We start from the raw sequence: 100,455 nt of genomic DNA, 5'->3' as shown, positions 1-100,455 counted from the left end.
CATAGCCATCGCCCGTGGCCCGCGGGTTCCTTCCTCGGGGACTTTCGTACGCCTGCCGGCGCCCGAAACTCTTCACGGGAGCGGACTGGCGGCTTTCAAGTCAATTATTCAGAAGCGGACTGTTGCCGCCCTGGTATTGACGTTGTCCAACAGCGGGCCGCCGACTTCGGGCGTTGCGATGGGGTAGTTTTCGCGAACAAGACTTGCGTCTGTCGGCGACGTCGAGGCCTGCCTGACATCGCTGCAGCCTGTATATCGAACCCTGCTTCCGTTACGCACTCATCAAGTGATATTGAAGATGGTGCACAAGACTTCGCCATAGGTCAGACGACATGTCGAACATCGAGGAATTGACCAGCGTCCGGCGAAGTCGCCAAACGGTCGGCCATTATCTCAAGCTGAGTGCGTACTGCTCGGCTGCCATTCTCTTTGCATCGCTATGTGGTCCGACCTCCGCTTTTGAGAGCCTGGAGCAAGCTAGCGCAACGGATTATTTGAGTTGCGGGTCCTCTGGCAATCGTTCCGCACCGAGCGAAGGAGCCAGCAAGCCCCAACCGAACCCAAAACGACAACCCGCCGGCCCCATATTCATGCAGAGCCTACGCAACGCTCCTGATCGCAGAGTTGCGCTTCTACAGAGCGTGCTGGCGGATAAGGCAGTTTATGCATCTGTGATCGATGGCTTGTTCGGCTCGCAAACAGTGAGCGCGGTGAAGTCCTTTCAGGCCAATAGTGGGATGCCTGTCGACGGCATAGTCGGCATTGAGACAGGCAAAGCGATGGGGTTGCCGTTTTGGGACGCCAGTCACACTCGCAAGCTAACTCCTCCATTTCGTGATTCTGCGAAATATCCTGACGATATAGAATTCAGGTTCAGGAGCCTGATCGGGATTGGCAATTTCTTCAGCAGCGTGCCAGACGCCCGCTACAGTTCGTCCGATACGCTCACTCGACGGGCGCTTCGAACAAACAATCCCGGCGCCATCAACATCTCGAGATGGCAGCGAGATAGCATGAAAGGGTATGTGGGTTGCACGCTGCCCGACAGGTACGGCAACCAGACCGCCGTTTACGAGACTCCTGAGTTTGGGGTAGCCGCTTGGGGCTTTCTTCTTCGCAAAATCTATTTCGGGGGCAAGAAGGACAAGGTCACCATTGGCGCCATCGTAGACAAGTACCGCGGCGACAATCCTCGTGATGCGTATATTGACGGCTACAAAAAATATTCAGGCGGCAAATTGGCGGAAAGCTATGAAATCGACTTATATGACAACCGGCAACTGGCCTTGCTGGCAATCGCCGCATACTCACACGAATTCGGCTCCTGGTACCCTCTCACGGGAAAGCAGCTTCTGGCAGGCTTTTCCATTACCGATGAATACATCGACTCTGGCGTTAACGACGAGGTCATCGTGGCGCCGGAGGAAATGGATCCCGGCCGATATATAAAGCATTCCGATCCCGAACGCCCCGCACCCACGCCCCCTCCGCCGGCCGCGCGGTCAGCCACAACCGATGCAGCGGTGCGACACGGCCTGCAGCAGCTAGTCGAGACTGAGGGTGGGCCGCCAGGTGCGATAGCAACTCTTTACCGCGACGGCCGCCTAACCGTACTCAGTGCGGGCCGCGCCAATGTGTCCTCGGATGTAGCGCCAGCGGTCAATCAATACATGCGTATCGCCAGCGTCTCAAAAGCCTTCAACGGGGCCATTGCCCTGCATCTCGTCCAGACTGGCCGGATCGGCCTCGACGAGACTATCGGCCAACATTTGCCCGGGCTGCCGGCGGCATGGTCCGCGATCACGCTTCGGCACATGCTAAACCACACCAGCGGGTTACCTGATTACCTGCGATCCGACGGCTTGGCCAAGCAAGTGGCGACAGATCCCCAAGGCTACGTCGAGCCGAGAAAGATCATCGACTGGGTCCGCAACGATCCGCTCGAGTTTGCCCCCGGTTCTAAGTATGCCTACTCAAACACCGACAATATCGTGGTTGGGCTGATTGCCGAAGAAGTGACCTCCAAACCTTACGAGGCACTGTTGCAAGAGATGATATTTGGTCCTGCCAACCTCGCGCAAACTAGCTTCCCGACAACGGAAATCGCGCTGCCGACGCCCTACATCCACGGCTACGCCGTTGAGCCCGGATCCCAGCCAGAGGACGTGACCAACTTTGTCAGCCCCAGCGGCGCGTGGGCATCTGGTGCGATCGTGTCGACTCCTGAAAACTTGTCCACGTTCATACGGGCTGACCTTGCGCTGAAGTTTTTCGGCGCTGCCGAGCAGCAGGAGCAGATGCAGTTCATATCAGGAGATTCCAGCCCGCCCGGACCAGGGACGAATGAGGCTGGCCTAGGACTGTTCCGCTACACCACGCCGTGCGGCGTCGTGTACGGCCATACTGGCAACTTCCCGGGCTATACGCAGTGGGCCGCGTCCAACGCCGACGGTACGCGCTCGGTCACTACCACGCTGAACGCTGCCGAGCCCACAGGCGCCTTGATTGAGCACTTGAGGGAGGTTCAGGCTCAGGCTGTCTGCGCGTTACTCGGCCATTGACGGTATTTTTTGCCAGTGACGGACCCGCGGCATACTGCTAAACCAATTCAGAGTTACCGCTGATTTCCCTGCCACGATAGTTCAGCGAGTTTTGACATGCCTGGTCGCAAGGCGCTGTCCCGATGGTCCGACGCAGTGCGTTGCCTATCGATTTGTCTTGCGATCAGTGCCTTCATTGTCGGGCCCAGCCTTAGCCAAACAATTCCCGAGCAGATCGACTCGGTGATCTCGGATCAGAACGAGACTATCCGACGCTATTCCGCACCGAGGAAGCCTGGAACGATCGACCTTTCGGTCCCCGACGCGCGCAAGACTACGCCACCCGAACAAGCCGAACGAATATTATTCACCTTGAGGTCGGTAACGGTTCGCGGCGCCGTCACGGTGCCGGCGTCACAGTTGCAGCAAGCGTGGGCCTACCAGTTGAGCAAAAGGATAAGCCTTGGCGACCTCTACGCCATTGCCGAACGGATCGACGAAATCTACCAAAAGGCGGGATATTTTTCGTGGGCGGTTGTTCCTGAGCAGGACTTTTCATCGGGCAACGTCGTCATCGTTCTCTACGAATCCTACGTACGCCAGGTCATCATCGACAGCGCCGTGCCTGATATTGAACGGCGTTTAAAACCTTACATCGATCGCATCGTTGCCATGCGGCCCATCCGGATCAAGGAAGCCGAGCGGGTACTCCTTCTGATGAGCGATCTTGGCGGCCTTACCATCGAAGGCACGTTCATTCGTCCTGAGACGCCTTCGGCCGGCGGCGCCTTAAAACTCGAGGTTGGGTTCACGCGGACTGGCGCGAACGTCATTGTCGACAATCTTGGTAGCGATGCCGTTGGTCCTTATCAGGTGTCTGGCACCGGCACACTAAACGATGCGTTGAGGCTTTTCGACGTGGCAAACATCGTTGGGGTGACCATTCCAGACACTCCGGATGAATTAAGGTTCGTGCTGGGTTCGCTCGATGTTCCGATTGGGTATGACGGACTGCATTTCGGATACAGCCTAGGCTACGTTTCATCCCAGCCCGGCGCCGACCTCGCACCGCTTGATCTCGATATAGCCTCTACGTTCGGCAGCGCGTATGCCAATTACCCGCTGCTGCGGACAATCGAACACAGCTTGTTTGGCCGCCTCGAATTGAACTTCAAGAACAACTCGCTGGCTGCGGGCGGTGAAACGCAAACCGACGAGGACCTCCGATGGCTGGCCGCGTCCCTTAAGTATGTCGGTGAGTTGGAAAATGGCGCCGTCACACTAACCGGTATTTTCGGTCAGGGCCTCGACGGCCTTGGGGCGAGCAGCAGTACTGATCCGCTTGCGCCGCGTCCAGGCGTCCCTGACGACTACAGGTTTTTCCGAGCCGACCTCGACCTCACCACGGAAATCGCCTCACTGGCGGTCGCCCACTTCCGAGTAGCGGCGCAATACGCGCCGACCGCTGTGCCGTCGTCGGTCCAGTTCGTGCTCGGCGGCGATCCTTATGGCCTGGCTTTCGATGGTTCGGCGGCGTCAGGCGACAGCGGCATAGCAGCGTCGCTGGAACTGGGACGAAATATCGAACTCCCGGAAACCTTGCCGATCTCGAACCTGAATGTGTTTGCATTCGTCGACTATGGGGCGGTTTGGAACCACGATATCGGCGTGGAATATACCGAGGCTGAGCTAGGATCGGCCGGCATCGGTGCGAGGGCTGCCTTCGGGCAGCACCTGAATGGTAGGGCGCTCGTTGCCATACCGTTCGAAGATAACCAAGGTCTGACCGATACCGGCACCCGCTTCCTATTCCAGTTGATCGGCTCGTATTAAGCTCGCGGCGCCTACCGACATTCGGCTTTCTTCCAGCATCATCTGGGCGCGAGTTGCGCGATGAGATCGTTGGCTGACTCGACCATCCCGTTAAACCCGCTGATGCTAAACTGGTTGATGGAGACGAAGACGCCAACACTACGCGTCGGCGCAATCACCACATAGCTGAACTGACCTTGCAGGCCACCGGACTTGTTGAGCATCAACGGCTTGTCGTCATTGGGCAGCAAACCGACCCAGCCTAGGGTCATCATGCCCATCGGCCCTCCATCATCCAGGCCACTGACCGGCGACAAGCCGTCGCGCCAGAGCCAGCCGGCATGGTTGATGGTTCGCCATGTGTCGTCGGCGGTGCCCTGGTCGAGGTGCCAAGCCATCCATTTCTGCATGTCGGCGGCGGAGCTGTAGAGCCCTCCGGCACAGCCGATCGTTTCCGGTGTAGGCACCAACGGCATAGGGGCGCCGTCGAAGAAATGGCCCTGCATGGTCCGCGATTTGTCACTTTCTTCGAGGTTAAGTTTGGTATCGGTCATGCCGCGCGGAACGAGCACCCGATCAGCAAGAAGCTGCCCGTAGGACTTGCCTCCCGCATTGGAGAGCGCAAGGCCGAGCAGGTCGTATCCCCAGTTGGAATAGAGGGCGCCAGTGCCCGGTGGAAAAAGGTAGGGACTGCCCTTTGCAAGCCCGGTCCTGCTGAGCTCGTAGGTGTTACCCGTAAATGGATTGTCCGGAGTTCCACCGGTCTGGTTCGGCACTTCGCGCGGCAGCCCGGATGCCTGGGTGACGAGGTCAACGAGCCGGAGCGTACGGCCCTCGAATTCCGGGACGGTCCAGCCTTTGTCCAGATGAACGGCAAGTGGGTCGGTAATGCCCAACGTTCCGTCCTCAACCATTCCACTCATGAGATCGCCGCAGAAGGCCTTCGAAATCGATCCGATCCGCATCAGCGTATGTTCGTCTGGCGTCTTGCCCGAACCCTTGCTGATTTCGCCGAAGCCGGCGAAGGCCGTTTCGCCATTGCGAACGGCGGCGATGACAAGACCCGGTGCGCCGGAGCCGAGAAACGCGAAGACGCCGGTGAAGCCAACGGCTTCCTCCAATAGGCGATCCTCGGCGTCTGCCTGAGGAACCGCGAAGAGACAACCAGCCATGGCGGAGGAGATGAGGAAACGCCTGTAGCTGGAACCGGTCATCTCGAAGCCCTCAATGAAAGTCAGCGCGGTGCGAGTTGGTATATCAGTTCGTTCGCCTGCTTCACCATTGAAGCAAAGCCCCCTGCGCTGAACTGGTTGATCGCCACAAAGACGGCAATGCGGCGCGTCGGGGCGATGGCTACATAGGTGAACATGCCCTGCCGGCCCCCGGATTTGTGGAGGATCAACGGATGATCGCCGTCGGCTTCGATCATCACCCAGCCCAATCCCATCGCATCCATCGGCGCCCCACCGTCGTCGAGCCCCAGCACCGGCGAGAGCCCGTCCCTCCGGACCAGGCTGGCGTGGTCGATGATCCGGCGTGCATCATCCTCAGGACCGCCTTGAGCCAGATGCCAGGCGATCCATTTCAGCATGTCGTTGGGCGTCGTGTAGAGTCCCGATGCGCATTCCATCGTCACCGGCGTCGGTACGAACGGAAGCGGGGTGCCATCGAAATTATGGCCCTGCATCAGCCTCTTCTCATCGCCCGGGCGGGGATTGAAAACGGTATCCACCATGCCGCGCGGGCGCAAAACCCGTTCCTCCAATACGGCGGCATAGGGCTTGCCGGTTGCGCCGGCGATCGCCAATCCGAGGAGATCGAAGCCGAAGTTCGAATAGAGCGCACCGGTCCCGGGCGCAAAAAGAAACGGGTCGCCTTTCAGCGCCTCGATCATAGCCTTATGGGTATGTCCGGCATAGGGATTGGCTGGCGTGCCACCGGTCTGCGACATCTCTCGGGGCAGGCCGGATGTCTGGCTGGCGGCGTCGATGATCCGCAGCCTCCGGCCGTCCTTTTCTGGCACGATAAACCCATCAGGCAGGTGCGACTGAACCGCGTCCCCCAGGCCAATTTCTCCCTTTGCAACCAAACTGGCGAGAACGTCCCCACAGACAGCTTTCGAGATGGATGCGACTCGCATCATCGTGTCGGCAGTAGGCACGATGCCTGACCCACGAGCGGTTTCGCCGAAACCGGCAAAGGCAGTCTCACCGTTCCGAACGGCAGCAATCACAAGACCGGGCGCACCTGAACCGATGAAAGCGAAAGTACCGGCGAATCCGACCGATTCGTCCAGCAGCGGATCGGCAGTAGCAGGAGTTGCACAGGCAACAGAAGCAGCCGCGAGCAGGAGGCGGAAGGACATCATGCGGGTTGTGGTCATGGGTCTCGCGCTCTGCGCTATTGCGGCCAGGTAACGACGGAGAGGTCAAGCGGCAGCACATTTTTTAGCTGTTGAGGAGGCGAGCGCGGCGTCAGCGTCAGTGGCGACCCCGTCGCTTCCGCCTTGTCGAAATCCTCTGTGCCGGCTTCGTCGACCGCAGTGATGGTAAAGCGGTCGAAGACGTAGGGAAGGCCATCTGAAGCCAGCGGAGAGGCGTTGTCCATGACATGCAGGTGCAAATGCGGCGCCTGGCTGTTGCCGGTGTTGCCAACCTCGCCGAGTTGGTCGCCACGCCGTACTTTGTCGCCCAGCTTCACCTTAACACCGCCCGGCCGCATGTGCGCGTAATTGACGAACAGACCTGAGCCAATGTCGAGCACGACGAAATTGCCGTCGGCCTCATCAATCGGCAGGTTCGGAGGCAGCGCACCGGGGACCTGGTCCTGCAAGTCGTTGCGAGTCCCGACTACCGTACCGTCGGCAACCGCGAGGATCGGGTTGCCGTAGATGTGGTAGTTGGCCGGCACTTTGAGGTCGCCCACAACCAGCGTATTCTTGTCGTCGAGCTGCTCCCAGTCGATCGCGAAGCGCTGGGCAAGATGGAACTTGCCGTCGAGCGACAGCAGCGCCCGGACGTGGCGGATGGAATCACAGCAGCCGTCGGCGGCGACGTAGCCGTTGCCGCGCAACGGAGGTCCGAGTATCACGGGAGCCGTAGCGACAACGGTAGCCTCGCCTAGTGTCAGAGTCATCTCAGCGCCTATGACTGCGAAATGCGCAGTCACCTCGTGGGTGATGCGAGCCGGGACCGCCGCCCCCTCAGCCAAGGCAACGTGCATAAAAATGACAGCGAACTGATACGCCGTCAGTTCGCGGGTTTCGTTGCCGCGGCTCGCCCCCGGCGTGACGCGGCTGGCCAGTTCATCAGGGCCGAGTTCTGCAAGCTTTGCCCCGCTGTCAGCATCGATGACTGCGAGCCTCTCGAAACGGGCATCACCGCCGGTGACATTGGTCACCGCGACTTCGTAAACTATGTGACGCTTGCCGTCCGAGCCAGGAACTACGTGCGGAGCAGCGATGATCTCGGCGACGAGTGGCGTGAGTTTCGGATTGTTGCCGGCGGCGTACACGGCAGATGCAAGCGTTACCGACAAAAGCACAAGGGTCGAAAGGAGCCAGATCAGACACCGCATCTCGAACGCGCCTCCTCTGCACACGCTTACGTTGCCGCATGAAGCTACGACAAGAAGGGCTCATAGCCAAGGTGGTTCGTGGCACAAGCGGGCCGCCGAAACTGGAGGGCAAACGGTGCCTAAAGCAGCTGAACAGCTTGGCCTGTCATACGACAGCGCACTCACCTTGCTAGCATTTGCACGAAAGCCGGCGCTCAAATCAACGTACGACCGTGGATTCTACTACTGCCTCGCTAAGATGTCCGCTTTCGGGCAATCAGGGGCCGGCGATTAACGACCGACTTCTGGCGCGAAGCGGCCATTCGCTAAATGCAAGACATAGGTCGCCTCGGGGTCAAAACGGTGTTCCGTTTCGGGTACCACGCGTCAGGTTTTGTCCACTAGGAAGACATCCCGATCGAATCCGCCGGTTTCATCGGGTCGACCGCGGCAAAGACGGCGCTCGCCTCACTGACGATGGAGACGTGATCCTTGGCTGCTTGTCCTGCGGCGGCGCCGTCACCGCGCATGATTGCGGTAACGATGACGTCATGCTCCTGCCAGGATTTGGCCAAGCGGCCCGGCAGCATGAATTGCGCGCGCCGGAACGGCGCCAGCCGGCTGCGGGTCATCACGGTCAGTTCATAGATGTGCTTGCTGTGCGCCCCGCGATAGAGCCGCGTGTGGAACACGGTGTTGAAATACTCGTAGTCCTCCTCCGCACCCAGTTGCACGAGGCGCGCCGATGCCTGGTGCTCGATTTCGAGCGCTCGGCGCTCGGCGGTGGTCATGCGCTCGGCTGAAAACCGTGCGCAAATCGCTTCAAGCTCGGCCATGCTCTCGAACATCGAGGCAAGATGCTCCTGCGTCACCACGGCGACGGTGGCGCCGCGGTTGGGCCGCCTTTCGACCAGCCCCATGGCGCTCAGCCGGCCAAGCGCCTCCCTGACGGGGGTGCGCGACACATCGAAAAGGGCAGCCAGCGAGGCCTCGTCGAGCTTTTCGCCGGGGCGCAGGAAGCCGGTGACGATCCGGTCACCAATCGCCCTCACCATCTGATCGACGGTCGTGCCCGACCTGATCAAGCTGCGCTTCCCCGACAATTCTCCTCCGTCCAGTCTTTTTCGTTTCGACTCGGGCGCGCCCTCTATGCCTTTATTTTAATCTTGTTGTCAAACTGTCTAATTGAAAGGCAAAAAGTGTATGCAATTGCCTTTCGCTTGAGCACGGCTAATCAGCCCGCTAACTGATTTAATTGGATAAAATCCAGCTTTTGAACTGGCACAGCGATTGCATGCACTTTTACGAGAAGGGGATTAATCGACCCGGAAAGGGTCCAACAGGGAGCATTCACATGACCGAGAGATTCATGCTTAGCCGCCGCGATCTGCTCAAGACCTCCGCCGCCGGAGCGGCGCTCGGCCTGGCCTCGGCGTCATTCCCGATCAGCAGGGCATTCGCCGCTGCCGTCACTGTCGGCTTCATCTATGTCGGACCGAAGGACGACTACGGCTACAACCAGGCGCATGCCGAGGGTGCCGCCACATTGAAGGCCATCGAGGGCATCTCCGTGGTTGAGGAGGAGAACGTCCCCGAAACGGTCAATGTCCAGAAGTCGATGGAATCGATGATCAACCTCGACGGCGCCTCGCTGATCTTCCCGACCTCGTTCGGCTATTTCGATCCGCACATGCTGGCCATGTGCGCGAAATTCCCCGACGTGCAGTTCCGCCATTGCGGCGGCATGTGGAACAAGGACCAGCATCCGATGAATGCCGGTTCCTATTTCGGCTATATCGGCATGGGCCAGTATCTCAACGGCGTCGCCGCCGGCCACGCCACCAAGACCAAGAAGATCGGCTTCGTCGCGGCAAAGCCGATTCCGCAGGTCCTGCTCAACATCAACTCCTTCCTGCTCGGCGCACGCTCGGTCGACCCGGCAATCACCTGCCAGGTGATCTTCACCGGCGAATGGTCGCTGGCGGTCAAGGAGGCGGAGGCCACCAATGCACTGGTCGATCAGGGTGCCGACGTCATCACCTGCCATGTCGACAGCCCGAAAGTGGTGGTCGAAACGGCGGCGGGGCGCGGCGCCTTCATCTGCGGCTACCATGCCAATCAGAGCCCGCTGGCGCCCGAAAAATACCTGACCGGCGCGGAATGGAACTGGGCGAAGGTCTACAAGATGTTCGTCGACGACCTCGTGGCCGGCAAACCGCTGCCCAATTTCACGCGCGGCGGACTGGCCGACGGCTTCGTCAAGATGAGCCCGCTCGGCCCCGCCGTCAGCGAGGCGGCGCGCGCACAGTTCGACGGCACGCTCGCCGAAATGATGAAGGGCGGCTTTTCCGTAATCAAGGGGCCGTTGAAGAACAACAAGGGCGACGTCGTCGCAACCGAGGGCCAGACCTTCGCCGAAGCCGCGATCGAACTGGAAAGCATGGACTATCTCGTCGAGGGTGTCGTCGGCTCGACCGCTTGAGCATGGATCGGAGACGGGGGCCATGGCAGACACCGTGAGCAGCGCGAGCGTGCCAGTGATGCTCGGCGCCAAAAGCTATCCGACGGCGCTCGAATGGATCGCCCGGCGGGCGGAAGCCCTCGTCATCCCGTTGGCGGCCCTGATTGTCGGCATGGCCCTGTTCAGCCTGTTCATCGCTCTAGTCGGCAAATCGCCGACGCAGCTCTATGAAACGATGTGGCGCGGCGGCTTCGGCTCGTGGTTCTCGGTCCAGAACTCGCTGTCGCGGGCCGCACCCTTGCTGCTTGCGGCGCTCTGCGTGGCGCTGCCGGCCCGGCTCGGCCTTGTCGTCATCGGCGGCGAAGGCGCGATCGTGCTGGGCGGCGTTGCCGCGGCTGCCATGGGCGTGGCCGCCAGCGGCGCCCCCGCCTTTTTTGTTATTCTTGTCATGGGCGTGGCGGGCCTGGCCGCCGGCGGCATCTGGATCGGTGCCGTCGGCGCGCTACGCCACTACCGTGCCGTCAACGAAACCATATCGAGCCTTTTGATGGCCTATATCGCCATCGCCCTGATGAACCATCTGGTGGAAGGACCGCTGCGCGATCCCGCCTCGCTCAACAAACCGTCGACCGAGCCGTTGGCTGGGGCCTACCGCATCGGCAACATTCCCGGCATGGACGTGCATTGGGGCCTGGTCGTCGGCATCATCGCCTGCATTCTGTCCTGGCTGCTGATCGAAAAGACCCGCTGGGGGTTCGCCGCCCGCATCGCTGGCGGCAATGTCAGGGCAGCCCAGGTGCAGGGACTTGCCGTTGGACCGCTGATTGTCGGTTTCACCGCGCTGGCCGGCGGCTTTGCCGGCCTTGCCGGCATGCTCGAAGTCGCCGCCGTGCAAGGCAGCGCCAACGCCTCGCTCGCCGCCGGCTATGGGTATACCGGTATCCTGGTCGCCTTCCTCGCCCGCCACAATCCGCTCGCCATCATCCCGGTCGCCTTCCTGCTTGGCGGCATCGACGCCTCCGGCGGGCTGATCCAGCGCCGCATGGACCTGCCCGACGCCACCGTGCTGGTGCTGCAGGGCATGCTCTTCGTCGTCATCCTGTTCAGCGAAACCTTCTACGGCCGCTTCAAGGCCTTCAATCCCGACCTCTGGCAGAGGGGCGATCTCTTGAAAAGGCCCGATCTCCTGAAGGGAACTGCCTGATGGACGCAACCGAGATCGGCCTCTGGGGCGTTCCGCTCGCCATGCTCGGCGGCGCCATCCGGGTGTCGACGCCCTTCATTTTCGTGTCGCTGGGCGAAGCCATCACCGAGCGTTCGGGGCGCATCAATCTCGGTCTTGAAGGCACACTGGTGTTCGGCGCGATGACCGCCTATGCCATCGCGGTGATGACCGGCTCACCATGGCTCGGCCTGCTGGCCGCCGCCGCGGCCGGTCTTTGTTTCGGCCTGTTCCACGGCTGGATCTGCAAATTCCGTGGCGTTAACGACATCGCCATCGGCATTGCGCTGATGCTGTTCGGCTCCGGTCTCGCCTTCTTCTTCGGCAAACCGTTCATCCAGCCCTCGGCGCCCGACCTGCCGGCCATCCCGTTTGGCGGCTGGTCCGACGTTCCGCAGGTGCAGGCGGCGCTCAACATCAATGTGCTGTTCCTGATCGGCGCAGCACTTGCCGTATTCCTGTGGTGGGCTTTCCGCAACACCCGCGCCGGCCTGATCCTGCGCGTGGTCGGCGACAGTTCCGATGCCGCGCGCGCCATGGGCCTCAACCCGAATACGGTGCGCCTCGTCGCCACCGGCATCGGCGGCGCGCTGGCCGGCATCGGCGGCGCTTATCTGTCGCTCTACTATCCCGGCAGCTGGACCGAAGGCATTTCGTCGGGCCAGGGGCTGATGGCGGTGGCGCTGGTCATCTTCGCGCGCTGGAACCCGCTCGGCTGCTTTGCCGCCGCGCTGCTGTTCGGCGGGGCCGGCGCGCTGGGGCCGGCGCTGCAATCGGTCGGCGTCACGCAAGGCTACTATCTGTTCTACGCCGCACCCTACATTCTCACCCTCGTCATCATGATCGCCACCTCGTCGCCGAGCCGTTCGCTGGCCGGCGCACCGGGCGAACTGTCGATCACCAAATGACGGTTCCAGACTGGAGTTTTTCTCAATGAACGCCAGAGCCGAGGTCACGCAGCGCTACATCGATGCCGATCCCTATCCATGGCCCTACAATGGCGAGCTTCGGCCCGACAACACGGCGCTGATCATCATCGACATGCAGACCGATTTCTGTGGGCCGGGCGGCTATGTCGATCATATGGGCTACGATCTCTCGCTGGTGCGGGCGCCGATCGAACCGATCAGATCGGTGCTGTCTGCCATGCGGGCGAAGGGCTACACCATCATTCATACGCGAGAGGGCCACCGGCCCGATCTCGCCGACCTGCCGGCCAACAAGCGCTGGCGCTCGCGCCGCATCAATGCCGGCATCGGCGACCCCGGACCCTGCGGGCGCATCCTGGTGCGCGGCGAGCCGGGCTGGGACATCATCCCCGACCTCTATCCGGCCGAAGGCGAGCCGATCATCGACAAGCCGGGAAAGGGCTCGTTCTGCGCCACCGACCTGGAACTGATCCTCAACCAGCGCGGCATCGAAAACATCGTGCTGACCGGCATCACCACCGACGTCTGCGTGCACACGACGATGCGAGAAGCCAACGACCGCGGCTTCGAATGCGTGATGCTGGAGGATTGCTGCGGGGCGACCGACTACGGCAACCATCTCGCCGCGATCAAGATGATCAAGATGCAAGGCGGCGTGTTCGGCGCGGTGTCCAATTCGGCGTCCTTCGTCGCCCAGTTGCCATGAGGTTCGATCATGAGTGATCGCGGCAAAAGAGCGGTTGGCGTCGAGACGATCGGCATGAGCATGCGTTTCGGCGCCTTCACCGCGCTGGACGACGTCTCCATCAAGGTGCCGGCGGGATCGTTTCATGCGCTGCTTGGCGAAAACGGCGCGGGCAAGTCGACGCTGGTCAAATGCATCATGGGCTTTTATCACCCGACCGCCGGCGACATTCTGGTCGACGGCCGCGAGATCGCGATCGCCGGTCCGAAGGACGCCTCTGCGCTCGGCCTCGGCATGGTCTACCAGCATTTTACCCTGGTCCCGTCGCTGACAGGTGCGGAGAACCTGGTCATTTCCCGCGAAAAGGTGCCGGGGATTATCGACTGGCGCAAGGAGCGCGCCGCACTTACCCAGTTCATGGAGCGGATGCCGTTCAAGCTGCCGCTCGACGTCAAGGTGGCCGAACTCGCCGCCGGCGAGAAACAGAAGCTCGAAATCATCAAGCAGCTTTATCTCGGCCGCAGTTTTCTGGTGCTGGACGAGCCGACGTCGGTGCTAACCCCCGGCGAGGCGCAGGAAGTTCTGGGCCTAGTGCGCGGCATGACCAAGGCGGGCGACCTCACCGTGCTGATGATCTCGCACAAGTTCCACGAGGTGACGGCGTTTGCCGACGACATCACTGTGTTGCGCAAGGGCAGACTGACAGGAACGGGGAAAGTATCGGAACTGTCTCACAAGCAGATGGCGGCGATGATGATCGGTGACCAGCCGATCGCCGCGCTCGACAGCCGCGCTCCAGTGCCGGTCGGCGCCAGGCAAATCCTGACGGTGAAGGCGCTGAAGGCGCCCGACCGCACCGGCCTGAAAACCATCAATATCGGCGAGCTCGATGTGAAGTCCGGCGAGATTGTCGGTGTCGCCGGCATTTCCGGCAACGGCCAGAAGGAGTTTCTAGAAGTCCTTGCCGGACAGCGTACGCGTGATGCCGGCGACGTTCTGGTGAAGGGATCGCCCTACGGCGCCAGCCGCGCCGAGGCCCGCACGCTCAATGTTCGCTTCATCCCGGAGGAACCGTTGCGCAATGCCTGTGCGCCGAGGATGACGGTGGCGGAAAACATGGCATTCCGGACCTTCGACCTGAACGAGGCCGGCAAGCCGATAAGCTGGATCCGGATGAGCGCCATCAGGGACTATGCGACGCGGCTGGTCGAGCAGTTCAAGGTCAAGACAGCCTCGCTCGCCTCGCCGATTTCGTCGCTCTCCGGCGGCAACGTCCAGCGCGCTGTGCTCGCCCGCGAACTGACCGGCGAGGTCGATCTTCTCATCGTGTCGAACCCCTGCTTCGGCCTCGACTTCTCTGCCGTCGCCGAAATCCGCGCCCGTATCATGCGGGCACGCAACGCTGGTGCCGCGGTGCTCTTGATGTCGGAGGACCTCGACGAACTGCTGGAGCTCTCCGACCGCATCTTCGTCATGTCCGACGGCGCGCTGGTCTATGAGACGCCTATCGCACAGGCGAGCGTGCAGACGATCGGCGAGCACATGGCGGGACATCACTGAATGGCGGAGATCAACGCGCTGCCGTTTCCGTTTGCCTTCAAGCCTGAGGCGATGGCGCTGGTCGTCATCGACATGCAGCGCGATTTCGCCGAGCCGGGCGGCTTCGGGGCCAGCCTCGGCAATGACGTCGGCCGGGTGGTGGCGATCGTGCCGACGGTCAAAAGGCTGATCCAGGGATTTCGCGCCGCCGGCCTGCCGGTGATCCACACGATGGAGTGCCACAGGTCAGACCTTTCGGACCTGCCGCCGGCCAAGCGCAATCGCGGCAATCCGTCGATACGCATTGGCGATGCCGGCCCGATGGGCCGCGTGCTGATCGTCGGCGAGCCGGGAACGGCGATCCTCGACGAGGTGGCCCCGCTGCCTGGCGAAATCGTCATCGAGAAACCCGGCAAGGGCGCGTTCTACGCTACCAGATTCGGCGAGGACCTGAAGCGGCTCGGCGTGCAGCAACTCGTCTTCGCCGGAGTCACGACGGAAGTCTGCGTGCAGACGACGATGCGCGAGGCCAACGACCGCGGTTATGAATGCCTGCTGGCCGAGGATGCGACGGAGAGTTATTTTCCGGAATTCAAGGCGGCCGCGCTGGCCATGATCAGGGCGCAGGGCGCGATCGTCGGCTGGACGGCGACGACGGACCAGGTGCTCAAGGGAATTGCCGATGCCTAACATTGCACACCCGGCTTTCATCCATGGGGGCTGGCGAGATCTGGCATTCGAGCATTTTCGCGAAGGCATCACGGTGCATTGGCTGCTCAAGGGCGGACCGGCCGAACCCTCCGTCGCGATCCTGAACTATCGGCCCGGCGCCGGCGTGCCGCGCCATCGCCATGTCGGGCTGGAAACCATCGTCGTGCTGGAAGGCACCCAGAGCGACGAGACTGGCGACTATCTTCCGGGAAGCGTGATCCTGAACCCGGTCGGGACCGAGCATTCGGTATGGACGAAACACGGCTGCGTCGTGCTGATCCAGTGGAATCTGCCGGTGGTCATTCTGGACGAGACGAAATGAGCGACATCCGCTTCGATATCGGCAGCCTGCACGCGAGCTATGCCTCCGGCATGTCGGCCGCTACCATTATTGAAACCGTGTTTCAGCGCATAGCGAAAGCGGACGATCCCGGCATCTTCATCCATCTGGCGAGCAAGGCGGATCTGTTCGCCGAAGCCGACGCACTCGGCGGGTTCGATCCCGTGGCAAAGCCGCTGTGGGGCGTGCCGTTCGCGGTCAAGGACAACATCGATGTTGCCGGCATGCCGACCACGGCCGGCTGCGCCGAATATGCCTACTTGCCGGCGAAAGACGCCGCCGTCGTCGCGCGTCTGAGGGCGGCCGGCGCGCTGGTCGTCGGAAAAACCAATCTCGACCAATTCGCCACCGGCCTCGTCGGCGTGCGCACCCCTTATCCGGTCCCCCGAAACGCGATCGATCCGAAACTGGTGCCGGGCGGTTCCTCGTGCGGCTCGGCCGTGGCGACGGCGCACGGCATTGTTTCTTTCGCGCTCGGCACCGATACCGCAGGATCCGGCCGCATTCCCGCCGGCCTCAACAACATCGTCGGGCTGAAGCCGACCGTCGGCGCGCTGTCGGCCACAGGCGTGGTGCCGGCCTGCCGCACGCTCGACTGCGTCTCCGTCTTCGCGCTCACCGTCGATGACGCCTACAGCGTCTTCAGGGCGGCGGCGGCCAAAGATGACGTCGATCCTTATTCGCGCGCTATCACGGCGCCGCCGCTTGGTCCGCGTACGCCCGTGTTGACCGTCGGGGTTCCCGCAAAAGCGGACCGGGAATTTTTTGGCGACGCGGCCATGCAAACGGGATTCGAAAAGGCGCTGCGGACGCTGGAACAGCTCGGCTGCCGACTGATCGAAATTCCCTTCGGCGATTTCTACGCTACCGCCAACCTGCTCTACGAAGGCGCCTGGGTGGCCGAGCGCTATGCGGCGATCGCGGATTTCATGGACGTGAGCGAGGCAGCCATGCACCCGGTGACGCGCACGATCATCGGCGGCGCACGAAAACTTTCCGCGGCGGATGCTTTCAAAGGCCTCTATGCGCTGCAGGCCCACAAGGCCAGGCTCGCGCCTGTCATCGCCTCGGTCGACCTTTTCTGCGTGCCAACGGCGCCGACGCACTATTCGCTGGAAACTGTTTTGGCCGATCCGATCGTCACCAACAGCCGGCTCGGCACCTACACCAACTTCGTCAATCTGCTCGACATGTGCGGCATCGCCGTGCCGACCGGCAAGCGCGACGACGATCTGCCGATGAGCGTTACCTTGCTTGCCGCTGCCGGCAAGGACGCACTGACGGCGACGCTGGCCCGTGATCTCCATCGAGCCAGCGGTCTTGGCCTTGGCGCGACTGGATGGGCGATGCCTGCCCGCGTCGCCAAGACCCCTGACCTCGATGACGGCATGATCGAGCTCGTGGTCGTCGGCGCGCATTTGTCGGGAATGCCGCTCAACGGCCAACTCTGTGCGTTGGGCGGGCAATTGAGCAGAGCCGCCAAGACGGTTGCTTCCTATCAGCTCTACGCACTCGCCGGCCAATCCGTGCCGAAGCCGGGGCTCGTCCGTGTTGCCGATGGCAACGGGACGTCGATTGATGTCGAGGTTTGGCGGCTTTCACCAGACGCGTTCGGACGCTTCGTGGCCGCGATCCCGCCGCCGCTCGGCATTGGCACGATCGAGCTCGATGACGGGACATCGGCCAAGGGCTTCCTGGTCGAAACCGCCGGGTTGTCACGAGCGATCGACATTTCGGCCTATGGCGGTTGGCGCAGCTTCGTTGCTAGGCCGGCGGAGCGAGCGGAAAGCGTTCCGGCCGATTGAACGACCGGCCGTTCGCGCCGGCGCTGACCTCAAATCATAGCAGCATGCTCGGCGAGCCAGCACGCCGAATGCCGTAAGCGATCCGTAGGTGCGCGTGCTCTAAAGTTGCACCGTGGTTTGGCAGGCGTCAGCACGCGCTTGCGACCGCTGGAGACTTCGCGATGCGAGCAAGCCGTGCAGTTGCCCCAACAGATTCCGTCGGGATTTATCAGGCCCGGAGATGCCGGACGCTGTCGAAGGCCACGGCGATAGTTCTCAGCCTGTTGCCAAGCTGGGCGTTCGCGGGAGATCAGACTCCCGATTGGCGCCTGAACGCTCGAATTGTTGCCGTCGGGTTGCCCGACGTGGCCGGCGTGCGCGAGGTGGGGCGCTTTCATGTCGGCGGGCCGATACCGGGAAATCCGGAATTTCTTATGGCGACGCGCGAAGGGCGGATGCTCGATCCGCTCAGGGTTCTCGTCGCCGTGGGCAGCAATTTCGGCGCACCAGCCGACGATCCAGCGCTTGAGGTCGGGGCGATCCTGTCCATCGATCCGCGCGCCGGCAAGTCTGGTGGCACCATCATCGTTCCGCAAGAGCTCACCGGCAACGGCGGAGATGCGAGGGTGCAGCTCTACACGGCGCAGAGCGAACGGTTTCTCAACCGGCGATACAATGCCGGAGCTCGAACCGCGCGCCTCGCAGCCGCATCCGGACCGCGATACATTTCGATCAACAACGCCTTCGGAAGACCCTGGATCGCCAACGCGCCGAACGGATTGGCTGGCGAGGGCAGCGTCACCGTCGTCGACCCCGGCGGTGCGCCGCTCGCCAACGCGCCAAGCCGCGAGGCCGGCGGCGTGTTCGCCGGCCGGCATACCGATCGCGAGCAGGCGCCGAAAGCACAGCCCAGCGGCTGGCTTGGCAAGCTGCTGAATTACCAGGCAAGCGGCCAGCTGACATCGGGCGGAATGCAGACGGGCGCGCTCGGAACGGCGTTTCTCGGTCCCTCGCCCGACGGCAGCGGTTTTGCCGTGTTCGCCGCGGTCACCGCGGATGGCGGCGTGGTTCAAATCCACGTCCAGGATGGTGTCGACGGCTTGGCCGGGCCGGGCACGGTCAGCACCGGCCAGGGCACGGTAAGCACCGGCCTGGGCATCAGCGACGATCCCGGCGTCATCGGCCTCGCCTTCAAGTGGAACCCGGACCGCGCTCTCTACATCGCCGATCCGGGTCGTGATCGGCTGGTGCTGCTTGACCTGGAGGACGACCGGCGGCATTTCACCGTCGCCAGGACCCGCACGATCTTGCTGCCGGAATTCGACCGTCCGGTCGATGTCGCGGCCGCCATCCCCGAGATCGCCAATCCGCAGTTTTCGAGCCATACGACACTCGCCGGCGGGTCCGATCTGTTTGTCGCCAACCGCGGCGACGGTTCACTTCTGCGCGTGAGCCAGGACGGCCGGCTTCTCGCACGCGCGACGATCGAGGTTCCAGGGCTCGGCCCTTTGGGAGCCGATCGCCTTCGCGCGATCGCGACGTCGGCGGACGCACGGCATATCTGGATAACGATTGGCGGCGAGGTTCCGGGATTTCCGGGCCACGAAGGGGCGCTTGTCGAGGTTGGGACCTTCGATGAGCACGGCGCGGCGGCAGCGATGCAGGAGACACAGAGCGCTGCCGCCGACGCCAATCTTGCGGCGCGCGGAAAAAAGTCGTTCCAGACCGATTTCACGCCGCGGATGGGCCTCGGCCCATTGTTCAATGCAGCGTCCTGCGTGGCCTGCCATCCTGGCCCTGGCGGCGCGAGCGTCGATGAAGGCCACTTTGCGCGCAGAATAGCCCATATGGATCCGGGCTCTGGCCGTACGGTTCCGATCGATCATCCCAACAGTCCGGTCGCAAGGCGCTATACACTCGACGGGGGCGCCGGCAACGCGACCATGCCGGCGGCGATGCCGCGCCAGGCCAATGTGATCTCGCTGCGCATGCCGCTGGCTCTCTACGGGATCGCCGGGATCGACGCGATACCCGACAGCGTCATCGAAGCGCAGGCGGTCAGCAAGGGCGACGGCATCAAAGGCCGCGCCCATCATGTCGTCGACTCCCAAGGCGCATCGCGGGTCGGCCGATACGGTTGGAAGGCTGACATGGCCACCCTCGAAGATATGGTGGCGAACGCTTTCGCAAACGAACTCGGCGTCACCAGCGCGACTGTCAGCCGCGAGGCGGGCACGCAGCCGATCGAGCAGGGTTCCGCACAGATCGACGCGGTCGTCTCCTATCTGCGAGCGCTGCGCCTGCCCGATGGGGAAAAGCCATGAGCCTCGCCCTGACGCTCTCCCATGCGCCGGAAAAAATGCGCCCGGTCCTGCCTGGCGTCATCGTTGCCGCGGCACTCGCCCTTGCGGCCGGCTGGATCGCCGGCGGATTGGGCGAGCCGCTGTCGCGCAACCCGGTCCTGGTCGCCATGCTCTTCGGGCTGCTGATCGGCAGCAGCTTCGCCTGTCCGGACGCCTTGCGCCCGGGGCTCGACTTCACCAAGCGCTATCTGCTGCGGCTCGCCGTGGTGCTGGTCGGCTTCCGTATCACGACGCGGCTGTTCCTGGATCTGGGGTTCATCCCGCTCGCAGTGGCGGCCATCGAGTTGATCCTGGTGCTGACGCTGCTCTACGCCATTGCGCGCAAGCTGTTCAGGCTCGACGCCGAGATCGCGCTGCTGGTTGCGGTCGGCAGCGCCGTCTGCGGCGCCGCGGCGATCCTCTCGATGGCCGCGCTGATGCGGGCGCGCGACCAGAGCGCCGGCATCGCCATCGCCTTGATCACGCTGAGCGGCACCGTGGCGTTGCTCGCCTATCCGGTCATGTTCCTGGGCGGTTGGCTGCAGCATCTCGATGACCGCCTCTATGGCGTGTTCGTCGGGGCGAGCATTTTCGAGCTGGCGCAGGTCTACGGCGCCTCCTTCGCCATTTCTGACGACGCGCTGAACACCGCAACGCTGGTCAAGCTCAGCAAAGTCCTGATGCTCGTCCCGCTTCTGCTGGCCGCCAGCCTGGTGTTTCGTAGCCGTCACAAGGCGCGAGAGGCCGCACCTATCCCGTTCCCGTGGTTCATCGTCGCGTTCATCGGCGTGGTGATGCTCAATTCGGAGATAACCCTCAATCCGCAACTGCGCCGTGTCATCCTCGATGTCGACCAGTTCCTGTTCCTGATGGTGATGATCGCGCTCGGCATCACCACCCGGGTCGGACGGCTCGGAGAGGCCGGCGGCGCCTGGCGCCTCATCGGCGTCGGTTTCGTCGGGGTGGCTCTGTCGGCGGCCCTGGCCTATGCTGCGCTGATCCCGTTCTCGGCGACCTTCCGGGCCGCATCACCCTCATCGAGCCAAGGCGCGATGCTTGGCAGCCATGGCGGACGGCTTTTCGCCTCGATAGGCTGCGCCAAATGCCACGTGCCGGCGCTGGAGGGCAGCAACGGCGAAGTTGAGCTGTACTCCGACCTTTTGCTGCACGACATGGGGCCGGCGCTCGACGACAAGATCGTCCAGGGCGACGCCATTGGCGCCGAATGGCGGACCGCACCGCTCGTCGGCATCCGCCTGCGCCATCGCTACCTGCACGACGGCCGCGCGACAACGCTGCGCGATGCCGTCTTCGCCCATGGCGGCACGGCGCAGATCGTGCGCGACCGCTTCTTCGACCTGGACGAGACCGACCGCCAGACGCTCCTCGATTTCGTGGCGAAGCTATGATGCGGCTTCGTCACGCCACCACCATTTTTGATCGGCCGAACCGCCATGTATGAAGCCGTCATCGCAGAGCTGAACCATCTCGACGGACCCGACCTGCTGGCGCCGCTCGTCAGCGAGGTGTTTTGCGGAAACATAGCGCTTGTGTCGTCGTTTGGCGCGGAATCCGCGGTGCTGCTGCACATGGCCGCCTCGATCGACCGTTCGCTCCCCGTCATCACGCTCGACACCGGAAAGCTGTTTTCGGAAACGATCGCCTATCGCGCGCAGCTGACGGCTCTGCTCGGCCTCACCGATCTGCGCGTCGTCACGCCTCAAACGGATGTCTTGCGGGAGCTCGACGGCGCTGGATCGCTGCACCGCCGCGATCCTGACCGGTGCTGCCAGATCCGCAAGGTTCTGCCGCTCGAAAATACGCTGACTGGCTTCAAGGCCTGGATTTCCGGTCGCAAGCGATATCATGGCGGGCTTCGCGCGGATGTTACGACGCTCGAGGAAACTGACGGACGCCTAAAGGTCGATCCGCTTGCCCGCTTCACCCGCCAACAGATCGAGGCCTATCTCGATCGCTATAATCTTCCCCGGCATCCGCTCCTCGAAAAAGGCTACCTCTCGATCGGCTGCGCGCCGTGCACGGTCGCGTGTGGCAGCGCGGACAATCCGCGCGCGGGCCGCTGGAGCGGACTGTCGAAGATGGAATGCGGGATTCACCGGTCGCCCATTGCCGCTCGCAATGCGGCCGCGTCTGCTGCCTGATTTCGCGGTCGCGCAGGCATCCAGTCGACGCTTACAGCAGGCCGTTGCCGCTTCATCTGCGAAGCCCCTACGAATTGTCGCACGATTGCGCTACCCTAAGGTCAATCTGGGCGGCGGGACGGTCATCAGGGCACGACCCGACGCTCGATGATTGGTCGAGCGGGAGCCCCGATGACCGCCCTAGACGCCATTGACGCCGATGCGAGGCGCCCGCCCTCGGGCACAGGCCGGATCGCCAAGCTGGCGGCGCCGCGCAGCGCCAGGATATTGAGGCGGAACCGCGTTCTCGAAGCGATCGGTCAAAAATCGCGTTCGAGCGTCTGCTGGGTGGCCGCGCCGGCCGGCTACGGCAAGACGACGGCGGTCATCGACTACCTCGAAAGCGTCGCGGCACCGCATGTTTGGTTCCGCATCGACGAGGGCGACCAGGATATCGCGCGCTTCTTTCAATATCTGGCGCAGTCGCTCGCCTCACCCGCGGTTGGAAACCTGCCGGTGTTCGGCGTCGAATATGCCGAGCAGCCGAAGGAGTTCGCCAGGCGCTTCTTCAGAGCCTACTTCGCGCGGTTGAAGCCCGGCACCATTCTGGTCCTCGACGATTTGCAGGACGCCGACACGCCCGAATTCCGGGCGGTGCTTTCGGTGATGTTCCGTGAACTTCCTGACACGGTCCGCTGCATCTGCGTCTCGCGCACGCTGCCCCACAACGAACTGGGCGACCTCGTTCTCAAGGGCCAAGTGGCCGTCGTCGACCGGTGGGCGCTCGAATTCTCGACATCGGAAGCGCGCGATTTCGTCAAGCTGCGGTCGAGGAACGGCGCCGTTCCAGTCGATGTCGAAGCGGCGCGCGGCTGGGCGATCGGGCTGGTTCTCCTCGCCGATCACGGCTCGGCGGTCGGCCCTGACGACACGACCGGGACAGCACCCGGCGGGCAGAATGCGCTGTCGGACGTCCTCGGCCGCCATTTCTTCCTTTCCCTTCCCGCCGCCGACCAGGACATGCTGCTGAAACTCAATCTGCTGCCCGAAATCAGCGCCGAACTGGCGGACGTGATGATCGGATCGAGCGAAGCGGGCAAGCTGCTCGACAGGCTCTACCGGCGGCAATTGCTGGTCACGCGAACGGAAAACAGCCGCGACGTTTTCCACCTGCACGACCTCTTGCGGGATTTCCTCGACCGACGCTTCGCGCAGCGTGTGCCGGCAGAAGAGCAGAAGTCGCTCAAACAAAGGGCGGCAAAGGTGCTCGCCGACGCTGGTCGTCATGACGAAGCCATACACCTCGCCTTGCAGGCAGAGGACTGGGACCAGGCGAGCGGACTCATGCTGAGCCGGGCGGAGACCGTTTTGGCGCAGGGACATCGAACGACCTTCATCGAATGGGCCGGCCGGTTGCCGGAAGCGTTCATGAACGGCTGGCATTTCTATTGGCTGGGCGTGGCCCACATGCCGAACGACGCCGCGGCAGAGCACTGGCTGTCGAAGGCATGGCAAGCATTTGGCGAGGCCGACGATCTGCGCGGGCTTTGTCTTACGGTGTCGCGCGCGGTTCTGGTCAAGACGGACAGTTGGCGCACCTATGAGGGTCTTTCGGCCTGGACCCGCCGGGCGTTCGAGATCATCGAGCGCGGCCTGCCGGAACTGCCTTCCGAGGAAGCGATGCTGGTGCGCATCGGCATGGTGCGGGCGCTGAACTTCGGCGACGACTACTACCGCAACAGCCCGGCCGGGCAAGCGCTGGAAACCGAACTGCTGGAGCGGCTGACCCGGAATCCCGAGCACGACCCAAGCGGCTTACGGCTGCTTGCCAGCGAAACGCTGATCGAGCATTCCGTATCGGTCATGCGGGCCGATCTGTTCACCAAGGCCGTCGACAGCGTTGTCGAGGATTTGACCGACAACGAGGTGCTGCCTTGGGTGCTCGGAATGTGGCTGGTCGAGTTTGGCGCCAAGAGCGGCCGTTACTTCCCGTATAAGAGACGGGGTTTTCCCTACCCGTCGGCCGAAGCGGCGTTGCGGGAGGCGATCGCCATCGGTGAGCGCGAGTCGCTCAAGGGTGTGGAGTTCGGTGGCCTGTATCATCTTCAGATGCAGATGAAGTTCCGCAACGACTTTGCCGAGCTCGACCAGGTGGTCGAGCGCCTGGCCGAGATCGCCGACAGCCGTTTCAGCACACAGGTCGCCATCGTCGCCAATTGCTATGCCGCGCTTCATGCCAGGCAAGCCGATTTCGCGGCCGCCTATGAGGATTGCGAGCGCTTCATGGCGGCGAGCGAGGCCGCCAACGAGCCGATGGTCGAGCGCTGGGCGCACTGCATCACGAAGTTCCAGGTGCTGCTCGCCGACAGGAAGCCGCGCGAAGCCGCAGCGCTACTCAGCGGCCTGCTGCCGCGGCTGGATGGCGGCGCTCGCAAGCGAACCGAAATATGCATTCTTGCAGCGGCCGCGCTGGAGAGCCTGTGGGACCAGGGTCCACGCTACGGCGATCGGCTGAAGGTCTTCATGGAGGCGCTGCGCGACGTCAGTTGGCCAATGGTACTCCTCAACGTTCCGGAATTGCTCGCCGATCTGCTTGGCGATGCGCTTGAGCGCGGCATCGAGCCCAAGCTTTGCTGGTCGCTTATCCGGGAACGCCGATTGGACGCGCCGCAACGGCGGCCCACCGCCTGGCCATGGCCGCTCAAGGTCCACGTCCTCGGAGGCTTTCGGCTCGAACTCGATGGAAACCCTCTTAATCTCGGCGCCAAGCCACCGACGAAGGCTCTCGACATCCTGCGGGTGCTGGCGATCTCGAAAGACAACACCTGCTCGCTGGAGGCCGTTCAGGACTGGCTGTGGCCCGACCTCGACGGCGACCAGGCGCGGGCGGCATGCGAGCAGGCGCTGCATCGGCTGCGCAAGCTGCTCGGGCGGACCGACCTCATCGTCCAGCGCGAAGGCAAGCTTCGCCTCGCGTCGGACAAGGTCTGGGTCGACCTCGCCGACTGGGATGCACGGCTCAAATCCGTGACGACAGCCAACGGCGAGGCGGCCGGGCTGCGACCGGAAGCGGAAGCGCTCTTCCTCGCATTCCCCGGTCCGCTGTTTCTGCACGAGCGAGCCAGCTTCTGGTCGTTCGCCGCCGCTGAAAAAGTGCGTCGCGATCTGGTCGATCTTGGATTGCGGATCGGCCAGCGGCTGGAGACATCCGGCAACACCCAGGAAGCGCGCTCGACCTATTTGAGGGCGTTGGACCTCTATCCGGATGCCGGCCCCGTCTGCAAGGCGCTGATCAGGGAGCGGCTGTCGCGCGGTGATTTCGAAGGCGCGGTCGACGACTATGCACGCTACGAACGGGCGCTGCGCGCCGCCGGCGAAGCGGAACCCGCCGCGGAAATACGCGCCTTGGTCGAACCCTATCTTGTGCGGCACACGCGCTGAAGACGGTGTTTTGCGCTGCCTGCGAAACACCGGGCTATCGTCGGTCTGGCAGCCCCCTCAATCTCCGAGCAGGGTGTTTGCTAAGGGCTGCCAGGTTCAGAACGAGGCCAGCGATCGCGTCCATCCTCTCGCTGCGCGTCAGCCCGGCCTGGATAGCACGAGATGATGGAGCCGAGGGAAATGACAGGTCGCGAGGCAGGACAGCGCTGGCATGCATAACAATGACTTAAAGCGCCTCGCATGAATCCTTTCAGCCGCGACGCTCTTTCGACTGCGGCACACGGATCGTTTTGTTCAGCCAGGTCGTGCTGCACGCACCCAATCGAGCCGTGCGGCGGGGACAAGGCCGTAATTGTAAAAATTGATACCGTCGACGTCCGGCGCCAGCGCCGGCTTCACCTTGGCGGCGAGAATTTCAGGGCCCGCCATTTCCGGATAGAAGAGCCGGTAGCCGACGCCGAGGAATTTCTCTGCTCCGAGCGCGGTGCGGCCGGCCGCCATCAGGCCTGCGACATCGCCGGCCTGCATATCGTAGGCACAAAGGATCGCCCCGTCGCAGACCTTGCCGAGCGCTGCCAGATCGCAGCCGCCGAGCCAGCCGTCTCGCAGGTCGATGACGAGGACACGGGTCCCCGGATCGGCAACCTCGCGCAGTTCGGCGACAAGACTGGTCACCGGCTCGAACCGCCACAACAGATAGGCGTGGAGATGCGGCCAGGGCAAAAAGGTGTCGAGGCCACTTGCGGGGAATTCTGGAAAGCGCCGTTCAGGCACCGCGCGCTCGCACGCCTCGGCAATCCACTGCTTGACGAGGTCACGCGCAGCCTGGCCTTCGATGCCGGTACAAGCGGCGCGGGCGAGGCAGGACGGACAGAAGCACAGCGACAGAAGAAAGTCGTCTTCCGGCGTCAGCCCGACACCATCCTTCTCATGATGGTATTCATGGGCAAAACCCATGAAGGACGGGCTTTCAAGTTCGATTCTGTCCGGCTTATAAGTGTGCGTAACGTCGGCGACGAGCGCGCGGACATAAGCGCGCGCATCCGGATGCGACGGGCACAGATTGTAATAATTGGGATCGCCAAAGGCGTTGCGGGTGACGGCCTGCGGATAAAGCATGCCGAGGCGGGTATTGTGCAGGCAGACCGTCCAGCACGACACCTGGAGGCCGCCTGCCTCGCGCCGTTGGATAAGTTCGGCCAGAACGTCGCCACCTTCCGTGATCATTTCGGCCACCTTCGGCTGGATCACGAGATCGGCCCATCGGGCGGCGGTTGGCTTGAAGTAGATCGTGCCGTCCTCCGGGAAATAGGCTTTGCGGCGTGGGCTGCGCGGCTGCAGGAAGCGACCGGCATGATAGGAGGTCGCGAGACTGATCATGTTGAGCCTGGCGCGCTCGACGAGATCGCGTTCGACTGTCTCCAAGCCCAGATCCTGGACATCCCAGGGGTAGGTCCACATCGAAAGCTGCATGAAATATCCTCAGTTTTCTGCAATGGCGCCGTGAGCAAACGCCGGTTGGTTTCCCTGTCAGCCTTCCACCGGTTCGGCGATCTGCAAAAGGCAATCTCCTGCCTCGCACATCGTGTGCAGCCGGCGCGAAAGTACGATACCGCTTTCGGCGAAATGCAGGGCCTCCTCGGCCAGATCGAGCCGCTCGAGGTCGTGATACCAGCCGGCCAATTGTCCGGCGCTCACGCCGTCGCCGAGCCTGACGGCGGGTTCGAACCAGCCGCGGCGGGTGGCGTAGAGGCCCTGACTGTGCCGGGAAAGCGAGAGCAATCGCGTCGGCGCCGAAGGCTTCGACTCCGGCGCGAGAACCGGCGCCTCGACCACGCCGATGGCGACCATCAGACTGTCGATCGCGCGAGCGGTAATCGCCATCGTATCGACTGTGGCAGTGCCGCCGCCGCCGAACTCGCCGCTGACGCCGATGGCACCGGCCCGGCGGGCTGCGCCCATCGAGGTTGGCGAGGCCTGACCATTGTTGGCCACGAACCCGTACGGCATGCCGAGCGCCCGCATCAGCTCCACCCCGCGCCCATGCCTGTCGGGATCGGTATTGCGCTCGATGAGCGCCGTGGGAAGATGCTCCATCGAGGTGCCGCCCGAATGAATATCGAAGATGACGTCGTGGCGGGGAAACAGTTCCGTCTCCAGGAAATTGGCAAGCCGGCTTGTCGGCGCGCCCGACGGATCGCCGGGAAAGGCGCGGTTGAGATTGCCGCCATCGATCGGCGAACAGCGTTTGGCGGCCATGACCGCCGGTGCGTTCGCCATCGGCAGGACGGTGACGCGGCCCTTGAGCCGCTTGGGATCGAGCCGGCGGATCAGCTTTGCCAGCGACAGCTCGCCCTCATATTCGTCACCGTGATTGCCGGCCATCAGAAGCAGCGACGGGCCTTCACCGTTGCGTATGAGGCAGATCGGGACCTTGACCTGGAAATAGGGCGAACGGTCTATCGAGAAGGGCATGCTGAGATAACCTGATGTCTTGCCGTCCCGGTCGAAGTCGAGCGTATGGGTGAGGCCGGTGTGCATGGCGGCAACTCAGGCGGCGGCGATCGCGGTGACCTCGATGCGGAGGTCGGGATCGGCGAGACGCGCCTCGACGCAGGCCCGCGCCGGCAGGCGTTGAGGATCCACCCAGGCATCGTAGACGCTGTTCATGGCGTCGAAGTCGCCGATCTGCGGCAGGAAGACGTTGACCGCCACAAGCTTTGACTTGCTGCTGCCGGCCTCGACCAAAAGCGCCTCGATCTTTGAGAGCACATCGCTGGTCTGGTCTTCGATGCCGGCCTTGCGATTGTCGGCTACCTGGCCTGCGATGTGGACGAGGCCGCCATAGACGACCGCCTGCGACATGCGGGAGCCGGACTGGAAATACTTGATCATATCGGATCCTTTCGAGGTTTCTTTGGGGCCGCCGCAAGCTCCGGTCAGCCGAAATAGGTGGGAAAGGCGTGGCGGACATGCCCGGCCGCGTCGACGCCGAAGATCACGCGATAGCGATCGAGGCAGGTGCAGGGATGGGAGATGCCGAATTCAACGACGTCGCCAACGGCAATGTCGTCGCCCGGCGCGATTGTCAGGAAGGCGTGCTGGTCGTTGAGCTTGAAGACCTCGGCGTGTGGTATCGGCAGCGGCTTCCCGGCCCGGAAGACCGCGAGCACCATCGGAAAGCCCTGATCGAACGACACGTCGCGCATGCCCATGCCGCATATCGCAAGGCCGGCCTCCGGCCGCGACAGCACCTCGGCCCACAGGCGCAAAGCCGGACGAAACGAATTTCGTGCGGAAGCACCGACGCCGCCGACCGCAAAACCCTTGCGGGCATCGAGTGCAACAAGCGAGCGGTCATAGATGCCATGGTCGTGGAAGAAGATGGCGCCGCTGCGCAACACCAGCGTCGCATTGCTGTCACTGGAAACGGTGGGCGAAAGTGCTGCGACCACTTTGTCGAAGAACACAGAGCCGCCGGCCGTGACGACCAGCGGCGCGTCGCCGCCGACGCGGGCGCGCAGCCGCAGGAACATGTCGGCGGTCATCGCCAGCAGAGCCGAGATCACCTCCTCGGTGCGGCCGGGGTCGGGTTGCGCCGCGGCACCTTCGTAGGTCGCAACGCCGGCAATCAGCAGCCGTCCGCCGGCTGCAGCAACTGCATCGGCGATCGCCTCGGCTTCGCCAGTGGTCCGCGCGCCTGCCCTGCCAGCACCGAGTTCGACGAGCACGCGCAACGGCGGCAGCGTCACATTGGCCCGCCAGGCTTCGGCAAGCGCATTCACGGCGGCGATCGAGTCGGCGAAGACGAAGAGCTCGACGCCTGGCCAGGCGCCAACCAGCGCCGCGAGCCGGTTCGCACCGCCTGATCCACCAACCTCGTTGGCGATGATCAGCCGTGTGAGGCCGGCCCTGAGCATCACTGCGGCCTGCCTAATATCCGCGACGGTCGTGCTCCATGCTCCGGCTTCTACCAACGATCGAGCAAGGTCTGGCGCCATCGGGGTTTTGGCATGCGGCGCGACCATCGCGCCCTGTTCGCGCGCGTAGCGCAGAAACAGATCACTATTGGCGATGAAGGCCTCCTCGTCGAGGGTCAACACCGGCAACGACATGCGCCCGTCAGCCGGATGCCAGCGCTCAGATGCGACAAGGCTGCTGTCCAGCCCGAAGGTGCCGGGCGGCACGCCGCGGATGCGATCGTCGAGCAGGAACTTTTCAGGGGTCGCGAGCGACAGTACGGGTGAGTTTTCGGTCATCCGATGCTAGTCCTTTCGCCTTCGCAGGATGAAGTCCGGTTCGATTTCCGATGCCGGCCACAGCATGAGAGAGATGCGTGCCAAAGCCTTACTCCGGACCGATCATCGATGCCCACCATCATCTTTGGGATCTCGGCCTCGGCCGCCATCCCTGGCTCGCCACAACGGCTGGCGAACGCGGCGGCCTGGGCGAGCTGGGCCCCTTGCGGCGAAACTATCTTCCTGAGGATTATTTGCGCGACGCCAGCCGGCACAATATCGTCGCCACCGTCCATGTCGAAGCCGGTTGGGCCGGGGACGACTGCGTCGGCGAAACGCGGTGGCTTGAAACGCTCGGCAAGTCGCAGGGCGTGGCGGCCCGCTACGTCGTTCACGTTCCGCTGGCGAACCGCCAAGCCCCGGCACTGGTCGAGGCGCAGGCGGCGTTCGACCGTGTCGTCGGCGTGCGTGACATACTGAGCTGGGATCCAGATCCTGCCCGCCGTTTCGCGGCCCGTGACGGCATCATGAACGATCCGGCCTGGCGCGCCGGCCTGGCGCTGCTTGCCGGCCACCGGCTGGTTTTCGACCTGATGGTGTTTCCGCGCCAGCTCGCCGGTGCAGCGCGCCTTGCAGCGGCCTATCCGAACCAGCAGTTCGTTCTCAACCACTGCGGCAGCCCGATCGATCGCGACGCCGACGGAATGCGGGCGTGGTGCGAAGGGGTTCGGCGTTTGTCCCAGTGTGACAACGTCGCCATCAAGATATCGGATCTGGTCGCCTACGATCATGACTGGACGCTCGACAGCCTGAAGCCGGTTGTCATGCATTGCATCGACTGTTTCGGCACGCGGCGCGCGATGTTCGGCAGTGACTTCCCGGTGGCCGGTCTGCACGCGTCGTTCGATGCAGTATATGACAGCTTCAAGGCCATTGCCGGGGAGCTTTCCGCAGACGAGCAGACGGCGCTGTTCTTCGGCAACGCAAGGCGCATCTACCGGCTTGACGATATGTCATCGGCGGGCCTGCTCCCTGCCTGAGAGAAGCAGCAGCCCCAGGATCAGCGAACCGAACAGGATGCTGCGCCAGCCCGGCGATGCGTTGACGACGGTTATGAGAGCCGTGATCGTGACCAGCAGGATGGCGCCGGGGATGGTGCCGGCATAGGTGCCGAGCCCGCCGAGGATCGAGGTGCCGCCGAGCACCACGGCCGCAATCGAGGCGAGCAGATAGGGATCGCCGATCCCGACATAGCCTTGCCCGTTCATGCCGAGCACCAGCACGCCCGCAAGCCCTGAATTGAAGCCGCTGATGCCGTAGACCGCCAGCGTCGTCGAGGTTACTGGAACCCCCGACAGTGCCGCGGCGAGCGGATTGGCGCCCATGGCGAAGAGCCGTGCGCCAAAGGATGTGGCATGCATTGCGGCCAGAACGATCACGGAGACGGCCACCCACAAGAGCACACCTGCGGGAATACCGGCCGGTCGCGCATTGCCGAGCCAGCGGACCAGCGGGTTTTCGGCGGTCACGGCGCTGCCGCCGGCGATGATGATCAGCAGACCCTGCAGGAATGTCGCCATGGCCAGGGTCATGATCATCGGATGGACGCGCAACAGCGCCACGCCCAGCCCGTTCACCAGACCGATTGTCGTCGTCAACGCAAGGACGGCAAGGACGGCGGTGAGCCCGGTCGGATCCCCCTGCCACGACAGCAGCGGCAGGCTGACGGCGCTCACTGTGACGATAGCCGCGACGGAAAGGTCGATGCCACCGGCAATCACCACGAAGGTCTGGCCCGCCGCAACCAGGCCAATTACCGCGGCCAGTTCGACCAGATAGCGCAAATGGCCATAGGCGCCGAAGCCACGCGAAACGAAGCTCGCGACGATCCACACCGCGGCAACGATGGCAACGGTGAGAAAAGGCCGGCTGCGCAGGATTGTCAGGGCGCGCCTGCCGCCTGCGCTCTCTTTCCATGCTGTCATTGCTGCACCTTGCGGAATTGCGGGGTGGCGACCGCCCCGATGATGATGAGGCCTTGTGCGACATACTGGGCGACCGGCGTGAAGCCGAGGAAGAACATCACACTGATCATCAGGCTGAGCAGCAGGCTGCCGGCAAGAGCGCCGCGCATCGTGCCTTGACCGCCGAGGAAGCCGATGCCGCCGAGCACGGCGGCGGCGATGGAATTCAGCGTGAAGGCCGTGCCGATGACCGGATCACCCGAACCCGTTTGCGCGGCAACGAACAGACCGGCGCCTGTGCAAAGCAGGCCACTGATCGCGTAAGCCGCTATCCGTGCGCCATCGACCGGCACGCCGGAGCGATAGGCGCCGACGGGATTCTCGCCGGCAGCATAGAGGCTCAAACCAAGCGGCGTGGCGAGATAGAGTTTCCACAGAAGTACGATGAGCATCAGCAGCACGAAGGCTGCGGGCGTGTTGCCGGCAAGCAGGTCCGACAGCCATTCCGGAATGGCGCCGCCGGGTCTCGGCAGGATGAGCAGCGCAGCACCGCCGATGATGAAGGAGCCGGCGAGCGTCACCACGATCGCCGGCAACCGAAGTTTCACGACAATGAACCCGGTTGCGGCACCGATGCCGACACCGGTCAACGCCACCGCAGCGGCACCGCCGGCTACGCCCAGCGGCCCGGTCATCGTCGTCGCGGCGATCACCGCGCCCAGGCTGACCATTGCGCCGATCGCCAGGCTGATGCCACCAGTGAGCATGAGGATCGCCTGGGCCATGGCGACCAGCGCCAGCGGAAACCAGCTCTGGGTGAATTTGGCGAAGCCGGAAGCGGTTAAGAGGCCAGGAAAGAGGAAGCCATAGGCGACGAGGAACGCCATAACCACGGCGAACAGGCTGCGCACGCCGACATTGCGGCGCAGTTGAACCGGCCAGTAGAGAGCGCCGGCTTGCCCTGAGGGAGCCACCGTATTCACGCCGCCACCTTTCGCTGTTCGGCGCCCATCGCGGCGGAAACGATCGCTTCCTCGCTCAGCGCGCCGCGCTCGAGCATGGCAACGATGTGACCCTCCCGGACCACCGCGACGCGGTCGCAAAGGTGCACCAGTTCGGGTGTGTCGGAACTGAGCAGCACGACCGCCTTGCCGGCGGCGGCGAAGTTGCGAAGCATCATGTAGATTTCGCGCTTGGTTTCGACATCGACGCCGCGCGTCGGGTCATTGAGGAGAAGCACAAGCGGGTCGTGCGGCATCCATTTCGCCAGCGCGACCTTCTGCTGGTTGCCGCCCGAGAGGGCCTGCGCCGGCCGGTCGAGGTCGCCCTTGATACCAAGCTGGGCAGCGAGACCTCTTGCCGTCTCGCGCTCGGCACGGCGGCTGCGCAGCTTCAGCGCCGGCAGTCTTGCGAAAGCGGGCAGCATCATGTTGGTGATGATGGAATGGATCAGGTGCAGGCCCTCGCGCTTGCGGTCGGCCGGGACATAGGCGAGGCCAAGCGCGTTGGCTGTCGGCACACCGCTGGGCAAACCCGAAGCCCCCTTAACGATCGCGGATGCCGTCCTGGCCGGAATGGCACCGTAGAGGCCGAGCAGCAAATCTTCCTGCCCTTGCCCGACCAGGCCCCCGATGCCAAGCACCTCACCCGTCCTGATGTCGAGATCGACGTCGCGCATCAGGCCGGCCGAAAAATTACGAACCGAAATGGCGTTGGCAGCCGATGCCGAAGGCTGCCAATGCGGAAAGAGGTCGCCGGGGTCGCGCCCGACCATCAGCCGTACCAGTCCTCTGGCGTCGGTTCCTTCCAGGGTGCGGTCCGCCGTGCAGGTGCCGTCCTTCAGGACGGTGACGTGCTGGCACAGCGCCATGACTTCGTTCAGCCGGTGCGAAATGTAGAGAATGGCGATGCCCTCGCCGCGCAGCCTCTCCAACAGGTCCGTCAGGACTTTCGTTTCGGTTGCCGAAAGCGACGAAGTGGGTTCGTCGAGAATGAGCACGCGCGGCCGGCGGTAAAGCGCCTTGGCGATCTCCACCATCTGCCGGCGGCCAAGCGACAATTGTCCGACCGGCATCGAGAGCGGTTCGTGAAGTCCGACAAGATCGCATGCTGCCCTGGCCCGCACTGCGAGTTCGGGATAGTCGAGCAAACCGAACCGGCGCGGATAGGCGCCAAGGCCGATGTTCTCGGCGATGGAGAGGCTGGCCGTCAGGCTGAGTTCCTGCTGGACGACGGCAATCCCTGCCTGTTGCGCATAGGCAGGGCTCATGCGCGACACCGGGCGCCCATCGACCTCGATCGCCCCGCCGTCCGGGCGCAAGGCACCGGACAAAAGGTTGATCAGCGTCGACTTTCCGGCGCCGTTCTCGCCGAGCAGCGCATGCACGCGGCCCGGCTGGAGAGCGATGGAAACATCGCGCAGGACGGGATTGCCGAAGAAGGACTTCGACACCCCCCGCGCAGCAAGAAGCGGAGCCGTGGTCAGCACTTTCTGCGACCTTTCAGGCTTATTGCTCAGCCAGAAGTTTCTTGAACAACTCCTCGTCGTAGGGCGAATAGATATAGCCGTCGGCCGGAAAGTCGGCCGCCCGTGCGAGGTACTGATCGATATTGGAATTGTCGATCACCGGCAGCGGGATCTTGACAAAAGCCGGCACATCCTTGCCTTCCAGCGCCTGGACGGCGGTGTAGGTGGCGAAAGCGCCGAGCCAGTTCGGCTGCATGGTTGCCCAGCTCTTGAGGCCCTTTTCCTTCCAGAGTTCGAGGAATTGGCGGGCATTCTCGCCGGTGATCGGCACTTGTTCGCGGCCCTGCTTGTCGAGGGCGAGCACCGCGCCCGCCGACAAGGCGCCGCCGAGCGACAGTATCCCGTCGATCTCGGGATTGGCGAACAGCAGGCTGGTGACGGCTTCCTGTGCAGGCGCGACATTGTAGGGTGTATTGGTCTCGGCAAGGACCGTCACGTCAGGATGGGCCTTGAGCGCCGCGTCAGCGCCTTTGCGCCGATCGTCGCTGACCGAAACGCCGGCCGGGCCGTTGAGGATGAGGATCTTGCCCTTGCCGCCGATCGCGTCGATAAGGAACTTGGCCGCCTGATCGCCCCATTGGGCGGAATCGGTGTTGACCTTGGCGGTCACCTGGTCGGTGTCGACGAGGCTGTCGAAGTTGATGATGGCGATGCCCTTGGCGCAGGCATCCGCCAGCACACGCGCCGGCGCGGTCGACGAGCCGGCAATCAGGATGATGGCGTCAACGTCGGAATCGATCATCGACTGGATCTGCTGGATCTGGACGTTTGCGTCGCCCTGGGCGTCGGTTACGACAAGCTTGTCGACCAGCCCCTGCTTCTTCAGGGTCTCGACCTCGGCTTCGATCGTGCCCTGTGTCTGCTTCATCCAGGTCGGCACTGAATAAATGTTGGCCCAGCCGATCGTGTACGGCGCCTTGCGGTCGCCCTTGATGCATTTGGCGGCCGCATTGGCCTGCGAACCGGCGCCGAGGCTTAGTAGGAGACCGAGGCAAAGGGCGTTGGCGGATGCGAAAAACGATGATTTCGTCATGATTGTTCCCTTCTGAGGTTATGCCTGGACGTGCGGGGTCCGGACGAGAAAACCCGCCGGTTGCCGCATCCGGAAACCGCGTGTTTTTCTCGTCAGAACGTTCTGCGCCTGGCTCGTTATTGTCTGATATTTCAGACAATGGGTCTGTATATCAGACAAATGGGATGCTAGACTGAGCCTTGACATCTTTCAAGCGTCTTGAGACGAGGGCCGAATTGATTTTTACGCGGATGCGGCCGACATGAGCGATGGAGCTACTGGTCTGATCGAAACGGAAGCCGGCGCCGAGCCGCGCAATGGCGAACGCCGCCGCGGCATCGACCGCGTCATCATGCTGCTGGAAGCGCTTTTGCGGCACCGCGCGCCGATGCGCGTCGGCGACATCGCCAAGATGATCGGCGCACCGCGTTCGACCACTTACGAAATCGTCAACAGCCTGCTCGAAGCCGAAATGCTCGAAAACGTCGGGACGGAAGGCTACGTCTATTTCGGTCGGGCTATGCATCTGTTCGGCTGGGCCTACTCGCATCACAACGCCCACTACCGGCGCATTATCGAGACGCTGGACAAGATGGCGGCGGAGACCGGCGAGACCGTGCAACTGTGCGGCCTGCGCGGGAACAAATACATCGTTCTCGATTGCCGTGATTCTTCCGGCCCGTTCCGGATTTCAAGCGATGTCGGGGTCGAGGTGCCGATCCCGTGGACGGCGTCCGGGCGGCTCCTGCTCGGCCATATGAGCGAGCAAGAAGTGAAGGACTTCATCCCGCCTGGCGACTACAAGCTGCCCGACGGCCGCGTCATTGCGCCAGCCGAATTCTTCAGCGACGTCGCCCTGGCCCGCCGGCAAGGTTTCAGCGAGACCGTCGCCCTCGCCGACCGCTTCACGTGGTGCATGGCCGCGCCCATCCGCGATAGCTACGGCGCCATCAACAAGACTCTTTGCTTCGTGTTGCCGGTCGACACACCGGAAGCGCGGCGCAGCGAATTGCTTGCCCTGCTGTGCGAACGCGCCCGTGGATTGTCGTTGGCGGGAAGCTAACGCATTTCGCCCAAAAGTGCGCAGCGGTTTTGCGATGACGACATGCATAAAAACAAAGAACTTAAAGCGCGTCGCGTGAATTCCTTATGACGCGCTTTTTGAAGAATCGGCTCTGGCGCCTTCGCCAAGGGAGCGCGGAAAAAAATGGCCGGGCTCGAATACGGCCCGGTCAAAAGAAGGTTACAACCTTCAGAGGGGAACGCCGTTCAGGGGAATGGGAGGAAACCGCCGAACGGTGTTACCTGTTTGAGCTTGTTTGAGCGGGTTGGCGACGAACAAAATTCCAAAAGCCGGCGGGATAGCGAAAATTCCTGTTCTATTTGCTCTGACGTCTTCAGCCGGGTGATGCCCTTGTCTCAAGGAGATCGGCATAGTGCCGGCGCGCCACGTCAGGATGCGAGCGCAGGCGACTTTTCAGCACGTTGGTTCCGACGTCGCGAAACAGCGGGTTGTCCGGATCGCTCGCCGGTCCGCGCGCCTCGGCAGCCAGTTCTTCAGGCAGGGTGAGCAATGGGATCGTCCCATCGAGCCGGGCGCTGAAGAAGAATGGAACGGAAATTCGCTCGATACCAGCCGGCGGCGTCACGACACGGTGCACCGTTGCCCTGAGATAACCGTTCGATGCCAGTTCGAGGAGCTCGCCGATGTTGACCACCAGCGTTCCAGGGATGGGATCCACATTCACCCAGCTTCCGTCATATTCGACTTGCAGCCCCTTGTTGTCGTCCTGAAGCAGGAGCGTCAGGAAACCGCCGTCCTTGTGTGCGCCGACACCCTGGTCGCCGCCGGTTGTGTCGCGCCCGGGATAGCGCACGATCTTCATGCGATGGTTGGGCTCACCGCTATAGATCGGATCGAAAGCATCCTCGGCCTGGTCGAGCGACAGCGCGAAGGCCTTCAGCAGGCGGACTGCCACCGCCGTCGCCCTGGTCTGCCATGCCAGCAGTGCCGGCTTGAGTTGCGGCAGGGCCGAAGGCCATTGGTTCGGCCCTTGCAGCCGCGTCCAGGCAGGAATGCCCGGCCCCTTTGGTATGGGTCGACGCTCGACGCCGATGTCGAGCTGTTCGCGCCAATCGGCCTTGCCCCTGGTCAGTTCGCCACCGGTGCGCGTGTAGCCGCGGAATTGCGGGGACTTGACCATTTCGATGGCCAGCTTGTCGGCTTCCGGCAAGGCAAAGAACCGCCGCGAGGCGTCGAGCATCTCGTCGATCTCCACAGCCGAAATTCCATGGCCGCTGAGATAGAAGAAGCCGACATCGCGGGCCGCCGTGCGCAGATCGAACAGAAAGGTCCGACGCTCCGACGCGCCCTGTTCGAGACGGCTGAGATCGAGCACGGGTACAATCCTGGCCATGGTCAACCTCCTCCTGCCTCAGGCTTGGCTCAGGCCTTTACGGTGACACGCAGGTTGTTTCGATCAAAGCAACGCTCGATCCAATCTCAATGCCATTGGCGGAAAGTCAGCGCTGCGTTTGGCGGCCGGCAGGCAAATAACGTCCGAACGGCTGTTCCAGGCACACTCACGGCCAGGCGCTGCAATGTCATTGCATTAAGAGTTCTGCGGTCTCAGGTTCGCCCTCTCTTCATGAATTCGGCTCGATTGCGAACGCTCAGATCACACGACACGGCGACGACGCGTCATAGCCGCTTTCAGCCATCAGCGCGCGTCTTGACAAAATATTTTGTCAATACGAAAATGAGTATGCTTGAGCTTTGGCGGGCGGCCGAATCGGCTCGTAGTGGCGTCGTACTACACCCGGCCCCGGCTGTGAGGACGCCAATCCCTGAAAGGAGTTCCCATGCCGATCAAGAAAGATGAAACCGGAAAGCGTTGGGTCGAGATGGAGTTCATCACGCCCGGCACACCCGAGCAGGTGTGGCGGGCCATTGCGACGGGCCCCGGCAACACTGCCTGGTTCACAAAAACCACGATCGACGAGCATGTCGGCGGCAGGCTTCATTTCGACTTCGGTCCCAATGGCGCGTCCACCGGCGAAGTGACGATTTGGGAGCCGCCGTTCCGTTTCGGCTATGTCGAACGCGACTGGAGCGAAGGCGCGCCGCCTGTCGCAACGGAGATCACCGTGACCAGCCGGTCGGGTGATCGTTGCGTCGTCCGCATGGTCCATTCGCTGTTTGCCTCGACCGACGATTGGGATGATCAGTTGGAAGGGTTCGAGAGCGGCTGGCCCGGCTTTTTCGAGGTGCTGCGCATTTACCTTTCGCACTTCGCTGGCGAAAACGCCGCCAGCTTCAGCGTCATGGCCAGCACGAAGGCCGACCAGCTCTCGATCTGGAGGCAACTTACCGAGACGCTCGGACTGGCCGGCGCAAATGTCGGCGAGCAGCGGAATGGACCGCTGCAGCCGGAGAGACTATCCGGCATAGTCGAACGCGTGCGGCAGGACGACAAGCAGCGCTTCATCGCGCTGCGCCTGACTGCACCTGCTCCCGGCATTGCCCTGATCGGAACCTATGATATCGATGGCAGCGCAAACGCCAGCATGGCATTGTATCTTTATGGCGACGACGCCGAACAGCGCGCCGTCGAGGGCGAGCCCAAGTGGCGAAACTGGTTTGGCGAAATCTTCAAGCATCCGGGCTGACGGATGCTTCTGGATCGGCCGGCCAGAAGGTCGGCCGCCCGGGCAGTTCCGTTATCATGGCGCATATGCATAGAAGAGTGTGATGAAGGTCGCCAGGTGGGGCAACAGCCTCGCTATCCGTATTCCTGCAGTTGTGGTCGAGATCCTCGAACTCGGGGAAGGCGATGAGATTGAGATCCACGTCGCCGATGCCCGACGACTCGGCGTCGCGCGCAAACCTGCGCGCGAGGAATTACTGAAGCGGCTTCGCGCCTTCCGCGGCCGCCTTCCCGCCGATTTCAAGTTCGACCGGGACGAGGCGAATGCCCGGTAGCTTCTTCGACCGCGCAATTCGGCTGTCGGAACGATACTGCTGTGAAAGCGGCGCCCCGATCCGCTGACAGGACGCGTCAGTCGTGGAGTTCCCTCGAGATCGCCGGGCCGACTGAAAAATCGCTGAATGTGACTTCAAAACCTTCACGTTGCGGCGAACAGCACATCATGCCGACATCGACTGTTTTCGAGGGCGGGAAGTAGGCGAGCCGCACCGGCTTCCAGCGATGGTCGGAGGCATCGAGATACTGAACGCGGATTGTCTCGGCATGGCGGGTCAGCCGGATCCTGACTCCGTCCGGACCGGCCGGGATGCTGACCAACGACCAGTCGGAAGCATCATTGGTGACGACGACCGAAAAATAGGCGAGCCCGTCGGTGAACTCGATGCCGGCCTTGACCCAATGCGTCTCGCTCAGCCGGACCATCAAACCGGCCTGATCATAGAGCACCTTGTAGTCCCCCTTGACGGTGACCTCGGCGCTGAAATCGCCCTCGACCTGCCGGTAGAGGAAGTGGCCATTGTCACGCCAGAAGTCATAAAAAGTCTCGCGCCAGAAATCGGTTTCCTTGCCGGTCCGAACATGCACGGTGCTGTCGCCGAAGGCATGATGCGGTGGCGGGTTGAGCCAGGTCAGTTCTGCAGGCTGAGATGTCATCGACTTGTTCGCCTCGCCGGTTCGTGTTGCGTCATCCGCCTCTCATGCGACGAGGCGGATTTGTTTCTTTTACGAGCTCATTTCGGCGCTTGGTAAAGCTCGGACGCGGCCTCTCTCAGCGCGCGCCGGCTCTCCGGCCTGAAATACATCATGTGGCCGCCTTCCAGCAGTTCGAGGCGGATAGGCGTTGCGCCGGGAAGCGAAGGAACCTGGCCGACAAGATAGCGTGACACCAGATAGGGCGTCACCAGGTCGGTGTAGCCGTTGACGATCAAAACGCCGAGGCCGGGATTTAGCGCGCGCGCCTGCTGAAGGTCATCCATCACGCCGGTATAGCCCTGACGCGTCGGGCTCGTCCCGTAATCCCAATTTCCGCTGATTTCACGGTTGAGAAGCCGATAGCTTAGATCGGTACGGAATTTCAGTTCCTCCCTGACATAGCTGACAAAGGCGGAAGTGAGCGCCGGCACGCTTCGATCCAGCACCGGATCAGGGCCGCTGGGCCTTGGACTTTCCGGGGCAACGTCTGCCGTTTCGATCGTGCCGTCATAGACGCTGAGAACATTGCCCCTTGCCCGCGCAAACTCCTTGGCGAAGAGCGCGGTGGGAATGCGTGCAAAGTTTCGTTTCACGAGTTCGAGCGGCAGGCCGGTGATTTCAGCAACGCGCGGGCTCGCCAGACGCCCGCCCTGTTCGAGCCCGCTGGCAAGCGCGACGAGATAGTCGCCAAGCGCATAGCGTTCGACATCGGCCAACCGCTCCTGCAACTCGGAACCGGTGACGCTTTCGCTGCGCAGGCGCACCGCCGCCAGCGACGGCAGCTCAAGCGCCCAGTGAAGCGGCTGGAACTCGTCGGGCCGCACCAGTGTGAATTCGAGCGCCGGCGAGATGAGCACGATGCCGCGAGGACTGACGCCGATATCTTCCTGAAGCGTCTTGGCGAGCAGTGCCGCCCGAAACCCGCCATAGCTTTCGCCGGCAAGAAACACCGGCGACGCTGTGCGGCCCGCCTGTGCCAGATAGAGCCGGATGAAGGCGCCCATCGCGGCGGCGTCCTGGTTGACGCCCCAGAAGCTGCGTGCCTCGGTGCCGGATGCTTCGCGGCTGTAACCGGTTCCGACGGGATCGACAAAGACCAAGTCGGTCATGTCGAGCCAGGTGTTCGAGTTGTCCAAAAGCCGCTGCGGCGGTGGGAGAAAACTTCCATCGGCCGCTGTCGCCATCACGCGTGGACCAAGCGCGCCAAGATGCAGATAGGCGGAAGCCGCTCCGGGACCACCGTTGAATACGAAAGTGATCGGGCGGCGGGGATCAGGTTCCCGGCTTGGCTCGGGACGCAGCGTGTAGGCGACATGAAAGATTTCCGCGGTGACGTCGCCCTTGCCGGATAGCAACGACAGCGTGCCGGCCCTTGCCTGATAGTTGAGCGTGCGTCCCGCGATCACGATCGAATGATCTGAGACCTGGGGCGGCGGGAGCAGCGACAGAACGCCGCCCGAAGGCGACGGCCGTTCGGCCACTTGCGCATGGCCGGCTGGAAGGCCGCCGACCAGCACCAGCATAGCAAGGGTGATTTCTAGGAGCTTGGTACGCATGGCGACTCCGCAGCGGAACGACTGCAAGCTACCACGCTGATGGCTCAGCCGAAATCACAGGACTGTGCACGCCCTCGCTGCTGGAAGGAGAGCAAGGCTTTCAACGCACGATCTTCACGCACATTGGCGTGCCGATATCGATAAACCGCCCGGTGTCGGCCAGCCGACCCGTGGCCGCATCGCGTGCGAAAATCGAGATGCGGTCGGCGTTCTGGTTGGCCGAGAAGAGATGGCGACCCGAGGGCGTCAGTGCCAGATTGCGCGGCGTAGCGCCCCCGCACGGCGCATGGTCGACCAGCGCAAGCGTGCCGGTCCGCTGGTCGACGGAAAACACCACGACACTGTCATGGCCGCGGTTGGAGCCATAGAGGAAGCGGCCGTCGGGCGATATCTGGATGTCGGCGCAATGATTGCCGTCGCGCGCCGCGGCCGGCACGGCCGGCCTCGTGTCGATCTCGGTGAGCCTGCCCGACGCTTCGTCCAGCGCAAGCGAGACGACCGTCGAATCCAGTTCGTTCATGACGAATACGAAGCGCCCGCCCGGATGCAGCGCCGCGTGACGTGGCCCGGCGCCGGGCGCAAGCGCCGACTCCGCCAGTCTGGTCAGGCCGCCGTCGGGCCCGATGCGGTACGAGACAAGCCGATCGATGCCGAGATCGGCGACCATCGTCACGCCACCGGCAATCGTCTCGGTGACGCTGTGGGCATGGGGACGTTCCTGACGAACTGCGTCGGGACCAGTTCCGCTATGGGCGACGCTCGACAACGGCGCGGTCAAGCCGCCATCGTCGCGCAATCCGTAGACGACGAGCGAGCGATCGGGGCCGCCTTCGCCCATGCCGTAATTGGCGACCAGGAGCTTCGTCCCGTCGCGCGTGACGGTGTTGTGCGCCGTGATGCTGCCAAGCGTCGGCTGCTTGTTGATGTAGGAAAGCGTGCCGGTTTGCCTGTCGAAATGGTAGGCCGAGACCACACCTTCGCGCCAGGTGAACACTTCGGAGTTGGCATAGACATGGGAGCCGTCCGGCGTCACCGACAGGAAGGTCGGATTGTCGACGTCTCCCGTCTCGGCCAGTTTCCTCGTCTCCAGCGTCTCTTCGTCGAAACTGTAGACGCCGAGCCCGACGCCGCGCGCGCCCTGAAAATAAGGCGCCTCGCGGTTGAGGCTGCCGACGAAGACCAGACAGGCGTCCTGCATCGAAATCCCCCCTTGTTCCGCCGACACCCAGCCGCAGCGGATCGCGGCAAAATTTCGCCTGTTCACGCTTGAAACACAATCCCATATGTGAAAATACTATTCACCAAAGAAGATTGGTACGGGGACCGATCGTGCAATCCAATCTCGACACGAAACCCAATACAAGGAGATGGGGCTGATCCGCGCCAGCTATGAAGTCCAAGGGTGAAGGAGAACTCGTGCTTTATTGCCAGCACCTGCAGACGGTGAAGTGCCGGAATCCGGCCGGTTTCGCCGGCAAGACGGAGACATAGGCGATGGCTGCCATCGCCGAATTGCCGCTGACCGGGCTCGTCGTCGTCGATATGAGCCAGTTCCTGTCCGGGCCCTACTGCTCGCTGCGGCTGCTCGACCTCGGCGCCCGCGTCATCAAGATCGAGCGCCCCGATGGCGGTGACCTGTCGCGCCGGCTCTATCTCAGCGACACCGAGATCGGCGGCGATTCCACCATCTTCCACGCCATCAACCGGGCCAAGGAAAGCTTTGCCATCGACCTCAAGGAAGAGGCCGATCTGGCGGCGCTGCGCGGCCTGCTGGCCAAGGCCGACGTGCTGATCCAGAATTTCCGGCCCGGCGTCATCGAGCGCCTTGGCCTTGACTACGAGGCGGTGCGCAAGATCAATCCACGCCTGGTCTATGCCTCGATCAGCGGCTATGGCGAAGAAGGCCCCTGGGTCAAGCGCCCCGGGCAGGATCTGCTGGCGCAGGCGCGTTCCGGCGTGATGTGGCTGAACGGCGACGAGGACCAGGGTCCGGTGCCGTTCGGCCTGGCGATTGCCGACATGCTGGCAGGCGCCGCCGCCGCGCAAGGCATCCTTGCCGCACTGGTGCGGCGCGGCCTGACCGGCACCGGCAGTCATGTCGAGACCAGCCTGCTCGAAGCGCTGGTCGACTTCCAGTTCGAGGTGCTGACCACGCATCTCAATGACGGACGCCGCCTGCCACGGCGATCGGCGTTCCGCAGCGCCCATGCCTATCTGTCGGCGCCTTACGGCGTCTATCCGGCCAAGGACGGCTATCTGGCGATTGCCATGACGCCGATCCCGAAGCTGGCCGACCTTTTGGAACTCGAACAGCTTGCGCCCTATCGCGATCAGCCGTCGACCTGGTTCACCGCCCGCGACGAGATCAAGGCGATCATTGCGAAGAAAATCGCGACGAAGACGGTCGACGAATGGCTTGCCATCCTCGAGCCGGCCGACATCTGGTGCGCCAAGGTGCTGACCTGGCCGGAAATGATGGCCAGCGAAGGTTTTCAGGTGCTCGACATGCTGCAGACAGTGACGCGCGAGGATCACGTCTCGATCCTCACCACGCGTTCGCCGCTCAGGGTCGATGGCGTCCGCGCCAAGGTCGAGCGGGCGGCGCCGCGCATCGGCGAGCACAGCGCAAAGATCCGCGAAGAATTCGGGCTGTGAGCGACGTGACGCTCAAAGGCATGACCTGGAGCCATCCGCGCGGCTACGACCCGATGGTCGCCTGTTCGGGACTGTGGAAGCAGCAGACCGGCGTCACCATCGAATGGGACAAGCGCTCGCTGCAGGATTTCGAATCGTTTCCGGTCGAGGACCTGGCCCGTGCCTACGATTTGATCGTCATCGATCATCCGCATGTCGGCCAGATCACCGCCGAGACTTGTCTGGCGCCGCTAGACGTTGTGGGGCGTGAAGAGGAACGCGCGGCACTGGCGGCAGGCAGCGTCGGCCAGTCCCATCCTAGCTACAACTGGCAAGGCCGGCAGTGGGCGTTTCCGATCGACACGGCCAGCCAGGTGCAGGCGTGGCGGCCGGACATGCTTTCCGCCGCGCCGGCGAACTGGTCCGAGGTGCTCGACCTGGCGCGGCAAGGGCGCGTGCTGCTGCCGCTCAGGCCGCCGCATTCGCTGATGGTGTTCTACACGCTTGCCGGCAATCTCGGCAGGCCCGCCATCGAAGAGCCTGGCGACCACATTAACCCTGACATCGGCGGCCGCGTTTTCGAGATGATGCGCGAGATCGCGGCTCTCGTCGATCCGACCTGCCTTGGCATGGACCCGATCGGCGTCCTGGAGGAGATGGCCAGTTCCGGCACGCGGATCGCCTGCGCGCCGCTGATCTACGGCTACGTTTCCTATGCCATCGCCGGATTCCGCAGCAGCCGCCTTGCCTTCGCCGACATTCCGCCTGCCGGCGACGCCGGTGTAGTCGGGTCGGCGCTCGGCGGAACCGGCATTGCCGTGTCGGCCTTTTCGAAGGCCACGCAAGAGGCCATCGACTTTGCCTATTGGATCGCCAGCGGCGAGGTGCAGCGCGGCCCCTATGCGTCGGCCGGCGGCCAGCCCGGCCATGCCGCAGCCTGGGACGATGCCGCCGTCAACGCAGCCACCGGCAATTTCTACAAGGACACCCGCGCCACGCTCGAGAGCGCCTGGGTCAGGCCACGCCAGGATGGCTACATGGCCTTCCAGCAGGCGGCCTCCGATCGTATCAATCTCGGCCTGACCGAAAGGCAGGATGCCGGCCGCGTCGTCGCCGATCTCAATCGCCTGTTTGTGAAGAGTCTCCGGCACCCGGCGCTGAGATGAGGCAGAGTTCGCTAACTTCTCTACAAATTCCAGAGCCGCTTCGCATTGGCGGAGAGCAGCTTTTGCCGTTCATCGACGCTTGCTCCGGCAAGCAGCGCATGCGTTGCCGCAATCCAGGTCGCAAGCCCGCCGCCTAGCGTGCAGACCGGCCAGTCGCTGCCCCACACGACGCGGTCCCAGCCAAAGCATTGGACGGTGTGCTCGACATAGGAACGCAGCGTTTCGACAGTCCAGGATCCAGCGTCCGCATAGGCGACCACACCGGAAATTTTGCCGACGACGTTCGGGCGCCGCGCGATCTCCGCCATATGCTCGCGCCAGGGATGCTCACTGCTGCCCTTGATGTCGGGCACGCCGCAATGGTCAAGCACGAACTGCACGTCCGGCGCGACGTCGGCAAGCGCAATCGCCTTGGGGATCTGATGCGGCAGGACGACGAGGTCGAAGGTCAGTTTGGTGCCGGCAAGCCGCTTGATGTTATCGCGAAACAGCGCGCCTTCCGAAAGCTCGTCCGGCACGACGTGGAGCACACGGCGAAAACCCTTGACGAAAGGATCGGCGCGCTGGCGCTCGAGATAGGCGGCAAAGCCCGGCTCTTCCGGACGGCAGGAGGCTATTGCCCCGCGCAGCAAGCTGTCCTTCGGGTGTGACAGCGCCTTTACGTGACTGGTCTCAGCCTCGATATCGGCCGGATCGACATCGACCTCCATGTGCAACGCGCCCTCTATGCCGGCGCGGCGAGCCTGGACTGCATATTCGTCGTAGGGGAAATCGCGGTTCAGCGCCGGCACGTTGGAGAGCCAAGGGTAGCGCAACGCCGACTGGTCGATCAGATGCAGATGGGTATCGAAGATCATGATTGCGCGCTCCTCCTTCGCCGTTTCAAAATCATCTCACGCAGAAATTGTTCAATCAGTCGCCTGCTTGGCAGCGGCTCCCGCCAGTTGCGACAGCTTTTCGGCCGTTGCCAGCAACAGTTCTATGGTCCTCGTAATGTCGGGCGCCCTGGGTGCGTTGATCAGGGTTATGTAGGGGATCGACAGCGCGGCGATCGCCCTACCGTCCGAGCCAAGCACAGGTGCCGACAGGTTGAACACACCGGCGGTCTGCATCGATGCCATCATTTCATAGCCGCGTTGTCGGATCTGGTCGAGACGGGCAAAGAAGTCCGGCGATTGAGGCGGCTTGTGGGCGCTGCGCAGATGTTCGGAGATCATCATCCGCCGCTCTTCCGGCGAGCGGAACGCCAGCAGCACATGTCCGGAGCCGGTGTCGAACAGGCTGACATGCGCGCCGACGCGAATCGAGATGCCCCAATAGTCCGGCGCCTCCTGCTGGGCGATCACCACGGCAGAACCGCGGTCGAAGACGACAAGCTGGTTTGACTGCTGCGAGGTCTCGGCAAGTTCGCGCATCAGCGGCGTCGCAAAGGAAACCAGCCGCCGCACCGGCGCGTGCAGATGCGCCAGGCCAAACAGCTTGAGCGTCAGCGCGTAACGGTCGCCATCCGGCCGCGTGACGTAGCCGCGCCGCACCAGCCGGTCCAACATGCGGTAGAACTCGTTGGGGCTGCGGTCGAGCTTCTTGGCGATTTCCGCCTGGGTCAGGCCGCCATCGACGCCGGCCAGAAGCTCAAGGATGTCGAGACCCTTGTCGAGCGCCGGCGCGCGATAGCGGTCATCGTCCTCGTCCTCCGCCATAATCACTCCCCGTGGTCAGCATCCGAAGGACCATCGGCTTGGTGATTGTGTAAATTATTTGTTTGTATGTAAATAGTGGGCAGATCACCGCCGGTGCAACGCAACGCATCGCGGCATTCATAACGACGATAGTGAAACAGGAGCCGGACATGCAGCGGATGGCAATGGTGCTCGGCCTCAAGCCGGAAAAGGTCACCGAATATGTGCGGCTTCACGCAGCCGTCTGGCCTGAAGTGCTGGCGATGATTTCCGCCTGCAACATCAGGAACTATTCGATCTATCTCAAGGAGCCGGAGCACCTCTTGTTCAGCACTTTCGAGTACCACGGCACCGACTATGCCGCCGACATGGCGAAGATGGCCGCCGATCCCAAGACGCAGGAATGGTGGGCGCTGTGCATGCCTTGCCAGGAGCCGCTGCCGACCCGCAAGGAGGGCGAATGGTGGGCATCGATGGACGAAGTCTTCCATCATGACTGATGGCGTTTTCGACCCAGCCTCGCTCTCCCAGTCCTGGGCGAAGCCATCGAAGCCGCGGCCGATCGTGATTTTCGGCGCCGGCTCGATCGTCGGCGACGCGCATTTCCCGGCCTATCGGAAAGCCGGCTTTCCGGTCGCCGGGCTTTTCGATCCAGACCACGCCAAGGCGGAAAAACTCGCGGCCAACTGGGGCGTCACCGCTTACCGGTCGATCGAGGAGGCTGCGTCAATCGACGGCGTCATCTTCGACCTGGCGACGCCGCCGGCTCATCATGCCGGTGTGCTCAGGGCGCTGCCCGACGGCGCCGTAGCGCTGATCCAGAAGCCGATGGGCAGCGACCTCAGCGAGGCCACCGAGATCCTCGAAATCTGCCGCGCCAAAAATCTGAAAGCGGCGGTGAATTTCCAGCTTCGCTTCGCGCCGATGATGCTGGCGCTGAAGGATGCGATCGCCAGGGGCTGGCTGGGCGACGTCCTCGATTTCGACGCCTGGCTGGCGCTGGCGACACCCTGGCAGCTGTGGGAATTCCTGCTGAAGGCGCCGCGCGTCGAGATCGCCATGCACTCGATCCACTATCTCGACCTGATCCGGCAATTGCTCGGCGATCCCAGGGGCGTTCACGCCAAGACGCTCGGTCATCCCGGCCACAAGGTCGCGCAAACCCGCACCAGCGCGATCCTCGACTATGGCGATATTGTGCGCTGTGCACTGTCGATCAATCATGATCATAAATTTGGCCGAAAACACCAGGCCTGTGAGTTCCGCATCTGCGGAACCGAGGGCGCCGCCTATCTCAAGCTCGGGCTCAACCTCGACTATCCGCGCGGCGAGCCCGATGTCCTTGAAATTTGTCCCAGGGGCGGCTCAGACTGGGTCACGGTGCCGCTCGTCGGCGAATGGTTTCCGGACGCATTCGTCGGCCGCATGGCCAATGTCCAACGCTACGCATCAGGCGAAGACGCCGAGCTTGTCAGTTCCGTCGAGGACGCCTGGAGCACAATGGCGCTGGTCGAAGCTGCCTACCAATCGAGCGCGGCGCCGGCAACACCGATCGCGGCGAGGCCCTGACATGGAGCAGACTGTCTATTTCGAGGATTACCAGATCGGCTCGTCGCGCATGACCAGCGGGCGCACTATCACCGAGACCGACTTCGTCGTGCATGCCGGCCATACCGGCGATTTCTTCCCTCACCACATGGACGCCGAGTTCATGAAGACGACGCCGTTCGGCCAGCGCATCGCCCATGGCACGCTGGTCTTCTCGGTCGGCGTCGGACTGACGGCAAGCGTCATCAACCCGGTCGCGTTCTCCTATGGCTATGACAGGTTGCGCTTCATCAAGCCGGTGTTCATCGGCGATACGATCAAGACTCGCACCACCATCTCGGCCAAGCAAGACGACCCAAAGCGGCCGGAGTCGGGTCGCGTCATCGAGCGCTGCGAGGTGATCAACCAGCATGGCGATGTGGTCCTGGTGGCCGACCACATCTACATCGTCGAACGCCGCGCCAAGCCCAGCAGCGCTTAAGGGCTCCAGCGATCCGGTCCGCCACGTTGATGGCCGCTCCGGCGGACGGTTCGTCAAAGCGGAAAGCGGGCCCGCGAGCCGCTTCGGTTAACTGCTCGTGGAGCCTCGCCTGGGTCGGCGGATGGCTCTCACCTTGCCGCTGTTTCCACCGCCGCAGAAGAACTGATCGCCACCATCGGACTCGAGCCCCGACACGCCTGTTCCAGGCGGCATCTCAAGCTTCTCCAGGACCTTTCCGGTTTCAGGATCTATCCGCCTGACGTCGCTCTCGTCACCTTCCCAGGTGCCGTGCCAGAGTTCGCCGTCGATCCAGGTGACCCCTGTGACGATACGGTTGGAATCGATTGTGCGAAGAACTGCCCCTGTCTGGGGGTCTATCTGATGGATTTTGCGACCGCGATTCTGCCCCACCCAAAGTGAGCCTTCGGCCCAGGCGAGTCCGGAGTCGCCGCCGCCACCTGGCGCCGGAATCGTGGCGAGCACGCGGCCAGTGTTGGGATCGATCTTCTGAATGCGATCTTCGGCGATCTGGAACAGGTGCTGGCCGTCGAAGGCCGTTCCTGCGTGCGCGGCGACATCGATCGCGCGCACCACATTGCCGCTCGCAGGATCCAAGGCGTTCAGCCTGTCTCCTGACGCAAACCAGACCTGCTGACCGTCGAATGTAACCCCAGCCACCTGGTCGACACCCGGAAAGGGTCCATATTCGCGGAGGACTTCAGCTGCAGATCGTTTCATGCTTCTGCTCCAGGCTCAGATCTGTTGAATTGTCCATGACACTAGTAACCCGACAGTGAGCCGGGGAGTAACAAGATTGTCGGGAATCCCGGCACCGGCGGGGTCATCCAACGGCGCGCTCGCCCGCGGCCGAAGGACTGCACCTTGCCTGCTGCCGCAAGCTGCTCGAGCGAGCGCTGCACGGTGCGCGAGCTGGCTCCGAGCGCAATTGCGAGCGCCGAGCTCGACCACGACTCGCCGTCGGCGAGGAAGGCGAGCACCGCTGCATGCGGCTCGTCGGCGGGCGGCGCCAGCACCACGACATCGCGTGGGCGGCGCGGCTTAAGCGCAAAGCCTCGCTTGGTCGCGCTCACATCCGCCAGTGACCGCAACTCCACCCGAAGCCGACCGACTTCGACCCGCAACCGGGCGCGATGCGATTCATCGGCGTGCTTGCCGCCGAAGGCGCGTGCGACGAGCGTGCTCCGCGGCACGTCTGCGGGCCAGGCTTCGCCCAGCGCACGCGCAAGCGCGAACAGGACCGGGCGCGTCGCCAGCGAGACGATCATGCCGGCGTCCCGCACGATATTGCGGCAGGCGTCGACGACGAGTGCCCCCGACGCCAGCAGCGCTTCGACCTCCTCGAGCAGGAGCGGGCGCTCAACCCCGCGCGCGATCAGCCGCGCCGCGGGCGTGTTCATCACCAGGGATGCGCCTTCAACCTCGGCCGTCAGCGGTGGAATGTCCGCCTGGCCCGCCGCGTGCGCGGCCCGCCCGAGCGCAGCGCGCGCCGCCTTGGTGCGGAGGCGGCGTAGCGCGACCCCCGCAATCACCAGCTCGTGGGCGGCCCTCGACGCGGGTGGGAGCGTCGTCGGGTCGAAGCCGGCGAGCCTGCCCTCCGCCTCATCGAGGCGTCCGATCAGGAGCAGGCGCCGCGCTTCGAGATTGCGCGCATGCGCGGCATTGACGTGGTCGCCGTGCTTTTCAAGCGTCGACCGCGCGGCGTCGAGTGCCTTCGCCGGCCAGCCGAGGTCGCGCGAGACGAGCGCGATCTCGGCTTCGGCGACGACGCACCTCGCGCGGGCCACTGCCTCGTTCGGACCGAAGGCGCGCGCAGCACTTTTGAGGAGAGCCTTTGCGCGAACGAGATCGCCGAGCTGCGCCATTGCAATGCCGCGCAGCGCAAGCGCAGGCGCATCCTCACGCAGGGCGACCCGCTTCAAAGCGCCAAGGGGATCACCCGTCGCAAGGGCGCGCGCTGCAGCGGTGATCAGCGAGTCCATCGGAATCCCGTCACACTTGTCACTCTCACCTTTCGATGTCCGGTCCTAATCTATCTCAGCACCAACAACCAGCGCGCCGTGTCGAAAAGAGATGACGTCTCGATGACACTCCACCCCGACCAGAAGATGCCGCCCGAAGGCAGCGGATCTGCCGATTTCCCAACCGACAATGTCGCCGCCCGTGGCGCGGCCGACTGGCTATCGCTGGCGGCCGCGCTCACCTTCGCAATCATGGCGCTGCTGACGGCCGTTACCGGTGATGCCGACATGATCTGCGCGGCGCAAGATGCGTCGCCGCTGAACAAAATGGCGATGATGTACTTGCTGATGAGCGCCTTCCATTTTGCGCCCTGGCTGAAGCTGGTCGCCGGCCGACGAAGCGGTGCCCACCGGTCGTGACCCGGGCGTGCGCCAGGTCAAACGTGAATTACAGAGTTCCGCCGGAGAGGTTGACCTCGCCTGCATGACGCATCATGCGGCGAAAGCTCATCGAGATATGGGCTCGCCTGATGTGCCCGATCGACTCCCAGTCGCCGATCTCGGCGGCGGCAAGCACCTCTTCCATTTCGCGGCGGAACGCAGTGAACTCCTCGACCAGGCCCAACTGCGGCATCATCTTCAGGACGACGCGCGCGACCTGAAAATACAGGCGCTCGCTGATCTCGCGCAGCGGCTGGTTGCCGGTCATCGCGGTGAGCTCGTAGAAAAAATCCATGTTGAGGCGCAGGAAAGCGCGCTGGTCGGGATTGAGCACATCGGAATCGCAGCGCGCGATGAGTGCCCTTATCCGGTCGAGGTCGTCCGCCGTGCGCGGGATCGGCGAAAGCTTGCCGACGAGGAGCGCCAGCTCCAGGCGCAAGTGATAGACCTGCTGCAATTCCTCGATGTCGACGTCGGTGACGATCGTGCCGACGCCATGGACGGATTGAACCAGACCCTCGGATTCGAGGCGCGCCAGGACACGGCGAACCGGCGTGCGGCTGATCTGGAATTCCTGGGCAAGCTCTTCCTCGGAGAGATGGCTGCCGGGCGCATAGTCGAGCAGGCAGATGCGGTCGCGCAATATCCGGTAGATACGCTCGAACCGCTCCCGCGCCGAGAGCGGGCGCGGCGGTGCGGCGGTCGCGGCCAGGGGCGCGGCATCCGTCTCAAGCGTCATCCAGCCTCCAGGACAGCGTGCAGGAACTGCCGCGTCCGCTCGTTCTTGGGGGCGCCGAACAACTCGTTTGGCGGCCCCTGCTCGCAGATCTTGCCGGCATGGAAAAAGCAGACGCGATCGGAGAATTCCTTGGCAAATCCCATCTGGTGGGTGACCATCAGCATGGTGAGGTCATGTTCCCTGCCGAGTTTTCGGATGACTTCAAGCACCTCGCCGACGAGTTCGGGGTCGAGTGCCGAGGTCACCTCGTCGAACAGCATGATCTTGGGCCGCATGGCGCAAGCGCGGGCGATGGCGACACGCTGCTGCTGGCCGCCGGAAAGCTGCGAGGGATAGTGGTCCTTCTTCTCCGACAGGCCGACCATGTCGAGCAGCTCGGCCGCACGCGCCTCGGCATCGGCCCGCTTCATGCCGAGCACGGTTATCGGCGCCTCGATGCAGTTCTGCATCGCCGTCATGTGCGGGAACAGGTTGAACGACTGGAACACCATGCCGATCTTGGCGCGGATCTTGCGGATGTGCGCGAGATCGGCGGGAACAAGCTTGCCGTTCCTCTCCATGTGGGTGAGCGGCTCGCCTTCGACCCAGATGACGCCGTCATTGATCGTCTCCAGCGTCATCAGCATGCGCAGCACCGTGGTCTTGCCGGAGCCGGACGGCCCGATGATGGAAACCTTCTCGCCGCGTGCTATGTCCAGATTGAGCCCGTCGAGAACGGTCAGCGCGCCGTAGCGTTTCGAAACATTGTCGAAGCGGACCATCGGTTGTTCCGTCATCGCATGGTCCTCCGGTTGAGCAAGCCTTCGAGGGAGCGAATGAGCGCGGCGGAAACCAGGCTCATGGCAAGGAAGAACAGGCCGACCAGCGTCATCGGCTCAGTGTAGCGGAAGGTTTCGGAGCCGATGATCTTGGCGGTCTGCATCAGCTCCAGCACGGCGATTGCGGAAAGCAATGGCGTCTCCTTGAACAAGGCAACTAGATAGTTGCCGAGCGCCGGAACGATCGGCGGGATCGCCTGCGGAATGATGATGTCGCGGAAGGTCGTCCAGGCTGACAGATTGAGGGCGACCGAGGCTTCCCACTGGCCGCGATGGATGTTGTCGAAACCGGCGCGATAGACCTCGGAACAATAGGCAGCGTAGTGGATGCCGATGGCAAGCACCCCGGCGGTGAAGGCGTCGAGCACGACACCGAATTTCGGAAAGACGAAATAGAGAAAGAATATCTGGATCAGCAACGGGGTCGACCGGATCAGTTCGACCAGCACCGAAATCGTCCAGCCGGTCCACGGCACGGCGATGCGGACCACCGCCAGCACCAGGCCGAGCGAGGCGGCAAGCGCAAACCCGATCAGCGTCGCCTCGATGGAAACGATGGCAGCGCTGGCGAGCACCGGCAGGATTTCAAAAGCAAACGCCCAGTCCCAGATCATGCTGCCTTCCCCCGCGCCAATCCGAGCGAAGCCCGCCTTTCGAGAAGCCGCATGCCGATGGTCACGACCAGCGACATTGCCAGGTACATCAGCAGGACGAGGGTGAAGATCGGAATGGTCTTGAACGTGTTCTGGTTCATTTGCTGCGCCTTGAAGGCGAGGTCCGAGAGCGTGATCAGCGAGACCAGCGCTGTCGATTTCAAAAGCTCGATGAACAGATTGCCCCAAGGCGGGATCATGGCGACGAAAGCCTGCGGCAGGATGATCCGGCGCAGCATCTGGGGGCGGCTCATGTTCAATGCGGTAGACGCCTCCCACTGTCCGCGGGCGACGGACTGGATCGCGCCGCGCACGACTTCCGATCCGTAAGCACCAACGTTCAGGCCGAGCGCCAGGACAGCAACCAGAAATGCGTTGAGCGTGACACCGAATTGCGGCAGCACAAAAAACAGCCAAAACAATTGTACCAGCGCCGAGGTGCCGCGGAAGATCTCGACATAGACCGTGGCCAGCCATTTGAGCGGCGCCGGGCCATACATCCTTGCCAGCGCCGCCAGCACGCCCATGACGATTGCCAGCAGGCTGCCGAGGATAGCGATCTCGATCGTCAGGACCGCGCCTTGCAGCAGCCCCGGCATAAACACTTTGTAAGATTCCTGCGTTGCCAAGGCACCGATCACGACAAGCGCGACGACCAGCATGGCAACGAGCGTACGGATTCCCATGCGGATTCCCCCAGGAAAAAGGGGCGGCGCTTTCGCGCCGCCAGCAGTTGGGAACCTATTTGCCCGCGCAAAGCTCCGCGGTGGTCTTGTTGGGCAGGTAGTCCTTGCCGAAGCCGAGCGGCTCGACCAGCGCGATGTGCTCCGGCGAACCGAGGAACGTCTTCAACTCGGCGTTGAACGCCTCCTGCAGGTCGGTATCTTCCTTGCGGAAGCCGAAGCCGCCATGGCCTTTCACCGACTTGCCGGCAACCTCGCCGAACGGCTTGGTCGATTCGACGCCGTCGGCCTTCTTGGCCATGTCGGCGATCGAAAGAGCGGTTAGCGCGGCAGCGTCGGCACGGCCCGACTGGACGGCGGCGACCAGACTGGACTGGTCGGGCAAGGCAACGATCTGCCCGGCGGCGACACCAGCGTCCTTGGCATAGCCGCCCTCGACGGCGCCGGCCATCACGGCGAGCTTGAGATCCGGGTTTTCCTTGATGCTGGAAAAGTCCTTCACGCCCTTCGGATTGCCTTTTGCCACCAGCATGGCCTGACCGATTCCGTAGGACGGCTCGGAGAAATTGATCTCGGCGCAACGCTTCGGATTGATGAACATGCCGGCGGCGATGATATCGAAGCGGCCGGCCTTGAGACCTGGGATAAGCGAGCCGAACTCGGTCAGCACGCCGTCTACCTGCGCGATACCCATCTTGGCGAGTACCGCCTTGGCAACTTCCGGCGCTTCGCCGGTCAGCTTGCCGTCAGGCGTGGCGTAACCGAACGGCGCCTCGTTGGCAAAACCGACGCGGATATAGCCGTCCTTCTTGGCCTGTTCGAGGATGGTTTCCGCATAAGCGGGCAGCGCCGTGAATGATGTCGCGGCAAGCGCGAGGCAGGCGGCGGCTTTCACGACCATCCGGCGCGATATCGATGATTTGAACATGCTTTTCTCCCATTGAACAACTGACTGATATTCCGGGGCGCGGCCTTCTTCGAGGTCGACACTTGCCTGTCAAGACGTATACAACTGCCCTAGACATTGTGCAAGCTAAGATATAAAAACTACAGAAATCTGGCAATAATTCGTAATCAGACCACACATTATTGCCAGTTGTGCACAATTTAAGAAAAAACCAGCGTACTGGCAGGTGGGATTTCGGTGGCGAGCGCGAGCGGTTTCGGGACTTTCACGCAAGCGGAGTATGCGCAGCGCCTGGCCGGCGTGAAGTCACGCATGGAGAAGGCCGGCTTCGACCTCATCATCTGTCAGGACCCAGCTAATATGTGCTGGCTGACCGGCTATGACGGATGGTCGTTCTATGTTCCGCAATGCGTGCTCGTCCATCTCAGGGAAGACCGGCCGATCTGGTTCGGCAGGGCGCAGGACGCCAGGAGCGCACGCCTGACCACCGGCCTGCCGGAGAAGAACATCGTGCCGTTCTCGGAACGGCTGGTGCAGCAGCCCGTCGAACACCCCTATGACGAACTCGCCCAGCTGATCCGGTCGCGTGGCTGGGGAAACGCCCGCATCGGCGTCGAGATGGACGCGCATTATTACACCGCGCGCTGCCATGCCCATCTCGTCAGCGGGCTGCCTGACGCGCACTTCGCCAACAACCACGATCTCGTCAACTGGGCGCGGCTGGTCAAATCCGAAGCCGAGCTGGCGCTGATCCGCGAGGCCGGTGCGATCTGCACACACGCCATGAAACGCGCCATAGAAAAAATGCGGCCCGGCGTGCCGCAGAACCATGTCATTGCGGAAATCTATCACGCACAGATCACGGGCGTGCCCGGAGCGGGCGGCGACTATGCCGCGATCTGTCCGCTGATGCCCGTCGGCGAGGGCACCAGCACGCCGCATCTGACCTGGTCCGACGCGCCGCTGCCGGACAGCGGCCTCGCCATTCTGGAGATCGCCGGGGTGCGGCGGCGCTATCATGCGGCGCTGACGCGGACCGTGCATTTCGGCAAGCCGCCGCAAGTCCTCGTCGACATGGCCAAGGCGATCGTCGAGGGCGTCGACGCCGGCCTTGAGAAGGCCCGCCCCGGCTACACCGCCGAAGAGGTGGAAGCCGCCTGGCAGGCAGTGCTGAGGAAGAACGGGCTGAAGAAGGAGAGCCGCGTCGGCTATCCGGTCGGGCTCGCCTACCCGCCCGATTGGGGCGAACGCACCGCAAGTCTTCGTCCCGGCGACACCACCAGGATGCAGTCCGGGATGTGCTTCCATTTCATGGCCGGCGTTTGGCTCGACGATTTCGGCATCGCCATCTCGGAATCCTTCGTCGTCACGGATCGCGGCGGCGAACGCCTCTGCGACGTGGCGCGCGAACTCATCGTCATCGACTGAGCATGGGGACTGGAAGCCGGTCACTGACGAAAAATCATACCGGCAACGAAACCGGTAACCAGCACGAGGACGCCTGATGGACCGTAATCCGTTTTCCGAAGCCGAAATCGCCGGCCGCCTTGTCAGGGTCCGCACGGCGCTGGCCGAGCGCGGGCTCGACGCGACGGTCTTTGCTTCGCCGGAGAACGTCTTCTACCTCACCGGGCTCGATCACTGGGGATATTTTGCCCCTCACCTGCTGATCGTCCCGCTCGAAGGGAAACCTGTCCTGGTCACCCGCTCGATGGAAAGGGTGACGATCGAGAAACAGGTGACGGCAGCGGAATTCCGCGGCCATTCCGACAGCGAAACGGCGGCCGACCTTGCCGCGCAAGTGCTTGCGGAGCTCAGCCTGTCCGGCAAGCGGATCGGCCTCGAATACTGGACGGCCGGCCTCAGCCATGGGCTTGCCGTCGCACTCCAGACGCAGGCCGATGCCAGATGGAGCGATGTTTCCGGGCTGGTCGACAGGATGCGGCGAGTGAAGAGCGCCGAGGAACAGGCACTGATGCGTCAGGCGGCACAAGTGACCGACGCCGCCGCCGGCGCCGCGATCGCCGCGATCTCGGACGGTGCCTCCGAACAGGAGGTCGCAGCCCAGTGCGTTGCGGCGATGATTCGCGCCGGCGGTCATGCTCCGGGCTTCGGCCCGTTCATCCGCCCGGCCGCGCGCCTGGGCGAAGAGCATACGACCTGGGGCGACGGGATCTACCGCAAGGGCGAGCCGGTCTTCGTCGAACTGTCCGGCTGCATCTCGCGTTATCACGCGCCGCTCGGCCGGCTCGTTCGCATCGGCCATATCAGCGACGAAGACGCCGCGATGGCGGAGGTGACCGCCAGGGCGTTCGATGCCGTCGTCGAGGCACTCAGGCCCGGCGCCAGGGCGCGCGACGTCTACGCCGCCTGGCAGACCGTCGCCGACGAGGCCGGTCTTTCCCATTATCGCCGCCATCACTGCGGCTACCTTGTCGGCGCCGGACAGCCGCCATCATGGACTGGCGGCAATTCGGTGACCGGCTTGAGGCACGATTCCGATCTCGAAATCGAGACCGGGATGAGCTTCCACATCCTGTCGTGGCTGATGGGCACCGGTCGCGGCGATGACTTCGTCTCCAACACCGTGCTTCTGACTGATGCGGGCGCCGAAGTGCTTACCCGCACGCCGGCCGGCCCGATCGTTCGATAGGCCGCAGGGATGGCGCGCTACTCGGCATTTTCGATTTTCCGCAACGCGCTGTCTGGCCAGAAGAACTGGCAGCGCGCCTGGCGGGCAGCGGAGCCAAAACCGTCCTACGACGTGATCGTCATCGGCGGCGGTGGACACGGCCTCGCTACCGCCTTCTACCTCGCCGAGAACCACGGCATCCGCAACGTCGCGGTGCTCGAAAAGGGCTATGTCGGCGGCGGCAATGTCGGCCGCAACACCACCGTCATCCGCTCCAACTACCTGCTCGACGGCAACACCCAGTTCTACGAATTCTCGATGAAACTCTGGGAGAACATGTCGCGGGCGCTGAATTTCAACGTCATGTTCTCGCAGCGCGGCCAGCTCGTCACCGCGCATTCCGCCGACCAGCTCGACGGCTTCAGCCACCGCGCCAACGTCATGCGGCTGAACGGCATCGATGCCGACATCCTCGACCGCGTCGAGGTGCGCCGTCTCGTGTCCTATCTCGATTTTTCCGACACCGCCCGCTTTCCGATCCATGGCGCCATCTTCCAGGGCCGGGCGGGCACGGCGCGCCACGACGCGGTCGCCTGGGGCTATGCGCGCGCCGCCGACGGCCATGGCGTCGACATTATCCAGAACTGCGAGGTGTCAGGCTTCCTCCGCGACGGCGACAGGATCGTCGGCGTCGAAACGACGAAAGGCCGGATCGCCGCCGGCAAGGTCGGCCTCGCTGTTGCCGGTCATACATCCGTGCTCGGCGCCAAGGCCGGCCTGGAACTGCCGATCGAAAGCCACGTCTTGCAGGCCTTTGTCACCGAACCGCTGAAGCCGTTGGTGGACCATGTTGTCGCCTATGGCGCCGATCATTTCTACGTCAGCCAGTCGGACAAGGGCGGGCTGGTCTTCGGCGGCAATCTCGACGGCTACAATTCCTACGCCCAGCGCGGCAATCTGGGCGTCGTGCGCGAAGTGGCGGAGGCGGCGATCGCTCTGATGCCGTGCATTTCGCGCATCCGACTGCTGCGCCATTGGGGCGGCGTCATGGACATGACGCCCGATGCCAGCCCGATCATCTGCCCGACGCCGATCGAGGGACTCTATCTCAACGGCGGCTGGTGCTATGGCGGCTTCAAGGCGACGCCGGCTTCCGGCTGGTGCTTCGCCCACACGATCGCCACCGGCAAGCCGCACCCGTTGATCGCAGCCTACGGGCTCGATCGTTTCCGCACCGGCCACACGCTCGACGAGGCTGGCGCCGGCCCCTCAGCCTGGCTGCAATAGGAGGCGCAAGACAATGCTGCGCATCGAATGCCCCTGCTGCGGTCTGCGCGACCATGACGAGTTCCGCTACGGCGGCGACGCTTCCGTCACGCGTCCGGCGCACGACGATCTCGATCCCAAGGCCTGGTACCGTTACGTCTATGTCAGGACAAATCCGGCTGGCCTGCACCGCGAGTTCTGGCAGCACGTGACCGGCTGCCGGCAATGGCTGGTGGTCGAACGCGACACGCGCAACCACGCCATCGCATCCGTCGATCTCGCCAGGCAATTGTCGGCCAGGAAATCACCCGCCAGGAAACCACCGGCATGAGTTCGAACCACAAGCGGTTGTCGATGGGCGGCCGTATCGACCGCGAGCAGCCGGTCGAGTTTACCTTCGACGGCCGGAGCCTGATCGGATATCGCGGCGATACGCTTGCCTCCGCGCTGCTCGCCAACGGCGTCACGCTGGTCGGGCGCAGCTTCAAATATCATCGTCCACGCGGCATTTTTTCCGCCGGGGCCGAGGAGCCGAATGCACTGGTCACGCTTGCAACCGCAGGCAGGCGCCAGCCGAACCTGCCGGCGACGACGCTGGAACTCCAAGACGGCCTAGTCGCGGAGAGCCAGAACCGCTGGCCTTCGCTTGCCTTTGACGTGCAAAGCGTCAACGTCCTGTTGGCGCCGCTCCTGTCGGCCGGCTTCTACTACAAGACCTTCATGGGTCCGACGCGCCGCGCCTGGATGTTCTACGAGCACTTCATTCGCAAGGCGGCCGGGCTTGGCAGAGCCGGCACCGACCCTGATCCCGATCGCTACGACATCAGTCATGCCTTTGCCGATGTCGCAATCATCGGCGGCGGCCCAGCAGGATTGTCGGCGGCGCGTGCTGCCGCAGCGGCCGGCGCGCAGGTGGCGCTGATCGAACAGGATGTCCTGCTCGGCGGCCAGCTTCTGGCGGAAGCTTCCGACAGCGCTGCGGCCGCATGGCTGAGACAGGCCGAGGCCGAGCTGGACGGCTTCAAAACCGTCGCCCTGATGAAGCGGACGACCGCTTTCGGCATCTATGACGGCAATGTCATCGGACTGGTCGGGCAACGCGACCCAGCCAATCCGCGGCCGGCCGGCGAAGTGCTGCAGACATTGACCATGCTTCGCGCCCGCTCGATCGTTTTCGCCACCGGCGCCATCGAGCGACCAATGGTATTCTCGAACAACGACCGACCCGGCGTGATGCTTGCGTCGGCCGCCCGGACCTACCTCAACCGTTTCGCCGTCCTGCCCGGCAAGAAAATAGTCGTCGTCACCAGCAATGACGGCGCCTGGCGCACCGCCTTCGACTATGCCGCAGGCGGCGCAGAGGTGACGGTTGCCGATCTGCGTGCAGCGCCGCCCGCCGCACTTGCCGCAGAAGCCGCACGGCTCGGCGTGGTGGTGCGGGCCGCAACGCGCATCGTCGACCTGCATGGCGGCCATGCCGTCAGGCGGGCAACGCTCAGCGGACCAGGCGGCCAATCCGAGGCCGCCTGCGACCTGGTCTGCGTGTCCGGCGGCTGGTCGCCGACCGTGCATCTCACCTCGCACCTGGGCGTCAACCCTGGATATCGCAGCGACATTGGCGGCTTCGTGCCGGGGGCGTTTCCGGAGGACCGGTTCGGCGCCGGCTCGATGATGGGAATTTTTTCGACCGCCGATGTCATCGAGAACGGTCATCGCGCCGGCACCGAGGCGGCATCGTTCTGCGGCAAGTCGGCGCCGGTGCCTGCTCCGTCGAAACTCGATCTGGGCGAGACCGCCGCGGCCCCGCTTCGCGAGGCCCTGGCCGCTGGACGTGGAAAGGCCTTCGTCGATTTCCAGATGGACGTGACGACCGGGGATATCGAGCTCGCCCATCGCGAGGGCTATCAATCGGTCGAGCACCTGAAGCGCTACACCACGCTTGGCATGGGCACCGACCAGGGCAAGACCAGCAATTTTTCGGCGCTTGCCGCGATGGCGGCCCTGCGCAACACAACCATCCCCGAGACCGGCGCCACGACCTTTCGACCGCCCTATACGCCGGTCGCCATTGGTGCGCTTGCCGGGCGCGCCATCGGCCATCATTTCAAGCCGATCCGCCGCACGCCGATGCACGACTGGCACATGGCGAACGGCGCCGAGATGCTGGAGGTCGGGCTCTGGATGCGGCCCTATTTCTACAGGCAATCCGGGCTCGACGTGAACGAAGCGTATGTCGCCGAAATGCGGAGTGTGCGCCAGGCCGCTGGCCTGATGGACATCTCCACCCTCGGCAAGATCGACGTCCAGGGCCCGGATGCCGCGATTTTCCTCGATCGCATCTACGCCAACGGCTTTGCCAAACTGCCGGTTGGCCGTGCGCGCTACGGCGTCATGCTGCGCGACGACGGCATCGTCTTCGACGACGGCACCACGACGCGGCTGGCCGAGAGCCGGTTCTTCATGACCACCTCGACCGCCAAGGCCGCCGACGTGCTGTCGCGTCTTGAATTCCTGCTCGATACGGCCTGGCCGGATTTGCGCGTAGCCGTGACCTCGGTGAGCGATGATTGGGCGGCGATGTCGGTTGCCGGACCGAAAAGCCGTGCAATTCTTGCTGCGGCATTTCCCGCTCTCGATGTTTCCGACGCAGCACTTGCGCATATGGGATTGCTCGAGAGCGAATGGCAGGGCCGTGCGCTCCGCATCCTGCGTCTCAGTTATTCCGGCGAGCGCGCCTACGAAATCTATGTCGGCGCAACTGCCGGTGAACAGCTTTGGAGCCGCCTGCTCGAAGCAGGCAGGCCGCTCGACTTGAAACCTTACGGCGTCGAGGCGCTCGGCGCGCTGCGCGTCGAAAAGGGCCATGTCGCCGGACCTGAAATCGATGGGCGCACGACGCTCGACGATCTTGGCCTCGGCCGCATGGCGGGCAAGCGTACCGGCTTCGTCGGCGACGTGCTGCGACGGCGCCCCGCCTTCCAGGCGCCCGACCGCCAGCGCCTGGTCGGACTGGAATGCATCGAAGAGGGAAAACGCCTTCGCGGTGGCGCCATCCTGTTCCTGCCGGGCGAGAAACCTTACGGCCACGGGCGCGGCCGCGTCACCTCCGTCACCTTCAGCCCCGAACGCGGCCACTATGTCGGGCTGGCCTTGCTTTCCGGCGATGTCGCCAGCGAAGGAAGCGAGGTCGTGGCCGTCTATCCGATGAAGGCCGAAACGGTCCGTGCCCGCGTCGTCTCGCCGGTATTCCTCGATCCGCAGGGGGAACGACTGCATGGCTAGCCCGGATTTCAGCCTGTCCGTGGTCGATTGCCCACTCATCCAGATCGAGGGCTGGGACGGCACGCTGGGGCAATTCGAATCGAGCCTCTCTGCGTCGCTCGGCACGAAACTTCCCGCCTCGGTCGGAGAGACGGTCCGTCATAAAGGTTTTCTCGTCATCCGCGTCGCGCCTCGCCGCTTGTGGCTGGCTCTCGACGACGGCGCGCAAGCATCTTCGCTTGCCGTCGACCCGGATCTCGGCTGTTCGGTTTCTCTCGGCGAGGGTCGCGTGCGTTTCAGAATGGCCGGGGCGGACATCGCAGGAGTGCTCTCCAGATGCATCGCCGTCGACTGGTGCGCGCCGGCGGCCGCCCCGGGCCGCGCCGTGCTGACATCCTTGCACCATGTGCCCGTGCTGTTCCTGCGCAGCGGCGAGACCGCGTGCGAACTCATCGTGCCGCGAAGTTTTTCGCAAAGCCTCTCGGACTGGATTGCTGACGCTGCGGGGTAGGGAAAGGACCAGGCGCGAACGCTCCCCTCAGGAGGAGCCACTCCACGGTCTCGCTCCTTGGATGATCTCTTGAGCACGCGCGGCAAAGCGACCGGCGAGCGGCCACTTGCCGGCCGCATCGGCCGACGCCGCGCTGCCTGCCCGCGCCCGGTCGGCGATGCCGACGAAGATCACAGCGAAACGGAACAGTGAAAAAACCAGGTGGAAGCGTTGCAGGGGCGCAGTGGGCACGGCATGCGTGAAATAATGGTCGAGGAATTCGCGCTGGTTGGGGATGCCGAGGGCAGGATGATCGAGGCCGAGGATGCCGCCATATTCGTCCGAGGTCGAATGCCAGGTCATCGAGCAAAAGCCGAGATCGGCGAGCGGATGGCCGATCGTCGACAGCTCCCAATCGAGAATGCCGATCACCTCCGGCTTGCCGGGATGGAACAGCAGATTTCCGAGGCGGAAGTCGCCATGGGCGATCGACACGCGTCCATCATCCGCGGGCAGATGCTGCGGCAACCAGTCGGCGACCGCATCGAGTGCCGGAATTCTGTCGCTCGGCGATTCCCTGAGCTGCCGGGTCCAGCGGCCGATCTGGCGCTCGAAATAGTTGCCGGGCCGGCCGTAATCGCCGAGACCGACCGCGTCGGGACGGACAGCATGCAGTTTGGCCATCGCTTCGGCCATGCCGAAATAGATGGCGCGTCGCTCAGCGGGTGAAAGGCCAGGCAGCGAACAGTCGTGGAAGACGCGACCATCCAGCCGCTCCATCAGGTAGAACGGCGTGCCGAGCGGCTCGGCGCCGGCGTGAAAGAGCACCGGCCGCGGCACCGGCACGTTGGTCGCTGCGAGCGCTTCAAGCACGCGGAACTCGCGGTCGACGGCATGCGCCCCGCGCAGGATCGGCCCGGCCGGTTTCTTGCGCAGCACCATGCGATGCGCACCATAGTCGACGAAGTAGGTGGGGTTGGACTGCCCGCCGCCGATCCGCTCGAGCGTCATTGCGGCATCGCCGAAGCGGTTCGCGAGAAAGCCCTTCAATGCAGCAGGATCGAAATCCGCATTCAACGGCATCTTTTCCTCCTGAGATGCCACCCGGCGTCCGCTATGCCTCGCCTTCGACGGTCCAGCGCCAGAAGCCCCTCTCCTCGTCGTTGAGGAAACGGTTCAGCACCATCTTGTGGACCTCATCGGCGCCGTCGACCAACCGCGCCTGGCGCGCATAGCGGTAGATCCATTCGAGCACCGTGTCCTTGGAATAGCCCCGCGCGCCGTTGATCTGGATCGCCACATCGGCCGCGTCATGCAGCACATTGGCGACCTGGACCTTGGCCATCGACACATCCTTGCGGGCAAAGCCGCCGCGGTCCAGTTCCCACGCAGCCTTCATCACCAGCAGGCGGCCGATCTCGATGCGCATGGCAAGATCGCCGAGCTTCAGCTGGACGCTTTCGCGGTCGGCGAGGCGCTGGCCGAAACCATGGCGCTCGGCAGCGTAGGCGCGCGCGATCTCAACGCAGCGCTTGGACAATCCAAGCCAGCGCATGCAGTGGGTAAGCCGCGCCGGGCCGAGCCGCACCTGCGTCACCTTCATGCCCCTGCCCTCGCCAACCAGCATGTCTTCGACAGGGATTTCGAGCCCCTCGAATTCCAGCTCGCAATGCCCGCCATGCTCCTCCGGGCCCATGATCTCGATGCGGCGAATGATATGCCAGCCCGGCTGGTCCTTGTGGAACATCAGGGCCGACAGACCGTGGCGCGAGTCGTCCGAGGTTCGCGCGATCAGGATGAAATGGCTGGCCTGCTGCGCGCCGGTGATGAACCATTTGCGGCCGGTCACCACGTATTTGTCGCCGCGCCGCTCCGCACGCGTCATGATCATCGCAGGGTCCGAGCCGCCGCCGGGATGCGGTTCGGTCATGGCAAAGGCCGAGCGTACCTGGCCCTCGACGATCGGCTTCAGCCATTTTTCCTTCTGCGCCAGCGTGCCGAGCGCCTCGAGCACCATCATGTTGCCATCGTCGGGCGCTGCCGAATTGAACACCACGGGCCCGAAGATCGACCGGTTCATCTCCTCATAGCAAACCGCAATATCCATCTTGCCGAGACCGGCGCCGCCGCTTTCCAGCTTGAGCTGCAGGCACCACAGGCCCGCCATACGCGCCTTGGCGCGAAGCGTCTCCAGCAGCGGCAAGGCGATATTTCCATGTGCGTCATAGGACGTCTTGTCGGCCTCGAGCGGCAGGATCTCACGCTCGACGAAGTCGGCAATGCGGACGCGGTAATCTTCGGTGCGGGCGGGAATGTCGAAATTCATGGACAAACTCCCAGCGTTGAAACGAGGTGGCCACATCGATGGACGAGATCGCCGAAAAGCATCGGGTCCATATCTGAAATCGAGCGCGCGCTCGTTTTCCTTATTCGCCTCTATCCTCTTTTGCAGCTGCCGTCATCCGGCGAAGCGTGGTTCCGCCACGCCCTTGATGCCAAGGCCGGTTATCGCAAACAAGCTGCCGCGCAGGACGCCATCGCCGGGGAGGCGCGGTAACGACCACCACGACTTCGATCTTCATGCCGTCCTCCTCTGTTGGCACCGTGCGGCGATAGGCGAGCCGCCTCAGAACGCGACCTTGTCGCCGCCCTTCAGTGACAGGATCTCGCGCGCCTCGTCGGGCGTCGCCACTTCCATGCCAAGCCCCTCGATGATCTTGCGGGCAAGCACCACCTGCTCCGCGTTCGATTTGGCAAGCTTGCCCTTGCCGGCCCACAGACTGTCTTCGAGCCCGACGCGGATGTTGCCGCCAAGGGCTGCCGACTGCGCCGCGATGCGCAACTGGCTGGCGCCGGCACCGAGCACCGACCAGCGGAACTGGTCGCCGAACAGCCGGTCGGCGGTGCGCTTCATATGGGCGACATCTTCGGGATGGGTGCCGATGCCGCCAAGCAGACCGAACACCGACTGCACGAAGAACGGCGGCTTGACCAGCCCGCGATCGGCGAAGTGCGAGAGATTGTAGAGATGGGCGATGTCGTAGCACTCGAACTCGAAGCGCGTGCCGTTGTCGTAGCAGGTCGCAAGGATGTATTCGATGTCCTTGAACGAGTTGCGGAAGACCAGGTCACGCGTCGCTTCCAGATGCGGCTTTTCCCAGTCGAACTTGAAAGTCTCGTATTTGTCGACGAGGTGATAGAGCCCGAAATTGATCGAGCCCATGTTGAGCGAGGCGACCTCTGGCTTGAACTCGGCGGCCGGGCGCACGCGTTCCTCGACCTTCATGTAGGGACTGCCGCCGGTGGTGATGTTGATGGCGGCATTGGTGGCCTGCTTGATGCGCGGCAGGAAGCGGGCGAAGGCCGCCGGCGTCTGGTCGGGCTTGCCGGTCTCGGGGTCGCGGGCATGCAGGTGCAGGATCGCCGCACCTGCCTCCGCCGCCGCGATCGCCTCGGACGCGATCTGGTCCGGCGTGATCGGCAGATAGGGCGACATGGTCGGTGTATGGATCGCCCCTGTCACCGCACAGGTGATGATAATTTTGCCCCTGGTCTGCGTAGCACCGGGCTTGCGGCTTGTTTCCGTCATCTTCCAAACTCCTGATCCGATTTTTTCTTGTGCGCGGCCAGCGCCATCAGCCGGCGGTCGCGCCAAACCTGCCGTTCGCCGAGTTCTTCCCGCGGCAGCCGCTTGCGGCGGTCGGCCTCCACCGTCTCGATGACTTCGCCGGCCCAGTCGACGCGGCGCAGCATCTGCGGAAAAATGTTGGCATAGATCGATTGATAGCGCTCGATATAGTCGCGTACACCGCCCGGCGCATTAAGGTCGATCGTTTCGAACGGACCCATGAACGACCAGCGCAGCGCCAGCCCGTCGCGAATGCCGATATCGACATCCTCGACGCTGGCATAGCCGTCGGCGACAAGTCGAAAAGCCTCCTCCAGCAGCGCGCCCTGCAGGCGGTTCATGATGAAGCCGTCGAGCTCGTGCTTCATCACCAGCGGCGCGTGGCCCGCATCGACGAGGAAGGCGCGGGTCCTTTCGACCGTTTCGGAAGACGTCCATGGCGCCGGCACGACTTCCGCGGCCGGGATGAGGTAGGGCGGATTGATCGGATGCACGACCAGGCAGCGGTGCCGCCCTTGCAGATGGTCGGTGAATTTCGACGGCAGCAACGCTGAGGTGGAACTGGCGATCACCGCTTGCAGACCGGCCATTGCATCGATCTGCGAGAACACCTCGCGCTTCACGTCGAGGTTTTCGGGCGTGTTCTCCTGGATATGGACCGCATCGGCCAGCGCTTCTTCGAGCTCCGCAACGACGGCAATGCGACCAAGCACGACGTCGATTGCCTGCCCCCGCAGCAGATCATTCGCAGCGAGGTCGCCGAGCACGCCGGCGATGTAATCGTGCGCACCTTCGGTCGCGGCCGGCGACTGGTCCCACATCCGCACATCGTGGCCGGCGCGGGCAAAACTGATCGCCCAGGCCCGCCCGATGAACCCGCTGCCGACAATCGCTACTTTCATCATGGTCGGGCTCCTCAAAGGGTTTCGACATTACCGTCGACGCCGAGCGACTGGCCGGAGATGTTGATCGCCGCATCGGACAACAGGAAAGCGACCATCGCGGCGACGTCATAGGGGCTGGTCATGCGTCGCAGCGAGATGTTGTGGAGATAGCGCTCCGTCATCTCCTCGTTCGACACACCGAGCTGTCTGGCCCGGTCGGCGATAACCTTGTCGATGCGTGGTCCCTCGATGATGCCGGGCAGGATGGCGTTGACCCTTATCCCGTGCGGTCCGAGTTCCTTGGCAAGGCTTTGCGTGAAACCGATGACGCCGAACTTGGCCGCCGAATAGGGGGTGCGGAAAGCGTAGCCATGGCGGCCGGCGGCGGACGACATCGAGACGATCGAGCCGCCGCCCGCCGCCTTGATCAGCGGCACGGCACGCCTGGCGCAGAGGAACTGGCCGGTCAGGCAGATGTCGATGCAGCGCCGCCACTCCGCCGGATCGATTTCGTCGACGCCGCCGGTCGGCCCGGCGATGCCGGCATTGTTGATCAGCGCGTCGAGGCCGCCGAGCTTTTCCTTCACCGTCTCGAACAGCCGGTCGACGTCGTCGTCGCGCGAGACATCGGCCTTGACCGCGGCGACCAGGGCGATCCTGTCCGGAGCGGCGGCCAGCGCCTCGTCGGAGACGTCGCAAACGACGATGCGCGCGCCGAGCCGCGACAGCGTTTCTGCAATGGCCAGGCCGATGCCGCCGGCGCCTGCCGTCACCAGCACGCGCTGCCCGTTCAGCCCGGTCAGAAAATCATCCGCCGATGTCGGCGCCCCTTTGCTCATCGTGTATCCCTTCTCATTGCAGCCGCCGTTCGAGCAGCGCCATGACAGCGCCCAGAGCGACCAAGCCGTACAATATTGCCCCTGAAATTGTGACGAAAGCACTGCCCTCTGCGAGGGCGACGGACGATTCCGTAATGTGAAATTTCTGCTTCAGCTGTTGTGAAGGGTCTGTTGCGCAATTCGCCAGGCCTGCTCCACATGCCGCCGGGCCGCGGCTTCGGCGGCATCGCCGTTGCGCGACTTGATCGCGTTCATGATGTCGGTCATTTCGGCAATTGCGGCATCGCGGCGATTCTCCGAAGCGATGGTCATGGAACGCAGCTGGTTGATGCGGACGTTCAGACCCTGGACGATCTCCCAGGCGATGCGCTTGTCGGCGGCATCGAAAAGCACCTCGTAGAATTTTGTGGTCGCCCGCATCACCTCGATCGGATTGGCTGATGCCCACGCCTTGAGCAGCACATCGAACGCGCGCTCAAGCGCGGCGATCTGGCCCTCAGTCGCCGTCAGCGCGCAGGAGCGCGCCGCGATGCCCTCCATCAGGGCGCGCAGTTCATAAATCTCGTCGGTGCGGCTGAGATCCGGCCTGGCCACCGCGGGTCCGTGGCCAGGTATCATCTGGACGAGGCCCTCGGTCTCCAACTGCCGCAGAACTTCGCGCACTACCGAGCGGCTGACGCCGAGCTGGTCGCAAAGCGGCCGCTCGACCAACCGTTCGCCAGGCTGGAAATGAAACCCCATGATCGCATCGCGCATGCGCTCCAGCGCCAGCGTTCTCAGCGTCTTGGCGGATCGTTCGATCCTCAGTGTGTCGTCGGCCAATTCATCACCTCCCAGGCATCCGCAACAAACAGATTCGACGATCCGTTGACAAGCGATTTGGTCTTCAATAGTATGGTATACCATAAGACAACGAGGCAAAAGCGGAACTTTTCCGAATGCCTCGCCGACCCGACCACCGAGGACTCGATGAAGCCGGCCATTCGAAAGATCGTCACCTATGTCGAGAACACGCTGATCGAAGGCGGCAAGACGGCCCCCCGGCCGCTGCGGCTGATCGGCGTGGCGGCAGTGCTCGACAATCCCTGGGCCGGACGCGGTTTCACTGACGATCTTTCTCCCGAGATCCGCGCCTATGCGCCGGTTCTGGGGGAGATGCTGACCCATGAAATCCTCACAGTCGCCGGATCCGGCGAAGCGATCGAAGGCTACGGCAAGGCCGCAATCTGCGGCACGTCGGGCGAGATCGAGCATGCCTCGGCGCTCATCCACACGCTGCATTTCGGCAACCACTATCGGCGTGCCGTCGGCGCCAAGACCTATCTTGCCTTCACCAACCTGCGCGGCGGGCCGAACACGCCGATCATGATCCCGCTCATGGACAAGAACGATGAAGGCCGACGTTCGCACTACCTGACGGTGCACTTCCAGATCGGCGACGCGCCGGCGCCGGACGAGTTGGTGGTGGCGCTTGGCGCCTCGATCGGCGGACGACCGCATCATCGCATCGGCGACCGCTACCAGGATCTCAAGGAGGTCGGCGACCTGCATGGTTGAGCTGACGGACCGTGGCTGGCATCGCGGAACGGCGCCTGACGGCACCGGTTTCATCCGTGCCGGATCCGGCGCGCCGGTCCTTCTCATCCACGGTGTCGGCATGAACGCGGCGATCTGGGCACCCCAGATCGAGCTGATGAAAAACAGATGGGATGTGATCGCAATCGACATCCTGGGACACGGCCAGTCGCCGTTGCCGCCCGAGGACGCCAGCCTTGCCGATTATGCCGGACAGGCAATTCGGCTTCTCGATCACCTTGGCCTGGATGCCGTCTCGATCGTTGGCCATTCGATGGGGGCGCTGGTCGGGCAGGAAATCGCTCTCAATGCACCCGAACGGGTTCGCAGCCTCGTCTCGCTCAATGCGGTTTTTCGCCGCCCGGCGGAGCTTGCGCAGGCAGTGCGCGAGCGCGCCGCCGAACTGAATGGCGCGGAAAACCCGTCGGGGACGGACGCAACGATCGCGCGCTGGTTCGGCAACCCGGTCCCCGACAGCCTGGCCGAGGCGGCAAGGATGACGCGCGTGGCACTGCAAAGCGTCAACTCCGAGGGCTATGCGCGCACCTATCGACTTTTCGCCCATGCCGATGCGGCGCATGGCGATCGTCTTTCCGGTCTCGCAATGCCGGCCCTGTTCATGACCGGCTCGCAGGACAGGAATTCCTCGCCTGCGATGTCGGCAGCGATGGCCCGCCTCGCGTCGCGCGGTCGCTGTGTCGTTCTGGAGGGCGAGCGACACATGATGGCCATAGCCTCGCCTGACGTGGTCACGCGGCGCATTGCCGATTTTCTAGAGAGCAACGACGGCGCAAGCATATCGGCGCGACCGGCAATGGACACAGCCTTCGACGCGGGCGAATTCAGGCGGGCGCTCGGTTCCTTCCTGACCGGCGTTACCATCGTCACCGCGATCGGGCCGGAAGGAGAACCTCGAGGCTTCACCGCCAATTCGTTTACATCCGTTTCGCTCGATCCGCCGCTTGTGCTGGTCTGCATCGCCAAGAAGGCGCTGGGTCATCCGGTGTTTTCGACCTCGAAGTGCTTTGCCGTCAACGTGCTCTCGGAGGAACAGCGAGCCGCATCCGGCGTCTTCGCTTCGAAATCGCAGGACAAGTTCTCGGCTGTCGAGTGGCGCTTCGGCCCGACCGGCAGCCCGCTGCTCGCTGGATCGGTGGCTACGTTTGACTGTGACATGGAGCAGTTGGTCGACGCCGGCGACCATTCGATCCTCATCGGCCGCGTTCGCGAATTCTCCCACAATTCATCGCAGCCCCTCGGCTATTGCCGTGGCGCCTATGTCTCGCCCGGCCTCACCCAGGAAGCACTGGCGGCCGCGCCACCCGACATGGAGGTCGGCGCCATCCTCGAAGATGAAGGCCGCGTGCTGTTCCTCGAAACCGCCGACGGCTTTTTCGAACTGCCGGCGGGCCGAGGGCTCGGGCCACCCGGCGACACGCGAAGCCTCAGGGGACGCCTCGCCGCGAAAGCCATCGAGGCTCATCTCGGATTCCTGTTTGCGGTCTGGGACGACGCCGCAAGCCCATCGCGAACGCATGTCTACTACCGCGGCACGGTAGCCGCGCCCCACTCCAGCGATCGCCAGGTCCGGCTCGTCGACATCGACAGGATTGCCGGACTGAACATCGCCGACGCTGCCGTGCGCTCGATGCTCGCCCGCTATGTTCGCGAATGTCGGGAGGATGCGTTTGGAGTCTATGTCGGCAACGAGGTCGAAGGTGAAGTCCGTCCGCTCGCCAAGCCGGTAGCAATCAACACTTCCAGTCCGGGTCAACAGATATGAAGTTCTCGCTCTTCGTCCATATGGAACGCTCGGACCCGGCAAAGCCGCATGCCGACCTCATCGATGAGCTTGAGGAACTGGTCGTGATGGCCGAGGCGGCAGGCTTCGAGACGGGCTGGATCGGCGAACACCACGGCATGGAGTTCACCATCTCGCCAAACCCGTTCATCAACATCGCCTATCTCGGCGCCAGGACGAAGCGCATCCGGCTCGGCACAGGAACCGTCATCGCGCCGTTCTGGCATCCGATCAAGCTCGCCGGCGAGGCAGCCATGACCGATGTCGTCACCGGCGGCCGGCTCGACATCGGCATCGCCCGCGGCGCCTACAGCTACGAGTACCAACGCCTGTTCCCTGGGCTCGACGCCTGGGGCGCGGGCCAGCGCATGCGCGAGATCATCCCGGCCATCAAGGGCCTCTGGGAAGGCGATTTCGAGATGTCCGGCGAATTCTGGTCGTTTCCCTCGACCACCTCGTCGCCCAAGCCGGTGCAAAAGCCGCACCCGCCGATCTGGGTGGCGGCGCGCGATCCGAACTCGCACGACTTCGCCGTCTCCAACGGCTGCAACGTCCAGGTGACGCCGCTCGCCTCCGGCGACGACGAAGTAACCAGCCTGATGGAGCGCTTCAACGCGGCGTGCGCGGCGCATCCTGACATGGCCCGCCCCGAGATCATGCTGCTGATGCACACATTCGTTGCCGAAGACGCCGCCGATGCGGAGCAACTGACGAGGGACCTGTCGCTGTTCTACTGCCAGTTCGGCGCGTGGTTCCAGAACAAGAAGCCGGTTCGCCAAGGCATATTGGAAGCGCTCTCCGACGACGAGATCGCAGCCATGCCGCAATATGCGCCGGACAAAATCCGACAGAACCTGGTCATCGGCGAAGCCGAAGAGGTGATCACCCGGCTTAAGGCATATGAGGCGCTCGGCTATGACCAGTACTCGATCTGGATCGACAGCGGTCTACCGCACGAGCGCAAGAAGAAGTCGCTGCAGCTGTTCGTCGACAAGGTGATGCCGGCCTTCGGGCATGGGAGGCCGCAATGACCCTTGTGGCCTTCAGCAACTTCATAGATGGGGCGTTCGATACGCCGACAGCCACCTTCGAAAGCATCGATCCATCAACCGGAGCGCCCTGGGCGACGATGCCCGCCGCAACCGAGGCCGATGTCGACCGCGCCGTCGAGGCGGCGCACCGGACGCTGCACTCGGCCGCATGGGCCTCGCTGACGGCGACGGCGCGCGGCAAGCTGCTGGTGCGCCTCGGCCACCTGGTCGTCGCCAATGCCGGCCGCCTGGCCGAACTGGAAACGCGCGACACCGGCAAGATCATCCGCGAGACCCGCGCCCAGATCGCCTATGTCGGCGACTATTATCGCTACTATGGCGGGCTTGCCGACAAGCATGAAGGCTCGCATGTGCCGATCGACAAGGCCGATATGGACGTCACCATCCGACGCGAGCCGATCGGCGTCGTCGCTGCCGTCGTGCCGTGGAATTCGCAGCTCTTCCTTTCGGCCGTCAAACTCGGCCCGGCGCTGGCCGCCGGCTGCACGGTCGTCCTGAAAGCCTCGGAGGATGGTCCAGCGCCGCTGCTGGCCTTCGCCGAACTCGTTCATGGGGCCGGATTTCCCGCCGGAAGCGTCAACATACTGACCGGGTTCGGACACGATTGCGGCCGGTGCCTGACAAGTCATCCGCTGGTTTCACGCGTCGCCTTCACCGGCGGGCCTTCGACCGCTCGCGCTATCGTCCGCAACACGGCGGAAAATCTCGCCTATACGACGCTGGAGCTGGGCGGGAAAAGTCCGGTTGTCGTTTTCGCCGACGCCGACTTGGACAGCGCGGCCAACGCGGTGGTGGCCGGGATTTTCGCAGCGTCTGGACAAAGCTGCGTCGCCGGCTCCCGGCTGCTTGTCGAGCGTTCGATAAAGGCCGAGTTCCTGGACAGGCTGAAGCACAAGGCCGAGGCCATCAAAATTGGTGATCCGCAGGATCCAGCCACCGAAATGGGACCGCTGGCAACGCCACGTCAGCGGGAATGGATCGAGAAGATCGTTGCCGAGAGCCTCGCCAATGGCGGGACGTTGGTCACCGGCGGAAAAAGGCCCGACAATCATCCGTACGGCTTCTACTACGCACCGACCATCATCGATGCCGAGGATTCAGCGCTGCCCTGCGTGCGCGAGGAATTGTTCGGTCCGGTGCTCAGCGTTCTCACCTTCGACACGGAAGCCGAAGCCCTGGCGCTTGCCAACGATACGCCGTTCGGCCTCGCTTCGGGCGTGTTCACCACCAATCTCGCCAAGGCGCACCGCATGGCGCGCGACATCCATGCCGGCATCGTCTGGGTCAACACATACCGCGCCGTTTCGCCGCTCGTGCCGTTCGGCGGCTATGGTCAGTCGGGGTTCGGCCGCGAGGGCGGGCTCGACGCCATCCGCGACTACACGCGCTCGAAGTCGGTGTGGATACGCGTATCCGACGAGCCGATCCCGGATCCGTTCGTCATGCGATGAGGCAGCGTCAACGCGCAATTTCACAAAACAAGAAAGCAACCAACAGAGGAGAATGAGATGAAACTGATTTTGACCGGCATTTTGGCCGCACTCCTGGCAGCCACTGCCGCACACGCCGATGAAATGGTGTTCACCAGCTGGGGCGGAACCACCCAGGAGGCGCAGACCAAATCCTGGGCTGCTCCGTTCGAAGCGGGTTCTGGGATCAAGGTCCTGCAGGACGGCCCGACCGACTACGGCAAGCTGAAGGCCATGGTGGAAGGCGGCAGCGTCGCCTGGGACGTCGTCGATGTCGAAATGGATTTCGCCATCAAGGCGGCCAAGGACGGCCTGCTCGAGCCGATCGATTTCAACGTCGTGGCGAAGGCCGATCTCGATCCTCGCTTCACCACCGAGCATGCGGTCGGCAGCTTCTACTACTCCTTCGTTCTAGCCTGGAACAAAGGCGCGGTGCCGGGCGAACCGGCGGGCTGGGCCGACATGTTCGACCTGACGAAATTTCCCGGCAAGCGCACTTTTTACAAATGGTCGGCGCCGGGCGTCATCGAAATCGCGCTGCTGGCCGACGGCGTGCCGGCGGACAAGCTCTATCCGCTCGACCTCGACCGGGCGTTCAAGAAACTCGACACGATCAAATCGGAAATCGTCTGGTGGGACAGCGGCGCCCAGTCGCAACAGCTGATCGCTTCCGGTGAAGCAGCGTTCGGGCAGCTCTGGAACGGGCGTGTCTTCGCCCTCGAGCAGGACGGCGCCGACGTCGGCGTATCCTGGAAACAGAACATGACCGCCGCCGACGTGCTCGTCATCCCCAAGGGGTCGAAGAACAAGGCGAGCGCCATGAAATTCCTGGCCGCTGCGACAAGCCCGAAAAGCCAGGCGATGTTTGCTGAAGCAAGCGGCTACGCCCCCATCAACACGGCAGCCAAGGCCGAAATGCCGGCCGATGTCGTCAAGTCGCTGCCGGACGCCTATGTCGACGGGCAGATCAACCTCGACATGAACTACTGGGCTGAAAACCGCGATAAGATCGCCGAGCGCTGGTACGCCTGGCAGGCCAAATAGCCGCCGACCTCACCCATGAACCGGCGGGGCGTCGCTAGGGCGTCCCGCCTGAGCTGCCGGGATCATCGCCATGTCGGGCAATTTTCTTCATCGACAGCCAATCCTCCGAAGGCCCGACGGTATCGGCGGCGCCCTACCAGCGCTAACTCTTATCGCCCTGTTCTTCGTGGTGCCGGTTGTTGCGCTGCTGTTGAGCAGCGTGACCGAACCCGTGCCGGGCCTGCAGAACTACGCCACCCTGTTTGGCGACGGCACCTATGCGCGGGTCTTCTTCAACACATTTCTGGTCGCCACCGTCGTCACCGCCGTAACCGTGATCGTGGCGTTTCCAGTCGCCTGGATGCTGGCGATCATGCCGCCTGCCCTCGGCTCGATCGTCTTCGGCATCATCATCCTGTCGATGTGGACCAATCTGCTCACCCGCACCTATGCCTGGATGGTGCTGCTCCAACGCACCGGCGTCATCAATCGGACGCTGATGGATATCGGCCTGATCAGCGAGCCGCTGCCGCTGATCAACAACCTGACCGGCGTCACCATCGGCATGGTCTACATCATGCTGCCCTTCATGATACTGCCACTGGTCGGAACGCTGCGCGCCATCGATCCGATGACGCTGCGCGCCGCCGCGCTGTGCGGCGCCAGCCCCTTCGACGCCTTCCGCCGCATCCTGCTGCCCTTGTCGCTTCCCGGCATCGCTGCAGGCGGCCTGATGGTTTTCGTCATGTCGCTCGGCTATTTCGTGACACCAACGCTGCTCGGCGGCACCTCCAACATGATGCTCGCCGCAATGATCGCCCAGATGATCCAGTCCTTGCTCAACTGGGGGCTCGGAAGCGCGGCGGCTTTCATCCTGCTTTTGGTGACCATGGCGCTCTACGCGCTGCAGCTGCGCCTCGTCGGCGCCAAGCGCATGACAGGAGGCATCTGAGATGCTGCTCGACTACGACCGGCTGGGCTGGCTGCGCGCAGCACTTCTGGGTTTCACCGGCCTGGTTGCCGCGTTTCTGCTGCTGCCGGTGGTTTTCATCGTGCTTTTGTCGTTCGGGTCGTCGCGGTGGCTGGCTTTTCCGCCACCAAGCTGGACACTGAAATGGTATGAGGAGCTCTTCGCCGATCCGGCCTGGCTCGAAGCGGCGCTGACCAGCGCGCGCATTGCCACCATGGCCGCGATTCTTGCCGTCGTCATCGGGCTGCTGGCTTCTTTCGCGCTGGTCAGGGGACAGTTTCGCGGGCGCAATACGCTTCGCGGCCTGCTGCTGACGCCAATGGTGCTGCCGGTTGTCGTCTTCGCCATCGCCATCTATGCATTCTTCCTGCGGATCGGGCTCGGCGGCACCACGGCAGGCTTCGTCATCGCTCACACGGTCCTGGCACTGCCCTTCGCCATCATTCCGATCACTGCGGCACTCGAAGGTTTTGACAAATCCATCGAGGATGCGGCGATCGTCTGCGGCGCAAGCCCATTCGAAGCAAAACTCCGGGTGACCTTGCCGGCGATCAAGATCGGGATCTTCTCGGCGGCGATCTTCGCCTTTCTCGCCTCATGGGACGAGGTGGTGGTCGCGATCTTCATGGCCAGCCCCACCTTGCAGACCTTGCCGGTCAAGATCTGGGGCAGCCTGCGCCAGGATCTTAGCCCGGTCATCGCAGCGGCCTCCAGCCTTCTCGTTCTTCTGACGCTGAGCCTGATGATCGTAACCGCACTCATTCGGCGGAAATTGTCGAAATGACCGAACCGTTCCTCTCCATTCGCGACCTGCGCAAGGCGTTCGGCAGCTTCGTCGCCGTGCACGATGTCACCATCGACATACCCAAGGGCGAGTTCCTGACCTTTCTCGGCCCTTCCGGTTCTGGCAAATCGACGACGCTTTATGCGATCGCCGGCTTTCAGCACCCGACATCCGGCGACGTTCTTCTCGAAGGCAGGTCGCTGCTGTCGGTGCCGTCGCACAAGCGCAATATCGGCATGGTGTTCCAGCGCTACACGCTGTTCCAGCATCTCACCGTCGCCGAGAACGTTGCCTTTCCGTTGCGCGTGCGCCGCCGTCCGGACGCAGAGGTGAACCGAAAAGTCGCCGAGATGCTGTCGCTGGTACGGCTCGAGAGTTTCGGCGGCCGATATCCTGGCGCGCTTTCCGGCGGACAGCAGCAGCGCGTGGCGCTTGCCAGGGCGCTGGCCTACGATCCGCCGATCCTCCTGATGGACGAGCCGCTTTCGGCGCTCGACAAAAAGCTGCGCGAGGAGATCCAGGCCGAGATACGGCGCATCCACCGCGAAACCGGCGTAACGATCCTTTACGTCACCCACGATCAGGACGAGGCCCTGCATCTTTCGGATCGCATCGCCCTGTTTCGGGACGGGCGCATCGAGCAGATCGGCACCGGTGAGGACCTCTATCTGAGACCTGCGAGCGAATTTGTAGCCAGTTTTATCGGAAATTCCAATTTCCTGCCGGCCGAGCATCTTGAAACCGTCGACGGTGCCGCCACGATCCGCCTCGCCGATGGCTCGGTCGTCTCCGGCGTGAGGATCGATCAGGAGTTCAGCCAAGGCCAGAAAACCCGGCTGATGGTGCGGCCGGAAGCTTTTCGGCTGAGACCCGGCCCGGCCACTGCCGGGCTTGCGGTCGAATTCATCGACACCGCCTTCTTCGGCGAGCGGCGGCGCGTCATCGCGCGCACGGCCGCCGGCCAGGAGATCGACGTCAGGCCGACATCCGACATGGCGCAACCACAGGAAGGCATCGCCTCGAGCAGACAGATTTTTTTCGATCCCGCCGCCGCATTTCTGTTTCCCGCCTGACAGACGACCGTTTGACCTCAGCGCGGCGGATCAGCCGGCGCCTCGATGGTCACGCCGTATTTGGCGGCGATGGCCACGACCTTTGCCATCTCCGGCGTGCCGGCGGCGGTCGCGGCGTCCATTTCCGCGAACATCTGATCAAGGCCGCAACTCGGCGCGCAGAAGACGAGCACGCGAGCTGGCTTGTCGGCGTCATTGCGGATGGCATGGCGCCGGCCGCGTGCGCCGAAGAAGAAACCGCCGGCCGCAACGCGACGGGGCGCGGAGTCGCCCTCGAATTCGATGACGAGTTCGCCGCTCAGCACATAGAAGCCTTCATCCTCTCGGGCATGGATGTGCGGTGGCGTTGCCGCGCCCGGCGGAACCATGGACTCCCAGAGCGAGAAGGACCCGGCGGTCTCGGCACCGGTGGCTTTGTAGATATGGGTGATACCCAAAACGTTGAGCGTCGAGCCGGCCGCCGGCTCGCGCACGAACGCTTCGGCCGCTGCAGCTTTTGCATTCATCGTCGATCTCCTTCGTGGTTCGGGTCGCTCACCAGAAGATAGGCCTTGCCGGCAAAATCGGCGAGGTACGAGTGGCCGTGGGCAGCAATTTTCGCAGCAGCAATGCGGAGATGCTGCGGTTGCCGCGCCCGACGGCATCGGCTGGGCGGCGGCTTGAAATTTCCTCGGTCTCGCCCACGTACTGAAGCTACGCCGGCTTTCACCCGCGATAGCTGGAGCATCCGATGCCGAGCCGCCCCTATGCCATCCTTGAAGCGCCGTCCTCGCTGGGTCTGGCGACCGACGGCGTTGAAGCCTTGCCCGGTCGGCTGCTGGAACTGGGCCTCGCCGAACGCATCCATGCGCGCCGCGCCGGGCGGCTGGCCGTCCCGCCGAAAGACCCGAAGCCCGACCCTGCCACCCTGACGCTGAATGCCAAGGCGATCGCGGCGTGGTCACCCAAGCTCGCCGACGCCGTGGAGGAGGTGCTGCACGCCCGCGAATTCCCGGTGGTGCTGGGCGGCGACTGTACGATCCTGCTGGGTCCGATGCTGGCGCTGCGCCGGCGCGGCCGCTACGGCCTGTTCTTCATCGACGGCCACGCCGATTTCTTCCAGCCGGAAGCGGAGCCCAACAGCGAAGGCGCGTCGATGGAGCTGGCCTTCGTCACCGGCTACGGGCCGGCGCTGCTGACCGACCTGGAGGGCCGCCGCCCGTTGGTTCGTTCCGAGGACACTGTCGTCTTCGCGTATCGCGACCACGAGGACCAGGCCGAATACGGCAGCCAGCCTTTGCCAGCCGAGTTCATGGCCTACGATCTGCACGCCATCCGCCGCCTGGGCGTCGAAGCCGCCGCCCGGGCCGCCGTTGGCCACCTGACGCGGGCGGAACTCGACGGCTTCTTCATCCATCTCGACGCCGACTGTCTCGACGATGCGATCATGCCGGCGGTCGATTTCCGCGTGCCGGGCGGGCTGTCGTGGGACGAACTGTCGGCGGCGCTCCGCGTCATCCTGGCGAGCGGCAAGGCGGTTGGGCTCGAGGTCACCATCTACAATCCGCGCCTCGACAAGGACGGCAGCGCCGGCCGTGGCCTTGCTGATGTCGTGGCCGCCGCGCTCGGCACAGCCGCGCCCGATTGAGCGGACGGGAGCACTCTTGACCGTTGGGGCTTCGACTTCGCTGCCACACGCAACCACCTCTCCGAGCGAGAATCCCGCGCCTTATCCGCCCCCTGGATGATGGCAGGCAACCAGGCGACCGTCGCCCGTGCTCCGCAGCAGCGGACGTTCGTTGCGGTCGCGGGTGGTCTCCGCACCTTCGCCCAATCGCAAAAGACTACGACCAGCGAAGCCGAGCAGGATAGCTATTAAGATAGATAGGTCGGAGAGGCCAGCCTTAAGCCTATTTATTGGGCACGCGGGTGACATGGCTATTTGACAAGCAATGGCCGGCGGGTAAGCTTGTCGCATGCAGGGCTGTTCAGGCGATCCAGAGAGCCGGTTCCGAACGGAATGAGCATCGACGCCGCCATGGCGGTGGCGACCGATGTGCTGGAGCCCGTCGGTTTCACCTCATTCATCTATGACTATACGCCCGTGCCGGTCAGCCATAAGGGCGACCTGATCACCCCGTCGCTGATGGCTCTGCACAACGTGCCGCGCGACATGCAGGATCTCTGGTGCAAAGGCGGCTATTATCAGCTTGACCCGGTGCAGGAAGCCGCGCTCGCCGTATCTAGGCCGTTCCTCTGGTCGCACAAGGGCGTTCAGAGCACCGTCATGCAGCATGTGCTTCGGTCCAGGCATGATCCGGTGATCAGCTATCTGCTCGATACCAGGATGACCTGCGGCGTCACCGTGCCCATCCGTCTTGCCGGTGGGGATCTGGCCACCTTCACTGCGATCCGCGCCGATCCAGAGCCAGGGTTCGAGGCCGAAGCAAGGCAGTTAATCGCCGAAATCGGCGATCTGGGCCATCTCTTGCACGACTCCGTCTACGCCGGTTTCGATGCCGGCATCCGCACCTGCCCATACGTCCACCTGACGTCGCGCGAGCGCCAGTGCCTGCGCCTCGCCGCCGCCGGACTGACGGCCAAGCAGGTCGCGCGCGAGATTGGCCGCGCGGTGCCGACCGCAACGCTGCATCTCAACGCGGCGACACGCAAGCTTGGCGCGCGCAACCGCTTCCACGCCATCGCGCTGGCTGCCCACTACCGGCTGCTCGAGCCGGAGCATTGAGGCGCTCCGCCTGAGGGCTCCTCCCGCCAGGGCAAACCTATAAATAGTGCTAGCTGTAAATGCGCCGGGCCGCTTAGTACCGTCGGCCGCAAACAAGGCTTGAGAGGGTCCGTCACTTTGGTTCCTGCCGCGCCATGACCCGGAGCTTGGAACTGTGACGGCACATGCGACCACCGAAGGATTTAGCGACTACAGCGGCTACCGCACCTGGTATCGCGTGATCGGAGATCTCAACTCGGGCAAGCTGCCATTGGTCATCGCTCACGGCGGGCCGGGCTGCACCCACGACTATGTCGATTCATTCAGGGAGCTTGCCGATACCGGGCGGGCCGTCATCCACTACGATCAGATCGGCAACGGCAAGTCGACGCATCTGCCCGACAAGGGCGGCGACTTCTGGACCGTCGATTTCTTTTTGGGCGAACTCGATGCGCTGCTCGCTCACATCGGCATTGCCGAGCGTTACGCCCTGCTCGGCCAGTCCTGGGGCGGCATACTTTCGGCCGAACATGCCGTGCGACGCCCTGCAGGGCTCAAGGCATTGATCCTGGCCAATTCGCTGGCCTCAATGGCGCTATGGGTGGAAGGCGCGCTGCAATTGCGGGCCGGGCTGCCGGCCGATGTGCAACTCGCGCTTGACCGGCACGAGGCAGCCGGGACCACCGATCACCCGGATTATGTTGCGGCAACCAAAGCCTTCTATGACCGCCACGTCTGCCGTGTCCTTCCAACGCCGCGGGAGGTCGCCCGGACATTTGCGGCAATCGACGCGGATCCGACGGTTTATCACACCATGAACGGACCCAATGAATTCCACGTCATCGGCACGATGCGGAACTGGACCATCGTCGAGCGCCTGCATCTGATCGAGGCGCCGACGCTGGCGTTCCGCGGATTTTACGACGAAGCGACCGAAGCCTGCGTCCAGCCCTTTCTCGATCATATTCCCGACGTCGAAGGCATGGTCTTCCCAAATTCCAGCCATATGCCGCATGTCGAGGAGAAGGACGACTGCCTCGTCGCCGTCGGACGCTTTGTCGCCAAATACGATTGAGGCCTGCCCGCAACAGGCTATCCTTGTGCAAGCTTGTCGGTGCGGGGCCTGGCCATTGTTGATGCGTTCCGTCGCTCCTTGAGCGCCTGGGCCAGGAAATCCTTGACCGCATCGAGAACCGCGTCGCGTTCGTGGGATATGCCTGGCAGCAAATCGAAGCGCACGCGCGCACCCGCTTCCTCGAACGATCGACACAACGTCCTGAGGCGTTCCGGCCGCGTTCGCCCGGTATCGTTCGCACCCGGCATCCAATGGCTGCTGCCTTGGACATGCGTGATTTCCCAGGTCTCCAGATCGGCATCGCCGACGATCATCTGGACACGCACTTTTGCCAGCGCCGCGGCGTCGAAGCTGATGCCGAACTTCTCCGGCAGGTCACGAATGCCCACCCACCAGTTCCGCCCGGCATCGAGCAAGGTCACCGAGCCCGGCGCACCGATCGAAGCAGCCCATAGCCTGTCGGGATGGAGGATGGCGAAGCGATGGGTGAAATGCCCGCCGCCGGAAAATCCGAACATGGCGAAGCGGGTCCAGTCCTGATGATATTTTGCAACGACTTCCTCGACTATGGCGAGCAGCACCTGATCGTAGCGGATATCGCCCTCGATCATGTATTTGTACCCGCTGCGGGCGTCATCGCCGAGAACGCCGATTGGGAACAGCGGGCACAAGATAGCGCAGTCGTTCCAGCGTCCGAACTCGGCGAACGCGTCGCGAAAACCCAGGAACGAGGTGCGGCCGGTGCCATGGACGGCGACCAGCAGATCGACTTTGGCGCCTTCCCCAACGGCGGGCGGCACATACAGACAATAATGGAAGCGTGGGTCCGATTTGGAAGCAAAGATGGCGGTCGCGCCAAGATCGTATGTAGCGCGGCCGCGATCCGCAACGGACCCCGTGGTGATGTTCGTCAAGTCTACACCTCCTCAGACAGTGTTGGCATTCATGGCCAGCGTATACTGGTCGGCCCGTGTCGTGAACCGGAAGGTCGTTTCGGGCAGGCAGCCACGATGAGGACCTCGCATCGGAATCAGGGCGACGTCGTTGAAGACGATCTCGCTAAGTTCCGAGAGCATCTTTTCGCGCTTGGCATCGCTTCCGCTCGCCGGCTGCCAATGACATAGCGAGTTGAACTGGTGCCAAGCGTCACACTGCCTCGGCAGATTGCGACGAGGGCTGTATCTCCGGAACGGTGAAAACCGGCACCTCACCCTTGAAGCCTTGGAGTTCGAAGGCACCCGCCTGGACAACCGGCATCGACGCTCCTTGCGCAAATCCGGGACCAAGCACCAGGGGGATGCTCAGCTTTTTGGTCGTTGACTCGAGCCGTGCCGTGCGGTTCACCGGCGAGCCGATCGCGGTGTAATCGAAGCGCCGTTCGGAGCCGAAATTCCCTACGGAGCAGATGCCAGTCTCGATGGCGACGCCGATTTCGATAGGGGGGTGCCCGCGCGCGGTGAACGCGGCGTTTTCGCGCTTCACCCGTTCGATCAGGGCGAGCCCGGCTTCGAGCGCGCGCTCACGATGATCTGGCTGATCAAGCGGCGCGTTCCAGAAAGCTAGCACGGCATCGCCCATGAACTTATCGATGGTCCCGTCGCGCTTGAGTATCTCATCGGTCGCAAGGCCGAGGAAGTGATTGACCACCTTTCCGATTTCTTGGGCATCGAGTTGTTCGCTCATCGCCGTGAAGCCGCGTATGTCACTCAGCAGGATTGTGATCTCGCGCTTCTCTCCGGACAGGATCGCTTCGGTATCCGAATTTGCCAGGCGCTGCACCACAGAGGGCGACAGATATTGGGAAAACTGCCGCGCCAGGGTGGACCGGCGCTGCTCGCTGCGCCTGTAGAGGGCATAGCCTTCGAAGCCAGCTACGAGGATCGTCGCAAGCGCCGGCTGCAGTGGGTCATAGAGCGCACCCTGCAGGCTGTATTCGAGAGCGCCAAACACGAAGGGAATGGCAGCTAGGAGCCCCAGAGCGAATGCGCCAATCACGACCCGCTCGGCGAGCACTCCAGAAAGCCCGATGAAAACGATACCACTAAGGACAAACCAGAGCCGCTCGAGCATCCGCGCTTGCGCAGGCTCTACAAGAATTCGCCCGGCAAGCATCTGGCCGATTGCATCTGCGTGGATGTCGACGCCTGGTCGCGCCGAACGCGCCGGGGTAGGCAGATACTGCGTCAATCCCACGGCTGACAGATCAACAATGGCGATGGCGTTCCGCAGCAGCGGATCGCCGCGACCCGAAAGGATATTAGTGGCAGATATGCGCGGCGTGTTGGTGTCGGTTTCCCAAAGGCGGATGCTGCCCTGCGGCTCAAGTGGCACAATGGTCCCGGCCATCCTGAGCGCGTCAAACCCGGCGACATTCATCCGAGCTACGTAGCCGTTCTCTCCGGCGTAGAGGCGCAGGAGTTCGAGCGCGAACGACGGCCAGAGTTGCACGCCTTGAGCCGTATTTCGGAGCCAGAGCAGCGGCACATGGCGTAGTACGCCGTCGGGATCGGGCAAAGTGCGAATTACGCCGAGGCCTGCAGCGGCGCTCGAGAAATCAGGAAGGGAGCCTGTCAGACCGGTGAAGCCAGGAAGCGTCTCGGGTACCTGCCCGACGATCGACCAGCCGGCTTTGGGCTCTGCTTCTGAAACCGTCACCTCGTTGCCCAGGCTGACGGCGAGCGCCGTTCGATTTTTCGCCAGTGCGCTGGCGAGGCGCTTGTCTCCAGCGATGCCATCAGGAGAGATATCAGCCTCGGGCAGCACCAGCGCAAGCCCGATCACCGCGGCACCGGACTCGGCGACACCATCGACCAGATCGGCCAAAAGGCCACGGTTCCAAGGCCATCGCCCATATGCCTTAAGGCTCGCGTCGTCTATCGAGACAATGACAACAGGATTGCTCGTCGCCTGGCGCGGGGCGAGGGACTGGTAGAGGTCGTACGTGCGCTCGCGCAGGCGCGACAGCGGCCCGTCGAAAGCAAAATGGCAAGCGAGCAGCAAGAGTACGACCGCAAGACCAGGTATTTTCCGCCTGGCAGCCCGCCGCCAATCAAGCGAGGGGCTCATGCCGCTCGGCCAGCCTTACCGGCAGTCGGGAAAGCAGTCATCGTCCTCATCATCCACCCCACTGCCTACAGGGGGCGTTGGGCTGTCAGGGAACTCCATGGCCACGCCGGGCAATGCGCCGTCGGTGGACTTGCAGGCTTTGAGCGAATTGCCGAGTGCTGACGCACAAATCGCGCTTACGTTCAGCCCCGGACCCGGTTCGCCTGGCAGGCCGGTGCCGGCTATTCGATCGATGCTGTCCAAAATCGGGAACGCGTCGATACCGCCGTAGCCGGTCAGCAGTTTGTCATTGTCCGACGTGCAGGCGTGGCCCGGGTTTGTGATCACGAGCTTGCGACCATTCATCATGCAGGTCATGCGGCCGGCGCGCAGTATGCCGACGGTCTGACCAGCAATCACAAGCACCTCAATGATGCCACCTCTGGCTCCGAGCACCATGTGTGGCGTCGCAACTTGCATGTCGCCGCCTTTCGAAACCTGGCCGCCGTAAAAACGGGCCAGGCCGCTGTTCATCCTGATGTCGATCTTTCCTGATCGGGACCCCGGATTGTAGACGAATTCATCGATCGTCAGGCTGGTGTTCGGACCAATCTTGGCGCTCGACTCGTCCCGGAACACGAGCATTCCGAGACCGGTGATATTGCTGCGCAGCTGGTCGCCGAGTTCGACGCCAGCGCCGACGTTCATCGCCTCGCCGTGATTGCGGATGATGTTGGTCTGGTAGGCCGTCATGGACCCAACCGTTTCAGCGCCAGATGGTGCCGCAAAGGCAAGGCAGGCGATACAAGTGGCTATCTGACGATACAGGGTCCTCATCGCGGCCTCTTTCAGTTGAGTGTCAACGTGTAGCTCACGAGCAATTCGAATGAATCTCGGTCGCCGCTGGCGATCTCGAAGTCGGTTTCGCGATAGGCGAGATCGACACTGACCTTCTGCCATTCAGTGAGCTGAAAATCGCTTTCCGAGGCAATGCGCCAGAAGTCGCTCTGGATGTTCGTGCCGATGCCGACGGACAAGTCGGGAGTGTCGCTGTGGCCGGCCGAGACGGCGACCTGGTGAGACCATGCGAAAAGGTCCGGTACTTCCATCACCACGCCGCCGTAGCGGACCTCTCCCATGTAGCTACGGCCGATTTCGCCAGCTCCGGAGGCGAAGTCAGTCGAGCCGACTAGGCGCAGTCCGAGCGCCTGGCCATTGCGGAAGCGGTAGCTGCCGCCTGCCTCATAGAAGACCCTGCTATCGGCGAAGATGCCTTTCGAGCTGCTTAGATCGATGTAGCCGGCACCTGCAAAAAGCGTCGTCTCGACGGTGGGGCGCACGAGGAAGCGCCCACTTAGACCGACGCCGGTCTCGTGAACGTCGCTGTCGAAGCGATCTGTGACGGCGAACGCGGAAAGTAGCAGCCGTAGCGAATCGATCCCGCTGTTGGGCAGTCCCTTGTCCAAGGTAATGGCGGCGTTCCCGTGGATAAAAGTCTCCTCGGCACTGGGAACCGACAGGTCTTTGGTGAAAAAGCGCTCTGTCGCTGCCAGCGAGCCCGAGAGGACAAGTGCATCAGCACTTGGCGTCCCGAGATCCCATCGGATAAAGCCTTCCGCCCGCCCATAGGGCGAGACCAAGGTGCGGTCGTCTTCGGCCCCGCCCGGCTCAAAATCGGTGGATGCGCTGAACATGCCGCCAGTCAGAGCGATTTCCCAGGTGACGCCACGTAACGCGCGCTCGATGCGGGCGAGCAGGCGAACGGCTTCCTGCTGCTCATCCGCGGACAGGTCCCCGACCTCGAGGCCGTACTGCGCCTGCCGCCGGGCCAATTCATAGGAGCCGACATGATAATACAACCGGCTGGCCGAGAGCCGGGCACGCGCATCGCGAGGATGTTTGATGAGATACTGCTCGATCGACGAGATCGCCTGATCGTACTGCCCTGCGTTGACGGCAACTGTGACGAATTGAGCTAGCGCTCCGTTGTCGGTCGGATTGGCAATGCGGGCCGAAAACGCATCGTCATAGGCCGGATAGAGATCTTGTGCGCCGGCCGGCAATATGCCGGTACAAAGCAGCGCCGCGGCGAAGCCGAGGGTCATTGAAAACGAGGAATGCATGCCGAGAACCCACCCCAACCCGACTAGTGCAGCGGATGTAGCACGCCTGCACGAAAAAAAGCGACAGAACTATCAGGAAACCTCCGAGTCTTCAGCAGCTGTTGCAGCTGCGCAACAAACTATCGCGTTCATTCGCATTTCGCCTTCGCTGGTTGGTCAAACATCTTCTCGGCGTTGCTTGGCTTCCAGCAAGTATTCTCTACAAACGGCAACTAAGCCAAATCATAATCAGCGGTGGATTGCGCAGCCGACAAGATCAATTTTGTTTGCGCGATTCTCCGCGTATCTGGTCGCCGCACGACGCATCAGGGTCACATGGAGCTCATCCGAAGGTCTTCCGTCGCGTTGCGCAAGCGCTCAGAGAGCTGGCGGGCGATGCTTCTCAGAACGGCCTGCGCGATGTGCGGCTTAGCCTTTGTTATCTTGTTGAACGCCGACGAGGTCACTTCATAGGCAACAACGTCCTCGTCCGCGATCACGTCCGTCGAGCGTGCCTACAGCACGAGCATGGTGGCCAGTCCCAGCATCAGGCCCATGCCTACAATATCGGTCACCGTCGTGAGGAAGATCGCGGAAGCCACGGCCGGATCGGCACCGACCCGCCGCAGGCCCAACGGGATCAGCACGCCGGAGATCCCGGACATGAGGCACGATCCGGACATGGCGAGCAGGATCACAAGCGCCAACATGGGCGCCTGGGATGCCGACTCCGGCTGCCGTGAAGCGTAGAACCACATGGCCGCAGCCGCCACCAGACCGACGAGCAAGCCGTTGGCGATCCCGAGCGCTCCCTCCCTCAGCACCGAGTGCAGCTTCGGTCGTTTGTCCACATCCCCTAAGGCGAGGCCACGCAGCGTAATAGCCAGCGCCTGACAGCCGGTGTTTCCGCTCTGTCCGGCCAACACCGGGAGGAACGCCGCCAACGCGACGATCTTCTCGATCGTGCCTGTGAACGAGCCGACCACGAAAGCGGCTATGAAGGCCGTCAGCAGGTTGAGCTGCAGCCACGGATGACGTTTCAAGAAGGCTGAAAACAGCGGAGTGAAAGAACGCTCCTCCTTCTGGACACCCACCATCTGGCCAGGCTGGGCAGAAATCTCGATGATTTGCTGCTCGAACAGCCGCCAGCCGCGAACCTGCCCGAGCAGCCGGTTCTCCGCGTCCACCACGGGATAGACCGGGTAGTGACGGCGTACCGCCGCCTTGCAGGCTTCGCTCAAAGGCATATCGACGTGAAGGACGAACGGACTTGCCAGCATAATCTGATCCACCGTCGCGTCGGCCTCGCCCAGCATCAGATCGCGCAAGACCACTAGGCCAACCAGTCTATCGCCCTCGTCCGTGATGTAGAGGTAAGTCAACTCGCTCGGCACCTGCGCGCGCCTGACGGCTTCGACAGCGGCGGCTACCGTGGTCCCGACAGCAACGCTGGCGGGGATCGGGTCCATCAGCTCGACGATGGCCTCGGGGATCGCGAGATCCTTGCCGTCGGTATGATATTTGATGGGCCTCCTTTGCGATGGCAAATACTCCGCCACCTTATGGGCGTGCCTATCCGGTAACAACTTTAGTGCGTCGCGGATTAACTCGGGAGACTCTCGGGCTAGCAATTCAGCCGCGTCGTCAGGTGCTCGAGCACGCAGCGTGCGCACCAACTTCTGAATGTCGTTCTCTTCCCTCATCTGTTCCCCCAACTTCTAATGTTGCGCCTCTGAGCTTATAGACCGGACCGTGTCGCTCTGCCCAGGCGCACGGTGGCCCAAGCGCCTCGATCCGGAATCTTCGCCTTCTCAGGGCGCCGAGTAGACCGACCCAGACAAATCTGAGCCATTGCGTGGGTGCATACAGGCGGGCTGTAACGTCAGCGTGTCGCCAAGAGAATTGACGTGTTGCCGAACTTCACCGTCGATTCCTGGCTCTGCGAGCACGTCGCAACCCATCAACGAAGTAAGGTCGGCAATGGGCAGTCGTGGCCCTGCTCATTTGGGTGCGCTCAGCCCAACAATTCGCCATGTGAACGGTCGCGATTCAACCTGGGAAGATAGTGAAACCGCCATCGACGCGAATGACCTGCCCGTTGATGAAGCGCGCACGCGGACCGGCGAGGAAGGCCACCGCCTCAGCGATCTCTTCAGGCTCGGCATAGCGGTTCAGCGATTTCTTGCTCGAATCCATGCGCTCCGGATCGACGACGCGGCTCGCCTGGAACCGTGCCGTCTTGGTGGCGCCGGGGCTCACCGCATTGATGCGCACGCCATCGTCGATCAGTTCCTTGGCGAGGCAACGCGTATAATGCACGACGGCCGCCTTGAGCGTGGAGTAGACCACCTCCGGCGAGCATCCGATATGCGCTGCCGCTGAGGCAATGTTGATCACCGAGCCTGAGCCGCGTTTGACCATGGGCGGAATGAACGCCTGGCAGACCAGCATCGTGCCGATGAGATTGTTCTCGGTCAGCACCTTGATGTCTTCATAGTCGATGTCGAGCGCGTTGTTGGGACTGGGCTTTACCCCCTTGGCGCCGATGTCGCCGCCGGCGCAGTTGACCAGAACGTGCACATCGCCGAGCTCCGCTTCAATCTTCCTCTTCATTTCGGCAACGGCTTGCCTGTCACCGATGTTGCCCGTAACCGCGGTTACCCGTGTCCCATGCTTTTCCAGACCCCTGGCGGATTCGCCGAGGTCTGCGAATTCGCCATATTGCGACGGCCGGGTCCAGTCGAGATCGTGGATGGCGACGTTTGCGCCGAGTTCGGCCAGGCGGGCGGCCATGACGCGGCCGAGGCCGCGTCCCGAGCCGGTCACGAAGGCAGTCAGGCCGCTGAGTTCTCGGGCAGTCATGCTGATTTCTCCATTGCAATGAAATCGAACTTCTTCATGTTGGCGGCGCTGCGCCGGATCATGTCGAGCTCGTACGAAACCAGCGCGCCGTCATCGTCGCGCTCCCACGGCGTCCGGTAGTCGGCGTCGTCAGCAAGGCGGTTTACGCGCGCAGCACTCAGGCAGGCGGCGAACTCGCGCGCAGTCTTCGGCGCATACCCGTTCCACCAATCGTCGCTGAGACAGCGAACGTGGCGGGCTTCCAGCGCGCCCGGCTCGAGCACGGCGGTCAGCGTGTCGTGATGCTCGGCGAGGATGGCTGCCAGTCCGGCGAAGGGCACGGCGCCGTCGCCGATCGCGCAGCGGACCAGACGATAGCCCTCATCGGTGAACTGCACGCGATAGTCCTTGAGGTGGACATGGCGGACGTGCGGTGCGATGCGCCGCGTGAAGGCAAGCGGCGCCTCGCCGACAGGGAAGGTGTTGCCGGTGTCGTAGGTGATGCCGACGCCCGGCCCACCGAGTTCGCAGAACGCGACCAGTTCGTCGCTGCCGAAGTCCTGATGGTTTTCGATGCCGAGCACCCGGCCCTCAGCCGCCGCACGCGGCCCCCATTCCGTCAAGGCAGCGCGGATCGTCGCGTCGAACTCGCTCCATTTCGGGCCCCACAGGTTGCGGTCGCCGCACAGGACGGGGGTCAGTGCGATACGGATCGTTGTCGCCTCGAGCAGGCGCGCCGCCCGAAACGCGCTGTCCAACGGACCGGCCACCAGAAGTCCGCCACTGACCACCGGGACGATGTCGAGCGCGGCCAGACGCCTGCGCAGGTCGACGATTTCGGGGTCTGGCAAGTCGGTCAACCACGGTTCGTAGATCTCGAGCGTGCGTGCGCCCAGTTCCTGCGCAAGCGCTATGAAGCCTCCCAGCCCCGTCCCGTCCGGATTATGCCGCGGCGTGCCGCGTCCCTGTAGGCCGAGAGTGTAGGTCAGTCCGTATGGGTTGAGGCCGAGACGAAACATCAGCTTGGCAGTTCCGTTGAACGATTTGGAAGCGATCGCATCAGCGCAGACCGGCATCGACGGCGATGGACTGCTTCGTGATCATGCGGCTGTCATCGGCGGCAAGGAAGAGCACGGTCCGCGCGATCTCCTCGCCCAGCAGGACGCGGCGGATCAGTTGCCGCTGCACCGTCTGGTCGATTGCGTCCTGGGTCTTGAACCACAGTTGGCGCTGCCGCTCGGTGATGACGGCGCCGGGTTCGACTGCATTGACGCGGATGTTGTCGGATCCAAACGACCGCGCCAATGCGCGCGTCAGCGCCACAACGGCACCCTTGGCGGTGGCATAGGCCACCATCTGGTCCGCGCCGAAACGCCAGGCGATGGAAGAGAAGTTTATGATCGAGCCGAAGCCGAGTTCCTTCATATGCGGATGCACCGCCTGCGCAGCGAAGAAGTGATGCCGGAGATTGACGTCGAAGCTGCGGTCCCAATATTCGGCTGTCACCGCGTCAACGGGTTGGCGCTGATCATCGGCAGCGTTGTTCACCAGAACGGCGACCGGACCGAGCTTAGCGCGCACGTCTTCTACCGAAGCCTGGAGCGCATCAACGTCGGTCACATCACAATGGAGGTACAGGGGGGCTTGTTTGGCGACGCCACCGAGCTCGCGCACCAGCGCCTCCGCGGGTCCATCCTGCACATCGAGAAAGCATACGCGGGCGCCATTCGCCACGAAAGCGCGAACCATATCGGCGCCGATCCCGGAGGCGCCGCCGGAGATCAGCACGACGCGATCGGTCAAGCTCGGGTAAGTCGCGAATTGCATGGACATCAGATCACAGAAGCGCCCTGGTTGCTGGATCGAACAGACAGGCGCGCGACATGTCGATGCCGAGCGTTATCGTCTCGTCCATGACGGGAGCGTCATCCGGCTCGAATCGGCCGGTGATCTCCAGGTCGCCTAGCCTGAGGACGGCAAGCGTCTCGGCGCCGGTCGGCTCGACCAGTTCGACCGGCGCCTGCATGGACTCGACAGCAGGTTTGCGCGACTTCAGGTCCGCCGTGAAACGGTAGATGTGTTCGGGCCGAACACCGAGCACCACATCCTGGCGAACCACGTGCTGTCTTTGCTGGGGATCGGAGCCGTGGACTGGCTCGGGAGTACGCAGGTGGCACTCTTCTCCGTCCTCATCGCCGATATCTGGCAATGGACGCCATTCGTCATCCTCCTGTCGATGGCTGCCCTCGATTCGGCGCCGACCGACCCGCTGGACGCCGCCCGTGTCGACGGCGCGCGCGAATGGCAGGTCAACTGGTACGTGCTGCTGCCAATGCTGCGCCGTGCCATCGCGATCGTGGCGCTCATCCGCACCATCGACAGTATCAAGGCGTTTGACCTCTTCTACATCATGACCAGAGGCGGACCGGCGCTGTCGACCGAAACGCTGAATTTCTACGGCTACATCGTCGCCTTCACGAATTTCGATATCTCATATTCCATCGCCATCGCCGTGATCCTGACAATCTTCACGAATGTGGCGCTGTTGGCGATGTATGGCGTGCTCTTTCCCCGAAAGGGAGAACGGCCATGATCCGGCGAACCTTTTTCTATCTCGGCCTGCTGGTCATGCTGCTGACAGTGCTGTTCCCGCTCTACTGGGTCGTCGTCACGTCCTCCAAAACGACCAGGGACGCCTTCGCTATCCCGCCGGTCTGGCTCTTCGAGCCGACGCTCGACAATTTCAAGAGAGTGCTGGCAAACCCGACCTTCCTGCGTGCCTTCGCCAACAGCTTCTTCGTCTCCATGACGTCCAGCATTATCGCCGTCTCGATAGGCGCCCTGGCAGCTTACGGCATGACGCAACAGGAGGCCGCCAAAAGGCGCAGCCAGGAGAAGTTCATCCTGAGCTTGCGCATTGCCCCTGCCCTGATTTTCGTCATTCCCGTCTATTACCTCGCGGTGCGCATCGGGGCGCTCAACCAGCATTGGCTGCTGATTACCGTCTACGCGTTCATCAACATCCCGTTCGCCATTTCACTGCTCATCACCTTCTTCGACGACATACCGCGCGAGCTGCGGGATGCGGCTCGGGTCGACGGCGCCCGGGAGTTCGCGATCTTTTCCCGAATCTACCTGCCGGCCGCACGCGGAGGCATAGCCGCGACGCTCATCCTTTGCGTCCTGTTCACCTGGAACGAGTTCTTCGTCGCCCTGGTGCTGTCCGGACGCGACACGCAGACACTCCCCGTCAGCATCACATCCTTCCTGACTTTCCAGGGCATCCAGTGGGGTGCGCTAACGGCCGCCGCGACGCTCATCATGCTTCCGATGGTCATTCTCGGCATCATCGTTCAGGGACAAATCGTGCGGGGCATGACCCTCGGCAGCGTCAAGGGTTAAGGAGAAACACATGGCGCAGCTGTCTGTTCGCAATGTTGCGAAGTCCTACGGAGCGGTCAACGTCCTCAATGATGTCTCGGTCGAGGTCGAAGAAGGCGCGTTCGTTGTTCTCCTCGGCCCCTCGGGGTGCGGCAAGTCCACGCTGCTGCACGCGATTGCCGGCCTCCACGAAATCGACTCCGGCGAGATCCGGATCGGCGACAGGGATGTGAGCGCCTTGCCCGCCCGGGACCGTGACGTGGCGATGGTGTTTCAATCCTACGCGCTTTACCCGACGATGTCGGTCCGGGAGAACATCGGGTTCCCTCTGAAGATGAGAGGCCTCGACAAGGCTGCCATTGCGGAAAACGTCAACAAGGTGGCAGCGGTCCTGAAGATCGAGCCGCTTCTGGAGCGGCGTCCGCGGGAACTCTCAGGTGGGCAGCGACAGCGCGTCGCTATCGGGCGGGCGCTTGTGCGGAACCCGAAGCTGTTCCTTTTCGACGAGCCGCTTTCCAACCTGGACGCAGCGCTACGCGGTGACCTCCGGGCGGAAATCAAGCGTCTTCACCAACGCATCAAGTGTACGATGGTCTACGTCACCCACGACCAGATCGAGGCCATGACGCTGGCGACCAAGATCGTGATCATGAACCGGGGCGACGTCCAGCAGGTCGGCACGCCCTACGAAATCTACTACAATCCTGTGAACCTCTTCGTCGCCCGCTTCATCGGCTCGCCACCGATTACCTTGCTGCAAGGACGCGCTCAGCTCGGTTCGGCTGGACTGAGCTTCACTGTCACGGGCTCAGGATCTAGAGCCGAATTCGCTCTCCCCGAGCATTCTTGGAAGCCAAGCGAAGCGGGTGAGACGGTCATGGGATTGCGGCCGGAGAATATCCGGATCGCGCAAGCCTCCGAGCCTGTGGCGACTGCGATCGTGGATCTGGTCGAGCCGACGGGGCCTGAAGACATTGTCACGCTGAACATCATGAGCCAGCCGGCGGTAATCCGGACTCCGGCAGGAGTGGCGTCTCAGGGCACCCAGGTGGGGATCGATCTCGATCTCGACCGGGCAATGCTCTTCGATCCCAAGTCTGGCGCAAGGTTGGCTTGAAATCCGAAATGGCCAGGTCTGGCGACACGGTCGGCAACGTCTACATCGATGGGCGGTGGTCGTCAGCCAGGGTGGCATGGCGCGATGGTGTGGTGTCGACGATCGAACCACTCTGGAAACCTGGCGAGGGTCTGTTCCTGATGCCTGGCTTCATCGACCTTCACTGCCATGGCGTTGGCGGAGCCGACGCCATGGAAGGGGGAGAAGCGGCCCATCAAACCCTTGCGCCGGAAGCCGACGCCGATGACGAGGTGGCGGCCTAGCTTCGTGCCAGAGGCATCCGCGTCCAATCGGCCATACCTCGGTCGATTTCGACACAGCGGCCGATTGGATTCGACACAGGGTCGACAGAGTCACGCATACATGGGCGGCTTCCATCATCGGCAATCCGGCTGCATCGGTGCAGCACTCGCCTTCGCATCCCATGCCGAATTGATCAGCGACTTACACCACACCGACAAGGACGCGCTGCTTGCAGCGCTGCGCGCAATCCCCCGCCGTAACCGACGCCACCGGGGCTTCGGGTATGCCGGACGGCGAATACCGGCTCGGCCAGCATGCCGTATTTCGCTGCGGCGACACGGTCGGGGTCGCAGCTGGCGGGCTTGCTGGCTCCTGCCTCACCATGGGTCAGGCGTTTCGCAACCCCATATTGGTTGGGCTTCCGCTCGAGGAGGCAGCGAAACTTACCTCCACGATCGCGCGCCCCGAAGGGTGCCGCTTAATCGCTTGATTTTCTTGAGAAAACTGAGGCGATTCGAACGCGACCCCAACCTTGGCAAGGGTCGATTTCCATCTACTCGTTCCTATCGACAAATGGGAAAATTGACCAAACGTGCCGTGGACACCCACACGCCCCGGATAAAGGCCAGGCGTTCCTGTGGGATGGCGAAATAAGAGGCTTTGGCGTCCGCGTTGTGCCTTCTGGCTTGAAGACGTTCGTCGTTCAGTACCGCAACGTTGAGGGCCGCACCCGACGTATGACTATCGGCCGCTACGGAGTGATGACGGTCGAGCAAGCCCGCAATCAGGCCAAAGTCAAGCTGGGTGCTGTAGCCGGTGGCGCGGACCCGGCCACGGCAAAAGCTAGTTCGAGCGACGCGATCACGGTCACGGAGGTGTGCGACTGGTATCTGGCAGAAGCTGAGGCAGGGCGCATTCTGGGGCGCCGTCATCGTCCCATCAAAACGTCCACGTTAGCGATGGATCGGAGCCGTATTGAAACTCACATCAAGCCGCTCCTCGGCCGCCGGCAAGTGCGCGCGCTCAAGCTCGGTGACATTGAGGCCATGCAGTCGGACATTGCGAGTGGAAGGACTGCGAAACCGCGCGGCGGTGGCCGGGGCGGCGCCACCACCGGCGGCGCCGGTGTCGCGGCACGAACCGTCTCGACCCTCCAGAGCCTCTTTGCGCATGCAGTGCGGCTCGACGTTATTACCTCCAACCCGGCAGTGGGCGTGCGCAAGCGTGCCGGAAAGAAGAAGCAACGCCGCCTGAGCGTCGCTGAGATCAAAAGGCTGGGCGAGGTGATGCGCGTCGCCGAAAGGAATGACGAGCACCCAGTCGCGCTGGCCGGAGTGCGACTAATGCTGCTGACGGGTTTTTCGAATATCGGAAGTTCAAGGAATGAAGCGCGACTGGTTGCACGCCGATCAGGGTTATGTCCATTTCCCTGATACCAAGAGCGATGGTCAGGTGCGCGCGATCGGACCGAGAGCCGCTGATCTCGCAGCCAGCCAGCAGGCGCGCAAGAACTGCCCTTACGTTTTTCTATCAGATGTCGCTATTGAAATTATTGGCGCGCCCGAAGAGATTCGAACTCCTGACCCCCAGATTCGTAGTTATTTTCGGCGCTTCTCTATCGTATCCGTGTTTTCGCTACGACCGTGAATTAATGTTGTTTCTTAGTTATTTGCGCGGTGCATCGGGATTTGGCGTAGACACACCACCTAATCCCATGCGAGTCTGGAACCGGCTGAATTTTCGGCCCTAGACCTCCAGACTTTTAGGAAATACGCCGTGGCCGACATCCGTATCCTCCTTAACGACAGAGCGATCAATGACCTTCAGCCACCCGCTTCCGGGCAGTACCGCGCCCGTGACACGAAGCTCAAAGGCTTCCATGTCGTTGTCGGACGGGGGTCGAAAGTCTTCGCTGTCCAAGGGGACCTACGAAAATAGCGTGTCTCTTCGATTTCGGTGCGCATCGGCGACACCGAGACCATGTCCACACGCGAGGCCCGCGCCACCGCCAAGACGTACCTCGCGCAAATCTCTAAAGGTGAACATCCCAGCCCGAAGCCCGAGCCAATCGCTCCAGCAGCAACCGATGCTCCTCCACCAGGCACCGAGGCCGAGGTGCCATCCGAACCGTTGCAGAACCCTATTCCAATGGGTGTTACGCTGCGGGTCGCGTGGAAGCGCTATCGCGACGCACACCTGATCCGGAAGGGGCGTAGCGAAGGCACCGTCGAAGGATATCGCGACCACGTCGAGCGTCTTTTCAAGAATTGGCTCGACACGCCACTGCAGGACCTGGCCGAGGATCCCGGGAAGGTGATCGCCCGGCATGACAAGATCACCAAGGAGCATGGCCCCTATATAGCCAATGGCAGCATGCGTACGCTACGTGCCATCTACAATCACGCACGCAAGGCCCACCGCTATCTTCCTCCAGATAACCCCGCAAGCGTCGTCGATTGGAACCCGGAAGAACGGCGCAAAACCGGGATGGGCCTCGACGATCTACCTCCTTGGTTCCGCCAAGTCGCGGCGCTTCCCAACCCAATCCGGCGCGAGTTCCATCTCTTCTCCCTGCTTTCCGGATGCCGGCCAACGGCACTCATGGAAGCGAAGCCCCAACACCTCGACCTCCGTCGCCGCGTCCTGCACATCCCGCGCCCAAAGGGCGGTGCCGACCGGGCCTTCGACATTCCGCTATCGCGCCAGATGATCCTTTGCCTGGTGCGCGTGATGCGCTTTGCCCGCTACTTCTATCCCCTGGACGCTCGCGAGTGGCTGTTCACCGCAGATAGCGACAGCGGGCACATGACCGAGCAGAAGGAAGATCGAGAGGTCCTCGCCAAGTGGGCAAACGATCTGCGCCAGACTTGCGCGCCCAGCAGCAGGCGATCACCAACACTCATGTTTGGCTGCCTTGGGCGACCAGATCACGGAGGACCCTCCAATTCGTCGATGGCTCGGTCCGCGAGCAACTCAACAGGCGATAGAGGACGCCAAGCGAGAAGTCGGGGATGTCTTGCGCAATGCCGCGTAAGCCAATCACTGGACACGGGTAGCTCGCAGACTGCCCCCTACTCGTACAGCCCCAGTTCCGGATCATTGCGGCGATTTTCTGCCTCCGGTGGACTGACCTCAGAATGCCGAGGGGTGCCGTCCGAACCCGTCCAGTCGAAGCGAACGCGCCACCCAGTGCTGCTCTTGCCACTATTGCTCTTGTATCGGTGACCTGCTTGCGCACGGAAATTGCAGCCGGCGTCACGCCCGGCTTCTCTCCGCGCCGCATAGGAAGATCGCCCTTCCTGTACGCGGGACCTTCACCCCGCACGGGCGAACGTCAATGCCGAAGACCGCCGTAGCAGCAGCAGGTTCATACCGCTATAGGACAGACCGTTATGACGTAACGGCCGCGTAACGCGGCCGATGGCATTGGCAGAATGCCATGGCTGCATCCAGGGCCGGACACCCTTCGCGAGCTCCGCGACGACGCGGTCGGTGATCCGCGCGTAGATGTCGATGCGCGGTCCTTTCCTTCTTTCCTGCTCATTTTATGAACCTCCGGTTCTGGAGGCCGCGCCGATCGCGGCCCCGTCACGGGGTCCGCCGCGGCGGAGCAGGAAGGCTGGCTGCGCACCCGAAGGGCCGCAGCGGGAGCGGAGGACGGCAACGCCGTTGCGCCGACCGCCTAGCTGCGCCAAGACCACGGGCAGGACGGGCGGCGAGCGGGCGCCAGAAAGGAAAAAGACGGCGCGGGGGTGCCGCCTGAGGGCAGACGGGGGAAGGTCGGTTAGTGAACCGACCAGCCGCCGCTATAGGGATCGTACCCGAAGAGGATCTCGACGTCGGCATCGTCGAGCTCGTCGGCCGGCAGGACGCCGAATTCGTCGTCGACCTGGAAGAGAACCACGGGGGCCATGAGGGTGCGGGCGAGGTGCCAGGCGGTTTTCTGGGCGAGAGTGAGATCGTGCGACATCTGAGGACTCCATCTTGGAGCGGGCCAATTCCCGCTCGACGGCTCCGTCAGTGTGCGGCGGCGGGCGCGATCACCGCGAAGCTTGAGCCAAGCGGCCGCAGCTTGCTAGCGACCCCTTGCGGGTTGATCGTGGAAGATCCGCCGCCGCACCAGGAAAGCCATCACGAGAGAGCGGGATTGGAGCGCTGGCGCAGGAGCCAGATGCCACGGTGTCTGGTCGCCGATGCTGGCGTCATCCCCGGGCGAGTGCTATATGTCTGACTAGCTGACTAGGTGTGAGACGATGGGCAAGCAGATACAAGTGACGAAGAAGGCGCGGACGGCAACCCGTCCGGCGACAGGACGGTGGAAGCTCGAGGACGCGAAGGCGCGATTCAGCGAGGTGGTGCGCCATGCCCGCGAAGAGGGGCCGCAGCGTGTGAGCGTTCGCGGCCATGACGCAGTCGTGGTGATGAGCGTCGAAGAGTTCGATCGTCTCGTGCCGGAGAAACCCCGTTTGCCCTTTTTGCAGTTCATGGAGAGCCTGCATCTCGACGGCCTCAACCTCGAACGCGAGATGGATCGCGGCCGGGATGTGGAACTGTGAGGGGATGGCTGCTCGACACCAATGTCGTGGCAGCTCTGATCAATCCGCAGGGTGCGCCGTCGGTGAAGCGTTGGGCCGAGCAGCAGGACGAGACGAGTTTCCATATCAGCGTTCTGACGCTGGCCGAATACGACAAGGGCATTCACAACCTGCCCGACGATCATCCGGATCGACCGCGCCACATGGCGGCGCGGGATGCGCTGGCGGAGCGGTTCGGTCATCGCGTGCTGTCGCTTGAGGACGAGGTCGTTCGGCGCTGGGGCCGGATTTCCGGGGCAGGCAAGCGCGCCAGTGGCCATGCGCCGCCGGTGATCGACACGCTGCTCGCGTCGACGGCGATCGAGCACGATCTCTATCTGGTGACGCGGAACGTCAAGGACACCAGGCCGTCAGGTGCGGTCGTGTTCGATCCATGGAATGACGATGTCGAGAAGTTTCCATTGAGCCCGCGCCGTTGACGGGCGAAATAGCGGCATAAATGGAGCCGGCCCCGGTAGGGCCTGAATCGTGAGGTAAAGACAGGCGGGGCCGGAGCCCCGCCGCAGTCAGCGGCTCATCGGAGCGCCGCCATCTGGAGTTCTGCCGCCTTGCGATCGACGCTCTGCCCGGGGTTCTCCACCGGCCGTTCGAAGGGCTTCCAGACCTCGCCGACGACCTGTTCATAGGCATTGACCGCGAAGACCGCGAGGAGGCCTTCGACCTGCGCCGTCTCGCCGCCCGCCATGATGGCAAGCGTGCCTTCCCGCGCGCCCTTCTCGCCGCCTGACACCGGGGCGTCGATATAGTTGAGGCCACCTACGGTCACGCCCGTTCCGACTGCCCCCTGGCCGTTTCGTCTTCATGGACGCCTGAAAACGCTTCACATGCGGCGTGGCAAGATGCATCTCAAAGGCGGTGCGCGCCTTTGCAACATTCAGGTCCGCTACGGCGACCATGTGATAGCCGGCAATGCGCTGCGCTTGGGCGAGCACCATCGAACCGAACTTGCCGGCGCCGATAAGGCCGACGCGAACTTGCTTGCCCTTGGCGGCGCGGGCAGCGAGGAGAGAGGAGAGGTTCATTGTCTCAGGTTCCCTGCATGAGGACGAGAAATTCTGTGGGCTGCGTCCAGATCTCCAGCGACTTCACGCCTAGACCGGTGACGAACCAAAGCTTCGCAACAGTCCGGAAGGCTGCTCCCGGACCGCTGAATGACTTTGGATGGAGGTTCCTCCCTCCGCCGACGCCTTTGTCGCCTTGCTCAATGCGCTGCGACAGAACGGACTTTATTCTGCCAGCATATTTAGCTCAATTTAGAAAGTTGCATACTTCGTTTAGGTGATCTTACAATACCGCATGGGCCATCGCTCTTCCGATAGTCCGAATTATGCCCAGATCGCCGGATTGTCGGGAAAATCAGAGAAAGGATGCGAACCTCTGTCGCTGAGCAGGTGTTTGG

The 100,455-nt window shown here is 63.2% G+C and carries 97 protein-coding genes and 3 pseudogenes (1 of these 100 only partly in view); 52 read left to right on the top strand and 48 right to left on the bottom strand.

Annotated features, from left to right (window positions below; genetic code table 11):
* From AC0L18_RS15555 to AC0L18_RS15545, 3 genes are all read left to right on the top strand, one after another.
* On the top strand, nt 1–187 hold a 187-nt coding region (locus AC0L18_RS15555), incomplete at its 5' end, for a hypothetical protein (protein ID WP_473493154.1).
* A gap of 145 nt (nt 188–332) precedes the next feature.
* Nucleotides 333–2,561, top strand: a complete 2,229-nt coding sequence (locus AC0L18_RS15550; RefSeq protein WP_473493153.1) for a serine hydrolase — start codon at nt 333–335, stop codon at nt 2,559–2,561.
* A 96-nt stretch (nt 2,562–2,657) separates the two neighbouring features.
* Nucleotides 2,658–4,373 carry a ShlB/FhaC/HecB family hemolysin secretion/activation protein gene (locus tag AC0L18_RS15545; RefSeq protein WP_473493152.1) on the top strand — a complete coding sequence of 572 codons (1,716 nt, stop codon included), beginning with the start codon at nt 2,658–2,660 and terminating at the stop codon, nt 4,371–4,373.
* 38 nt (nt 4,374–4,411) lie between these two features.
* On the opposite strand, the gene ampH (AC0L18_RS15540) is transcribed toward AC0L18_RS15545, so the two are convergent.
* The 4 genes from ampH (AC0L18_RS15540) to AC0L18_RS15525 all read right to left on the bottom strand — a co-directional run bounded on the left by ampH (AC0L18_RS15540) (nt 4,412) and on the right by AC0L18_RS15525 (nt 8,992).
* Nucleotides 4,412–5,566 (bottom strand): D-alanyl-D-alanine-carboxypeptidase/endopeptidase AmpH, encoded by a 1,155-nt coding sequence (gene ampH / locus AC0L18_RS15540; RefSeq protein ID WP_473493151.1) that lies wholly within the window; start codon nt 5,564–5,566, stop codon nt 4,412–4,414.
* A 20-nt stretch (nt 5,567–5,586) separates the two neighbouring features.
* The gene (gene ampH / locus AC0L18_RS15535) at nt 5,587–6,735 is read right to left on the bottom strand and encodes a D-alanyl-D-alanine-carboxypeptidase/endopeptidase AmpH (protein WP_473493150.1); all 1,149 of its coding nucleotides are present in this window, start codon (nt 6,733–6,735) and stop codon (nt 5,587–5,589) included.
* A gap of 17 nt (nt 6,736–6,752) precedes the next feature.
* Nucleotides 6,753–7,928 (bottom strand): M23 family metallopeptidase, encoded by a 1,176-nt coding sequence (locus AC0L18_RS15530; protein WP_473493149.1) that lies wholly within the window; start codon nt 7,926–7,928, stop codon nt 6,753–6,755.
* Between the two features lie 380 nt (nt 7,929–8,308).
* Entirely contained in the window at nt 8,309–8,992 is a 684-nt protein-coding gene (locus AC0L18_RS15525; protein WP_473493148.1) for a GntR family transcriptional regulator, read from the bottom strand.
* A 269-nt stretch (nt 8,993–9,261) separates the two neighbouring features.
* Between AC0L18_RS15525 and AC0L18_RS15520 the strand changes: the two genes are divergently transcribed.
* The 12 genes from AC0L18_RS15520 (at nt 9,262) to AC0L18_RS15465 (ending at nt 25,502) form a co-directional block, all read left to right on the top strand.
* Entirely contained in the window at nt 9,262–10,389 is a 1,128-nt protein-coding gene (locus AC0L18_RS15520; protein WP_473493147.1) for a BMP family ABC transporter substrate-binding protein, read from the top strand.
* Between the two features lie 22 nt (nt 10,390–10,411).
* Nucleotides 10,412–11,572 (top strand): ABC transporter permease, encoded by a 1,161-nt coding sequence (locus AC0L18_RS15515; RefSeq protein ID WP_473493146.1) that lies wholly within the window; start codon nt 10,412–10,414, stop codon nt 11,570–11,572.
* The gene (locus tag AC0L18_RS15510; RefSeq protein ID WP_473493145.1) at nt 11,572–12,498 is read left to right on the top strand and encodes an ABC transporter permease; all 927 of its coding nucleotides are present in this window, start codon (nt 11,572–11,574) and stop codon (nt 12,496–12,498) included. The genes AC0L18_RS15515 and AC0L18_RS15510 overlap by 1 nt, the downstream gene beginning before the upstream one ends.
* A gap of 25 nt (nt 12,499–12,523) precedes the next feature.
* Nucleotides 12,524–13,225, top strand: coding sequence for a biuret amidohydrolase (biuH, locus tag AC0L18_RS15505; RefSeq protein ID WP_123146849.1), 702 nt, complete (start codon nt 12,524–12,526; stop codon nt 13,223–13,225).
* A 9-nt stretch (nt 13,226–13,234) separates the two neighbouring features.
* The gene (locus tag AC0L18_RS15500; RefSeq protein ID WP_473493144.1) at nt 13,235–14,764 is read left to right on the top strand and encodes an ABC transporter ATP-binding protein; all 1,530 of its coding nucleotides are present in this window, start codon (nt 13,235–13,237) and stop codon (nt 14,762–14,764) included.
* Complete coding sequence (locus AC0L18_RS15495; protein WP_473493143.1) at nt 14,765–15,433, top strand: cysteine hydrolase family protein; 669 nt, start codon at nt 14,765–14,767, stop codon at nt 15,431–15,433.
* The gene (locus AC0L18_RS15490; protein ID WP_473493142.1) at nt 15,426–15,776 is read left to right on the top strand and encodes a cupin domain-containing protein; all 351 of its coding nucleotides are present in this window, start codon (nt 15,426–15,428) and stop codon (nt 15,774–15,776) included. The genes AC0L18_RS15495 and AC0L18_RS15490 overlap by 8 nt, the downstream gene beginning before the upstream one ends.
* Nucleotides 15,773–17,599 carry an allophanate hydrolase gene (atzF, locus tag AC0L18_RS15485; RefSeq protein ID WP_473493141.1) on the top strand — a complete coding sequence of 609 codons (1,827 nt, stop codon included), beginning with the start codon at nt 15,773–15,775 and terminating at the stop codon, nt 17,597–17,599. The genes AC0L18_RS15490 and atzF overlap by 4 nt, the downstream gene beginning before the upstream one ends.
* Nucleotides 17,600–18,012: 413 nt before the next feature.
* On the top strand, nt 18,013–19,902 hold the full coding sequence (locus tag AC0L18_RS15480) for a hypothetical protein (protein WP_473493140.1): 1,890 nt from the start codon (nt 18,013–18,015) through the stop codon (nt 19,900–19,902).
* Nucleotides 19,899–21,329, top strand: a complete 1,431-nt coding sequence (locus AC0L18_RS15475; RefSeq protein WP_473493139.1) for a YeiH family protein — start codon at nt 19,899–19,901, stop codon at nt 21,327–21,329. Before AC0L18_RS15480 ends, AC0L18_RS15475 begins: the two co-directional genes overlap by 4 nt.
* A gap of 45 nt (nt 21,330–21,374) precedes the next feature.
* Nucleotides 21,375–22,082, top strand: a complete 708-nt coding sequence (locus tag AC0L18_RS15470) for a phosphoadenylyl-sulfate reductase (protein ID WP_473493138.1) — start codon at nt 21,375–21,377, stop codon at nt 22,080–22,082.
* A gap of 171 nt (nt 22,083–22,253) precedes the next feature.
* Nucleotides 22,254–25,502, top strand: coding sequence for a winged helix-turn-helix domain-containing protein (locus AC0L18_RS15465; RefSeq protein ID WP_473493137.1), 3,249 nt, complete (start codon nt 22,254–22,256; stop codon nt 25,500–25,502).
* A gap of 294 nt (nt 25,503–25,796) precedes the next feature.
* On the opposite strand, the gene AC0L18_RS15460 is transcribed toward AC0L18_RS15465, so the two are convergent.
* Genes AC0L18_RS15460 through AC0L18_RS15445 form a run of 4 tightly spaced genes read right to left on the bottom strand, consistent with a single transcriptional unit; the run spans nt 25,797 to nt 29,761 of the window.
* Complete coding sequence (locus AC0L18_RS15460; RefSeq protein ID WP_473493136.1) at nt 25,797–26,975, bottom strand: hypothetical protein; 1,179 nt, start codon at nt 26,973–26,975, stop codon at nt 25,797–25,799.
* Nucleotides 26,976–27,032: 57 nt separating this feature from the next.
* Entirely contained in the window at nt 27,033–28,043 is a 1,011-nt protein-coding gene (locus AC0L18_RS15455) for a succinylglutamate desuccinylase/aspartoacylase family protein (RefSeq protein ID WP_473493135.1), read from the bottom strand.
* Between the two features lie 9 nt (nt 28,044–28,052).
* A complete protein-coding gene (locus tag AC0L18_RS15450; RefSeq protein WP_473493134.1) occupies nt 28,053–28,397 on the bottom strand; it encodes a RidA family protein in 345 nt (114 codons plus the stop codon).
* Between the two features lie 44 nt (nt 28,398–28,441).
* Nucleotides 28,442–29,761 (bottom strand): alanine racemase, encoded by a 1,320-nt coding sequence (locus tag AC0L18_RS15445; RefSeq protein ID WP_473493133.1) that lies wholly within the window; start codon nt 29,759–29,761, stop codon nt 28,442–28,444.
* A gap of 77 nt (nt 29,762–29,838) precedes the next feature.
* Here AC0L18_RS15445 and AC0L18_RS15440 point away from each other — a divergent pair, with 77 nt between their 5' ends.
* A complete protein-coding gene (locus AC0L18_RS15440; RefSeq protein WP_473493132.1) occupies nt 29,839–30,780 on the top strand; it encodes an amidohydrolase family protein in 942 nt (313 codons plus the stop codon).
* Here the strand turns inward: AC0L18_RS15440 and AC0L18_RS15435 are convergent.
* From AC0L18_RS15435 to AC0L18_RS15420, 4 genes are read right to left on the bottom strand one after another with little or no spacing between them, the layout of a single operon-like run.
* Nucleotides 30,754–31,725 (bottom strand): ABC transporter permease, encoded by a 972-nt coding sequence (locus AC0L18_RS15435; protein ID WP_208602530.1) that lies wholly within the window; start codon nt 31,723–31,725, stop codon nt 30,754–30,756. The two genes, AC0L18_RS15440 and AC0L18_RS15435, sit on opposite strands and share 27 nt — an antisense overlap.
* Nucleotides 31,722–32,678, bottom strand: coding sequence for an ABC transporter permease (locus AC0L18_RS15430; RefSeq protein ID WP_473493159.1), 957 nt, complete (start codon nt 32,676–32,678; stop codon nt 31,722–31,724). The genes AC0L18_RS15435 and AC0L18_RS15430 overlap by 4 nt, the downstream gene beginning before the upstream one ends.
* Before the next feature lie 5 nt (nt 32,679–32,683).
* Entirely contained in the window at nt 32,684–34,192 is a 1,509-nt protein-coding gene (locus tag AC0L18_RS15425) for a sugar ABC transporter ATP-binding protein (protein WP_473493131.1), read from the bottom strand.
* A 19-nt stretch (nt 34,193–34,211) separates the two neighbouring features.
* Nucleotides 34,212–35,264 (bottom strand): substrate-binding domain-containing protein, encoded by a 1,053-nt coding sequence (locus AC0L18_RS15420; protein ID WP_473493130.1) that lies wholly within the window; start codon nt 35,262–35,264, stop codon nt 34,212–34,214.
* 241 nt (nt 35,265–35,505) lie between these two features.
* Between AC0L18_RS15420 and AC0L18_RS15415 the strand changes: the two genes are divergently transcribed.
* On the top strand, nt 35,506–36,306 hold the full coding sequence (locus AC0L18_RS15415; protein WP_287218083.1) for an IclR family transcriptional regulator: 801 nt from the start codon (nt 35,506–35,508) through the stop codon (nt 36,304–36,306).
* A 334-nt stretch (nt 36,307–36,640) separates the two neighbouring features.
* Here AC0L18_RS15415 and AC0L18_RS15410 read toward each other — a convergent pair whose 3' ends face one another.
* Nucleotides 36,641–37,660: an isopenicillin N synthase family dioxygenase gene (locus tag AC0L18_RS15410; protein ID WP_473493129.1), complete on the bottom strand. Its 1,020-nt coding sequence runs from the start codon at nt 37,658–37,660 to the stop codon at nt 36,641–36,643.
* Between the two features lie 445 nt (nt 37,661–38,105).
* Between AC0L18_RS15410 and AC0L18_RS15405 the strand changes: the two genes are divergently transcribed.
* Nucleotides 38,106–38,912: an SRPBCC family protein gene (locus AC0L18_RS15405; RefSeq protein WP_473493128.1), complete on the top strand. Its 807-nt coding sequence runs from the start codon at nt 38,106–38,108 to the stop codon at nt 38,910–38,912.
* Nucleotides 38,913–38,994: 82 nt separating this feature from the next.
* Nucleotides 38,995–39,225 (top strand): AbrB/MazE/SpoVT family DNA-binding domain-containing protein, encoded by a 231-nt coding sequence (locus AC0L18_RS15400; RefSeq protein WP_473493127.1) that lies wholly within the window; start codon nt 38,995–38,997, stop codon nt 39,223–39,225.
* A 76-nt stretch (nt 39,226–39,301) separates the two neighbouring features.
* Here the strand turns inward: AC0L18_RS15400 and AC0L18_RS15395 are convergent, their stop codons facing one another.
* From AC0L18_RS15395 to AC0L18_RS15385, 3 genes are all read right to left on the bottom strand, one after another.
* Entirely contained in the window at nt 39,302–39,883 is a 582-nt protein-coding gene (locus tag AC0L18_RS15395) for a DUF1349 domain-containing protein (RefSeq protein WP_236370340.1), read from the bottom strand.
* Between the two features lie 77 nt (nt 39,884–39,960).
* A complete protein-coding gene (locus tag AC0L18_RS15390) occupies nt 39,961–41,478 on the bottom strand; it encodes a S10 family peptidase (protein ID WP_473493126.1) in 1,518 nt (505 codons plus the stop codon).
* Nucleotides 41,479–41,578: 100 nt separating this feature from the next.
* Nucleotides 41,579–42,676, bottom strand: a complete 1,098-nt coding sequence (locus AC0L18_RS15385) for a lactonase family protein (protein ID WP_473493125.1) — start codon at nt 42,674–42,676, stop codon at nt 41,579–41,581.
* A 157-nt stretch (nt 42,677–42,833) separates the two neighbouring features.
* Here AC0L18_RS15385 and AC0L18_RS15380 point away from each other — a divergent pair.
* The 3 genes and pseudogenes from AC0L18_RS15380 to AC0L18_RS15370 form a co-directional block, all read left to right on the top strand.
* A pseudogene (locus tag AC0L18_RS15380) lies at nt 42,834–42,969 on the top strand (amine oxidase); the annotation flags it as partial.
* Nucleotides 42,970–42,972: 3 nt separating this feature from the next.
* Nucleotides 42,973–44,133, top strand: a complete 1,161-nt coding sequence (locus AC0L18_RS15375; protein ID WP_473493124.1) for a CaiB/BaiF CoA transferase family protein — start codon at nt 42,973–42,975, stop codon at nt 44,131–44,133.
* Nucleotides 44,130–45,278 (top strand): extracellular solute-binding protein, encoded by a 1,149-nt coding sequence (locus tag AC0L18_RS15370; protein WP_473493123.1) that lies wholly within the window; start codon nt 44,130–44,132, stop codon nt 45,276–45,278. Before AC0L18_RS15375 ends, AC0L18_RS15370 begins: the two co-directional genes overlap by 4 nt.
* Nucleotides 45,279–45,298: 20 nt before the next feature.
* Here the strand turns inward: AC0L18_RS15370 and AC0L18_RS15365 are convergent, their stop codons facing one another.
* Together AC0L18_RS15365 and AC0L18_RS15360 are read right to left on the bottom strand one after the other, a co-directional pair.
* Nucleotides 45,299–46,135: an amidohydrolase family protein gene (locus AC0L18_RS15365; RefSeq protein ID WP_473493122.1), complete on the bottom strand. Its 837-nt coding sequence runs from the start codon at nt 46,133–46,135 to the stop codon at nt 45,299–45,301.
* 51 nt (nt 46,136–46,186) lie between these two features.
* Nucleotides 46,187–46,978, bottom strand: a complete 792-nt coding sequence (locus AC0L18_RS15360) for an IclR family transcriptional regulator (RefSeq protein ID WP_473493121.1) — start codon at nt 46,976–46,978, stop codon at nt 46,187–46,189.
* A gap of 149 nt (nt 46,979–47,127) precedes the next feature.
* Here AC0L18_RS15360 and AC0L18_RS15355 point away from each other — a divergent pair, with 149 nt between their 5' ends.
* Genes AC0L18_RS15355 through AC0L18_RS15345 form a run of 3 tightly spaced genes read left to right on the top strand, consistent with a single transcriptional unit; the run spans nt 47,128 to nt 48,986 of the window.
* Complete coding sequence (locus tag AC0L18_RS15355) at nt 47,128–47,457, top strand: L-rhamnose mutarotase (RefSeq protein ID WP_091597514.1); 330 nt, start codon at nt 47,128–47,130, stop codon at nt 47,455–47,457.
* The gene (locus AC0L18_RS15350; RefSeq protein WP_473493120.1) at nt 47,450–48,526 is read left to right on the top strand and encodes a Gfo/Idh/MocA family protein; all 1,077 of its coding nucleotides are present in this window, start codon (nt 47,450–47,452) and stop codon (nt 48,524–48,526) included. Before AC0L18_RS15355 ends, AC0L18_RS15350 begins: the two co-directional genes overlap by 8 nt.
* Nucleotide 48,527: 1 nt before the next feature.
* Nucleotides 48,528–48,986 carry a MaoC/PaaZ C-terminal domain-containing protein gene (locus AC0L18_RS15345; RefSeq protein WP_473493119.1) on the top strand — a complete coding sequence of 153 codons (459 nt, stop codon included), beginning with the start codon at nt 48,528–48,530 and terminating at the stop codon, nt 48,984–48,986.
* An 87-nt stretch (nt 48,987–49,073) separates the two neighbouring features.
* Here AC0L18_RS15345 and AC0L18_RS15340 read toward each other — a convergent pair whose 3' ends face one another.
* Together AC0L18_RS15340 and AC0L18_RS15335 are read right to left on the bottom strand one after the other, a co-directional pair.
* Nucleotides 49,074–49,724 (bottom strand): Vgb family protein, encoded by a 651-nt coding sequence (locus tag AC0L18_RS15340; RefSeq protein WP_473493118.1) that lies wholly within the window; start codon nt 49,722–49,724, stop codon nt 49,074–49,076.
* A gap of 41 nt (nt 49,725–49,765) precedes the next feature.
* Nucleotides 49,766–50,986 carry a helix-turn-helix domain-containing protein gene (locus AC0L18_RS15335; RefSeq protein ID WP_473493117.1) on the bottom strand — a complete coding sequence of 407 codons (1,221 nt, stop codon included), beginning with the start codon at nt 50,984–50,986 and terminating at the stop codon, nt 49,766–49,768.
* A gap of 102 nt (nt 50,987–51,088) precedes the next feature.
* Between AC0L18_RS15335 and AC0L18_RS15330 the strand changes: the two genes are divergently transcribed.
* Nucleotides 51,089–51,385: a hypothetical protein gene (locus AC0L18_RS15330; protein WP_473493116.1), complete on the top strand. Its 297-nt coding sequence runs from the start codon at nt 51,089–51,091 to the stop codon at nt 51,383–51,385.
* 28 nt (nt 51,386–51,413) lie between these two features.
* Here the strand turns inward: AC0L18_RS15330 and AC0L18_RS15325 are convergent, their stop codons facing one another.
* The 5 genes from AC0L18_RS15325 to ehuB are packed head-to-tail and all read right to left on the bottom strand — an operon-like array spanning nt 51,414 to nt 55,227.
* Entirely contained in the window at nt 51,414–52,145 is a 732-nt protein-coding gene (locus tag AC0L18_RS15325; protein WP_023800466.1) for a GntR family transcriptional regulator, read from the bottom strand.
* The gene (ehuA, locus tag AC0L18_RS15320; RefSeq protein ID WP_027152502.1) at nt 52,142–52,921 is read right to left on the bottom strand and encodes an ectoine/hydroxyectoine ABC transporter ATP-binding protein EhuA; all 780 of its coding nucleotides are present in this window, start codon (nt 52,919–52,921) and stop codon (nt 52,142–52,144) included. Before ehuA ends, AC0L18_RS15325 begins: the two co-directional genes overlap by 4 nt.
* Nucleotides 52,918–53,577: an ectoine/hydroxyectoine ABC transporter permease subunit EhuD gene (ehuD, locus tag AC0L18_RS15315; RefSeq protein ID WP_023800464.1), complete on the bottom strand. Its 660-nt coding sequence runs from the start codon at nt 53,575–53,577 to the stop codon at nt 52,918–52,920. Before ehuD ends, ehuA begins: the two co-directional genes overlap by 4 nt.
* Entirely contained in the window at nt 53,574–54,302 is a 729-nt protein-coding gene (ehuC, locus tag AC0L18_RS15310) for an ectoine/hydroxyectoine ABC transporter permease subunit EhuC (protein ID WP_091597301.1), read from the bottom strand. The genes ehuD and ehuC overlap by 4 nt, the downstream gene beginning before the upstream one ends.
* Before the next feature lie 55 nt (nt 54,303–54,357).
* Nucleotides 54,358–55,227 carry an ectoine/hydroxyectoine ABC transporter substrate-binding protein EhuB gene (ehuB, locus tag AC0L18_RS15305; protein ID WP_473493115.1) on the bottom strand — a complete coding sequence of 290 codons (870 nt, stop codon included), beginning with the start codon at nt 55,225–55,227 and terminating at the stop codon, nt 54,358–54,360.
* Between the two features lie 216 nt (nt 55,228–55,443).
* Between ehuB and AC0L18_RS15300 the strand changes: the two genes are divergently transcribed.
* From AC0L18_RS15300 to AC0L18_RS15275, 6 genes are all read left to right on the top strand, one after another.
* Nucleotides 55,444–56,634, top strand: coding sequence for a M24 family metallopeptidase (locus AC0L18_RS15300; RefSeq protein ID WP_473493114.1), 1,191 nt, complete (start codon nt 55,444–55,446; stop codon nt 56,632–56,634).
* 76 nt (nt 56,635–56,710) lie between these two features.
* Entirely contained in the window at nt 56,711–57,859 is a 1,149-nt protein-coding gene (locus AC0L18_RS15295) for a M24 family metallopeptidase (RefSeq protein WP_473493113.1), read from the top strand.
* A 9-nt stretch (nt 57,860–57,868) separates the two neighbouring features.
* On the top strand, nt 57,869–59,125 hold the full coding sequence (locus AC0L18_RS15290) for a sarcosine oxidase subunit beta family protein (RefSeq protein WP_473493112.1): 1,257 nt from the start codon (nt 57,869–57,871) through the stop codon (nt 59,123–59,125).
* A 13-nt stretch (nt 59,126–59,138) separates the two neighbouring features.
* Complete coding sequence (locus tag AC0L18_RS15285; protein WP_473493110.1) at nt 59,139–59,435, top strand: sarcosine oxidase subunit delta; 297 nt, start codon at nt 59,139–59,141, stop codon at nt 59,433–59,435.
* On the top strand, nt 59,432–62,386 hold the full coding sequence (locus tag AC0L18_RS15280; protein ID WP_473493108.1) for a sarcosine oxidase subunit alpha family protein: 2,955 nt from the start codon (nt 59,432–59,434) through the stop codon (nt 62,384–62,386). The genes AC0L18_RS15285 and AC0L18_RS15280 overlap by 4 nt, the downstream gene beginning before the upstream one ends.
* Nucleotides 62,379–62,876, top strand: coding sequence for a sarcosine oxidase subunit gamma (locus AC0L18_RS15275; protein ID WP_473493106.1), 498 nt, complete (start codon nt 62,379–62,381; stop codon nt 62,874–62,876). The genes AC0L18_RS15280 and AC0L18_RS15275 overlap by 8 nt, the downstream gene beginning before the upstream one ends.
* A gap of 27 nt (nt 62,877–62,903) precedes the next feature.
* On the opposite strand, the gene AC0L18_RS15270 is transcribed toward AC0L18_RS15275, so the two are convergent.
* The 6 genes from AC0L18_RS15270 to AC0L18_RS15245 form a co-directional block, all read right to left on the bottom strand.
* Nucleotides 62,904–63,938, bottom strand: coding sequence for a phosphotransferase family protein (locus AC0L18_RS15270; RefSeq protein WP_473493105.1), 1,035 nt, complete (start codon nt 63,936–63,938; stop codon nt 62,904–62,906).
* Between the two features lie 31 nt (nt 63,939–63,969).
* The gene (locus AC0L18_RS15265) at nt 63,970–65,181 is read right to left on the bottom strand and encodes an acyl-CoA dehydrogenase family protein (protein ID WP_473493104.1); all 1,212 of its coding nucleotides are present in this window, start codon (nt 65,179–65,181) and stop codon (nt 63,970–63,972) included.
* 300 nt (nt 65,182–65,481) lie between these two features.
* Nucleotides 65,482–66,444, bottom strand: a complete 963-nt coding sequence (gene kce, locus AC0L18_RS15260; protein WP_128171861.1) for a 3,5-dioxohexanoate:acetyl-CoA acetone transferase — start codon at nt 66,442–66,444, stop codon at nt 65,482–65,484.
* Nucleotides 66,441–67,388, bottom strand: a complete 948-nt coding sequence (locus AC0L18_RS15255; protein WP_473493102.1) for a 3-hydroxyacyl-CoA dehydrogenase — start codon at nt 67,386–67,388, stop codon at nt 66,441–66,443. Before AC0L18_RS15255 ends, kce begins: the two co-directional genes overlap by 4 nt.
* 11 nt (nt 67,389–67,399) lie before the next feature.
* On the bottom strand, nt 67,400–68,206 hold the full coding sequence (locus AC0L18_RS15250; RefSeq protein WP_473493100.1) for an SDR family oxidoreductase: 807 nt from the start codon (nt 68,204–68,206) through the stop codon (nt 67,400–67,402).
* A 150-nt stretch (nt 68,207–68,356) separates the two neighbouring features.
* Entirely contained in the window at nt 68,357–69,028 is a 672-nt protein-coding gene (locus AC0L18_RS15245) for a GntR family transcriptional regulator (protein WP_473493099.1), read from the bottom strand.
* Nucleotides 69,029–69,175: 147 nt separating this feature from the next.
* Between AC0L18_RS15245 and AC0L18_RS15240 the strand changes: the two genes are divergently transcribed.
* The 8 genes from AC0L18_RS15240 to AC0L18_RS15205 all read left to right on the top strand — a co-directional run bounded on the left by AC0L18_RS15240 (nt 69,176) and on the right by AC0L18_RS15205 (nt 77,953).
* Complete coding sequence (locus AC0L18_RS15240) at nt 69,176–69,763, top strand: amino acid synthesis family protein (RefSeq protein WP_473493098.1); 588 nt, start codon at nt 69,176–69,178, stop codon at nt 69,761–69,763.
* Nucleotides 69,756–71,564 carry an alpha/beta fold hydrolase gene (locus tag AC0L18_RS15235; protein WP_473493097.1) on the top strand — a complete coding sequence of 603 codons (1,809 nt, stop codon included), beginning with the start codon at nt 69,756–69,758 and terminating at the stop codon, nt 71,562–71,564. Before AC0L18_RS15240 ends, AC0L18_RS15235 begins: the two co-directional genes overlap by 8 nt.
* Nucleotides 71,561–72,613 carry an LLM class flavin-dependent oxidoreductase gene (locus AC0L18_RS15230; protein WP_473493096.1) on the top strand — a complete coding sequence of 351 codons (1,053 nt, stop codon included), beginning with the start codon at nt 71,561–71,563 and terminating at the stop codon, nt 72,611–72,613. Before AC0L18_RS15235 ends, AC0L18_RS15230 begins: the two co-directional genes overlap by 4 nt.
* Nucleotides 72,610–74,085 (top strand): aldehyde dehydrogenase, encoded by a 1,476-nt coding sequence (locus AC0L18_RS15225; protein ID WP_473493094.1) that lies wholly within the window; start codon nt 72,610–72,612, stop codon nt 74,083–74,085. Before AC0L18_RS15230 ends, AC0L18_RS15225 begins: the two co-directional genes overlap by 4 nt.
* A 57-nt stretch (nt 74,086–74,142) precedes the next feature.
* Nucleotides 74,143–75,147, top strand: coding sequence for an ABC transporter substrate-binding protein (locus tag AC0L18_RS15220; RefSeq protein WP_473493093.1), 1,005 nt, complete (start codon nt 74,143–74,145; stop codon nt 75,145–75,147).
* 70 nt (nt 75,148–75,217) lie between these two features.
* A complete protein-coding gene (locus AC0L18_RS15215; RefSeq protein ID WP_473493092.1) occupies nt 75,218–76,078 on the top strand; it encodes an ABC transporter permease in 861 nt (286 codons plus the stop codon).
* Between the two features lies 1 nt (nt 76,079).
* Nucleotides 76,080–76,880, top strand: coding sequence for an ABC transporter permease (locus tag AC0L18_RS15210; RefSeq protein WP_091597346.1), 801 nt, complete (start codon nt 76,080–76,082; stop codon nt 76,878–76,880).
* A complete protein-coding gene (locus AC0L18_RS15205; protein ID WP_473493091.1) occupies nt 76,877–77,953 on the top strand; it encodes an ABC transporter ATP-binding protein in 1,077 nt (358 codons plus the stop codon). The genes AC0L18_RS15210 and AC0L18_RS15205 overlap by 4 nt, the downstream gene beginning before the upstream one ends.
* Nucleotides 77,954–77,970: 17 nt before the next feature.
* On the opposite strand, the gene AC0L18_RS15200 is transcribed toward AC0L18_RS15205, so the two are convergent.
* Entirely contained in the window at nt 77,971–78,459 is a 489-nt protein-coding gene (locus tag AC0L18_RS15200; protein WP_473493090.1) for a cupin domain-containing protein, read from the bottom strand.
* 224 nt (nt 78,460–78,683) lie between these two features.
* On the opposite strand from AC0L18_RS15200, the gene AC0L18_RS15195 reads away from it, so the two are divergent.
* The 3 genes from AC0L18_RS15195 to AC0L18_RS15185 all read left to right on the top strand — a co-directional run bounded on the left by AC0L18_RS15195 (nt 78,684) and on the right by AC0L18_RS15185 (nt 81,732).
* A complete protein-coding gene (locus tag AC0L18_RS15195; protein ID WP_473493088.1) occupies nt 78,684–79,580 on the top strand; it encodes an arginase family protein in 897 nt (298 codons plus the stop codon).
* A 372-nt stretch (nt 79,581–79,952) separates the two neighbouring features.
* Nucleotides 79,953–80,678 (top strand): LuxR family transcriptional regulator, encoded by a 726-nt coding sequence (locus tag AC0L18_RS15190; RefSeq protein ID WP_473493086.1) that lies wholly within the window; start codon nt 79,953–79,955, stop codon nt 80,676–80,678.
* 154 nt (nt 80,679–80,832) lie between these two features.
* On the top strand, nt 80,833–81,732 hold the full coding sequence (locus AC0L18_RS15185) for a proline iminopeptidase-family hydrolase (RefSeq protein ID WP_473493084.1): 900 nt from the start codon (nt 80,833–80,835) through the stop codon (nt 81,730–81,732).
* Between the two features lie 17 nt (nt 81,733–81,749).
* On the opposite strand, the gene AC0L18_RS15180 is transcribed toward AC0L18_RS15185, so the two are convergent.
* The 11 genes from AC0L18_RS15180 to AC0L18_RS15130 all read right to left on the bottom strand — a co-directional run bounded on the left by AC0L18_RS15180 (nt 81,750) and on the right by AC0L18_RS15130 (nt 91,839).
* The gene (locus tag AC0L18_RS15180) at nt 81,750–82,646 is read right to left on the bottom strand and encodes an alpha/beta hydrolase (protein ID WP_473493082.1); all 897 of its coding nucleotides are present in this window, start codon (nt 82,644–82,646) and stop codon (nt 81,750–81,752) included.
* Between the two features lie 12 nt (nt 82,647–82,658).
* Complete coding sequence (locus AC0L18_RS15175; RefSeq protein ID WP_473493081.1) at nt 82,659–82,808, bottom strand: hypothetical protein; 150 nt, start codon at nt 82,806–82,808, stop codon at nt 82,659–82,661.
* 70 nt (nt 82,809–82,878) lie between these two features.
* Nucleotides 82,879–84,798 carry a CHASE2 domain-containing protein gene (locus AC0L18_RS15170; RefSeq protein ID WP_473493079.1) on the bottom strand — a complete coding sequence of 640 codons (1,920 nt, stop codon included), beginning with the start codon at nt 84,796–84,798 and terminating at the stop codon, nt 82,879–82,881.
* Nucleotides 84,799–84,813: 15 nt separating this feature from the next.
* A complete protein-coding gene (locus AC0L18_RS15165; protein WP_027152473.1) occupies nt 84,814–85,530 on the bottom strand; it encodes a FecR domain-containing protein in 717 nt (238 codons plus the stop codon).
* A 95-nt stretch (nt 85,531–85,625) separates the two neighbouring features.
* The gene (locus AC0L18_RS15160) at nt 85,626–86,900 is read right to left on the bottom strand and encodes a tetratricopeptide repeat protein (RefSeq protein ID WP_473493077.1); all 1,275 of its coding nucleotides are present in this window, start codon (nt 86,898–86,900) and stop codon (nt 85,626–85,628) included.
* A gap of 311 nt (nt 86,901–87,211) precedes the next feature.
* A complete protein-coding gene (locus AC0L18_RS15155; protein WP_287226338.1) occupies nt 87,212–87,379 on the bottom strand; it encodes a hypothetical protein in 168 nt (55 codons plus the stop codon).
* A 15-nt stretch (nt 87,380–87,394) separates the two neighbouring features.
* Nucleotides 87,395–88,582: a magnesium transporter gene (locus AC0L18_RS15150; RefSeq protein ID WP_473493075.1), complete on the bottom strand. Its 1,188-nt coding sequence runs from the start codon at nt 88,580–88,582 to the stop codon at nt 87,395–87,397.
* A gap of 346 nt (nt 88,583–88,928) precedes the next feature.
* Entirely contained in the window at nt 88,929–89,741 is an 813-nt protein-coding gene (locus AC0L18_RS15145; protein WP_473493074.1) for an SDR family NAD(P)-dependent oxidoreductase, read from the bottom strand.
* Nucleotides 89,738–90,739 carry a sugar phosphate isomerase/epimerase family protein gene (locus AC0L18_RS15140; protein ID WP_091597531.1) on the bottom strand — a complete coding sequence of 334 codons (1,002 nt, stop codon included), beginning with the start codon at nt 90,737–90,739 and terminating at the stop codon, nt 89,738–89,740. The genes AC0L18_RS15145 and AC0L18_RS15140 overlap by 4 nt, the downstream gene beginning before the upstream one ends.
* A 40-nt stretch (nt 90,740–90,779) precedes the next feature.
* The gene (locus tag AC0L18_RS15135) at nt 90,780–91,547 is read right to left on the bottom strand and encodes an SDR family NAD(P)-dependent oxidoreductase (protein WP_473493072.1); all 768 of its coding nucleotides are present in this window, start codon (nt 91,545–91,547) and stop codon (nt 90,780–90,782) included.
* 10 nt (nt 91,548–91,557) lie between these two features.
* A complete protein-coding gene (locus AC0L18_RS15130; protein ID WP_473493070.1) occupies nt 91,558–91,839 on the bottom strand; it encodes a TOBE domain-containing protein in 282 nt (93 codons plus the stop codon).
* On the opposite strand from AC0L18_RS15130, the gene AC0L18_RS15125 reads away from it, so the two are divergent.
* The 7 genes from AC0L18_RS15125 (at nt 91,798) to AC0L18_RS15095 (ending at nt 97,686) form a co-directional block, all read left to right on the top strand.
* Complete coding sequence (locus tag AC0L18_RS15125; protein ID WP_473493068.1) at nt 91,798–92,313, top strand: carbohydrate ABC transporter permease; 516 nt, start codon at nt 91,798–91,800, stop codon at nt 92,311–92,313. The two genes, AC0L18_RS15130 and AC0L18_RS15125, sit on opposite strands and share 42 nt — an antisense overlap.
* Nucleotides 92,310–93,122 (top strand): carbohydrate ABC transporter permease, encoded by an 813-nt coding sequence (locus tag AC0L18_RS15120; RefSeq protein WP_473493066.1) that lies wholly within the window; start codon nt 92,310–92,312, stop codon nt 93,120–93,122. Before AC0L18_RS15125 ends, AC0L18_RS15120 begins: the two co-directional genes overlap by 4 nt.
* Nucleotides 93,123–93,132: 10 nt before the next feature.
* Complete coding sequence (locus AC0L18_RS15115; protein WP_473493065.1) at nt 93,133–94,218, top strand: ABC transporter ATP-binding protein; 1,086 nt, start codon at nt 93,133–93,135, stop codon at nt 94,216–94,218.
* An 8-nt stretch (nt 94,219–94,226) separates the two neighbouring features.
* Nucleotides 94,227–94,481 carry a hypothetical protein gene (locus AC0L18_RS15110; RefSeq protein WP_473493063.1) on the top strand — a complete coding sequence of 85 codons (255 nt, stop codon included), beginning with the start codon at nt 94,227–94,229 and terminating at the stop codon, nt 94,479–94,481.
* A gap of 654 nt (nt 94,482–95,135) precedes the next feature.
* Nucleotides 95,136–95,894, top strand: a complete 759-nt coding sequence (locus AC0L18_RS15105; RefSeq protein WP_473493061.1) for an integrase arm-type DNA-binding domain-containing protein — start codon at nt 95,136–95,138, stop codon at nt 95,892–95,894.
* On the top strand, nt 95,845–96,108 hold the full coding sequence (locus tag AC0L18_RS15100) for a hypothetical protein (protein WP_473493060.1): 264 nt from the start codon (nt 95,845–95,847) through the stop codon (nt 96,106–96,108). The genes AC0L18_RS15105 and AC0L18_RS15100 overlap by 50 nt, the downstream gene beginning before the upstream one ends.
* Nucleotides 96,109–96,417: 309 nt before the next feature.
* The gene (locus AC0L18_RS15095) at nt 96,418–97,686 is read left to right on the top strand and encodes a hypothetical protein (RefSeq protein WP_473493058.1); all 1,269 of its coding nucleotides are present in this window, start codon (nt 96,418–96,420) and stop codon (nt 97,684–97,686) included.
* 128 nt (nt 97,687–97,814) lie between these two features.
* Here AC0L18_RS15095 and AC0L18_RS15090 read toward each other — a convergent pair.
* Together AC0L18_RS15090 and AC0L18_RS15085 are read right to left on the bottom strand one after the other, a co-directional pair.
* Nucleotides 97,815–98,005 (bottom strand): annotated as a pseudogene (locus tag AC0L18_RS15090) (ArdC-like ssDNA-binding domain-containing protein); the annotation flags it as partial.
* Between the two features lie 240 nt (nt 98,006–98,245).
* Nucleotides 98,246–98,431 carry a hypothetical protein gene (locus AC0L18_RS15085; RefSeq protein ID WP_473493057.1) on the bottom strand — a complete coding sequence of 62 codons (186 nt, stop codon included), beginning with the start codon at nt 98,429–98,431 and terminating at the stop codon, nt 98,246–98,248.
* Nucleotides 98,432–98,714: 283 nt separating this feature from the next.
* Here AC0L18_RS15085 and AC0L18_RS15080 point away from each other — a divergent pair, with 283 nt between their 5' ends.
* Both AC0L18_RS15080 and AC0L18_RS15075 read left to right on the top strand, forming a co-directional pair.
* Nucleotides 98,715–99,017 carry a type II toxin-antitoxin system Phd/YefM family antitoxin gene (locus AC0L18_RS15080; protein WP_473493056.1) on the top strand — a complete coding sequence of 101 codons (303 nt, stop codon included), beginning with the start codon at nt 98,715–98,717 and terminating at the stop codon, nt 99,015–99,017.
* A complete protein-coding gene (locus AC0L18_RS15075) occupies nt 99,014–99,475 on the top strand; it encodes a PIN domain-containing protein (protein ID WP_473493054.1) in 462 nt (153 codons plus the stop codon). The genes AC0L18_RS15080 and AC0L18_RS15075 overlap by 4 nt, the downstream gene beginning before the upstream one ends.
* Nucleotides 99,476–99,570: 95 nt before the next feature.
* On the opposite strand, the gene AC0L18_RS15070 is transcribed toward AC0L18_RS15075, so the two are convergent.
* From AC0L18_RS15070 to AC0L18_RS15060, 3 genes and pseudogenes are all read right to left on the bottom strand, one after another.
* Nucleotides 99,571–99,822 (bottom strand): NAD(P)-binding domain-containing protein, encoded by a 252-nt coding sequence (locus AC0L18_RS15070; protein ID WP_473493052.1) that lies wholly within the window; start codon nt 99,820–99,822, stop codon nt 99,571–99,573.
* A gap of 79 nt (nt 99,823–99,901) precedes the next feature.
* Nucleotides 99,902–100,078, bottom strand: a pseudogene (locus tag AC0L18_RS15065) (flagellar biosynthesis protein FlgA); the annotation flags it as partial.
* Between the two features lie 303 nt (nt 100,079–100,381).
* Nucleotides 100,382–100,455, bottom strand: the end of a protein-coding gene (locus AC0L18_RS15060) for a hypothetical protein (protein WP_473493050.1). Its footprint extends 298 nt past the window's final position; the window shows 74 of its 372 coding nt (coding positions 299–372); its start codon lies off the right edge, out of view; the stop codon is at nt 100,382–100,384.

The sequence above is a fragment of the Mesorhizobium sp. WSM4819 genome, assembly GCF_055811215.1.
This window is presented reverse-complemented; position numbering and strand designations above follow the sequence as displayed.

Bases quoted from the DNA above. Each gene is read 5' to 3' on its own strand.
- AC0L18_RS15550 (WP_473493153.1), top strand. From the start codon at position 333: ATGTCGAACATCGAGGAATTGACCAGCGTCCGGCGAAGTCGCCAAACG.
- AC0L18_RS15545 (WP_473493152.1), top strand. From the start codon at position 2,658: ATGCCTGGTCGCAAGGCGCTGTCCCGATGGTCCGACGCAGTGCGTTGC.
- ampH (WP_473493151.1), bottom strand. From the start codon at position 5,566: ATGACCGGTTCCAGCTACAGGCGTTTCCTCATCTCCTCCGCCATGGCT.
- ampH (WP_473493150.1), bottom strand. From the start codon at position 6,735: ATGACCACAACCCGCATGATGTCCTTCCGCCTCCTGCTCGCGGCTGCT.
- AC0L18_RS15530 (WP_473493149.1), bottom strand. From the start codon at position 7,928: ATGCGGTGTCTGATCTGGCTCCTTTCGACCCTTGTGCTTTTGTCGGTA.
- AC0L18_RS15520 (WP_473493147.1), top strand. From the start codon at position 9,262: ATGACCGAGAGATTCATGCTTAGCCGCCGCGATCTGCTCAAGACCTCC.
- AC0L18_RS15515 (WP_473493146.1), top strand. From the start codon at position 10,412: ATGGCAGACACCGTGAGCAGCGCGAGCGTGCCAGTGATGCTCGGCGCC.
- AC0L18_RS15510 (WP_473493145.1), top strand. From the start codon at position 11,572: ATGGACGCAACCGAGATCGGCCTCTGGGGCGTTCCGCTCGCCATGCTC.
- biuH (WP_123146849.1), top strand. From the start codon at position 12,524: ATGAACGCCAGAGCCGAGGTCACGCAGCGCTACATCGATGCCGATCCC.
- AC0L18_RS15500 (WP_473493144.1), top strand. From the start codon at position 13,235: ATGAGTGATCGCGGCAAAAGAGCGGTTGGCGTCGAGACGATCGGCATG.
- AC0L18_RS15495 (WP_473493143.1), top strand. From the start codon at position 14,765: ATGGCGGAGATCAACGCGCTGCCGTTTCCGTTTGCCTTCAAGCCTGAG.
- AC0L18_RS15490 (WP_473493142.1), top strand. From the start codon at position 15,426: ATGCCTAACATTGCACACCCGGCTTTCATCCATGGGGGCTGGCGAGAT.
- atzF (WP_473493141.1), top strand. From the start codon at position 15,773: ATGAGCGACATCCGCTTCGATATCGGCAGCCTGCACGCGAGCTATGCC.
- AC0L18_RS15480 (WP_473493140.1), top strand. From the start codon at position 18,013: ATGGCGACGCGCGAAGGGCGGATGCTCGATCCGCTCAGGGTTCTCGTC.
- AC0L18_RS15475 (WP_473493139.1), top strand. From the start codon at position 19,899: ATGAGCCTCGCCCTGACGCTCTCCCATGCGCCGGAAAAAATGCGCCCG.
- AC0L18_RS15470 (WP_473493138.1), top strand. From the start codon at position 21,375: ATGTATGAAGCCGTCATCGCAGAGCTGAACCATCTCGACGGACCCGAC.
- AC0L18_RS15465 (WP_473493137.1), top strand. From the start codon at position 22,254: ATGACCGCCCTAGACGCCATTGACGCCGATGCGAGGCGCCCGCCCTCG.
- AC0L18_RS15460 (WP_473493136.1), bottom strand. From the start codon at position 26,975: ATGCAGCTTTCGATGTGGACCTACCCCTGGGATGTCCAGGATCTGGGC.
- AC0L18_RS15455 (WP_473493135.1), bottom strand. From the start codon at position 28,043: ATGCACACCGGCCTCACCCATACGCTCGACTTCGACCGGGACGGCAAG.
- AC0L18_RS15450 (WP_473493134.1), bottom strand. From the start codon at position 28,397: ATGATCAAGTATTTCCAGTCCGGCTCCCGCATGTCGCAGGCGGTCGTC.
- AC0L18_RS15445 (WP_473493133.1), bottom strand. From the start codon at position 29,761: ATGACCGAAAACTCACCCGTACTGTCGCTCGCGACCCCTGAAAAGTTC.
- AC0L18_RS15435 (WP_208602530.1), bottom strand. From the start codon at position 31,725: ATGACAGCATGGAAAGAGAGCGCAGGCGGCAGGCGCGCCCTGACAATC.
- AC0L18_RS15420 (WP_473493130.1), bottom strand. From the start codon at position 35,264: ATGACGAAATCATCGTTTTTCGCATCCGCCAACGCCCTTTGCCTCGGT.
- AC0L18_RS15415 (WP_287218083.1), top strand. From the start codon at position 35,506: ATGAGCGATGGAGCTACTGGTCTGATCGAAACGGAAGCCGGCGCCGAG.
- AC0L18_RS15410 (WP_473493129.1), bottom strand. From the start codon at position 37,660: ATGGCCAGGATTGTACCCGTGCTCGATCTCAGCCGTCTCGAACAGGGC.
- AC0L18_RS15405 (WP_473493128.1), top strand. From the start codon at position 38,106: ATGCCGATCAAGAAAGATGAAACCGGAAAGCGTTGGGTCGAGATGGAG.
- AC0L18_RS15400 (WP_473493127.1), top strand. From the start codon at position 38,995: ATGAAGGTCGCCAGGTGGGGCAACAGCCTCGCTATCCGTATTCCTGCA.
- AC0L18_RS15395 (WP_236370340.1), bottom strand. From the start codon at position 39,883: ATGACATCTCAGCCTGCAGAACTGACCTGGCTCAACCCGCCACCGCAT.
- AC0L18_RS15390 (WP_473493126.1), bottom strand. From the start codon at position 41,478: ATGCGTACCAAGCTCCTAGAAATCACCCTTGCTATGCTGGTGCTGGTC.
- AC0L18_RS15385 (WP_473493125.1), bottom strand. From the start codon at position 42,676: ATGCAGGACGCCTGTCTGGTCTTCGTCGGCAGCCTCAACCGCGAGGCG.
- AC0L18_RS15375 (WP_473493124.1), top strand. From the start codon at position 42,973: ATGGCTGCCATCGCCGAATTGCCGCTGACCGGGCTCGTCGTCGTCGAT.
- AC0L18_RS15365 (WP_473493122.1), bottom strand. From the start codon at position 46,135: ATGATCTTCGATACCCATCTGCATCTGATCGACCAGTCGGCGTTGCGC.
- AC0L18_RS15360 (WP_473493121.1), bottom strand. From the start codon at position 46,978: ATGGCGGAGGACGAGGACGATGACCGCTATCGCGCGCCGGCGCTCGAC.
- AC0L18_RS15355 (WP_091597514.1), top strand. From the start codon at position 47,128: ATGCAGCGGATGGCAATGGTGCTCGGCCTCAAGCCGGAAAAGGTCACC.
- AC0L18_RS15350 (WP_473493120.1), top strand. From the start codon at position 47,450: ATGACTGATGGCGTTTTCGACCCAGCCTCGCTCTCCCAGTCCTGGGCG.
- AC0L18_RS15345 (WP_473493119.1), top strand. From the start codon at position 48,528: ATGGAGCAGACTGTCTATTTCGAGGATTACCAGATCGGCTCGTCGCGC.
- AC0L18_RS15340 (WP_473493118.1), bottom strand. From the start codon at position 49,724: ATGAAACGATCTGCAGCTGAAGTCCTCCGCGAATATGGACCCTTTCCG.
- AC0L18_RS15335 (WP_473493117.1), bottom strand. From the start codon at position 50,986: ATGGACTCGCTGATCACCGCTGCAGCGCGCGCCCTTGCGACGGGTGAT.
- AC0L18_RS15330 (WP_473493116.1), top strand. From the start codon at position 51,089: ATGACACTCCACCCCGACCAGAAGATGCCGCCCGAAGGCAGCGGATCT.
- AC0L18_RS15325 (WP_023800466.1), bottom strand. From the start codon at position 52,145: ATGACGCTTGAGACGGATGCCGCGCCCCTGGCCGCGACCGCCGCACCG.
- ehuA (WP_027152502.1), bottom strand. From the start codon at position 52,921: ATGACGGAACAACCGATGGTCCGCTTCGACAATGTTTCGAAACGCTAC.
- ehuD (WP_023800464.1), bottom strand. From the start codon at position 53,577: ATGATCTGGGACTGGGCGTTTGCTTTTGAAATCCTGCCGGTGCTCGCC.
- ehuC (WP_091597301.1), bottom strand. From the start codon at position 54,302: ATGGGAATCCGTACGCTCGTTGCCATGCTGGTCGTCGCGCTTGTCGTG.
- ehuB (WP_473493115.1), bottom strand. From the start codon at position 55,227: ATGTTCAAATCATCGATATCGCGCCGGATGGTCGTGAAAGCCGCCGCC.
- AC0L18_RS15295 (WP_473493113.1), top strand. From the start codon at position 56,711: ATGGACCGTAATCCGTTTTCCGAAGCCGAAATCGCCGGCCGCCTTGTC.
- AC0L18_RS15290 (WP_473493112.1), top strand. From the start codon at position 57,869: ATGGCGCGCTACTCGGCATTTTCGATTTTCCGCAACGCGCTGTCTGGC.
- AC0L18_RS15285 (WP_473493110.1), top strand. From the start codon at position 59,139: ATGCTGCGCATCGAATGCCCCTGCTGCGGTCTGCGCGACCATGACGAG.
- AC0L18_RS15280 (WP_473493108.1), top strand. From the start codon at position 59,432: ATGAGTTCGAACCACAAGCGGTTGTCGATGGGCGGCCGTATCGACCGC.
- AC0L18_RS15275 (WP_473493106.1), top strand. From the start codon at position 62,379: ATGGCTAGCCCGGATTTCAGCCTGTCCGTGGTCGATTGCCCACTCATC.
- AC0L18_RS15270 (WP_473493105.1), bottom strand. From the start codon at position 63,938: ATGCCGTTGAATGCGGATTTCGATCCTGCTGCATTGAAGGGCTTTCTC.
- AC0L18_RS15265 (WP_473493104.1), bottom strand. From the start codon at position 65,181: ATGAATTTCGACATTCCCGCCCGCACCGAAGATTACCGCGTCCGCATT.
- kce (WP_128171861.1), bottom strand. From the start codon at position 66,444: ATGACGGAAACAAGCCGCAAGCCCGGTGCTACGCAGACCAGGGGCAAA.
- AC0L18_RS15255 (WP_473493102.1), bottom strand. From the start codon at position 67,388: ATGATGAAAGTAGCGATTGTCGGCAGCGGGTTCATCGGGCGGGCCTGG.
- AC0L18_RS15250 (WP_473493100.1), bottom strand. From the start codon at position 68,206: ATGAGCAAAGGGGCGCCGACATCGGCGGATGATTTTCTGACCGGGCTG.
- AC0L18_RS15240 (WP_473493098.1), top strand. From the start codon at position 69,176: ATGAAGCCGGCCATTCGAAAGATCGTCACCTATGTCGAGAACACGCTG.
- AC0L18_RS15235 (WP_473493097.1), top strand. From the start codon at position 69,756: ATGGTTGAGCTGACGGACCGTGGCTGGCATCGCGGAACGGCGCCTGAC.
- AC0L18_RS15230 (WP_473493096.1), top strand. From the start codon at position 71,561: ATGAAGTTCTCGCTCTTCGTCCATATGGAACGCTCGGACCCGGCAAAG.
- AC0L18_RS15225 (WP_473493094.1), top strand. From the start codon at position 72,610: ATGACCCTTGTGGCCTTCAGCAACTTCATAGATGGGGCGTTCGATACG.
- AC0L18_RS15220 (WP_473493093.1), top strand. From the start codon at position 74,143: ATGAAACTGATTTTGACCGGCATTTTGGCCGCACTCCTGGCAGCCACT.
- AC0L18_RS15215 (WP_473493092.1), top strand. From the start codon at position 75,218: ATGTCGGGCAATTTTCTTCATCGACAGCCAATCCTCCGAAGGCCCGAC.
- AC0L18_RS15210 (WP_091597346.1), top strand. From the start codon at position 76,080: ATGCTGCTCGACTACGACCGGCTGGGCTGGCTGCGCGCAGCACTTCTG.
- AC0L18_RS15205 (WP_473493091.1), top strand. From the start codon at position 76,877: ATGACCGAACCGTTCCTCTCCATTCGCGACCTGCGCAAGGCGTTCGGC.
- AC0L18_RS15200 (WP_473493090.1), bottom strand. From the start codon at position 78,459: ATGAATGCAAAAGCTGCAGCGGCCGAAGCGTTCGTGCGCGAGCCGGCG.
- AC0L18_RS15195 (WP_473493088.1), top strand. From the start codon at position 78,684: ATGCCGAGCCGCCCCTATGCCATCCTTGAAGCGCCGTCCTCGCTGGGT.
- AC0L18_RS15190 (WP_473493086.1), top strand. From the start codon at position 79,953: ATGAGCATCGACGCCGCCATGGCGGTGGCGACCGATGTGCTGGAGCCC.
- AC0L18_RS15175 (WP_473493081.1), bottom strand. From the start codon at position 82,808: ATGCTCTCGGAACTTAGCGAGATCGTCTTCAACGACGTCGCCCTGATT.
- AC0L18_RS15170 (WP_473493079.1), bottom strand. From the start codon at position 84,798: ATGAGCCCCTCGCTTGATTGGCGGCGGGCTGCCAGGCGGAAAATACCT.
- AC0L18_RS15165 (WP_027152473.1), bottom strand. From the start codon at position 85,530: ATGACGGCCTACCAGACCAACATCATCCGCAATCACGGCGAGGCGATG.
- AC0L18_RS15160 (WP_473493077.1), bottom strand. From the start codon at position 86,900: ATGCATTCCTCGTTTTCAATGACCCTCGGCTTCGCCGCGGCGCTGCTT.
- AC0L18_RS15150 (WP_473493075.1), bottom strand. From the start codon at position 88,582: ATGAGGGAAGAGAACGACATTCAGAAGTTGGTGCGCACGCTGCGTGCT.
- AC0L18_RS15145 (WP_473493074.1), bottom strand. From the start codon at position 89,741: ATGACTGCCCGAGAACTCAGCGGCCTGACTGCCTTCGTGACCGGCTCG.
- AC0L18_RS15140 (WP_091597531.1), bottom strand. From the start codon at position 90,739: ATGTTTCGTCTCGGCCTCAACCCATACGGACTGACCTACACTCTCGGC.
- AC0L18_RS15135 (WP_473493072.1), bottom strand. From the start codon at position 91,547: ATGCAATTCGCGACTTACCCGAGCTTGACCGATCGCGTCGTGCTGATC.
- AC0L18_RS15120 (WP_473493066.1), top strand. From the start codon at position 92,310: ATGATCCGGCGAACCTTTTTCTATCTCGGCCTGCTGGTCATGCTGCTG.
- AC0L18_RS15115 (WP_473493065.1), top strand. From the start codon at position 93,133: ATGGCGCAGCTGTCTGTTCGCAATGTTGCGAAGTCCTACGGAGCGGTC.
- AC0L18_RS15110 (WP_473493063.1), top strand. From the start codon at position 94,227: ATGGCCAGGTCTGGCGACACGGTCGGCAACGTCTACATCGATGGGCGG.
- AC0L18_RS15100 (WP_473493060.1), top strand. From the start codon at position 95,845: ATGAAGCGCGACTGGTTGCACGCCGATCAGGGTTATGTCCATTTCCCT.
- AC0L18_RS15085 (WP_473493057.1), bottom strand. From the start codon at position 98,431: ATGTCGCACGATCTCACTCTCGCCCAGAAAACCGCCTGGCACCTCGCC.
- AC0L18_RS15080 (WP_473493056.1), top strand. From the start codon at position 98,715: ATGGGCAAGCAGATACAAGTGACGAAGAAGGCGCGGACGGCAACCCGT.